The sequence below is a fragment of the Actinoplanes sp. NPDC023936 genome (assembly GCF_040639325.1).
Classification (GTDB): domain Bacteria; phylum Actinomycetota; class Actinomycetes; order Mycobacteriales; family Micromonosporaceae; genus Actinoplanes.
The window spans coordinates 57,672-155,470 of sequence record NZ_JBEZZR010000005.1 but is presented as its reverse complement, the minus strand read 5'-3'; the positions used below and the strand labels follow the sequence as shown (position 1 = coordinate 155,470).

Here is a 97,799-nt window from a genome sequence, read left to right as displayed (position 1 = left end):
ACGACGACGCCCCGGCGGTCACCGCCCGACTGCTGGCCCGGATTAAGCCGGGTGCGGAAGTGCCGGTCGCCCTGACGGGGCACGCCGGCGGCCCGGAACCGACCACGACAGGCGGCTTCGACGAGACCGAGTACGAGCGCCTCTTCGGCGAGAAGGCGGGTGCCTGATGCCTGACTACGCCCCGCTGTACATGCCCGGCGACGCCATCACCGGCGTCACCTCCGGCGCCGTCACCGGCGGCCGCCAGCTGATGGTGTCCGGCAACGGCACCGTCGCCCACGCCGCCGCCGACTCGAACGCGGTCGTCGGCACCGCCGCCCACGACGCCGGATCCGGCACCAACATCACCTACCACGGGCGCGGCCAGGTCCACATCTCCGTCGCCGCCGGTGCGATCACCGCCGCCGCGCGGGTGAACGCCGCCGCGAACGGCACCGTCGCCTCCGCGGCGGCCGGGCTCGGCAACATCGGCATCGCCATGACCACCGCCGCCGACGGCGCACTGGTCACCTGGATGGAGTGCTGACGCACCCCGCCCCACCCCGCACCTGAACAGGCCCCACCTTCCATCACGACCTCTCCCCGGCGCCCTGCGTGCGGGGTTTTTTCATGCCCGACGCAGGGCGAAAGGGGACAGGCTGATGCCTCTCCAGACCTATCCGCCGGCCCCGGCAACTCTGTCGGGTGACCTGCTCACCATCAACCGGCTCCTCGCCAACCCGGCGCTGATCGAACGCCGGCTGAAGGCGCTCGATGACATCGGTTTCATCGCCGATGAGCTGCTGCCCGCCCGGTTCCGCACGTCGGGTGGTGCCGTCCAGTACGAGATCAACGACCAGCCGCTGTTCACCAACCGCAGTGTCACCGCCGTCGGGCCGGGCTCCGAGTACCCGCGTGCCCTTCCCCAGTCCGGGACGGCTGCGCTCGCCGCTGTCTCCAAGTGGGGTCAGGCGACCGAGCTCACCGACGAGCGCATCAAGCGGGCCATCCCGATGGGTAACGCCGTCGACTGGGCGCTGCGAATCCTGTCGAACACCGTCACCCAGAAGATCGACCGGCTGGCGATCGCTGCGTTCGCGTCGGCGGTCACCGACGCCCTGGCGGCGTCCGACTGGACCGGCGTCACCCCGAAGATCCTCCTCGACATCGAGAAGGCGAAGGCCAGGATCGCCGGCCGGGAGATGGGCTACCGCGCAGACACGATCCTGATCACCGACGCGAAGTACGCCTACCTCGCAAGCGACGACAAGATCGCCACTCTGCGGCGCAGGGAGACCACCGACAACCCGGTGTACGGCGGGGTCATTGAAACCATCGCGGGCCTCAAGGTGCTGAAGACCCCGCTCGCGAACATGCCCGGCGGCGCCGATGTTCCGTTCGTGTTCGACAGCCGCGCCGTTGGCGGGATGGCGGACGAGGACAACCTTGACCCCGGCTACGCCACCGGCGAGAACGGCATCCAGGTGCAGACCCGGCGGGTGCCGGAACGCGACGTGTGGCACATGTGGGGGCGGCGTATCACCGTCCCGGTCATCACCGACCCGCTCGCGGGTGTGCAGCTGACCGGCACCGGGACCGCCTGATGAGCCAGTATCAGGTGATCGCCGAGTGCGCACACGTACCCGTCACCGACCATTCGGGGGTGAAGGCCACGCACCTGCTGTACAAGGGTGCGTTCCTGCCCGACGGGGTGGATGCGGAGCGACTGAAGTTCCTCATCGACGGCGGGTTCGTTGCCGACACCGACGAGGCGCCGATCGCCCCGAACGCTGCGGTCGAGCAGGACCCGGCACGCGGTCTGGACTCGGTGACGACCGAGGTGCTTGCGGGCGAGAAGCCCGAGGAGCCCCGCCGGGACCCAGCCCTTCAAGCCGGCGAGCGGGTCGCCGAGGTCGTCACTGCGGAGGGCGCTGTCGATAAGGCCGCGGAGTCGCCGCGTACCGCATCGGATGCGTCGGCGGTTGAGGCGAAGCGTGCCGCCGCACGGGCAAGGCTGCCCGAGGGCGGTGCGGAGCCGGACGGCCGGGCCAGCAAGGACGTGTGGGTCGAGTACCTCGCGGCCAAGGGCTACGACTACGACGAGCTCGTAAAGCAGGAGAAGCCGGACCTGCAGAAGCTCGCGAAGCAGTCCTGACCGACTGGGCCGGTCGTTTCGGGGTGGGCGGCCGGCCCTCATCTTCGCTTCGGAGGTGACCGTGGCAGGCAGCACCGACCGGCTCACGCAGATCCACGCCGGTATCGAAGCCCGCGCGACCAACCTGCTCAACGCTGCGTTCGCTGGCGCACCGCACCCGCTGAGCCGCATTACGTCGGCGTTCACGGGCGGCCGTCATCGCGCGGTCGGTGTGGCGACGGTGCGCCCGGACGGGCAGGCCCCCCATCTGATGCATGAGGCGGATGAGGCACCCGGCTGGATCTGGGTCGGGCGGCTGGATGCCACCAGCTGTTCCGGCTGCTGGGCGATGCACGGTACCCGGCATGCTTTGCGTGATCCGGGCTGGCCCGGCTGCCCTGGGTGTAACTGCGTGCGACTGCCGATGTGGCGGACCCGCACCGCCGGTGGGATCCCGGACGCCGAAGCCCGGTTCGCCGACCTGCCGCACGCCGACCAGCTGCGCATCATGGGGCCCGCCCGACTCGACCTCCTTCGGTCAGGCCGGATCGGCTGGGCTGACCTGGTGGCACGGAACGACGGCCCCGGCCGCAGTCGCTCGTACGGTCCGGCACCACTGGCCTCGCTGTGGCAGCGCGGCAAATTCGCGAACGCGGCCGGGTCGGATGCGTTTCAGCGCGGAAGGAATATCCGTGTCTAACCAGTACAGAGACCGGCTCCTCGGCATCGGAATCATCTCCCGCCGGTCCGGCAGCACCGTCCGCGAGGGCCGCCAGCACCCGGAGACCGGGGTGCCGTGGAAGGCCACGACGGACGAGTCGGGCACGGTGACGCACGTCGAACACAACACGTCCAATGATCGCGTGGATGCGATCGTCCGACCCGAAACGATCCGTTGGAAGGCTCCCCGTGAGTAAGAAGGATGAGCTCGCGGAGGCGCGAGCACAGGTTGCCCGGCTCGAAGCCGACCGTGTGATCGGCGACCAGGACGGGCATTTCCCGTACCGGGCTGTGGATGCCATTCGGGCCGGTGCGCCAGCCGAACGCGTGGCTGCCGCCGAGCGCGTGGTGCTCGCCGACGAGGAACGGCGCCGGAACCCGTCCGAGGCGACGGAGCGCGCCTACCTGGAGGCCGTGTTCGAGGCCCGCCGGATCTCGTCGGAGGCCCGGCCGGTTCCGCCCACCCACGAAGAGCACGGCGTGGACGCCGACGGGTTCCGGGTGCTGCGCCGTATCCGCGACGGCGCACTGACCGCCACCCAGCCGACCACTAGCGCAGAGGGTGGTGAGCGGTAATGGCGATCACCGCGTCCGGCCTGTACGTGGACACGTTCGTCCGGCAGCTGCGCCAGCAGGCGTGGACTGGCACCGGCGGTCTCGATCACACCCTCGCCACCTGGAAGGTGGCCCTGTACAGCGACAGTCTCACGCCTAACTTCTCAGCCACGTCCCCGTCGTATTCGGCGACCAACGAGGTCACCGGCACGAACTGGCCTGCGGGCGGCGTGCTGCTGTCGGCCGCTGCCGCTGGCGGCACGTCTGTAGTGCCAACCCTGGCGGAGGGCACGACGGGTTCGGTGCGCTACGACTGGACGAACGACCTGGTAGTGGCGGGTGTGACGCTAACCGGTGCGATGGCGATGCAGCTGTACGCGGACCCGATCACCGCCCCGTACGCGGATCCGCTGATCGCGCTGTTCGATTTCATCACTGCGGTCAGCCCCAACAACGGGAACCTGTCCGTGGTTCCGCAGGCGACTGGCCTGTACGAGCTCGACGTGACGCCGGCGTAGCCGATGCCCGCCTGGATCAACCGGACTGCGGGCACCTCGGCAAGGACTGCTGGCGTCGCCGACGCAACGATCAGCTTCACCCCGGCTACGGCGGGCAGTCTGCTGGTGGTCGTGTCGGGCGGCCCGATCGTGCAGTCGTGGCCGGGCGCGTGGACGGAGCGCCTGCAGCCGGTCAACAACACCGAGCTGAGCGTGGCGACCAGGACGGCAACGGCTGGCGAGTCGTCAGTGGTGGTGACCCGCTCGAACGGCAACTACCCGCTGGCCTGGGTGGTCTACGAGTTCCCTAGCGGAAGCTCCTGGGGTGTCGGCACGTCAGCGGCCGGCACGACTACCGCGCCCACCCTGTCGGGAATCACGGTCGGCCAGTCGGTGTTCGCGGCGATCTCCGGTGTGGTCGCGAACAACGACACCACCCCGGCCCACAACACGACGTGGACGACCCCCGCCGTTGAGGATGTGGATGCGACGGTGCCGGGTGACACGGTCACCGACGGCGCGTACATGACCCTCGCCTACGTCGACGCGTACGGCTCCACCACGCTGACTCCGGCGGGCACGTTCGGGGCGAGCTCGTCCCGTGAGTGGGCGGTCTGGTCGATCACCGTTCCGGCCGGCGACACCACCCCGCCGTCGGTACCGACCGGGCTGCAAGTCACGGCTGTCGGTGCGACCACCGTCGACCTGTCGTGGACGGCTTCGACGGGCGAGCCGACCGGCTACGAGATTGAGGTCACCGGGCCATGACCACTGAGCAGCGCGTTCACATTTACGGCGGCCCGTGGCGGCTGACCCCAGCGCAACGGCGACGAGCAGCGAAGAAGGACCGTCGAGCGAAACAGCGCCCGGTCGCTTACGTGCATATCGGCGGCGACAGGTGGGCCTTTCTCGACGGCCGCTATCCCGGAAGCTGATCAGCGGGAGGGCGGCCCGTGGCGACCGGCTACGAGATCGAGGTCACCGGACCGTAGCCCGCACCATCTTCGTCAAGCAAGGAGAACAGCATGAAGCCGTCCATCGGCCGCATCGTGCACTACAAGCTCAACGCCGCCGACGCCGACGCGATCAACCGGTGCCGCGCCGACTTCGCCGAGAAGCGAGCATCCGAGGGCGCCGGGAGCACGGGCTTCCAAGCGCATGTCGGCAACTCGGCCGAAGCGGGCCAGGTATTCCCGGCGACGATCGTGCGCGTCTTTGATTCGGAGGGTGGCACCTCAAATCTGCAGGTGACCCTCGACGGCAACGACACCTACTGGGCCACGTCGCGCCGCAACGGCGACGACGAGGGCACCTGGGCCTGGCCGCCTCGCGTCTGGCTGACCGGCTGAACCGGAGGGCGGGCGGCTCGTGGCGACCTGGACTGTTCCGGTAGGCAACGTCACCAGCACACAGGTCACCGGGCTGACGCCGGGTGGCTCGTACACGATTCGGATCCGGGCGCGCGATGCCGCTGGCAACTGGTCCGCCTACTCGGCCACGGTCGCGTTTACCGCAGCGGTGGCGCCGGCGACGGTGGCTGCCACGGCGTCGATTCCGACGCCGACGGTGTCCACCACCGGGAACGCCACCCGCAGCCCGGCCACCGTCACAGCCGTCGCATCGATTCCGGCACCGACTGTCCGGGCCGGGGCATCCCGCAGCCCGGTGACGGTCGCCGCAGTGGCGTCGATCCCCACCCCGACGGCAGGCCAGTCGCGGACGCTCTCGACGGCGAGCACTTCTATCCAGGCGACCGGTCTGACCGCGTCGTCCAGCTACACGGTGCGGGTGCGGTCGCTGGATGCGGCAGGCAACCGGTCGGCGTGGAGCAACCCGGTTGGGTTCACGACCACGGGTTCAGGCAGCGTCTCCCCCGCCACAGTGCAGGCGGTCGCCAGCATCCCGTCCCCCGCTGTCGGCGGTGTCCCGCCCACGGTCGGCGCAGGCCTGGCGCGTCCGGTGATCGCCGGTCAGGGTGTGCTCCTCGACGTCCCGGCTACCGCACCGTCCGGGCAGACAATCTCGGGCTGGTCGTGGCAGATCATCTCCGGCGTAGGGTCGCTGACGAACGAGAACACGAGCACGCCGACGTACACGGCACCTGCCGGTTCGGGCACAGCAACAATCCGGGCCACCGTGTCGGCGACACACGGCGGGTCGGCGACCGCCGATGTGGTGGTGGCGTACGGGCCGACGATCGTGGCGGCCGAAAACCTGCTGCCCGGAACCGCTCGCGCGACCTGGGATCTCACCTCGCCGAACCTGGGCGGGCACCCGGATTTGCAAGGCTTCTGCGACGGCCTGTCGGTCAACGTCGGCGAGACCGCCAACTTCAAGATCGGCTCGGTCAGCGCGGCCTGGTCGGCGGAGGTGTTCCGGCTCGGCTGGTACAACGGCGACGGCGCACGGTCGTACGGCACGGTAACCCCGACGTCCGGCCAGCTCGCCGCGAGCCAGGCTCAGCCGGCCCCGGCGGACGTGGACCCCAGCACGACGCTGATCTCCGCTGACTGCACGGCGTGGGCGACCACGCTGACCTGGACTCCCCCCGCGTGGGTGCCGAGCGGCATCTTCGTCCTGAAGCTCACCCGTGCTGGCGGCGGCGTCTCGCACGTGACGTTCATCGTCCGCGACGACGCTAGGTCTGCGGACCTGATGTTGATGCCGAGCGATTCGACCTGGTTGGCGTACAACGCGTGGGGCGGGCTCGGCAGCGGCCAGTACGCAGGCAACAGCTTGTATACGGGCACGCTGGTCGATCAGTACAACTCCGACTGCGCGCGGTTTGTCAGCTGGAACCGGCCGACGGTCAACCGGGGTGCCGCAGATGCTGGGCGCAGCTACGGGCAGGTGCGCTGGTCGAACCTGTTCACCAGCGAATACCCGATGATCCGCTTCTTGGAGCGGAACGGGCACGACGTCAAGTACTACGGCTGCATCGACGCGAGCGGAGACGCTACCGGCCTGCACCTGCGCGGCAACGGCAGCACGCACGGCGGGGCTTCGGTGGCTGTCGCGGTCGGGCACAACGAGTACTGGAGCGATCACATGCGCTCCGGGTGGGAAGCCGCGCGTGACGCCGGCGTCTCGCTGTTTTTCAGCAGCGGCAACGACGTGTTCTGGCGGACCGTCGGCACAGTGCCGGACAGCCAGGGCAGGCCGCGCGTGCAGGAATGCCAGAAGTCGACCATTCAAGGGCGTGGCAGCACGCGACCGGAGTGGACCGGTGCGTGGCGTGACCCGGACGGCGCGGGCAAGGGCGGCAACGCGCCCGAGAACACGCTTTTGGGCACCATTTTTGTCGTGAACGGCCCGAACTTTAAGAGCCTGGTCGCACCGGTCGCGGGCGGGTACACGTCGCAGCCGTTCTGGCGGCACACCTCGGTGGCCGAACTGTCCAGCGGTTCGTGGAGCAGCCCCGCTGAGGTGCTCGGATTTGAGTGGAACTGCTGGGGTCCGCTCGGCGTGAGCACCACGGCGGCCAACTTCATGGCACCCGCTCACCCGCGCGCCCGGTACTGCAGCGACGTGACCTACTCGGTGGCGTTCGGGCAGTTGTTGGTCGATGCGGGCGATGTCTACGACCAGTCCGGGACGGCAACACATCGGCTGGTCGTGTATCCCGGCGGCGCAGGTGGCCTGGTCTTCAGTGCGGGAACGGTCAATTACGCGCTCGCGCTCGACGACAGCAACACGTGGCAGGTCGGCAGCAACAACGTCAGCCAGCCGTTGCAGCAGGCCACCATCAACCTTCTCACCGACATGGGCGCGCCACCCAGCACGCTCATGGCCGGCCTGGTCGAACCCGAGCCGGTGGACTGGTTCGACGACGTCACCCCAGGCACCGTCCAGGCGACCGCCTCCATCCCCACGCCGACGGTCACGGCTGCGCAGTCGGCCACGGCAACACCCGGCACGGTTGCCGCGGTTGCCGCGGTCCCCGCACCCACCGTCCAGGCCGGGGCCAGCGCCACCCGCTCCCCCGCCACGGTGGGTGCCGTCGCAGCAATCCCGGCCCCAGCGGTCACGGCCGGAGCCACGGTCACGCCGGCGACCGTCGCGGCGAGCGCCAGCATCCCGACCCCGGCAGTGCAAGCGGCGGGCAACGCCACCGTCCAGCCGGCGACGGTCACGGCCACCGCAGCGATCCCCGTTCCGGCAGTCTCCACCGCCACGGTCGTCACGCTGACCACCGTGCACGGGGTTGTCGCCATCGCCACCCCGGCAGTGAGTGGGCAAGCGGACGCCACCGCCGCACCGGGCACTGTCCATGCGGTCGCGACGATCCCCGGTGTCACCGTCCGCACCGGGCTGCTCGTGATCCCCGGACGGCTGCGAACCGGCTCGGCCCGCGCCAACCTCGCCACCGGACGGACCACCCCGTAGAGGAGGTGCCGTGACCGATGTAGGCCTCTCCGACCTCGGGGTCGGCGACATCGACGTCCCCTACCTAGACGTGTCCCCCGCTGCCGGCGACACCGCTGGCACCGCGACCCTGCACCGGCCGGACGGCACCTCGGCCCCGCTCGCCGTCACCGCCGGAGTGGTGTCCACCGACCCGGTCACGGGCGTGGCCAGCCGCCGCCTCACCAGCGAGCCGATCACGTTCACTCAGGCCGGCAAGTGGGTGCTGTCCTGGACGGCCACCGGCACCGGGGCGGGTGCCGAGGACGCCGTCTTCTGGGTCACCCCCCGACCGGCAGCGGGCGGGCCCACCTGGACGCCCGGCCTGTCGCGGGTGGCCGCGTACATTCCGCGGCTCACCGTCGACCAGACCACGCCGGGCAGCGCCACCGAACGCGGCACGTTCGACGACCACACCAACCCGACCGGCCAGGTGGCCCAACGCCACATCGACGATGCGGTTGCCGAGGTCGCCGCGCTGGCCGGAACCGTGCCGGACGCCCTGCACGCCCTGGCGTCGGCAATCGCCGCACGGCGTGCTGCGGCGTCGATCCTCCGCGCCTACGGCGACGACCGCAGCGGCCAGAACGCTCTCGCGTTCGCTGCTGCCCTGGATGCCCGCGCCGACACCGACCTGACTCGGCTACAGACCGAGATCGCCGAAGACGAAGAGCCGTACGGCATCGACGTTGCACCTGCCTACTCATTCCCTCCGGCCGTGCCGTGGGGCGACTACATCTAACTCGGGAGGCCTCGTGGCTGACTACTCCGGTGAGGCGCCCACCAGCGCCGGCACCGTCCTCACCCAGCGCACCGGCACCGCGAGCGCCGACACCGTCCCGGCTGGTGCGCTGATCATCGCCCGGAACACGGGGGCGGGCTCGCACACGATGACGTTCACCGTCGGCGCCACCTTCGACGGTCTCGCCGTGAGCCCCCGCGTCGTCACGATCGCGGCAGGTGCGGCGGCGGCTATCCGGGTGCCGGTGACCTACGCGGATGCCAACAACCGGGTCGCTGTAGCGATCAACGGGACCGCATCCGAGGTGCTTTATCACGTGGTGGGTGCCTGATGCGACCGAACGCCGAGTACACCGCGCTCACCGTGATCCTGGGCCCGAACGGGGTCCGCGCCTACAACCCCGGCGACGACGTGCACGCGTCCGCCGTCGAGAACCTCGGACTCGTGGTTGGCCGGGACGTGCTGCCCGCGAACGTCCACGTCATCCCCCGCCCGGCCGGGAACGCCAAACGCGCCGACTGGGAGTCGTACTGGCTGGGGCAGGGCGTCGACCAGGCGGAGATCGACGACATGACCCGCGACCAGATGGCCACCCGCGAGCCCGTCTTCGAGGTCGCCGAGCCGGTCGACGGAGTGCAGGACGTCGCGAACCCCGGCCCGGACACGGTCGCCGAGCAGGCCACCGAACAGACCAACACGCCGGAGCCGCCCGGCTCGGACGCGAAGAAAGCCGACTGGGTGGCGTACGCGATCGGCCGGGGCATGGACGAGCAGACCGCCAAAGATTCCACCGTCGCGCAGTTGCAGGCGTTCAACTACGACCACCTGCCCTGATGGCCGCGTTCCGTTGGAACCAGCGGGAGCTGGATCGGCTGCTGAACTCGCAGAACGGTCCGGTCGGCCGCGACCTGGACGCTAAGGCGCGGCGGGCCCAGGAGGCGCAGAAGGAGCGTGCCCCGGTCTCGCCGGACGGATCGCACGGCCGCCCGGCCGGCTACATGCGGGACAGCATCACCCGGCGGCACGGCCGCGACAGTGAAGGCCAGTTCGTGGATGTCGGCCCGACGGCGGAGACCCCGGACGGGCACCCTTATCCGCTCGACGTGGAATTTGGCACTAGGCCGCACACCATCGAATCCAAGGGCGACTACCCGCTGCGCGACGAGCACGGGAACGTTTTCGGGAAGACCGTGAACCATCCGGGCACGGAAGCCCAACCCTTTATTCGGCCGTCAATCGAGGCCATCCGCGACCAGTAGGAGGCCGCGGTGCCCGTCTTCGTCGACGCCGAGCAGATTGCCCGCACGTGGACGAACTCCCGATCCGACACTCTCGTCGGCGTCGGCAACCCGCTCGAAAAGGGTGCGTTCCTGAACCCGCCGCACGGCGACTACACCGCCTACGCCGAAATCCAGCTGACCGGCGGCTCGCCTGCCCTGTCGGCGGAGAACCCGGACCAGCGGGCGTCGCTGTCGTGGCTGGTCTACGGGCGCACCCGGCAAGCCGCCTCCGACGCTGCAGTGGCCCTGGCGAACGAGCTCGAAGACCTCGATGGGCGCGACGGGCCGGGCGGTTCGCTGCTGGTCGCCGACAACGTGACCGCACCGCTGTACACCCCGGACGGACCGGTCGCCCGATACCTGGTTTCAGCCGACCTGTTCCTGCGGGCGGTGTAACTCAGGCAAGCCAGCGGCCCTCTGTAATCGCGGCGGTGAGCTGATCCCGAACCTTGGCCGCCTCGGCTGGCGTGAACACCATTTCGACGTCCCGTTTCAGGTCTTCGGACCATGCGGCGATCCGGATCTGGTCGTCGTCATTAACGGCAACGTCAACTTCGACCGTATCGCCGCTGATTGTGGCCACAGCTCCGTCGCCTGCACTTCCCCAGAAGCTCACCTGCCCAGCGTAGCGGGGCCAACTTCGCACGTCTTCGCACTACTTCGCACCCGAACTTCGCACTTCACGGCCGCCTGGCGTAGCGCCCGGCGGCTTTTTCTTTCCCCGCATCCGGGCGCAGCGCCCAGGAAAGGACCCCCATGGCAACCTTTGTGGTTCCGAAAAACGCGTTGTCGTTCGGCGCGGGAACGCTGCTGTATAGCGCCCTGGGCGGCAGCCTCCCCGTTCACACCGTCGCGGGCGGCATCTTCACCGACGCATGGCCGGGCAACTGGAACATGCTCGGCGTCACCCGCGAAGGCCACGACTTCTCGGTGGAAATCAACACCGAGGAGGTGGAGGTCGCCGAATACCTGGAAGCCATCGCGAATGTGACGACGTCCCGTTCGGTGGGCATGGAATTCGAGCTGCTGCAGATCCACGCCACGAACATGCGGCGCGTGTTCAACGGCGGCACCCTGACCACGTCGGGTTCCGGGGCGACGCTGCGGACCACCTTCAAATTGCCGCAGCCGGGCCAGGAGATTCGCTGCATGATCGGCTGGGAGTCGACGGACCAGACCGAACGAATCATCGCGCAGCAGGCATACCAGATCGGCTCCATTACGACCCCCCGGCGCAAGGGTGCCGAAAACGCGGGCCTCCCAGTCAACTTCAAGTTCGAACCCGATTCTGCGGGCGACCCGTATGCGCACGAGTTTGCTGGGCCGACCCGTGGCTGACGTGGACACCATGCCCCCGACGGGTGAACAGATGCGGGACCGCTACGGCCAGCCCGAGAAACTCACCCGCGCCGAGGTCGCGCGGATCCTGCGCACGCAAAACCGCCGCGACGAGGTGCATCCCTACAACTGCGCCGGCTTCCGCTACCCGACACTGGAGGGCGCGTACGCCTTCGCCGACCTCAACCGGGCCAACCACGGGCATTTCGTGTACGGCCCGTACGAGACCACCGGCGGCATCGTCAACATTGTCGACTTCCGGCCTTCCCTACACGCCGACCACCCGGACTGGGAAGCCACCGACCCGGCACTGCCCGACGACTGGACACCGGAGGTGAACCGTGGCTGACGCCATCCACGAACTGCAAGCCGAAGTCGCCGGCATCGAACTCGTCGACGACAACCGCATCGAATTCCTCGGCCAGCATTTCCGGCTCCGCGACAAAATCGGCAAGATGCCGCTGCTGCGGTTCGCGGCAATGGCCGACAACGGCGACGAGACCGGCGGCATGAAAACCCTCGCCGCGATGTACAAGCTGCTGAAGATGTGCATCGTCGAGGAGGACTGGGAGCGGTTCGGGGACCACGCCGACGAGACCGCCGCCGACGAAGACGACCTGCTCGAAGTGGTCGGCAAGGCGATCGAGAAGGTGACGGCGCGCCCTACCCGGCGGCCCGCCGTCTCCTCGGCTGGGCCGCCGTCAACCTCGGCGAGCTCGAAGGTGCCCTCGACCTTGCGGCTGGTGGGTGGTCACGGCGACGGCCTGGAGCCGGCGGAGCAGATGATGGCCCGCTTGGCGGGCTGAGCCCGCGCCGTCTGTGCAACATCGTCTACGCCTACCTCAAGCAGCAGCGCTTGCAGTCGCTGATCATGGCGGACGGCAAAGACCGGATGCAGGCGCTGGCCGACTTCGACGACCACCTGCACTCACCGCTCGGCGGCAGCAGCGTCGACCTGGATGAGCGGTTGAACCGGGAGTTCATGCGGCCCGCCGACTGACCCAGGGGGTGAGCCGGCATGGGCACCCCTCTCGCTCAAGCCTTCATTCGCATTCGCCCCGAAACGGACGGGTTCCGCAAGGACACCGAACGCGAACTGGGCGGCGACCTCGTCAAGGCAGGCACCAGTCTCGGCAAGACGCTCGGCACCTCGCTCGCGAAGTCGCTCGGCGCGTCCCTGGAAAAGGCCGCCAACGGCATGGGCAAAAGCGTGGCGGACGAATTCGCGGACGCATTCACCGAACGGGTCAAAGAACGGACGAAAGACGCGCCACTCGCACCGTCGAAGCCCCGCACCCGCAAGCAGGGCGAGGAGTCGGCGGGCACGTTCGCCGGCGGGTTCCGCAAGCAGCTGCAGCAGGCCGCGAAGTCGTTGCCGCCCATCAACGTCGGCGTCGCGAAGAACGCCGCCGAACAGCAGCTCCGGGACCTGCAAGCCCAGCTGCGGGCCCTCGCAGGCAAGACCATCGGCGTGGACGTGGACGCGGCTGCCGCCCTCGCCGAGGTCCGCACCCTGCAAGGCAAGCTGACCGAGCTGTCCGCGAACAGCCCCGACATTCAGGTCCGCACCGACACCGCCGCTGCCCTGGCGAAACTCGCGCAGATCACCGCCGCCGCCGACAAGCTCGACGGAACCACCGCTGAGGTCGAAGTCGAAGTTGACACCGACCGGGCGTCACGCACCGTGTCGACGTTCGCGTCCGGGATGACCGGCGTGCTGGCGAAGGCGTTCGGCGGGGTGTCGTCGACGGCCGGAAGCTTCTTCCAAAACCTCTCCGACGGCGCGATGAAAGCGGGCGGGCAGATCAGCACGTCGCTGATCGGGGCGGCTGCCGCGACCACGGCGATGACCGCCGGCACGGGCGGCCTGAATCTGCTGCTCGGTGCGTTGGCGGCTGCGCTGCTGGCCGGTGCGGCGGCGACGGTCGGGCTGGGGGCCGCGTTTGTGGCGCTCGCCCCGGTGCTGCTGGCGGCAGGCGGGCTGATGGGTGGGTTCGTCAGCGCCCTGTTCGGCGGTGCGGCGGCGGCGGCCGTGTTCAAGTTCGGGCTGGGTGGCATCGGCGGCGCGCTGACGTCGATGTCGGCCGCCCAGGACGAGGCAGCGAAGTCGGCGGTGTCTTTCGCGGGTGCCCAGAACGCGATCAAGAACGCGTCCGATCAGGTCCGGTCTGCCCTGGCAGCGCAGAAGAACACGCAGGCCACCGTCGCTGAGGCGGCGAAGCGGGCCGCGCAGCAGATCACCGACGCCGAACGGGCGGTCGGGCAGGCCCGCCGCGACTCCGCACGGGCCGCGCAGGATGCGCAGCAGCGGATCGTCGACGCCAACCAGCGGGTCCGGGACGCCCAGCGCGCCCTCACCGACGCGGAACAGGACGCCTTGCAGGTCCGTGAGGATCTGACCAGGGCGCAAGAGGATGCCCGCCGCAACCTCGAAGACCTTGCCAGCGCAGTCAAGAACAACTCGCTGGATCAGCAGCAGGCCCGCCTTGACGTGGTTGAGGCCGAACGCGAGCTGCAGAAGGTGATGGCCGACCCGAAGGCCACCGCCGAGCAGAAACGGCAAGCCCAGATCACCTACGACCGGCAGGTACAGCAGCTCAAAGACCTGCAAACCCGTGGGAAGCGGCTCGCCGACGAGCAGGCCGACGCCGCGAAGAAGGGCGTCAACGGCTCCGACCAGGTGGTGGACGCCCGGAACCGGATCGCCGAAGCCGACGAGCGGATCGCTGACGCCCGCCGTGGCGTGTCGGATGCGCAGACCCAGTTGCGGCGTGCGGAGCGGGACGCCGACGAGTCGCGTCTGGACTCGCAGCAGAAGGTCGCAGCGGCGGAACGGGCCCTCGCGGATGCGCGGGCGGCACGGGAATCTCAGCAGCGGCAGGGCGCCTACCAGCTGGCGCAGGCCTCGCAGGCGGTCGTGTCGGCGCAGCGTGCCCTCGCTCAGGCGTCCACGCAGGCGGGCACGGCCGGCGGCAGCGCGATGCAAAAGCTGAACCAGCAGATGGCGGAGCTGTCGCCGAACGCCCGCGAGCTGGTGCGCACTTTGGATGGGCTGCGCGGCCCGTTCGGCGAGTTGCGCCGGTTCGTTCAGGACCGGCTGCTGGAAGGCGTCGCCACCCAGGTCAAGGATCTGGCCGGCAAGTGGCTGCCCGCCCTGAGGCCGATGCTCGGCAACCTGGCGACGGAGTTCAACAAGGTCGGCGACGGCCTGTTCCGGGCGCTGGGTCGCACCGACTTCATCGCCAACGTCAAGACCGCTGTCGCCGGGTTCGGGGACATGATCGGCCGGATCGGGAAGTCGATTCCTGGCCTGGTCGACGCGTTCGGCCGGATCGGTGCCGCCTCCACCCCCGTGCTGCGAGTGCTCGGGGAGCTGATCGGCGGGATCTTCGACAAGTTCTCGGCGTGGATTCGGTCGGCGGACCAGACCGGCAAACTCGACACGTTCATGCGGGATGCTGCGGCGACGCTGCGGCAGATCTTCTCCATTGGCGGGCTTGTCGTGAAGATTGCCGGGGAGATCTTCCGGATCTTCTTCCCGCAGTCGAAGCAGACCGGCGACGGGTTCCTCGGCGGTGTCGAAGACGTGCTGCGGGTCGTTTTGACCTGGCTGCGGGACCCGAAGAACCAGCAGGCCATCCGGGACTGGGTGGCTGGCGTCGGCGACTTCGTCAAGTTCTTGGTGTCGGTGGCGATTCCGTCGGTGGCGACGTGGGTGACCACCGTGTCCGGCTGGATCGACGACGTCCTCGGCTGGATCAACACGATCAAAGGTCTGGGCCAGGTTGTCGGGAACATGTTCGGCACGGCGGTGCGCAACCTGGTCGCCGGATGGGCAACCATCCGCGACAAGGTGTTCACGCCGCTGCGCACGGCGGTCACGTCGTCGGTGCCGAACGCGTTCCGCGACGGCCGCGACCGCATCTCCGCCCGGTTCGGTGAGGCCCGCGACCGGCTGTCGAACACGTGGGCGCGGATCCGCGACAACACGTTCACCCCGTTGCGCAACGCCATCACCACGACCATCCCGAACGCGTTCGCGTCCGGCCGGGACAAGGCGGCGGCACGGTTCGCCGAACTCCGCACCCGCCTCGGTGACGTGTGGGGGCGGGTCCGCGACAACGTCCTCACCCCGCTGCGCAACGCGATCACCTCGTCGGTGCCGAACGCGTTCCGGACCGGCGTCGACGCGGTGAAACGGCAGTGGGATCGACTGATCAACGTCGCGAAAACGCCGGTCCGGTTCGTCATCGGCACCGTCCTCAACAACGGGCTGATCGCCGGCTACAACAAGGTCGCCAAGGTGTTCGGCGTCCAGGAGCTGGCGAAGATCGCCCTGCCGAAAGGCTTCGCGACCGGCGGCGTGCTGCCCGGCTACACGCCCGGCCGCGACGTCCACCGGTTCGTCTCCCCGACCGGCGGCGTCCTCGACCTGTCCGGCGGGGAGCCGGTGATGCGGCCCGAGTTCGGCCGGGTTGTCGGCAAAGGCTGGGTGGACCGGGTCAACCAGGCCGCCCGCACCGGCGGTGTCGGCGGAGTCCGCAAAGCCCTGTCCGGCTCGTTCGCGCGTGGCGGTGTCATCGGCGGCGATGGGTTCGGTGACCTATGGGCGAAGGTTAAAGGCAAGGCCAGCGATGTCCTCGACGGCGCGAAGAAGATCAAGGACGTCATCACCGATCCGGTCGGTGCGATCAAGGGCGTCGTCAACAAGCTGATCGGACTGATCCCCGGCCAGGGTCAGCCGTGGGGCAAACTCATGGCGGCGGCGCCCCGGAAGCTCGTCGATGCGGCCGTGGATCGGGTGTCCGGGTTCTCGTTCACCGGCTCGGATGCGGGCGGCGGGCCCGGCAACGGGGCCAGCCCGTTCGGCGGGTCAGCGGGCATGATGCGCGCCCTGCGGGGCACGTTCCCCGGCCTGCGGCTGATCTCCGGGTTCCGGCCGGGCGCGGTCACCCTGTCCGGCAACCCCAGCTACCACGGCAGGGACCGGGCCGTGGACTTGGAACCGATCCGGTCGGTTGCGAAGCACATCTTCGACAAGTTCCGGGGCATCACCCGCGAACTGATCACCCCGTTCCAGGAGTACAACCTGCTCAACGGGCGCAAACACACCTACCGCGGCGCGGTGTGGAATCAGCACAACTTTGACGGCGGTAACGCCCACAACCACTGGGCGGCGAAGACCGGCAAGCTGCTGCCGAAGAACCTGGCCCTGCGCGCGGGCGGGCTCATCCAACACCTGCCGTTCGGCTCCTACGACTCCGGCGGCCGGCTGCCGACCGGGCTCAGTCTCGCGCACAACGGCACCGGCCGACCGGAGCCGGTCGGCCACCATCTCGGCGGCAACACCTACCACATCAACGTCTCGGTGCCGGTCGGCGCGCACCCCGCGCAGGTCGGTAAGGAGATCGTCGCGGCGATCAAAGCCTACGAGAGTGGGTCCGGGACGACCTGGCGGAAGTAGGTGCCGTCGGTGAGGGTTTCCGTCGACATCGGCTACCTGGGCGGATCCACGGTCGACCCGACCGTGTTCATCGTTGGCAGCACCGAGCAGGGTGCCCTCGGCACCAACCTGCTCGGTGCTGCCGGCGCTGAGGCGCTGACCACCTACACGAGCGCGGACCGGGTCGCCGCGTTCACCGTTGACCGCTCCTCGACGAGGGTCAGCGGGCCGCTGGTGCAGTACAACGCGGGCACCGCCACCGTGAAACTCCACAACCTCGACGGCGCCCTCGACCCGTACGTCATCGAGCAGGCTGGCTACGACGCACCGGGTGTGGTCATCCGGATCCGGGTCACCCACAACGAGATTACCTACCCGGTGTTCTCCGGGTTCGTCGACTCGTGGATCCCCGACCAGACCGGGCCTTCATTGGGCTGGGTCACCATCTCCGCCACCGACGGATTCAGCCGCCTCAACACCCACCTCGAAGAAGCAGCTGTCGCGGTCGGTGCCGGCGAGAACCTGCGGTCCCGGATCATCCGGCTCCTGGACGCGGCAGGCTGGCCCGCTGACATGCGGGTTTTGGGCGCGCAGTCATCGGTGACGGTGCAGGCCACAACGTTCGGTGGTTCCGCTCTCGACCTGATCCAGGAGGCCGTGAAGGCGGAGATCGGCGACTTCTACATGCAGCCGGACGGCAAGGCGTATTTCCGGCACCGCCGGTCGGTGATCGCCGAAACCCGGTCAACGGTCTCGCAGGTCACGTTCGGGTCGCGGCGCGATCTCGGTGAGATCCCCTGGGTCGACAAGATCGAACTGTCGTGGGATCGGACCACCCTCAAAAACAAGGTGATCGCGGGGATCGCCGGATCCGACAACCGCATGATCGCCCAAGACGCCGACAGCATCGGCCGCTACGGGCTCTATGCCGTCGAAGAAACCGGGCTGATCCTCACCACCGACGAAGCCGCGCAAAACTGGGCCAACGCCGTCATGCGGCAAGACTCCCGGCCCGAGATGCGCTTCGAATCGATCACCCTGAACGGGGCGCTCGACGACACGCTTGGCATCCCAGTGATCCAGCACATGCTGGGCCGGCGCATGGGCGACCGGATCACCGTCGTCCGCAGGCCCCCCGCCCAACCCGCCGGGTCAATCGTCGACAGCCGCGAAGTCCTGATCCGCGGCATCAGCCACGAATGGTCGGCGTCCAGCAAGCAGCTGATCACCAAATTCGCGCTGGCACCCACCGACAAGGTGCCCTGGTTCATTCTCGGCTCGCCCACGCAGGGCGTCCTCGGCCAGAACGCCCTCCCCTACTGATCGGAGGTTCCGCGTGGGCTCCGGAATTAAGACGTTCGCCGATGGAGACATCCTGCTTGCGGCCGACGTCAATAACTATCTGATGCGGCAGTCGGTGGTGACGTGCACCTCCGGCACCCGGCCAGCGTCGCCGACAACCGGTCAGCCGATCTACGAGACCGACACCAAGCTGATCCGGGTGTGGGACGGCTCCACCTGGTACTGCCCGGTCAGCCCGGACTACGTCGACTGGTCGACGTCGGTGCGGTTCTACTCGAACGCGAACAGCGGCACCCAGATCGCGACGGGCAGCGTCGATGTCACCTACTGCCGGTACCAGAAGAACAACAAGACGGTGCACTACTACGGCCACGCCACGATCAACGCCACCACGGCGTCCGGGTTCGCCATCCTGATGCCCTTCGCCACCGGCCAGCGCATTTTCACGCTGTCGAACGTCACCCTGTACGGCAGCAGCGCCACCTACGACACGCTGCGCGGCGACGGCCACACCCCGGCGATGAGCGCCCCGTACAACCGGTTCGGGCCCGTGACCAAAACCTCCGCCCAGGGCAACATCGCGACCTCGGGCGACACCGTCCACTGGAACGTCGTCTACGAGAGCGTGTGATCGAATGCTTCGCCGCACGGCCGCTTCGGCGGCCTTTTTTGTTGCCCTCGCACTGCTGCCCGCCACCCCCGGCGTCGCCGCTGCCGCCACCTGCCCGATCGTGGCGTCCCACGCTGCCAAGGTCGACGCCCCCGAGAACACCGTCCCCGGCATCCGAAACGCCGCCGCCGCCGGCGCCGGGCTAGTGGAGCTGGACGTGCGCTGGTCGAAGGGTGACGGCACCGCCGCCTATCCGGGCTGGCCGGTGCTGATGCACGACCCCACCGTTGACCGCACCACCAACGGCACCGGTCAGGTGTCCGCCCTCGGGCTCGGAGACCTCGGCAAACTCAGTGCCGCCGCCTACGCGCCCTGGTCCGCGGACGCTCGCTACGCCGGGTTCCTCGCCGACGGCAAGCCGCGCGCCGGCGTCCCGTACGCCTACGACTTCCTGACCGCCGCACGGGCGGCCAGCGTTCGCCCGCTGCTCGACGTCAAGGTCACGCCGAACCGCGTGCAGATGGACAAGCTGGTCGAATACCTCGACAAGACGAGCACCCGTGACAGCGTCATCTACATGTCCAGCCCGGCGGCGATTGCCACCGTGCGGCCCTGGTACCCGGACCTGGAGTACTGGGCGATCGAGTACCCGGCCAACGGCTCGCTGCGGTCCGGCGCCTACCTGCGCAGCCTGGGCGTCACCACATACGCCGTGCAGGCGCAGGCCGCAGACCTGGACGCCGCCGCCGTCGCCTACTGGCACTCGACGGGGCTGAAGGTCGCCACGTGGTCGAGTGACAGCACGACGATCGACTCCCCCTCGACCTGGCAGCAGGTCCGAACCGAAGGCGTCGACTACCTGATCACCAACCGGCCCGCCGACGCCATCGCGGCACTCAACTGCGGAAGCTGACTGCGGCCTCAGTGATGGGATGCTGCTCCGCCCACGTCGAACGGGGAATGCCGGGCGGCAGGGCCAGCGTGCGATCCTCCGCCACCGCGAATGGCAGCTTCGTCCACCGCACGGTGGCGCCGTCGCGCTCCCAGAAGAAGCCGTTCGGGGACGCCAGCTTGATGACACGGCCGCCGGGTTCGTGCTGATCCATGACGAAACAGTAGCCGTTCAAGCCCCGCGAGCAGCGCCATTCCTGCACGTCGAATTGCTGCCGAGCTAGGAGATCCCGCGTGCAAACCAACAACGACGACAGTGGCGGCGACGTCACCATCGGCCCGCACCCGCTGCCCGAGGGCACCCTGCTTTACCCGTGCCTGACCTGTGGTGTTGCGGTCATCGACAAGGGCCGCGGCTTCCACAGCGAGTGGCACGCCAGCCTCGCCGACGTGGTGATCGAGACCACCCGTCGTGTCGAGAGCCTGGAGGCCCGCTGATGGTGATGAACCCCCGCACCCACCCACGCGGCGCCCCGCCGGATTTCACCCTGCCGAAGCGGAATCCGAATCCGGAGCGGATGACGGACGCCCTGTGGTGGCTGGTGTGCATGCGCGAGGCGCTTGAGCCCAGCCTGTCGGAGAACGGCGGCACGTTCGCCCGGAAGCCCGGCTCGCACAACGCCGGCGCGAACCTCCCCGATCACGGCGAAGGCAACATCCGCACCGACCACTCGATCCGGCACGCCTGGAACCGCACCGGCCCGTGGTGGAAGACGAAGACGGCCGCGCACGACTGGACGTTCAGGGATGCACAGCACGGCGATTACCGGACGATCAACAAGTACACGCGCCGGATGATCGCCGCGATGGCGGATCCGGACGATCTGCGCCCCGACGAGGTCATCTTCTACACCCTCGGGAACGTCGACGGTGACGTCACCACCGAGGGCTACAGCGAGCTCAAGAACGGCGCTGAGACGTCCGGCGACAACACCCACGCCTGGCATCGCCACGATTCGTTCTTCCGCAGGATCATCGGCGACTTCTGGGCCATGTGGAAGATCCTGACCATCGACATGGGCTGGACGTACGCCGAATGGCAGCAGTCCATCGCCCCGCAGCAACAGGAGGATGACATGCCCACCGCCGCCGAACTCGCCAAAGCCATCGCCGATGTCAAGGTGAACGTCACACCGGCCGCGAAGACCGCGAACATGCAGCCCCTCGGTCGCGTTATCGGCTACGGCAGCTGGGAGCGGCACCGCATCGAAACCCTGGTGAAAGCGCTGGCCACCCAGGTCCAGTCGCTCGGCACCGCACTCACCTCGGCCATCGTCGCCGCAGGCAAGGGCGACGACCAGGCGCTGGAGCAGATCCGGCAGCAGCTCGCCGAACTGCCCACGGCCACTGCCGACGCAATCGTCGACCATCTTGGCGACGCGGACAGCCCGGAACAGAAGGCTGAACTGCTGCGCGCGGTCCTCGGTGACGACGCGCCTGAGGTCGGCCGGCTGCTGGCATCCGCGACGTCGTGAGGATCGCAGTCCAGCCGCTCGGCAGACGCGGCCGGGCACTGGCCGGGTTCGCCGTCCTCGACGTGCTTTGGGGTGTCCGGCTCGCCACGGTCGACCCGGCCGCCGTCGAGTTCTACACCTGGCTGAACACGCTCAGCCCGCTGTGGTGGTGGTCGCTGCCCTGGTTCGCCGTGGCCGCCATGTGCGCGTACGGGGCCATCCACCGCCGCGACCGGATCGCGTTCATGGGCGCCATCGCCATCAAGGTGCTGTGGGGCAGCCTCTACCTGTTCGCGTGGCTGCTCGGCGAGAACGTTGGCGATGCGTGGCCCGCAGCCGCCCAGTGGCTCGCGTTCGCCTGGTGCGTATGGGTGATGGCGGGCTGGATGGAGCCGATCGAGCGGGAAGGGGTGGCATGGACACCTCCACTGCCATAATCGTGGCCGCGCTCGCAGCAGCCGCATCGATCATCGCCACCCTCATCACCAGCCGAGTCGCCAAACGGGCCAACAGGACAAACGAGCTGCTTGAGTGGGCAAGGCAACTGAAGGCCAGCGAGCAGGCAGCCCGCAAGGAGGCGGACGAGTCCCGAGAACGGGCCGACCGGATCCGCGACGAGGCCGATCAGGACGTCGGCCGGCTGCGCGCTGAGATGGACCAGTTGATCGAGAAGTTCGCTGCGATGCGACACCAGGCCGAACGGCTCACCGACACGCTCACAACTGTGCAAACCGAGGTGTGGCGTCCGAAGCCGGATCTCGACGCGCTGCGCCAACTGGTGGGTCGCCCGTCGACTGGCATCAATGGCCGGTGACCTACGCGGTGCCGGAGGCGACATGGATCTCAAGCTCTGCTTGCTGTGCCCGTACGCCATGCACGCGCTGCTCGCCGACGACGGCTGGATCGTCTACTACTGCGAGCACTGCGACGGACTTATCGGCGTGACGGGCGCGTAGTTCTCAGCCGATGGCGGCGTTGCGGATGCGCGTCAACGCCCGATGGGCGTCGTCTTCAAGCTGGCTGGGCGTGGGCGGCAGTACGGCGTGAACATGATCGCCTGCGGGCCACACAGGAAAGCGCTTCAGTGTTTCCCCTTCGAACGACGTGACCTCGTGGATTTCGTCAGGTTCCACACCGCACCACCAGCACCGCATCGTCACAGCGTAGCTTCGGTGTGCCGGGTCAGCTCACCGCGATGCTGTGCGACGGCCCCGAGTAGACAGTCGTGCCGGGGAACAGCACCGCTGTCGGCTTCGCCCCAGCGGTGACCTGCCAGATCGCGATCACCTTCGCCGTCGAACCGGGATTGAACGGGCTCGTCGGCAGCTCCTCAACCTCGGCCAGGTTGGACGCGTACTCCTCGTCGTCGCTCGACGCCTGAAACTCGCCCTGATCGGTGACCAGGTTCCCGAAATCTTCGGCTCCCGTACCCGGTGTCTTGCCCACATTCTTCTGGGTGGCGTCGGCGCGGCAGAACTCCTGACCGTCGGCCGGCTTCGCGTCGACGAACCTCGGGACGTCGTCGTCGCCCAGCCAATCCGGGTTGGATGCCGCCTTTTTCAGCACCTTGAGCCCACACTCGACCTTGGTGACGGTCACTTGCCAGTCCACCACATCAGAGGTGTTGGAGAACGTCTGCTGGTAGTCGAACGGCGTGCCCACCTTCGCCTGCACCAGCGACGGCTCACTGATCCCGATCTCTGCTTCGCCATCCGGGTCGGGCTCGGCCGGCGGTGTGGAGGAGTTGCTGCTGCATCCGGTGAGGAGGACGGCGGCCATCACGGCGCCGGACAGGAGGCGTCTCATCGGGGCACGGTAGCCGGACGCCCGGTGATCTGTCCTGCCGCCTCGCCCGTCCGGGTTCACCGCCGCCAGACGTTGACCTTCGCAGTCTCCAGTAGATCCGCGCCTTCCGGGCCTTTCACGTGCGAGGCGATCCACGTCTGGCGGCGCAGCGAGCGCTCCGGACCGTAAGCCTGCTGCCGCCAATGCCCACGAACAATCCACCGGTGCTTGTAGTGCCTGCCCGGCTGATCCGGATCCAGAGGCGGCTGACCTGATAGCCGGTACTGGCGGCGCAACTCCACCAGGGTTGCTTCCGGCTCACCGCGGCCGGCACGCGCGTAGGCAGCCCGCACCTTCCGGTCAGCTTCGACCGGGATGTGCTCCACGATCGTGGGCTGCTGCATCAGCGACCAGGCCGCAGCCAGCGTCGTCAGCACGGTCCGGTAGTCGCCGGGGATCTCGGACGGCAGTTGCCATTCACTGCTGACCGGCAGCGTCCACGCCAGGTACGGGACCAGTGGGGGCACCTGCTCGACAACGATCTGCATGCCGTTGTGGGCGGCGGCTTCCTCCATGCGGCTGCGCGCCACCCAGAACCAGACGATGAGTCCGCCGTCTCGGGGACCCCAGCTGAGGGCGTCGACGGGGTAGGAGGCACCGTCTTCTTCGAGGGTGCCGACACCGCCGTCGAAGACGATCAGACCGCGTTCGGACGGCCGTTCCTCCACCGTCCACCGCACCTGCGGAATGGTTTCCGCTGCCCCCACCGACAGGGCCGCCATCTGCGGCGCCACCCAGTACAGCTGCCCGGCGGTGAGGTCGTCGGCGACCCGCTGCAACTCGGCGGTGGTGCCGTCCTTCCCGGACCGAGCGAGGCTGGACCGCAGCGGGCTTTCCGGGTCGTTCAGCAGCCGGCACACACTGTCGCGGATTTTCGGCAGCCGCGACGGCGACCAGCTACCCATCGGCGCGTTCCGGCGGGTAGGCGATCCGCAGGCCCGGCACTTCGAGGGCGATGCGGGCGACAACTGCACGATGCCACGACGCGGGGAACTCGATGTCCGGGTGCGCCGCGTGATATTCGGCGTCATTGCGGTAGACGAGCACGCCAGGATCGGGCATGTCCTGCAACTGGGCGACGATCGCACCGATGAACTCGCCGGTGCGCCGTTCGAGGTCTTCCGTCGCAAGCCGCACCCCGTCAGGGATCGGGTACTTGCCTTGCTCCCAGTGGCGGACGGTGCGAGCGGAGACCCTGAGATGCGCGGCAAGCCAGTCGCCGGTGAGGCCGAGGAACTCGCGGACGGTGCGGAACTCGGCGTCGGTCATGCGTTCGTCTTCGGGCATGCCGGGCGGGTCGGTGTATGTGGCGTTTGGCTGCATCGTTGCTCCGGGATGGCGAAAGCCCCGGCGCTGGGCCGGGGCTGGGCGGTGAGCGGTCAGGCGGGTTCGACGTCGGCGTACATGGCGGTATCGGCGATGAACCAGTCGCTGGTCCGGCTCCAGCCGTTCTTGGCCAGCATCTGGTCGGCCTCGTCCTCGGCTTTCGCGAGCTTGTCGTCGTCGTCGACGTGGACGGTGAGGTCGGCGGTGAAGACAATGTTGGTGCTCATGGTGTATTCGGGGATCTCGTCGTACTGGCCGGTGTCGGGGTTGTAGTCGCCGTTGCGGTAGCTGAGGACCTCGGCGGTGGCGATGCTCAGGTCGCAGACGTCACCAGTGACAACGTCAGGCTGGGTGGCGATAGCGGCAACGTGTGATGTCATGGCCGGTTCCTTCCGGTGAGGCCTGGGGCTATCCCCTGACCGATGCCACCAATCTAGCTTCCTAAATTAGGAAGCGCAAGAGGTGTATCCCTTACGAGTGACACCGGCCTAGCCCCACGCCCATACTGGTCCCATGACATCTAGGCCCAAGTTGATGGGCGCCCACGAAATCCGGGTCCGGCTCAACGGCATCTCCCGCCAGCGCGTCTACGCACTCACCAACCACCCGAAGTTCCCCGCACCGGTCGCCGAGCTCGGCCAGGGCAAAGTGTGGCTGGCCGAAGACGTCGAGCAGTGGATCAAAGAGCGGCGGCCCGGCCAGGACGACTAACGCCCCGACGCCACCTCAGCGGTTACGTCCTCCCCCGTCACGCCGCACTCCGAACAGTGCGGGTACGGATGGTTCGGCGACAACCGCAGATGCCGGCACTCCGGTGGCATGCGCTGCGCGGTAGTGCACATCACGTCCCGATCACCGTGCGACAGACACCGGTCGCCGGGAATGGCCCGGACGGCGTTGCCGGAGTCCACGCAGTAGCGTTCCACCACGTTCAGCGGCCAGTGATAGACCACCATGCTGCCGTCCGGCTGCTCACGGTTGTCAAGCCACTGCCAGCGGAGTTCCGTCATACCCGCACCATGGTTTTCACGTGGGCCTGCTGCTTGCGCCATTGACGCCGCTCCCGCCAGCCGAACACGAACGGCTCAGGGCCGAAGTACAGCTTCGCACGCGGCGTTCGACACCAACCGGCTGCCAAGCCGCACCCGTCCAGACGTAATCCTGGTCCAGGCCGCCGTTCCGGAGAGTGGCCAGCGATCCTGGTGCCTTCTGGGCCACCGGCAGACGTGCGTAGACAGGCCACCCCAAGATGATCGCGGGAGCCCGCATGGTGGCGGCGAACTCGACTGCCGTCGGCTTAGTCATGCTGCCATGCTCCCACCCCGCACTACCTCACTCCCGGCAGTTCCACCGCGTCCACGTCCAGGGTCCTGGTGTCCCACAGCAGCGGCCCCACCCGCTCGGCCCACTCCCGCCAGCGCTCCCGGAACCTCGGCTGCCCCTGTGACGCCTCGAACCACAGCGCCACCAGCAGCTCGTGCCGGGACAAGCCGTACTCGTCCTCGACGTCCTCGCTCAGCCAGTACGCGTCGGCGATGGCCTCGGTGGAAACGCCGCGCATTGCGGGACGACCAAACCGGTGTGCCGGCGACACTGACACCTGCGGGCTGACCGTCACAGTTGCCACTCTTCGCGGTAGTCGGGGTGGCGGTCGTACGGCAAGGCGAGGGCCTTGAACACGGGCAACGCCGTCCCCGACGCGATGTCCTCCCGCCAGATCACTTCGTCGGGATTCCAGAGCCGAACCAGAATGCGCCGCTTGGCCTCAACCTCGCCCAGCATCCGATCCTCGTCGAATCGACCGAGGAACGCCACTCCCGCATCGGCGTGGCCGTCCGGATAGATGCCGAAGCCATCGTTCTTGAGCGCCAGCGCCACTCGCTCGTCCTCGTCGAATCGAGCGAGCAGGAACGCATACAAGTCGGCGGCGCAAAGGACTGTCACACATCCACGGTAGCGGTCACGCCGCCCCGCCCTCGACGTCCACGGGCTGCAGGTTCGCGAGTGCGTCATGGCCGAGGATCCGCGCCACCGTCTCGATCGACGCACGCGCCTCAACGACCGTGTTCGCGTGCCAGATCCGGAACCACTGGTCGCGGCCGGACCGGATCGTTTCGACCCGCCAGTAGCCGTCGGGTGTCTGCATCGCCCCGGTGATCCGCTCGGCCATAGATCGACGCTAAGCCCGTGATCCGCCGGGCGCAGCCCCTGAGCAGGAACTACGCGCCTGTAATTCCCTTCCATCCCGCACCCAGGAGAGATCCGATGGACTCGATCGTCTTCCCCACCCTCCCCACCTACCTGTTCGAACCCAGCCTGGCCGGCCTGCTGTCGCTGGTCCTCACCGTGCTGCTGCCCCTCGCCGCCGGGCTGCTGATGAAGTCCAGCTGGTCGGCGTTCCAGAAGGGCCTGGTCCTGCTGTTCCTCGCGACCGTGAAAGCGTTCGTGGAGGCCTGGCTGGGCGCGGTGAACTCGGCTGAGACGTTCGACCTGTGGCGGGTGCTGTACGCCGACGTCATCAACTTCATCATCGCGGTGGCCGCGTACGTCGGCCTACTGAAGGGCACCGCCGTCCAGCAGGCCGCGATCAACTCCGGGGTGAAGGACCGCCGCACTGTCGTGCGGTGACTTGACCCGTTCCCCCATCATGATCGTCGTCGGGTGCATGCCCTCGGCGCGAAGTCACGATCCGCCGCCACCCGACGCACAGCGCCTCGCCCCGCACATGGATTCGCCCCGCCAGGCGAGCCTGTGCGGGGCGAGGCGTTCTTTTGCGTTACTGGTCCTCCGGCCGACGCCGCAGCTGCTGCTTCAAGTTTCTGCGCACCCACCGGCCATTGCGGCGGTCGTGGACGTCAGGGCAGTCAGGCCCGGGGGTGGCGGCGCAATAGCAGCACCATGGCCGGTATAAGCGGCCCGGCATCCTCGGCATGTCCCCTCCCCAGCGATGTCCTACTGCTTACCCATTCTCCCCGCTCCGACCGGCTCGCCATGTTCGCGAACCCGAACAAGGCAGTTCACATGCCCTGGTTCCGCCGTCAAGCACAACGTCCAGCCGTCGACCACCGCGTACGTGTCGATGCAGTGCCGGCCGCAGTGCGCGCATTCCAGCACTCGCCCGTCCGGCAGGTTCTCGATCACGGATTCAAGGAACGCGTTCCAGCCGTCCAACTCCTCGGCCGCTTCTTCGCTGACCACCGCCATCATCTCGACGCCGAGCGCGAGACCTTCCTGGACGGCCTGGCAGATCGCCTTGTCCGACCGGTCCGGGCTGTTCGTGATCGCGTCGCCAAGGAACTGCACGAACCCTTGAGCGCGAGCCTCGGGCGTGGGAAAGATGATGTCGGCGGCCAGCCGAAACGCTTCCTTCTTCTCGTCGCCGCCGATGCCGTCAAGGAGCGCGAACGCCTTCTCGCGTTTGACGGTGAGATCGTCACCGGAGTAACGGATGGCGTCGAGCGCGGCGGCAAAGTCGCTGGACTGGGTCACGGCGTGACCAACCGACCGCAAGCATGCCGGGTTACCAGAGATCAGTCTTTGCGATGAACCTTGCTCGTTACCCTGAAACTGCCGCTGCCGTGAGGGTAATCGTGTGGCTGTTTCGGCGCAAGATCGCTGAGACGCCTGACGACCTTTGTGCTATAGCGGCTTGTGTCGGGTGGTCCGCCAGGCCAAGGCGCTTTCATGATCGTATCCACGGTCTTCCAGTAGCTTTTCTCAAGTTTCGCCACCGTCGACTTGGCTTCCGTCATCTCCGCCAACAACTCGTCCGTGCTGACCCCCATGTACGCGGCGGCGAATGCGGCGCGAGCAAATAACTGGCGAGCCTCCTTCTGGCCGACAGGGTCAAAGACGAAGCCGTCCTCCGTGTCGCCGTAGTCACAAACAACTTCGTAGCCTTCGGCAATCAGCCGCTGTGTTTCCTTGTTCAAGGTCTCCCTTTCCACGTGACTAATCACCAATCTTCCGATTCGAGGATTCGAGAGTGCCGCCACCGCCTAGCCCGACGGCGCGGCGGAGCGTCGCGGCCAGCGCCTGCAACTCGAACCCCAAGTCTTCGATGGTCAGGTCGGCGAGCAGCGCCTTAACCGCCGCGTCCCGGAACGCACCCCTTGCTTCCTCTTGCAACTGGCGCAGCCCGTTGTAAGCGGGACTCTCGCGCCGCTTGGACTCATCCACCTCTTCGAACGGCTTCGCCCCGGCCAGGATCGCCGGGATGCTGCCAATCGGCCAGCGCAGCGTTTGATGCAGCTTGGCGTAGGTCGAGGTGTCGTAGCTTTCGCGCTTGCCGTTCTCCAGGTCGCCGAGCAGGCGGCTGCTGATCCCGGCCACCTGCGCAAACGCTTCCCGAGTGGTGTAGCCAAGTTCGACTCGCCGAGATACCACGCGCTGCCCAAGACCCACCCAATCCTTGCTGGACACAGGTTGCAGCTCCCCTATTTCTCGTTCGGCAACTGATTGAGGGCCGACGGATGGGTTCCTGGGCAGCACGTCTGGGTCACCGACCACGCCTCGACAAAGCCAGTCCCGTCGGACCTGACGTCGCGCCGAATCCCAGCCCTCCCAAGAGCCGCCGACGTGGTGAACGTAGACGCCATAGAGGGCGTCGAGTTCACCTCTGTCGTACAGGTCTTTCAACGCGGTGCAGCTCGCACAGCACAGGTAGCAGCATCCGGGGTGTTCCGCGTCGTTGGCCCACGCTTGCCAAAGCTGGTTGACGTGCGCGGCGACCAACCGGGCCACAGTCAATGTCGGTAACGTCGTCGATGCGACAGGCACCTGTCTATTCTCCCAGATCGAGCGGCAAATGCCGATCACGGAACTGGCCGAAATGCCAAGTGGAGGGCACGTTGGCCGCACCCTCCACTTGCATGACGATCGGTCAGTGGCCCGGATACCACACCCGGAACAGATCGCCGTTGACGTACCCGACACCCGCAGTCGAGGAGCCATCCTCGAACGTACGCGGGATGCCGTTGCGGAACGTCCGCAGCTCGACCACGTTGCCCGCCTTCAGCGTTTCGTACAGCAGCGCACCGCCGGGAATGTCAGCCCCGAGGTGCTGGGTCCGCACCACGACGGCGATGTTCGTCTTCGGTGCCATCTGGACGACCTGCGTCAGCAGGCCAGCGGTCTCGTGGTCCACCTCGGCGAGGTCGTCGACCAGCAGCAGGCGCAGCGGCAGCACGCCCACACCGGTGCGCTCACCGTGCTCGGCGAGGTAGCGGTTCCGGTCCAGGATCTCGGCGTGGCAGTCCCTGATTGCCTGCGCGGCCCTCATGTGCTGGGTGTCGGCGAAGTCCACGTGAATGCCGGTGCTCTCGGTCCCGTCGCGCAGAGACTCGATGAGTTCTGTTCCACCGGAGCCGGTGGAACCGGCGATAACGGTCGGTCGGGTGCGGTCACCGTCGACCAGCAGCAGGCTGACATCGCCGCCGCCCTCGTAGGTGCCGATGGTGACGGTGCCGTTCCCGAACTGGGCGGTGCGGCAGACGACATCGCGCAGCTGCTCGACGTCGATCGGGGTTGAGGTGGTCATGGGCATGGTCCTTTCGTCAGGCCAGCGTTGTTGCTGGCGTAAGAGGGGTTGAAGTCTTCGGTCTTACTCGTGCCCGGCCTGCCGCAGCAGCTTGGTGATCCCGTCCCGCAGCCGCACCGCATCGTCCAGGCTCAGCCGGACACTCGCGTGCGTCATGTGCGCCGCCAGCAGCGTCAACCAGGTCGGCCCGTGACCGGTCCGCGACAGCCACGCCACCGCCTCACCGTCCTTACGCTGCACACCGGCACGCACACTCACGGACAGGTGCCGGCCGAGGGCCGAGTTCGGGTCGTCTTTGCGGCACCACGACGGATGGCCGGGGCGAGACTGGGTCATCGCCGCCGCCCCTTCTGGAGTCGCTTGCGGACCCGCCTGGCCGCGCTCCGTCGGCTCCACCGCCAGAACGGAAGCGGCACACCCGCCCACACCCACACCTCGAACACCAGGGCCGCCGGTATCGCGGCGAGCATGTTGGTCTGGGTGAACACGTTCTTCACCGCGAGAACAATCCAGGCGGCGAACGTGAGTGCCGCCCAGCCGATAGCGAGCCCGGTCAGGTGCTTGCGGCGCGAACTCCACGGCACACGCCGCACCGCCGCCGGGGGGCGCGCTATCGGCTGACCACCATCCCAGTCCAGGAGGCTGTCTCGGCGCCGCTCGTCAGCCGGAAGCCAGCGCGGCCGGCCCGCCGCGTCGTCGCGCTCGTGCCGCTGTTCGACCTGAACCCACTTCGGGATCTGGTGTGGGTTGTCCTCGTTCAGCAGGTAGTTCAGGCGGGGCCGAACCCCGGACGGCGGCTCCTGAATGAACCGGCGCTCCATCTCGTCCAGTTCAGCCTCCGTGCACATGCCTTCCCACAGCACCCGCGCCGAGCCGACAATCCGATCCGAGAACGGCTGGGTGTCGCGGTGCTGGTTCTCCCGTGCCCGGCCCTTCTGTCGGGTCTTGCCGACGTAGTCGTTCTCAACCAGCAGTCCGGTCTCATGGTCCAGGACGTCCAGGCCGTAGACGACACCCCGGTAGCGGGCGTCCATGCGGCGCCGGGCCGGATATGTGGCGGTCACGACTTGCCCTCAACGAGCAGGTAGCGGCCATGGCTTTCACGCCTGATCAGCCGGAATTGGTCCTTTAGCTCGTTCAGCAGGTTGTACACCTGCCGTTCGGAGTAGCCCGATGCTGATGCCAGCTCGCCGGGCCGGTTGACGCCACTCGCAATGAACTCAAGGATGCGCTTGTGCCCTGCACCGAGGGGCAATGTTGACAGCTTCGTAGCCCGGTGCTGCTGCCAGTCGGACAGCGCGGTAGCCGATTCGGCCACTGGAACAAATACAGGCACCGCAGGTTCCGGTCGCCACAGCGGCACCCCACGTACCCGGTCTCGGGCGAGCCGCTGCGCTACCGCAACCTCCGGCGGGATCCGACCTTCGTTTCCCTGGTTGAAGCTCACGTTGTAGCGGGGCTTCATCGCGAAGATTGACCACTGTTCGACTTGGTCTAGTTCGCTATCGGTCCATGACCCTGCGGCGATGATGTACGCCGACCCAACGATGATGTCCGCCCACGGCTGCTCGTCGCGATGCGTGAACTCCCGAGACCGTAGGCCCTGCCGGGTTTGGCCGACATAGCCAAGTTCGATGCTCGACAGCGTGAACGGGTCGAGGGTTCGGAACCCGTAGACGATTGCTTCGGTCATGACGCCACCTCGCCGGAACGCGATCGGATAGCTACCCTGAGCGCATGGCCTACGCAGACGATGTCCAACGAGTCCTCCACCCGGAACACATCCGCGAACTCGTTGAGCAGGCCTACACCTACTTCACCGAAGCGAACCGGCTCACCGAGGAAGCCGCCCGCAGAGACCGGGACAACGGGCGTGCCCTCGAAGAACGCACCCGCCGGATCGCCGAAGTCCACCAGCGCGGATGGGACCAGGTCGCCCGCGCCATCAACGACGGCTTCCGCGACGTCGCACAGGCCATCCGCGACAGCAACCGCTGACCTCACTGCGCCTCACTCAGCTCGGCGATCCGCTCCACCTGCTCCATCGCCTCCCGCAGCTTCTCCTGCTGCTCGGCGCGGGCCTGCGGAGACAACTCGTACCGGCCGTCGCGGGCGGTGACCTTGCCCTGCCCGCGTAGTACATTCAGGACGTCCCGCACCGCCAGCACCGACGCATCGACTTCGGCGCCGCGCAGGGCCGCGTCCAGGCCGTTCATGTCCAGCGGCTCCTCGGCCTGCTCCAGCGCCCACCACACCATCGTGTGCAGGAACTCATCCGACCGGTCCGCCTTCACCGGCGCCGCCGCGTCCGCATCCGGAATCCACAGCGTGTCGTCGGGGTGCTCGTTGCCCATGAACTCCACCCAGTCCGCGTACTCCTTCCCGAACGCCGCCAGCGTCTCCGCAGGCAGCACACCAGGAAACCCGATCGGCTGGTTGTCGCCGTCGCGGATGTAGTCGTACAGGTCCGGCTCACCGTTCTCATTGAACGGCCCGCACATGGTCCGCGACAGCATCGGCTTCTTCTCCCGCGCCGACAGAATGTAGGCGGCGCCCGGCACCTCCGGAATGAACTTCGGGTCGGCGGGCAGCCGGCCGTTGAACGCGGTCGGCCCGGACAGGCTGTTCGCGGTCCGCCCACACCACACGAACCCGCCGGTCAGCATGTCCCGCAACGCCATCGACCCGCCCAGGTCGGTGAGCAGCGGCGTGTGCGTCGCGATCCGCAACTTCATCCCGCACTTACGGAACATCCGGCCCCCGGCGGTGACCAGGGCCGCGAACTCGCGGATCGCCAGGAACTCGTGGGCCTCATCGATGGTGAGGAACAGCATCGGCCCCTCGACGAGCGGATTCCACCACTTGACGCCGCGCCGCTGACGGCCCCGCCCGTCCGTCCACTTCTTGTGCGACAGGTACTTGTTGCGGCGCAGCATCTCCCGCCGGAACGCCCGCACCAGCATCATCGCCTCGTCGGCTGTCGACGCGACCGGCGCGGCGAGGTCGTCGGCGAACGCCCCGAACGACTGCCCTTCCTGCGGGTCGATGAGGAAATCCGCAACGATGCCCCGTCCTTCGTGCTGCGCCCACCGGCCGATCGCGAACGCCAACTCCAGCGCCGACGACTTCGCCGCACCGGTGGTGCCGATGAACAGTTCGTGCGGGGAACCCCAGCCAGGCCGGTACAGCTCGTACATGCCGTAGCTGCCATCCACATACCGCACGAACGGGGCCAGCCCGGTCGTGGCGTCAACCGACTCGGGGCCGGTCCACAGCGTGACCTCTTTGATGACGGACGTCTTCTGCACCAGCAGCTCACACTTGTTCTCGTCTTCGCCGTCCGGGACCAGCGACACCATCGCCGCCGTCACCGAATAGGCGGATGCGATCTTCTTCTTCGCGGCGAGGTACGCGTCCGAGTCGAACACGCCGGGCGGGCCGACGATCGTTGCCTTCCAGCCGCCGCGGATCTTCTGCCAGCCGACCAGCTGCGCGCCCGGCAGTTTCCCGTTCCCGGTGGCTTTGATCGGGGTGGTGCCGTCGGTGGCCATGCCGATGATGTCACCGACATGCTGGGCGACAACGGTGCGCCAGATGTGCAGGATCCGCTGCTCGTCCTTGTCGACCTGCGGTTCCGGCTCGGCGGCCTGCGTCTCGGCGATGTGCGGCGCCGCAGCGGGGCGGGTGCGCAGCGACTTCAGGTAGGTGGCGGCGGGCGGCGCCCACGGCAGCAGCGCCAGCAGCCATGCCACCGAGCCGGCCGTGGTGGACGGGTCGAGGCCGAGGGCGGCGACCGCTGCAAGCCAACCCGTCCCACCGGCAGCGACATACCCGGCCTTACGGGCGGCTGCGTCGATCGCGTCCCGCAGGCGGCGGCCGTACACGTCGTCGCCCGCTTCGAGGTCGCCGCGGCGGATGGCGTTGCGGATGGCGCGCATCCGCCAGGTACGCCGGGTTGCCTCGAACGCAACCGGCACCGCCGCCGCAACACCCCACGCGGGGATGTTGGCGGCGTCCACGGCCAGGCCGGCGGCGGCCATGCCCGGCAGCGCCCACATCGGGCGCAGCGGCTTCTCGCACACATCCCAGATCTGGCGGTACGGCAGCAGCGGCGGCGACTTCAGCACGTGCGGGCGCATCCGCTGGCCGGGGTGCACTGAACAGACCGGCAGCTTCGAATAGTTAAGTGGCTTCCAGGTCGGCGGCACGTTGTCGTGGCAGCGGGGGCATTCGAACGGCCGACCGTTGATCTCCCCCTCGGTGTTCACCGGCACCTCGATCCGGGAGTGCCGTCGCCGATTGGCCGCGTCGAAGTACACCGTCGACATGCGGGAACCAGGCGTGCCCGGCCCGGTCTGGGTGGGTGCGGTCATGGCATTGCTCCTTGCGAGGGTTCGGGCGGGGAAAGGTGGTTGGCGTTGCGCGCCACCGCACGGAGCCGCACTCGGTCGGCTCCGACGGAAACGGGCAACGTCAGGCAGCGCCGGACGCGGCCAGGAACCGGGAGTCGCCGGCCAGGTGCTGCTGCACGGTCGTGTTCGCGTCGCCGTACTTCTCGACGATCGAGGCGCGGGCTGCCGCGGTGGCGGCCAGCGCGGCTTCCGCGTTGCTGACCTGCTGCAGCGCGTCGGCCTCCATGCCTTCGAGCTGGGCGAAGATCTCGTCCACGCGGTTGGGTGGCATCGAGTCGGCGATCGTGCCAGTCGCGGCGACGGTCTCCTGATCCACGTTCAGGACGTGGAGGTGCTGGTGCACCAGGCCGGCGGCCTCGGCGGCCGGCCGGTACGACGCCTGAGTGTCACCGATCGCCGCCTTCGCTTCGCGGACCTTGTCGAGGGCCTGCTGCGCCTGCTCCAGGTGGGTCTGCTGCGCGGCCTCGATCTTGTCGAGTTCGACGATGGCGGTCTCGTAGTTGACGGCCTCGCCGGTAGGGACGCCTACTGCTGCTGCTTCGGTCATGGACTGCTCCTTGTCGTTGGTGTCGGAGGGTGCATTGCTGTCGCTGAACGCCACCGGGATCCAGCCGCACTGCGGGCAGTGGGCCTTGAGTCGGTCGTCGTCGGGAATGTCGGCGCCGTGCACGCGACCGAAGTAGTCGACCGGCGTACCGCAGCGGGGGCAGTCGAAGGCACGGCCGTCAGGGATAGGCAGCGGCGTGTACTGGCCTTCACGGTGCCTGTCCGCACAGGCCCAACAGCCGGGCTGGAGGCAATCGTTGCCGAGCTCGTGCGCCATCTCAATGCCGGTTTCGGTGAGGGCGGCGCGCTCACGATCCCAGTCGATGCGCTCTTCTTCTTCCTCGTTGGCCGCCGTGTCGTGGGCCGGTGCCGAACCGGGGGTTTCGAGTCTGCCGTTGCCCGGCTTGGTGTTGGCCGGCGGCTCGTTGAACTCGTCGACCATGCGGCCCCGGCCGCCGTGCACGGAGTCGATGTGCCGCTGCGCGGCGGCATCGGATTCGTCCTGCGTCGCGTAGCCGCCCTCGGTGGCGTCGCACTTCGAGCACTCCCAGAAGTGCGAGACCCGGTCAGCCACATCCAGGTCGCCGTCCGCATCCGGGTCCGGCTGGTCGGTGTCGCGGTTCTCGCCGACCGGCTCCCACAGCAGTCGACCCAGCCGCACTGCCCGCTGCTTCCACGACGGACGGACCTTGCGGGCCGGGCGCTGCTCGACGGCGGCCTGCTTGTCCTCCGACTGCTGGGCTTGCTTCTCTGCTCGCCGCCGGTCGTGGGCGCTGATCACATCGGTGAGGGCGTCACCCCAGTACACGGCGGCAACATCGCGCAGCCGCGGCTTGCCCGCCGTGTACCGGTCGCTGGTGCGGTCGGCTTTCAGCCGGGCCCGTTCCGCCCGCACCTTCTCCCGCTCAGCGCGCAGCCGGGCGCGCTCCACATGCGGCGGGGTGTTGCCGGTCAGGGTGGCGATCACATCCTGCGCCACCCTGCCGCCGGTGAAGACGCCCGCCAGCAGCATGCAGACGATCAGTTCGAGTCCCATCAGCGGCTCGTCCGCGGCATCGTCTTCTGACCGACGAACACGGCGATCGCACCGACGATGACCGCGGTGAAGATGGCGGTCGTGCCGGCCATCTCGCCGAGCGGCTCGGACGCCCAGTTCCAGAGGCTTGTCATCCAGCCGCCGACGGTCTCGGCGAAGGTGCCGTTCATACCGACCAGCAGCGACGGCAGGCCGATCGCGACGAGGACCGCGTACTGGTTGGGGGTGCGGTCCTTGGCGATGTCGACGACCAGGGCGATGATGCCGCCGACGCAGATCAGGACCATCATCATGGTCGGGTTGGTAGCGGCCAGTCCGGCACCGGCGATGATCGCGGCGACGAATCCGGCCCAGGCGAGGAACTTCATCATGGTGGTGGGTCCTTTCCAGGGGTGGGTTAGGCGAGCCAGATGGTGATGCCGGCGACGGCCAGCGGGGTGAGGTAGAGCAGACGGGCGGGGTGGGCGAGCATCCAGGCCACGAACAGCAGCGGGGTGATCACCGCGAGGGCGATGTGGTTGTACACGCACCAGGCAGCCCACAGCCCGGCGTTCGCGGCGGCCACCTGCTCCCGGTCCGGGATTCGCTGCTCCCACAGGGCGCGGACGGTGACACCTTCGGCATCCCACAGCCACGCGTCGCGGAAGTCGGCAGCCACAGCAGTGCCAGCAGCGCCTAGCCACGACGGTCCGGACTCGGTTGCCACGTCCGCGTCGTAGGTCCGATCCGTCGCGGTGGGCTCCGCAACCGGCGTGACGACGGGCGGCGCCGGCGCCGGTTTCGCGGCCGGGATGACTCCCGCGAACGCCTCAGTGATCGACATCAGGGTTCACCTCCTCAGGCGGGTCCACGAACTGCTGGGCGATGTCGGCCCGAAGTTCGGTCAGTGCTTGGTGCACGAGATCCCAGGCGGCGACCTCCTGATCACGGGGCAGGCGGCGGATGTCGGCGCGGATCCTGTCCCACAGGCCCACGGCCGCACCCCATTTGCTGTCACTCTGCGTGGCCGTTAAGATCGCGCGCGCGCAGGCCTGCGGGCCTGCAGGCCTGCCCCCGCCCTCTCCTTTGCCGTCTGGGGCATCTGCGGTCCGCTCGAAGGCGGTCGCGATGCCCGGCGGGGTTCCGTCATTCGTCACTGTGCGTTCTCCTTGTCGGCGGCTTCTGCGGCTTGCGCGATCGTCAAGGCGAGCCGGGTACGGGCATCTTCAGGCAGGTCGTCGCAGACCGCTTTCGCGTACTGGCAGGCCTGCTGCAGGCGCTGCCGGCCGGTCTGCGCTTTGCGGATCTCGGCGGTGAAGAAGACGAGCCGGTTCTGCCGGGTGCGCTGTGCGCGGGTTGCGCGCCGCTGCTCGAACGTGGTTCCGCGTACCGCCACCAACAACTCCTTTCCTTGTTCGCGCTGGTCAGACGTTGCGAGCCGGGGTGCGCAGCATGACGATCGCCCCAATCACCGCAGCCACGTAGGCAGCCGGGATGGCGACCGGCACGTACGCCGGATCGTTGAGGGCGGTGAACGCCAGGCCAGTGAGGGCGCCGGCAAGCAGGAACAGCGACCCGAACGTGTTGATCTGCTGGTCGCGGGCCGGGCCGGTCGGCTGAGCGGTCGCGGCGTGGCGCCGCTCCATTACGGCGCCAGCGTCGACGAGCCTCTGCCGGATCTCGGTCAGCTCCATGGGAAGCGGCTCGGCCGCGCGTTGCGTGACGGATGTGAACTCGTCGGTGAAGACCAGGAGCGGCTGCAGTTCATTCTTGCCGGCGCCAGTCGTTCCCTGGATGAACTCATCCTCGGCGAAAGCCAGGATCGACGGCATGTTGTCAGTGGTGGTCATCGGGTCTCCTCGGTGAGAGTCGGGTGGGTGCGGTTGGCGGGTACCGGTTGGCGGCGGTTCACTCGTTGACCGCCTTACCGTTCGCGGCCTTCTCGGTGACTGCGGTAAGCCACAAGTCGATGAGCTTCGGGGCGCGTCCGAGGCCTACACCGGTGAGGGTGCGGACCGCGTTCTGCGACCACTCGTGGTTCGGGTCGGAGTGGGCGGTAAGCATCATCTGAACTGCGTCTTCGTCGCTAAGCCAGGACTTACCGGTGCCCGCCTGGCGGCCGTTACCGGTAGCCCGGTTGCGGTAGGCGGTAAGGCTTACCGCCCCGGCTGCGGCTCGCGCCTCGGTGAGGGCTTCCCGGTGCTTCTCCCGGAGTCGGCGCACCGCCTCTTCGTGCTCGGCGGTAAGTGTGTCCCGTTGATCGGTGAGGGCTTTCCGCAGAGACGCGATCTCGTTCTCGTACCGCTCACCGGTGAGGGCGAGTTCGGTCTTCGTGCGATCGGCGTGATGCCCGACGGCGGTAAGCCGTTCGGTAAGCGATTCGAGTTCGGTGCGGGCGGCGGTTAGCTCCGCGGTGCGGGCTCGCAGGGCCGATTCGGTTTCGGCAAGGTGGGTACGCCGGTCGGCATCGGACTGTTCCGCCGCCGCGAGCGCGCGGGCTTTCATCTCGATCGCGGCCGAGACTTTCCGCTGGAAGTAGGACGCGGCTTCGACAACGAAGAACAGCAGGAGCGGCCCGGCAGTGTGGACGCCGACACCAACCCAGTCGGGTCCGCCAGCGGCGATCCAGCTGGACGCGGTCTGCAACGCCCAGGTGATGCCGCCGGACACCCAGCGCAGGGTGCCGACCCATCCGGCTTTGATGCCGAGTTGGGCAAGGACGGGTGTGGCGATGAGGCCGACGACGAGGGCGGCGTCGGCGGCGAGGGACAGCATCCAGGCGACGCCTGCGGGGATGCCGTGGGCGGTGGCGAGGCCGTAGACGATCGGCGTCCCGTAGATCATGACGAAGATCGCGACGGCCCAGGCGACCCAGCCGACTTGCTGGGTGCGCTTTTTGAGTCGGTCGAGGTCTTCGGCGAGATGCTGGCGGCTGTTCATGCCCACACCCCCTCAGTGCTGGTCTGCTCTGCGTCAGCCGAGAAGTACTTCAGCTCCATGGCAAACTCCACGGCGCGGTCGTAGCCGACCTCGTGGAAGTACTCCTTGCGAGTGCGGCGGCTGACTTTGACGCACTGGTTGATGAGCCGCGTCTCGTTGTTCTTGAAGTTGCTGTGCGCCGGGGAGATCCAGTAGTTGGTGATGTGGACACCGAACGCGTCAGCTTCGGCACGGTGTTGCCCGAAGCGGCGTTTCGGATCTTCGGTCTGACCGACCTTGACCGTGTTGGTGTCGAACCCGATGACGTAGAGGTAGCCCTCGCCCGCGGGCGGCCGGCGCAGTTTGAACCCCATCCGTCGGGTTCTGATGTGCTTCTTGAAGGTGGCGCGCGATCGGCTTTCCTGCTCCGCCTGCTCGGCCGCCGTACGCACGTTGTCCGGTGCCGACTCGGCCATGTGCCACAGCGCCTGCTGGTATCCGTGCCGCCAGCCAGCGTTGATGCACATCCAGGCCACGAAGACCGCCAGGAAGCAGCCGAGGAACGCGAGAACCTGGAACGTCTGGTCGGTTAGCGGCGCGTTCACCCACACTCCGCTGACGAAGATCGCAGCGAACGGCAGAAGAGCCAGCCACGGCATTCCGCTCAGGTCCAGCCTCTTGTCGACGTTCTCGCTCTGCTTCTGGTAGGTGCGGATGATCAGGCTTGCGTCGTCAATCCGTGCCTGGTCGTTGTAGTGCTCTCGGAGCATCTGCACTCGGACACGGGAGTTGAGACCTGTCCGGAAGATGCCGGGCGACTGGATGTTCAGCAAGTCCCAGACGGTTTTGCGGATCCGCTGTTGACGCTGGCGCTGAGGGCTAGTGAACTCCGCCAGGTTGAGCTTGACCCGAAGTGGCGCTACCTGCGGTACAAGCAGGTTCATCGGCCGGTTCCCATAGCACCGCTCAGCCGATCGGCGGAGGTCCCGTGCGGGGCCAGCGCCAACCATGATCCGGGTGCGCTCGATCCATCCCTGTCCGGCCACCGGTTGGGTGGCGGGTGCGGGGATGTCGTCGGGGCGCAGCAGAGCGGACACGGGGATGGGCATGTCGACAAGTAAACCACAACTTGTAACCGCTTGCTAGTAACTTGTAGGTCCACTGCTGTAACCTGCCCACATGACACTCGCCGTCCCCGAAACGGGCATCGCGCCGGAGGTCGCCGAACTCGTTGACCGACTCCGCGCCAACAGGCTGCCCCCGCCACACGAACGACGCGCCATCAGAAAACGCGCCGACGCCACCCTCGACGACGTGGCCGCAGCCCTCGGCGTCACCAAGATGACCGCCAGCCGCTGGGAACGCGGACTCCGCCGACCGCAGGGCCAGAACCGCGCTGCGTACCTCGGCCTCCTGCGAGCGCTGGCCGGGATCGACGACCTGCCCGGCGGCCAGCCGCAAACGCTCCACCAATGACGACGGCCGCGGTGCGCGAACACCACGGCCGTCTCGTCACGCCCACGTACGCGATTACGGAGCTGACTCCTTGACGTTAGAACACCAACCCGATCCGGCGGGAGGTGGCACGTGACACTCCCCCGCCAGGACGCACGAGCCAAGCCCCGTAACGATCCGCCGGCCAGTGCGATCGACCCCGCCGTCTCCAACCCTGCCGCGCTGAGAATCGACGAGCAGACGGTGCTGGGCTGGTTCCTGCACGCCGCCAACCACACCGATGCCCGCGCCTGTACCGACGTGATCGGGGTGCGGCACTTCTACAACCCCGCCCATCAGGAGATCTACTCGCTGATCCTGGTGCACGCCGGGGCACCGAACATCCTTGCGCTGGTCACCGCAGACCTGTCCGGCCCGAACATGCTGCGCTCGATCCGGGCCCTGCCGGGCGGTGTCGCCAGCTACCTGTCCGAGTGCATGGAGTACGCGCACCTGCTCGGACCTCACGAACTCGGCTTCCACATGGGCCGGGTGATCGAGGCCCACCAGCGACGGCGGCGGTTCGAGATCCACGCCCGCGCCACGAAGGCGCTCGAAGCCGACGACCTGGACGCCTACGAGGCGGCACAGGACGAGATGCGGGACCTCGCGAACCCTGCCGCCAGCGACTCCGAGGACCGATTCCCGGAGATCGACTGGGATGAGGCGTTCGCCATCGACTTCTCGCAGATGGACTGGCTGCCGGGCCGGTTCATGGAACGCGGCCAGCAGGTCACCGTCGTCGGTGACGGGAAGGTCGGCAAGTCGCTGTTCCTGCTCGACTGGGTTGTTCGCGCCGTCACCGGCCGGGCCTTTCTCGGCGACGACCCGCGCCCACCGATCCGGGTGCTGTACTTCGACCGGGAGAACAGCCTCCGCGACATCGTGACCCGCGCCCGCGCGCTCGGCGCCTCACCTGATGATCTGCGCGGCCGGCTGATGTATCGACAGTTCCCCCGCTTCTCTGGCGCACTGGATGAGTCGTCGACGGCGGCCCGCGAGTTCCTAGGCATCGTCGACGCGGTGATGCCGGACGTGGTCATCCTCGACACGGCGTCCCGGTTCATCGCCGGGAAGGAGAACGACGCGGACACGTGGCTGCAGCTGTACCAGTTGATCCACGCCCCACTGAAGGCTCGGGGTGTCGCCTGTGTCCGGCTGGACCACTTCGGCAAGGACTCGGATCGCGGATCACGTGGATCGTCGGCGAAGACCCAGGATGTGGACCACGTGTGGGAGATGCGCCGGGTCGACGAGCGCAAGCAGCTGCTCGGTGACGTGGAGCGGGTGGCGACCACGATTTCGATGCGGCGCACGCACACCCGGTCGGGGCTGGGTGAGGACGAGTTCACGATCGTCCGCCGGGGCGAGAAGCGACGGGGCGGCATGTGGCTGGACGGCCGGACGGGGCATCAGCTGGCCGAGGCCGGTGCCTTGGACTCGATCCGTGCCGAAGTTGATCGGATCGTCGATGACCTGCTGGCTAAGAGCGTCCCCCCGAACTTGGGCCGCGACAGGCTGAAGGGCTGGATGACGTTGAAGCAGATTCCGACGTTCAACAACGCTCTGATGGCGGATGTGGTGCGCGAGTTGAAGGTCCGGCAGGGGGACCTTTCATGATCAAAACCTGTCCTGAGACCTGTCCCGCCAAGATCTGTCCCCAAGATTGTCCCGACCTGTCCCGGATATCGAAGAATCCCCAGCTAGGGCCTGTCCTGATCTTGTCCCGAACCTGTCCCCGCAACCTCAATGTGGCACCTGTCCTCTCCCCTCCTCTCTAAGGAGAGGACAGGGGACAGGTCAGCCGGACGGAAGGAGAACAGCGTGAGCACCGAGACCGCTAACGCCATCACCGAGTTCCGCAACGAATGGGCGTTCCTGTCGAACTTCCACAAGGCTCCGCTCACCTGGGAAGGCCTCCACTACCCGACCAGTGAGCACGCCTTCAACGCCGGCAAGACCACCGAAGCGGACTTGCGCCGCTGGATTGCCGCCGCCAACACCCCGCGTGAGGCGAAGCGCCGGGGGCACCAGGTGCGCTTACGGGATCACTGGGACGATGAAATCCGCTACCAGGTGATGCGGGCCGTTCTGCGAGCAAAGTTCGCGCCAGTTCCCGGTCGCGTCCAGGCGCTGCTCAGCACAGGCTCCGTCGATCTCGTCGAGGGCAACACGTGGCACGACATGCACTGGGGCAAGTGCACCTGCTCCCGCCATGGGGGCATGGGCGACAACTACCTCGGCAGGTTCCTCATGGACCTACGCGCCGAGCTGGGCGGGGTCTGACCGATCGCGCAAGCCCCCCGACTTCACGGATGGAGAAATCATGACCATGCCTGACGAGTCCCAGATCCGACACCTTTCGGGTGACGACATCGATACGTTTCGTGATGGCAACAGTTCAGAGACGGGGGTACCGGTGAGTGCGACTGTCCAGCCGCCGATCGGACGGTTTTCAACTCGTCCGGACAGCACGGCCGCGCGGCCGTACCGTGCCACGATGACCATCAGTGCCAACTCTGTGATCGCAGCCATAGATGTTCGACGTCCCGGCCTTTCCGAAACCAAACGCAACCTGCTGCTGTACTTCTGCCAAGGCCACCAACTGGCCCACAGCGGCGACGCCCTGTTCGGCGAAGCCCTCTTCGCCACCGACAACGGCGTCGACCTCGATGAACCTGCCGACAAGGACACCGGCGAGCCGCTGAGTCCGGGGCAGCTCAACACCATTGCTGACGCGTTAGAACGCTACGGCGACCTGTCCCCGGCCGACCTGCGCACCCTTGTGCAGGCGTCCGTGCCATGGCAGCTGGCGATCAAGTCGACGCTGGGACCCCGCATCGAATGGGCGTGGTTGCGCGACTGGTTCCGCCGGCCGGACGAGGTCAACGATCCGGAGGATGACCGGCCGACGCAGGCGAGAGTGGCTGCCTGGCAGGCCGGGCGAGCTAACTAGCAAGTTTCGACCTCATCAGGGGGAATCGCATGAGCAACCCGGATAGATCGTGGACGCTTGACGGATTCCCGGAACGGGTTGTGCACCCGGACGGCGATCCCCCTGATGAGGTCCAGAAGGCGTACGAGGCGTGGTTGGAGACGCGGCGCATCAACCCGCGGCGTGGCGCCCGGCGGCTGCAAGGCGACGACATCCGCTACACGGCGGAGGTGCCCGGCGCCCACTATGTGAATCAGGCCGGCGGCTGGCAGCTGATGTGCGACTACGACGTCGATGAGGGCAACTGGTCGGTGCGGGGGCGGGCCGTGTACGTCGGTATGGGCTACGTGGAAGCCGGTGATCTCGACGGCTAGGTGGTGCGGCGCCTGCCTGGCCGAGCACCGGCCGGCCGCCGGGTGGGTGCGGAAGATGGCACGCACGTTCGAGCGCGGGTCTCCCCTGTTCGTCGCCGCGACGGTACCCTCGGGGCATGGAGCAGGACACCAGTTCGAAGCTCAGTGTGGACGAGATCCACGAGCGGATGGGCATGACCGTCACCGAAGAGGGCAAGGCCCGTGCCCGGCGGCGGCGGCTTGAGTCCGCGGCGGCACACCACGACCCGGAGGCGAACGCCGCGTTCCTGGCGAGCCTGCGCACCCGGACCGCATGACCCTTCCTCGCGACGTCTGCCTGGTGTTCGACACCACCGCCATCACGTCGTGGGTTCGCGGCTCGATCGCGGTCGGGGAAACCCTTGCCGAGATCGCCGACGACAACGGTGCTGTTCTCATCCCGCTCTGGTGCCTGGTCGAGGCCGGACACGACATCGGCATGATCGACCGGGAGCGCCTTGACCTGCTGCTGGCGCACGCGGCGACGTTCCTGATCGTCGACGACGGTGAGGACTGGGAGATGCTGGTCGGCATGCGGGCACTGACCGGCCGGCACGACTGCGCGGCAGCGGCGCTGCTGGCAGTGGAGATGAACGTTGATGTGATGACCCGCCACCCGGACTGGTATCAATCGGTCCGCAACGGCCAATTGACGCTGCTGATCGAGGATTGACTTCATCCGAGCGATAAACGGTTGGGTATTTGCTCTCGGTATTGCTGCGGTTGTAGCGCACCTCCCGGTGCGAAGTCCTACCAGGTCGGCTCGACGGTGTCCGGTCCGAATCGGCACACGTTCGGCGGGCTGACCGACGCGGCGTTCCGGATGGTGCCGCTCCTTGAGGCTGGCCGGGATGGTGTCTGGCCCTGGCTCATGAGCGTCCACGAGTCGTAGCCACAGACACAGGAACGCCCCCATGCCGCACTGGCTGGGGGCGTTCGTCGTGCAGGTCAGACCGACGGGAACTCTTCCATGATCCGTCGGATCAGCTCGCGGGCATCGTCGCCTTCGATCGCGTCCCTCCAGTGCGTCTCGTAGGTCTCGATGAACGTCCGGGCCTCGTCGCCCTTGTACGGCTGGTCGCGAAGCGGGGTTTCAAGGACCGCGGTGTCGTCGTAGAGCATGAAGCCGCTTTGCGGCACCGAGTGGATGCGCCGCATCAGTGGGATGATCCCGAACCGCTTCACGTTTGGCAGCGACATCGCCGACATGAGCTGGTACAGCTGGGCGCGCATGACGGGCGGGTCCACCACGGTCATGCGCAGCGCCGCTTCCGACAGCAGGAACTCGAACTCTTTGCCGGGCGCGTACAGGAACTGGGCCCTGCTCACCCGCTTCTGCACTGAAGCCTCAATGCTGGGCAGACCGCCGGGAATGGCGGCGTCCAGGTCGACGAACAACTGCCGCGCGTACTCGGGGATCTGCAGGATGCCGGGGATGACACCGGTCTGGAAGATCCGGAACCTGGTCGTGTCCGCGTACAGCCGCAGGTACTGGTCCTGGACCTCAACACGGCCCGATTCCCGCAGGTGCTGCTTCCAGGTGCGCTGCGACGCCTTCAGGTCGGCGAGCAGCTGCAGGGTTTCGTCGCGACTTTCCTCAGACTCCCCTGCAGCCTGCGCCCAGTTGCGGATGTCATCGGCGGTGGGCAGGCGGCTGGTTCGGGACAGGCTGAGGGTGCGGGACACCTTGTCCTCGGCCCAGCCGAGTGCTTGTCCCATCTCCTTCTGCAGTTTCCCGGCAGCTTCCATCGAACGGATCATCCGGTCCTTGATGATCCGTTCAAGGCGTTCGGCGGCCTTGTTGTGTTCGGCCAGCCAGTCGTCTGTCATGCGTTCTCTCCTCGCGTCGTGTGGACTGCGAGGTCCCACCACGCGCGAGCCCGGTTGAGCTCTGGTTCGTCGGTTACGAGTTCCGTGTGGATGCGGCGGCCCTCCGGGTTATGGGTGAGCACCACGAGTCGTTCATCATCGAACAGCCACCAGTCGCGGGCGGCGACGCCGAGCAGGCCGGCGCTGTCGGCTTGGGCGACGGTCAGGTAGTCGATGCGGTCGCCGGCGGCTTCATATTCGGCGCTGACGACTTTCGCCCATCGCTGGTAGTCGGTGGGCGGGTCTTGGTGGATGCGGATGCGGTGCAGGTGGATGCCGTGCGCCGCGCGCTGCCTAGTGCGTTCCAGCCAGGCCTTGGTGCCGGGGATTTCCGGTCCGGGTTCGGGTTTGGCGGCGAGCCACCATTCGAACGATGCACGCTCACTGGCAACCCAGTAGTGGGGCTGGAGTTCGGCGCGGAGTGCGCTTCGCGTCCAGCCTTCAACCTGCTGCTGGAATTCGGTGTCGGTGAGCGTGCGTCGCATCGTCAGGCGCTGCGGAGCCGGTTGAGGACGTTGGCGGGCAGGAACACCGCGGTTTCGTCGGCGCCGATGCCGGAGTCGTGGGCTGCGCCGGCTGCGCGGACTTCGGCGAGTTCGTCGCCGGTGAGCAGCTTGCCGACGACGATGTGGCCGCCGTCGACCTCGTAGAGGGCGGGGCAGTCGCCTTGGACGGAGCTCTCGTCTTTCCACATGAACTTCAGGTCGCGCATGGTGCTTGTCCTCCCGTTCGGTGGCGAGTCGCGTCTGCGGCCCGTCGTTTCCCTGTCGTTTCCCTGTCGGTTCTTTGGTGATGGTCTCACCAAGTTGGCGGCAAGCGCGAGGCTGCTTGTCGCGTTTTCTTGATCGTTTTACACGATCGGCCCCGGCCAACGTGATGTGGCCGGGGCCTTGGGGGACCTCGCGAGTGTCATAGTAGCCCAGTTTTCCTACAAGTTGTTGACAAGTTGTGGATGCGGGCGGAGTGTGGAGGCAGGCAGTTAGCCGCTCGTCTCCCGGCCGGGCAAGCAGGTGCGATCAGTTCCCCTGCCCCGGCCGGAATACCTCCCAGGAGGCACTCCGTGTCCAGCACCTGCCATCACTTCACCTGGTGCCACGCCGATCACCCGTTCGACGACCCCGACCCGGCTGTGCACGAGAGCTACTGGGTTGAGGTCGACGGGCTCCCCTACCCGAACGGTCACACCCCGCAGGCCCGCGCCGCGGTTACGTACTCGGACGGCGACCGGGAGCCGACCCTGCTCATCCTCATGAACGAGGCGCTGCTGGGCGCGCGGGCGATGGTCGAGTTCACGGCCGGGCTCGTCGATTTGCAGCCGGTCATGATGCAGGCCCGCGCCGAGGTCGCCCAGCGTCCGCAGCTGGCCGGGGTGGCGTGATGGGCGAGGTGTGGGACGGCGTCAAATGCGTTACCGCATTCCTAGACAAGATGGTCGGGGTCGAACGCAGTATCGCTGCGGACGCTATCTGCGGCGGCGTCGACAAGCCGTGGGCGATGGCCTACTGCGGCAAGATCGGACCGCACGGTCAGCACCGAGGTGACGAGGACCCGCCTTACTTCGACGGCGGCGACCGATGACCGCCCTCACGTCGGAGCAGCACGGCCTGATCGACGCCGCGCACGCCAAGGTTCTGTGGTGGCTGCGCGGCGACGTCTACCAGTTGGCGGGCGTCGAACTGGACGTCTACAACAGCCGCCTCGTCGGCAACCTGATCGGCGCCGGGCTGCTCGCCCTGCCGGACGGGCCGCCGCTGCGACCGGTGCTGGTGGTGCCGACGGCGGCAGGCCTGGACGTGTTGGCGCAGGTGCGGTCATGACCGCCACCACCGCCGATTTGCTGCTGATCGCCGCCGCTGAACGCAACGAGCTGGCCTACCGGTGTTCCGGTGCGGCCGTGTTCACGTGGCGCGGACACCCCGTGGACGACGACACCAAACACCAGATCGTCGCGCTCATCAACGACGGACTGCTGACCGAGCGCTCGTACGCCTCGGATTGGCCGGTCCACGCCACCGACCGGGGCCGGCAGCTACTGCCGCCCACCAAACCGTTCTGACCTCGCGAGAGGAGTGCCCGTGATGTCTACACCCACTCTGGCCCCGCCGACGAACGGCCCCGGCGACTGGGACGAGTTCCTGGAGTTCGCCGCGACCGTCCGCGACTTCGACCGGGAGGCCTTGTTCGACGGTGTCCCCGCCCGTGAGCACCGGCCGCACCGGTCCGCCGACAAGCGGGCTGCGATTACCGAATCGCTGCGGGAGGGCCGGTGATCACCTTCACGTACCGTGCCCAGCGTGACGGGGTGACCGTGCTGCACGGTGAGGACTCCACCGGCCGCCACGACAGCGCCCAGCAGTTCGCCGCCTGGTACGCCGAGAGGCCGCTGCCGCAGCCCGCCGACCAGATCCTGGTGTGGGCTGGCGAGGCCGGCGACCGGGAGCCGGACGCGTGTGTTTCCCGCCCGGTGTGGCTGGTGACGTCATGACCCGACTGGCCCGTGCCGCCCGCCGCTCTCGCACCCGCCGCCCCGATGTGGCTGCGCTCACCGCAGGCCGTGTCGACACCGGCGACACCACCTGGATCGGCCCGGTCCCGTCCGGGATCGCCGGCTATCCGATGGGCCGCCGATGGGTGGTGTCGTGATGGGCACCGTTCCCGAGCTGGTGTTCCGGTCGGCGATGCCCGACGACGAGCACGCGTTCTGCCCGTGCGGCGCGCTGATGACGTTCAACGCCGACACCGGCCAGCTGGAATGCGACGACTGCCTCACCGACGCCGAGGTGGCCCCGTGACCACCGCCGTGGACGGCATGCACGCCGAAGCGCTGTTCGCCTCCGACCTACAGCCGTCCGACCAGCCGACAGCCCGTGAAGTGCACGTCGACGTGATGACGGCGATCCTGCGTCACGGTGTCGACGGCTGCGCCGGAATCGTCGCCCAGGAGTACGGGGACCACCCCGTTGAGGCCGCCGACCGGATGGCGTGGGCTGTCGCCGCGGTCCGGGCGGCGTACGAGACCGCCGACGCGTGCTGACCGGCGGCCATCACCACCAGAGCCTTTCTTCCCCGGCGCTGGTGCTGGTGGCGGCCTGTCAGACCTGACGGCCGAGAGGAGGAATCCACATGCGCGAAATCCACATCAGCCCCGCAAACCTCATGGCTGCCCGTAACGGCGAAACCGTCATCGTGCGCACCGCCGACTGGGAGTCCGGTATCGAGGTCGCGTTCGATGCCGACAACGGCGAGTTCGCGCCCGTCGATGACGGGGTCGCCAGGGTGATTCTGTCGCCCACCGACTTCCAGGCGGTCGCCGACAACAAGGGTGCCGGCTTCGAGGTGAAGGCCGACAACGGCACCGTGTACGGCGTGTCGGTGTGGGCCTGACCTGCCGCTATGGCGCTCGGCTAACCCGAGCGTCGTGGCGGCCGGTCAGACCTACTGATCGCCGAGAAAGGGACACCGTGACCTTCGATGAAACCTGGCAACACGTCGCCAAGGACCCCGACCTGGCGCGTCTGGTGCTCATGGTCGACGACCCCGACCGTGGCACCTGCGTCTGCTGGCGGAAAGGCTCCGAGCCGCTGGAGTTCTTCACCCCGCAGACCTCCCTCGCCGGCGGCCTACCCGACGACGACGCCGAGCTTCTGCGGCAGCTCATCGACTGGGGTGTGATCAGCCACCCGCAGACGCGGCGCGGAAACCAGCTGGCGCTGTCCGAGCTGGGCGAGCACGCCCGATCCGTGATCCTCGACCGCCGCTGATCGCCAAGGAATCGAGGAGCCATGTTCAGATTCACCAAAGACACGACAGAGGCCGCGACAGTGCCGCCGCTGCACTACGTGCACTGCCGTGAGGACGTGAACGCCCACTACAAGGCTCTCGGCGGCGACTACGACTACGACCGGCGGCGCGCCCTGGGCGTTGTCGACGAGGCGGAGGTTGCGGGCGTGTCGGTGTGGAAAGTTCTGCCGAAGGCGGACGGGTTCAGCTACGAGGAGCGGATGCGGCTCGCCGACCTGTGGCGGGATGCAGGCCGTGGCCCGGCCGCCGACCGTGAGGAGTTCTACTCATGAGCGAGCGAACCCTGACCCTGACCGCTGACGACCTGGCACGGTTCCAGCTCGGTGTCGCCGTGGTGGTGGCCGACAGCGACGGCGCCACGGTGGCCGTGTATCCGGAGGCGACCGCGTTCCTCGACTTCCCGACGACCGACCGGCGGCTGTGCCTGCGGGACCGTGAGGCCGACGACATCAGCCGTGGTGACACGTGGGTGGTGAGCGATGTCCGCGACCGCCGGTACGCGTGGACGGTCCGGCTGGCGGGGGCAGCGTCGTGACCGTGATCGCCCTGAACAGCCAGGACTTCCAGACGCTCGCCGACGGCGGGTATGTGCAATTCGAGCACACGGACGGCCGCACGTGGCGGCTGGCCCACGACGACTACTCGGGCCCGTTCCAGGAGCCGGCGGACCGGCACTGGGCGCTGGAGGCGGCCGAGGTGGAGCTGATCGGCCGGGACCCTGCGGGCCTGACGGTCGGCGGCACTGTGATCCGGCGGGCAGCGACGTGAGCGCCTACGACAACGATCCGCGGGTCATCGACGACGGCAACCCCGCCGGCCTCTACGTGGACAACTTCAAGTTCACGATTTTCACCAACGACTACAGGCAGTGGTGGGCGACGGACGCGGGTGTTGATTCCGCCTGCGGCCCGTTCTCGTCAGCCGATGAGGCAATCCACTCGCTGATCGGGGATCCGCAGTGACAAGCGCATGGCGGCAGGTGTTCACCGCCGATGATCCTCGCGGCCCGTGGCCTGCCCGGAAGATCGTGCAGGCGGTCGAGCAGGTGCGGGAGTGGTCGGCGTCGACCGAAGAGTGGTCGAAGATCTGCGACCTGCAATACCGGATCAGTGACGTTCCCGGCGCGGACGAACTCAACGCCTGCCAGCGCATGGCCGAACTGCTCGACTCGCACGCTGACCGGATGCAACGGTCGGGTCTGTTGCGGGCGTTCTCGACGCTCACGCCGGAGTCGTTGCGCGCTGATGCCGCCGTGTTCCGGGCCGGTCGTAACCCTTACGCCGGCGACTAAACAGAGTCGGGCGGCCCGTAGCAGTGAGAAGCCGGGCCGCCCTCGATCCCATGGAGAGAATCATGTTCGAGAATACGCACCGTTGGCCGGCGCAGCGCCGCTACGGTCTGATTACCCGCTGGCGTGGCATCCGGCACTGGCCGGACCTGCTGGCTGAGGGCGCGAGCAAACGCGACGACCGGGCAGGCCACTGATGGCGCACCTGCATGCGGCCCGTCTGGAGATCCGCCCGCACGACGGGGCTGGGCCGACCGTGTACGAGAACGTCTCCTACACCCCGCATCGCGGCGGCGTGGTCGTGTACAAGGACGACCGGGAGATCCGGCACGACGAGGCGTATGCGGTCGTCGGCGAACCGGCGGGTGTCTGATGCCGCAGGTCGGTGACCGCCACCAGCCGGGCGCGCTGCCGCTGGAATGGACCGGGGAGGCGTGGACGTCGGTGTGCCCGATCGATGAAGTTCCGCTGACCGGGGAGGACGAGAAAGGCCGGTTGTGCTGCACGGTGTGCGGACGCCGGCATGACGAGCTCGCAGAGATGGCGAAACAGCGACAGTGAGCAGGACGCCCCGACCGGTCACTCGGGCGGGGCGTTCTTCTTTGCCTGGTCGCGGCGTTCCTTGAACCGCTCGACCACGACCCGCCGGAAGATCCAGGACGCTCCGAGTTTCAGCCCTGGCAGTTCCTCGCGTTCAGCAAGCCGGTGTACGTACTGCGCGCTGACACCAAGCACGTCCGCTGCTCCTTTGAGGTTCAGCAGCTTCGGCATATGCCGGTCCGTGTAGCGCTCTTGGGTCACAGGGTGAGCGTACTCACCCGTTGAGGATCCTCCACCATCGGGCATGCCGCTATCTGCACATTTACTCGATCCATACCGGCTCAACGGGTTGAGAATCATCAACCATGCCGCTAGCGTTGAGGTTGAGAAAACTCAACTCCTTCTAGCGGACCTAGCTGCCGAACCTGTGGAGTTTCTGATGAGTGACATCCAGCTCACCGCCGCCCGCCGCGCCGTCCTCCAAGCGGTCAGCGATGGCGAGGTGAAGCACCACCGCCGCTGGGGCCGTGACCCAGACGAAGACGTGTGGCGTCCCGCTTCAGGTGGCCACAAGCGCGTCAACGCGGGAGTGGAGTTCCTGCGCAAGGCGGGACTCATCAAACTCGGCCCCCCGACCGGCGACTCGATGTTCGCGTCTCGACTGTGGCAGCTGACCGACCTCGGCGAGCAGTGGCTTGCCGAGCACCCCGAGGAGTCCTGATGCCCAGCAACGACGATCGCGCCTCGCTTGGCGAATCCGTTTTGCGCCAGGACGCCTCTGGTCATATGCCGCTCGCGGTGTGCCTCGACGGCCGTGTCATCGACCTCGTACCGGACGGCGCCGACACCTACTCCGCCGAGGGCCGCGCCGCCCTGTACGCCGCCGCTGCCGCCGAAATCGGTGTTGCGTCGGGTCGCTTCGAGATCCTCGCCGTCTGCCACCGGCATCCCACGTCTTCCGCAGTCGACTGCCTCGACTGCGAACCCGCCTGAAGGAGCACCACATGCCCAGCCACCCCGAGTCCGTCACCGCCGTCCTGACCGCGTCCGAGCCGCCAAACGGCACTGTGCTGGTGGTTCAGTACGACCAGGACGGATCAATGCCGCCCTACAAGGTGATCTGGCGCGACGACGACGCCCAGACCGAGGCGTACGGCCCCGCCGACAAGTTCAAGCAGCGCTGGCTGGAGGACCCGGACGACGAGCCGATGGCTTTGCACGAGTACCTGAAGTACGCGACCGCCGTGTACGCCCTCGGCGAGAAGCTGGTGGAGTTCCCGTGAACGAGACCTACACCGACACGATCACCGCCGCGATCGCGGCGCTGCGGGAGTCCACCGACACCCGCTGGCACGCCGTCGCTGACCTCCTCGCTGGTGGTCCGCTCGGCTACGCGCAGCTGACTGAAGGCCGTGACGACCCGGCCCGGTTCGCCGCCAACTACCCCGACCTGCAACGTGCGCTGCTGGTCGCACACGCCTACCTCGGAGACTGACATGACTGAATCCCCCGCCGAGGAGATCCGCGCGTACCTCGACAACGTCTCCCCCGCCGAGACCGCCGACGAAACCCGTGCCGCTGTTCTGGCCGTCGTCGACAAGTGCGAGCAGCTGCGACGGGCTTACCCCTACGCGGAGGAGACCCCGAACCGCATCGCCGACGAGTTCGAGCGGACCATCGCCCGCGCCCTCGGAATCGAGTCCTGATGAGTTTCACCAAGCCCCGAGTCCTGCACGCAAACGATGTCCGGGTCGGCGATCACATGGCGTTCGCCGAATCCAGCCCGGATGCGGCGATCAAGTGGCTGTTTGACGAGCGGAACGCCTCTGCCTCCGACGTGCGGTGGACGGCGGTGTCCGCAATCGACGGCTATGCAATTTTGCGATTCCACTTCACCAATGGCTCATCCCGAGAATGCCGTCCCGGCCAGGCCGTAGTGATCCGTGAGCGAGTTGAGCGGTGACCTCCACAATCCCCACCCACAACGCCCTCACCGCCGTCCACGACACCATCCGCCTCGCCGGCGATTCCGGCCTCACCGAGCCGTCGATCTCGTCGCTGACCGGCTGGCACGGCTCGGCCCTGCAAGCCGTCCTCGACGTCGGCGAAGCGCGCGGTGTGCTGTCCCCCACCGACGGCCGCTGGCACGCACGGGATCTCTGCCGCACCTGCGGCTACGGGGCCAACCACTGGCAGTACGCCGACACGCACCCGTCGTCTGCCGCCTGCGAAACCGACACGGCCGACTACGCGTTCGGATACCCGCTTCCCACCGACTGAAGGAGCGCCAAATGCCCCGCACGATCGATTCCATCCTCGCCTCGCATCACGCCGCGACCGAGCGCCGCAACGCCGGCCAGCCGATCTGGGATCGCACCCTGGACGTCCGAGACCTGTTCCACAACACCGACCTTTCTGACGCAGACCGCTACCGCAGAATCTCGGAGCGGATCCAACGCAGCCCCTGGTACCAGAACCGGGATGCGGACGGCTTCGACGAGTTCGGGGAGGCCGTCCGCTATCTCGCCCAGGCAGAGGATGCCGAGGAGTTCAACGAGTACTGGGATCAGATCTACGACCAGGCCGACCGTGACCGGGTGTGGGTGAAGACCCGATGACCGCCAAGGATCTGCGTCACCTGTCCATCGAAGCCACCACGAACCTGATCTGCGCCGACAGCGGCTCGTGCAGCAACCCGGACGACTGCCGCCGGTTCGCCGCCGACTACGTGACCAAGGCGAACGAGCTACTGCACGACCACGAGGTCACGGTGGAGACGGTGCGGCTGGGAAAGGTCACGGCGTTCACGGTGACCGACACTGGCCGGATCCGGGTGTGGACCGCAAATGGCGGCACAGACCTGATCTACGGGGACGAGGTGATCCCGTGGTGATCAACCACATTCACATCACCCTGCCCGCCGACAACGGCACCTACCACTACTGGGAGGTGCGCGGCGAGAACGGCGCGGTGTCGCTGTCGCTGCTGCATTCGCGCGCCGCCGGTTTCACGTCGCTGGCGGAGAGGCATCCGGCGCTCGCCGCCAACCTGGCTGCTACCGAGTCGGGGCATTGGGTGTTCGACGTCGTCCAGGAGCACATCCCGAACGGCTCGGAGTCCGGCTGGTCGTGTGACCGGCATGGCGACACCTGCGACGTGGATGCGTTCGCCACCTCGGTCGCTGATCCGATCTGGCGGCGGCTCCGTGAGGGCGGCGTCACCGACCAGTCGGTGTACGCCGAACTGGACGCCCTACACGCGGCCGAGTTCGAGCAGGCGGCGGCGTGAACGTTCAGCGTCTCGACCGGCACCCGCAGATCGAGTTCCTTGTCGATGACTTCGCCGCCGAGCCTTTCCGTACCCGCGATGGCGAGGCGCTGCGCCCGACGAACGCCAACGTGGTGTTCGGTCCTGGCGGCGACTTCCGGTACGCACAGGTGTGGGGATGGCGGATTGAGGGCGGCAATGAGTTCGCCGGCCGCCGCTGCGTGGAGGCTTCGGCCACCTCGCTGAAGTCGGCCGAGCCGTTCGTTCAGCGGCTGGTCGAGGAGATGCAGCCGTGACCGCCGACGAGTTGACGCCGCTGCATGAATGGGAGCCGGCTCTCAAAGAGCAGGTCGCGCACTGGAGGGCCCCGCAGCGGCTCGGCACGGTGCTGCGCTGTGACCAGTACGGGCATTTCGCTGACCCGTACTGGCGGGTCACGGTCCGCTGGGACGACACCGGCGGCGTGGAGCACAACATCGAAACGTCGTGCCTGGTCCGGCCTGACGGAACGCAGGGCCTGCGGTGACCGTCTCTGCGATCAACCGCGACAGCGTCCTTGCCGTGGTGCGCACCAACCCGCAGGCCCGCACCGTGCAGGACGTGGCGGAAGCGTTCGGGGTGCTGTCGACGTCGCCGACGCTGCGGGCCGTCCTGGAAGAACTGAAGGCGCTGCGGCTGCTCGTCGAGGACGAGACCGGCGGGCTGGCCGCGCACGGTGAACAACTCACCATCGACGTCCCGACTGGCCGCTGCCCGGCCTGCCGCCGGAAGCCGTGGGACGCACCTGACCTGAACCCCGGCGAGTTCGTGTGCACCTGCAACGACCCCATCGACGAGGAGATCTGATGCGCAACCCTGCCTACACGGCGCGAACCGTCAACGACCTCGCCGAGATGATCCGCGAGGTCGACGGTGACAACACGATGCCGCTCCCCTATTTCAGTGCCACGATCACGAACCGGCTGGTCGCCCTCTACGGCCACGACGCCTTGTTTGCTTCCGAGGTCGTGGAGTTCGTCGAGCGCACCAACTGCGACAAGCAGCTGGGTGCGGGCCGCTTGGCGGAGCTGATCGTCGCCGAGTTCGAGTTGGACGAGGTGGCGTGATGCCTGACCTGACCACCGCCGAACGGGCAGCCCTGGACGCCTGGAGCTCGGTTTCGGCGGACACGAACGGGATGTTGTTCGCCGTCCGTGCTGCGGTGCGGGATGTCGAGCGCCGCCACGATCAGTCCGACGACCACCGCATCGCATCCCTGACAGAGGCACTCGCCGCGATCCGGGATCTCGCCTACCGCACGGACGGCGTTGACGCCCCCGCCGCCATCGAAGTCATCCTTCAGCGCGCCAGCCGTGCCCTCAACGAGGTCCCCCAGTGATTGTCCGGGCCCTGATTTTCGTTCCCCGCCTCGATGCGGCCCGTGCCCGTGCGTCCACGGCTGCTGCTGTCGCGGCGGGCTGGTCTGCCGTCCACGAGTCGAAACCTGCCCCTGCCGAAACCATCCAGCGCGCCAGCCGCGCGCTCACGAAGGAGAACTGAGCCATGAACTTCCGACCCCCGACCGATGGCCGCTGGGCCATGCAGCCCCGCCCGTTCCAGATCGGCGACACCACGCTGCTCGACACCGACCCGAACCCGTGGACGGTGAAGGCTGTCACCGAGAACTTCGCCGCTCTCACCCGCCCGGTCACTAACGCCGACCGGAAGGCGCACCTGGATGAGCAGTGGGAGGCGGACTACCCCGAAGACCTCGAAGGGGACGTGTTCTACACGGTCCTGGACTGGCGCAACGGCCTGCGAGGCCCGTGCAACCTGATCGGCTGGGGGTACGGCGACGGCGAGTACACCGAGTCGGACTGCGCTGCGATGCTGGCCGACTTCGAGGCCGGCGGGTTGGAGATCAGCCACCGGAACTGGGAGCGGATCCGGTTCGCGGACGAGGCGGTCGTCCGATGACCATCACTGACGTGCGGATCCCGCTGCAGCGGACCGCCACCCACGACGAGGCGACCGCCACCCCGGAGTCACTGAGCCTGGACAACCTGCGGGCGCTGCTCGACGATCCCGCGCTGGCCGGGTACCACGACGACATCCGGGACTCGATCGCCCGGCTCCAAGCCGTCGCGCTGGAGGCGTGATGCCGCCCGAGAAGAAGTGGCGCATCGTCTACCCCGGCACCCGCAACGTCGACGAGTTCACGTCTCTGGTGAAGACGTACGCGTTCGTGGAGGCCCTGCGGAACGCGTGGGCTGCGGGACAGCACGATGCGACTGGAACGCTCACCGTGCAGACCGACCGCCGGCAAGGTGCCGGCTGGGAGCCGTACGACCACATCGACTTCGCGGCGGAGGGCGAGCATGTCTGAGACCCCTGCCGAGGTAGCTGGTGTCGAGCCGATTCCCGGCTGGAACGCCGCAAGGCAACGTGTCCTGACCCGCTATGCCAAGCAGGCCCGGTATTCCGCCCAGCGGATCCGCGGGCACGCCGTGCGGTATGGGCATGACCTGGCGGCGGTCGAACCGGAGTGCGCCGCACTGGAGCGGTACGCCGACGCGTGCGAGCTGGCCGCCGCCGACCCGAACCTGCCGACGCCTGAGTACAAGCAGATCGAGGAGGCGGCATGAGCACCGACTACGCGACCGCTCCGGTCACCGGGAAGGTGTACGGCAATGCAGGCATCGAGGAACTGATGGCCGACGCCTGGATGGGCGTGGACCACGAACTTCCGCCCGACCTCGCCGCGAAGCCGTCGTGGGACGATGCCCGCCGCTTGACGATGGGTCCGTCTACCGTGTTCCTGGCGTTCGAGCAGGGCTGCAACGCGCCGCCGATGGTGTTTGCGCTCAAGTCGGATCCGAGCTGGGATCTCGCCAGGGACTCCGGATTCGGTCTGCACTACCTGGCCGACAGTCAGGACGGTGGTTATCCGCGGGCGTTGCTGGACTTCTACCGCCCGGTCGCTGACCTGATCGCCCGGCTGGCCGGGGAATCCCATCGGTCGATCCGCGATCGTGGCATCGAGGTGATGACGTTGCTGTTCACGCTGCTCGCGGAGCAGGGGATCGTGCGGGCGCAGGAACACGACGAGGACTCCGGTGAGCTGATCGGCTTGGACCGGGACATCGCTGCTGATCTGCCCGCAGCGTGGGCAACGAGGGTTACGGAGGAGACGGCATGAGCCTGCCTCGCCTGTTGTGGCGTTCCTTCCTTGCCGTCGCACCGTGGGTGCTGGCGCTGGTGGCTGTTCTCGCAGTAGGCCTGGCCGGACTCGCCCTGCTGGGGCTGGCCGAGGTGGAGGTGAGCGTGCGATGACCCGCTCGTGGCGCATGTTCGCCGCCCGCAACCAGCCCGGCTCAACGGCCGGAGAGTTCGGGCGCTTCGGTGACGAACGCACCGTGCGCTTCAAGGGCGGCGACCCGGTTGAGGTTGAGCTGACCGAGGACCCGAACGGCCAGTACTGGGGGTACATCCGGCTGCCGTCGAGCCGGGTCAGTGAGCGTGACCTGACCGGTGCGCCCCTGATGATCTGGGGCCATGAGGGCATGTTCCGGATGCAGTCACCGGACGGCTTCCGCAGCGATGTTGAGCACGGCCGGGGTGAGATCGTGCGGATGTCCTGCCGTGCTGTGGACGCGAGTTAGACTCACCCACTTAGCCGATCTTGGGGAGGGTCGCTGTGCAGCAGGCCGAAGTACTCGACGTGATGAAGCGCCTGTTCGAGGCTGCAGCGCACCCCGACATTGCTGAGGTGCGCGTCTACGGTGCCGGAACCAAAGAGTCGCCCGGCGGCGTCGCGGTCAAAGATCAGCGCAACGGCTCCACCTACCTGGTCGCCTCCCCCTGGAAGGGCGAAACCCCGGTCGACGTGCCGGAGCAGCTGCCGCCGCCGAAACTCGGGGTGCAGCGCATCGCGGTCCTCGCCGTCCGGCTGCTCGACGCGGCCCGGCCCGCCCAGTTCCAGGCGTGGCGGCTGGTAGCCCTGCCGGATCTCGGGCCGACCGACGCCCGCGGCACGACACCTGCCGGCGTCTCCATCAAATGCGCGGACGGCACGAACGTGCTGCTGCGGGCGATGCACGGGGGCAGCCAGACCGGGGATCCGGCGGAGGACCCGCACCCGGACTGGCAGATTCCGGCCGGCATCACGGTCTGACGAGAACCCACCGAAGCCCCGCCCTCGATGTGAGGTGCGGGGCTTTCGCGTGTCAGTCGGCCTTTTTGGCTTCGCGCAGGAGCTCGTAGACGACTTGGACGTGGACGCCCATGTCGGCGGCGATGTCGGTGACGGGGCGTCCGGTGGCGCGTTCTTGGGCGATGCGCTGGGCGCGGGCTCGGCGCCAGGTGCTCATTTGTTCGCGGTGGTGTTCGACCTGCTCACGAGCGAGGCGGTCGGCGTCGGCGAGGGGGAGGCCTGCTAGTGCGTCCGTCACTCTTAAAGGGTACCCCCTAGACAGAGCTAAGGGGTACCCTTTAAACTTGGTGTCACCAGGGAGAGCGACACGAAAGGACAGCACCGATGACCACGATCACCGCCGAGCAGGCCGCCACCCAGATCGAGCAGGCCTACCGCACCGAGATCACCCAGCGCGGCCAGCAGGGCTGGGTCACCGTCGTCGCCCTCATGAACCGCCTCGACCTGACCGTCGACCAGATGACCGCCGGCGCCCGGCTGCTGGCCCGCAAGGGCGGCTGGGCGGTCGCGCCGACCAGCAACCAGAAGGCGCTGAGCGACCTGGACCGGGCGAGCGCGCTGTGGATCGGCGGCCAGTGGAAGCACGTGATCAGCGCGAACTGACCGGGAGGGGCCCGACACGGGCCCTTCCTTCCGGCCCGCAGTTGTGACGTTTCATCTGATGGTCTCGCCCACACCGCCTTGCCGAACCATGGCCATCCGCTAAGCTGCGACTTAGAACGGATGTTCGAGCCGCCCGCGATACGGCTCGACCAACCGCAGGTCAACCCGCCCCTTCCCCGGCGGCCAAAGATCGGCTCGGGGAGCGGCGATGGGCAAGACGTGGACCGGCAGTGGGCGCATCGACGGCACCGCCGACGTGCGCGCCGCCCTCGACCGGATCAACGGTGCCCAGCGCGGCAATCTCGCCCTCGCCCCCGTCACGACCGCCGACCAGGCCGACCTCACCTCCCCCAACGCGACCAGGGTGCTGCCCTGTGACCCGCAGCTGGCTCCGCTGCTTCCGTGGCCTGGCGGGCTGCGTCGTGGTGCCACCGTCGCCGCCGTCGGCTCCACCTCGCTGCTGATGCTGCTGCTCGCCGGGGCGATGCGGGAGTCTGGAGCGTGGGCGGCCGTTGTCGGCGCACCCATGTTCGGTGGCCTGGCCGCCTCCGAGATCGGCGTCGACCTGGGCCGCCTCGCGCTCGTCCCGGAGCCCGGCCCGGACTGGCCGCAGATCGTGTCCGCCCTCATCGACGGCGTGGACCTGGTCGCCGTGCAGCCACCCGCCGGCACGTCCGAGGGTGTGGTGCGGTCCCTGGTAGCCCGTGCCCGACAGAAAGGCTGCGTGCTCATCCCCACCCGACCCGTCCCCGGCACCGACCTCACCCTTGAGGTAACCGGCCGACGCTGGCATGGGCTCGGCGACGGACGCGGCCGGCTGCGCTACTGCGAACTCGACGTGCGGGCGACCGGGCGAGGTCGGGCGGTGCGACCGAAGACGGCCACCGTGACGGTCGGATCCAAACCGGCGCCGCTCGACATCCCGCCGCCGAAACACCTGCGCGTGGAGCCGGAGACCGCGGACACCGGGATGTGGGCCAACGTGGTGCCGATGCGGCCACCCGCCGACCCGTGGGCGGGGCTCCGAGTCCACAGGTAGCCTCCCCCGCGTGAACAACTGGGGAGCCTTGCTTGCGGCTATCGGTCAAACCGTTGAACTCGTCGGCGTGGTCTGGCTACTCATCGCCGCATGGCGTGATGTGCGTCAGCCGTCCAGCTACAACGACGTGCTGAACATCCGCGAACGAATCAGTGCTGGCGGATACGGCCCTGCGGCCATCACTGTTGCGACTGGACTGCTGATCGCCGTGCTGGGCAGCTGGCTGCAAGTCTGACTGGGCAGCGAAAAGCCGCCGTGTGCCTGAGCACGTCGGCGGCCTGCTAAAGACTCTTGCTAAAGACTGATGCAGTCGAGGCGCATCAATCGGTTTCGTCTCCGGCGAGCACGGCGGCGGCGGCCCATGTCGCATCGGCAACGTCAGCAGCTGTGATGCCTACCGCCCAGTCGCTGATCTGCTGGTGCACGTCGGCGGTCACGCTGTCGGCTACGGCCGACGTTGCTAGCGCCAGGTGCCCGTCGGTGGCCCGCCGTTTCATCAGCGCCACCACAACCCGTTCGGAGATGTCACCGCGCACCTGCGCGAGCTTCACGCGGCCGGTCTCGACGAGGGCGTTGTAGGCGGCGTCGAAGGCGGCCTTGTCGATGTAGTTGCCGTGGGCGTCTTCCAAGAACATCAGGCGGTCCTCTTCCGGTACGTGTACGAGGCGGCTTCAGCGCGCCGCCACACCAGGTCGCCGGCGTACGGCCCGTACTGTTCGAACACCCGCCCCCGCAGCAACGGCCGCTGCACGTCAGTGGCTGCGGCGATCAGCTCGGGCAGGCCGTCAGTGTCGCGGGGGCAGGGCACAGTGCCGTCGATGACGGCCTGGACCTGGTCGGTGGTGGCGGGCATCAGGCGTTCTCCTCGTTCTCGGCCAGCCAGCGTTCGCCGGCTTCGGTGAGCCGGTAGTAGTCGTTCTGCCCGGCGAGCTGCTGCTCAGGGGTGACGTAGTGCGGCTTGATCAAACCGGCGCCGACCATCACCCGCAGGGCGCCATTGTGGTCGATCTCGACCGGGCCGATGGGCCCGAACGTCCAGTTGCGGCCTGAAGCTCGGTGGGCAACGTCAAGGCGCTCAGGGGTGGGGTACACGTCGCTCACCACTCCTCGTCTCCGCACCAGCAGTTGGCGCCGTCGTGGACGCGGAACGTCAGGTCGTGTTCGGTGCGCAGGTGGGTTTCGGCTTTCGCGTACGCCTCCTCCTGCGTCTTTGCCGGGCCACCCTCGCATAGGCCGGGGTTGGCGTCCTTCGGCCCGCACTTCCAGTGCCAGCGGACGCCGAACGGGTAGACGGAGGCGCGCAGCCACAGTTTCGGTTCCAGCCGGGTGGCGTGGCGGTGGGCGGCTTCGTCGCCAGGGTCGGCCTGCCCGGCGTACTGCTCAGGAATGGTCTGCATCAGCCGTTCTCCCCGGTGATGTCCTGGACCGGCCCGTACAGGTCGATCACCTCGTCGAGACTGAGCACCTTCCCGCCGTTCACGGGCGCGAAGTCCATGGTGTCGCGGACCCGGCCCCAGGTGCCGCCTTCCGCATCACGGATCAGCGTGACCTTGTTCGGGACGTTCTCGGCGCTGTCGTAGCTGGCCATGGTGGGCTCCTTCGCATTTCAAGTCAGTGTGTCGGTTCTAGCTGGCCTTGCCGAGTGCGTCCATCTCCCGCATCCGCTCGCGGGTCGCCTGGTCCGGGTCGGCAGGGTGCGCCTTGCCTTTGCGCCGGCCGACGTGCCGCCACGACGGTCCGGACAGGTGCCGGATGGTGCCGTTGCAGGTGGCGCAGGTTCCCGTCGTCTCGGTAGGCGTTGTCACGCCTTCACCCACCTGATCATGCTGTCGTCGACACGCCGGACCAGCCCGTACCCGGCCAGGCTGTGCAGGATCTGGAACGCGGTGGACGGGGCGATGACGAGCTGGTCGGCGACCTCGACCGCGGTGAGCGGCCGGCCTGCGTCGCCAAGCAGTTCGAGGATGAGTTCGTTCGCGGCCTGCCGGAAGTCGACGCTCACAGCGTCTCCTCGTCATGGACGGTAATGCTGGCTCCAGGGTTGTCGCGGACCCAGGTCAGCGAACCCCCGCCCTCCCATTCCACAACGAACGTCGGCCCCATGCCGGGGCGGGCGCGGTGGACGGTGCGCCCTTCGTAGGTGCCGTTCTCGACGGTCACTGTGATGGTGTGTCCTTCGAGGCGGGCGATGTCGGAGGCAGTCCACGCCGCGGTCTGGTCGGGGCTGAACGTGTTCACCGCGTCTCCCCGAGGATGCCGCAGTCGAGTACGCCGCCCTGGCTGCGGAGGTCGGGGTCGCTCAGGTCGTACACCCGCCAGGCGTGCACGTCGGCCTTCCGGTTGCAGCGTCGGCAACCTTCGGTGTTGCCGTTGTAGTCGACGTTGATCGTGCGGTCGCGGTAGGCGAACGTGAGGGCGCCGTTCGCGGGCAGGGTGTGGCGCTTGTCGAGTTCCAGGTACAGGTCCATCGTGCTCCGATCAGGTTCGGGGTGGGGCGCCGCACCAAGGGTGGGAAGATGCGGCGCCCCGGGGAGGAGAGTCACTGGCAGCAGGCTGCGGGCTTTAAGAACCGTCGCGCTGCTTTCGCGATGAGTCCGTAGTAGGTGTCGTGGCGCACCAGCACCCGGCCGCCCTCGGTCCGGGCCAGCCACGACCGGTCGCCGTCGGATTCGAGGGTGACCGCTGTGGTGCCGTCTTCCCGGTCCAGTCGGCGGCGGTGCAGGATCAGCCCGTGGCAGACGTCGTCGCGGAAGATGTGCTTCACGCCGTCGCAGCCCTTGTAGAGGACGACGTCGCCGGCCTCGTCGAGGATGCTGTTCCGGCGAACGTACGGGTCGCAGTGGGCGTGCCCGCACAGGGCGGTCTTCGGGGTGATCACGACTCGTTCACCTTGATCGCAAGAACGTCTTCCCAGGCCACGTACCGGAACTCGTTGTCGCAGTTCAACCAGCGGATTCCGGTGCCGTGACGCTCAGCAGGGTCGTGCGCGGCTGCCCGAAGCTCAGCCACCCACGGTTCGTCGTCGGTGGGGACCAGCCAGGAACGATCGCCGCCCCCAGCAGGGACGTAGCGGATCTCGACGAGGTACCTGTGGCCGGTCATGCCGCCACCTGCCCCTGCTTCTCGGCGACCGCAAGGCCGCGCCCGTTGAGCCGGACGGCGGTGATGCGATACCGGTCGGCTTCGTGCACCGCGCCGTGTCCGCGCCGGACAATGCCGCGCAGCAGCCGCCAGTCGACGCCTGCGGGGAGCCGGACGATGCCGTCACGGTGCCGGGCGGCCAGGTTGCGCATGGCCGGGGTGAGCGGCTTGCAGTGCACGTTGCTCTTGGTGGGCTGGAACACGGCCGGGTCGATGCGGTTGCGGGCGGCACGCCGGGCGGCCCGGTAGTCGTCGGGTCCGGCCATGATCCGGGCGGCCGCGGCCTGCTCCTGCCGGTGATGGGCGCGGATCTCGGCCTGCCGGGTGTCGTGGTCGGCGGCGAGGCTCGCGGCCAGCTCGGCGTCCGCGCCGACGGCCTGGGCGGCGTCGATGAGCGCGGACACCTCGGCCTCGATCAGCCAGATCGGCTTGTACGCGAGGGCGGCGTCACGGATGTGCCGGTACCAGGTGATGGCCTGCTCGCGCAGTTCGTGGACGAACGTGGCGGAGAGGGTGGCCTGGCGGTGCGGGCCGGCGAAGACCTGGATGCTGATGCCGTCGTGGTCGGTCCACGTGGTGACGGTCAGGTGGCCGAAGTGTTCGGTCCGCTCGTCGGTAGGCTGCGGCATTGTCGGGCTCCTGTGGTGTCAGGTGTTCGACGAGGAAAGCCCTGCTGGTGTCCGCCAAGACTGACCAGCGGGGCTTTTCGCTTGCACCCACCACTATGCCAGATAGTCACGCAACACTCAATGCGTCACGTGACAATCTTCGACCCGAATTTACCTCCCCGGCTCCAACCGGGAGTCATGCTCCACCTGATACAGCGCCGCGTTCAGCACCGCACGGCCCACCTCGACAACCCGCTCCCCCGACCAGGTCACCCGCACCACCGCCAGCACCGGATCCCCCACCCTCAGGCCAAGGGTCGACGCGTCGCTCTCCTCGGCCGCGCGGGCAACAAACCGCTCCGTGTACCGGTCCACCGGCGCGCCCGCCTCTTCCAGCCGGGCATACACGCCACCCTCACCGGTGCCGTGAAAGACGATGTCCGCAGCCTTCGCCAGCTCGGCCGGGTAGTACACCCATTCCACATGCGCGGGCTTGCCCTCGAACTCCACGACCGCGTGCCGCAGCGCCACCCGGTCCCCCTCGCGGAGGCCGAACTCCTCAGCAATCAGTTCGGGCGCCGGCACCACGTCGACGCGCAGATGCGACACCCGCCACGCCTGGTCGCCGCGACGTTCCACGGCGTCGGCCCAGTTGTTCGACAGGTTCACGCGCTGCTCGCGGGCGCGCACGTACACGCCGGATCCGCGGCGGGCCTCCACGAGACCTTCCGTGCGGAGCTTCCCGATGGCGAGCTGTGCGGCACCCTTGCCGACGTCGTGTTCTTTTTGCAGCTCAACCAGGGTCGGCAGTTTGTCACCGGCCTGGAGTTCCCCGGCAAGGATCCGCTTTCGGTAGATCGCGGCGAGCTCGTCGGCGGAGAGTGTCACGTAAGCCCCCAACTGTTATGTGACAGCAGGTTAACCCGTGAGGGACCCTGACGCTTGACGAAAGTCATGTCCGACAGGATTGTCACGTGACTCCTTGATTGTTGAGTGCCTTTACGGCAAGATGAACGCATGGAACTCGACCAGATCGATCGGCTCATCGCCGCACGAAAGAAGATCGGATCCGGGGCCACCGCACGCCAACTCCGTGAAGCCGCCGGATTCACCCAGGCAGACCTCGCCGCCGAGCTCGGCATCACCGCGTCCGCCGTGAGCCGCATGGAATCCGGCCTGCGTATGCCCCGCCCGGCAACCCTCATCCGGTGGGCCGACGCCCTCCAGCGCATGGAGGAACGGCTCCAGAGCAGCATCGGAAGCGTCGCCTGACCGCATGGCCATCTTCATCGGTCGGCGGCCGGACAACGGGTTCACGCGCGTCCCCAACGAGTGGGCGCGCGACCCGAAGCTGTCCTACAAAGCCAAAGGGTTGCTGACCTACCTGCTCTCCCATGAGGACGGCTACCGGCTGACCTTGGAGCAGATGATTGCCGAGTCCACCGGCGGCAAGGCAGCCGTGTACTCGGCGATCAAAGAGCTACGCGAACGCGGCTACCTGGAGTGCGTTCAGCGACGCGGCGACGGCGGGAAGGCTGGCGAGATGGACTACTACGTGGCCGACTCCCCTGCTCAGACCGCTTCCCAGTTATCCGCATCCCGAAAACCGGAAAGCGGCGACGACCTGGGGAAACACGATGAAGGTGCAGGTGAAACCGCATCCCGGTTATCGGCATCCCGGTTATCGGCTTACCGAAAATCCGACACTAAGAAGACAAGGGTTAAGAAGACCAAAGATCTAGAAGACGAAGAGAAGACCACCTCCCCCAACCCCTCCACGCCCGGCACCGACCTCGAAGTGGTCGACGCCGAAATCGTGGAGGAGGCGGAGGATGCGACTTCGCCCACGGATCAACTTCAAAACCTCATCGACGAAGCCAGGAAGATCCGGCCCAACTGGTCGGCGACAGACCTACGGGCCCAGATTGCCGCCGCGCTCCGTTCCCTCGATGAGAACTTCGAAGCCGTCACCACACTCGTCCTGAACACGGCCGCCGACCCGGATACCGCCAAGCCGTCCCGGATCACTGCATCCGGCAATCCGCACCTGCGCAACGTGAACACCGCCCTGATGGTCCAGCGCGCCGACGCCATGCCCGACACCGGACCGGTCAAGCCGCTGCACCCGAACGCACACGCGTTCGTACCAAAGGGCGACGGGTCCAAGGCTTGCGGCTGGAACAACTGTGAGCTTCCGGAACCCAACGAACGCCACAAGGTCGGCAACCAGGGCGGCGGCTACGTCGGACGAACGCCTACAGGGCGCACCGACAGCCGTCGTAATGGCTACGAACCGTGGCGCGAAACCGCCGACCAATCCGACTACGACGTGCCGTTCGCCGACGCCGCTGCCCGCCGACGACAGCAGCAATGAACCCCGACCCTCGACGCGCCTTTGACTTGGAAAGGACCGCCATGCCCACCGTGAAGATCTGGCTTGCCGACGACCGGCGCGACCCGTTCACGGCGACCGTCGATCGCGACAAGGCCGACGAATGCATTCAGCAGCTGACCAACCCGGCCGCCGTCCTGTACTTCCCGGACGGCGGAACCGTTCGGTACTTCCCCGTCCGACGCATTAACACCATGACCGTCGTTGAGGACTGACACCTTCCCTCCGCCCGCCGTCTGAAAGGAACGCCGATGCCCGCTATGCCGACCGTCGAGCACAACGGACGCGTCTACAAGCTCCGCTCCCGCAAGACCGAGATCCCCGACCTGGGCGCAATGGACGGCATTGCCGTCGCGATGTGGCTGCTCCGCAACACCTACCCGCGCGGCACTAACCACCGACGGCCGACTCCGAACCTGTCCGGGCTCTCGGTGACCGTCCGATGACAACCACCGTCCGCACCATCCTTGACGCCCCACTGCTGCCCCTGTTCGGCGAGGACGAGATCCGCTGGCAGCAGTGTCAGGCGCGCCTCAACGCGCTACTCGCCAAGCCGTGCGTCACCGACGTCCTGGACCAACTGCACAACCTCACCGACCAGCAGGCCGGGCGCATCGAGTCTCTGTGGCTGGCGAACTTCCGGCTCTACCGCACCGAGCAGCTACAGATCAGCCACCGGCTCGGCAAGACCGACCGGCAGCGTCACGTCGACGTGCTCACCGTGAAAGAGCATGTGTGGCGAGTCGCCGACAAACTGCACGGTGACCGCTGGTCGGTCTCGTGCGCTGCGCAGGACGTCGTGTTCGCTGGCCTGTACGCGGACCTGCTCGGCGACGACGAGGCGCGGCTGTTCACGAAACCGTGGATCGACACGTTGGCCCGCTAACTGCTTTGAGTGCGACAAGCCGTTCTTCCCGCCACCCGCAGCCTGACCCGGTGGAAGGACACCCCATGGGTCACCCAAACCCGTACGCCCACACGGCAGCCTGAGCAGTGAGGAGTTCCAAGTGACCACCATTGCGGTACACGCCCAAACCGTCACGCGCGTCGAGGAGCCGGCGACTTCCCTGCCGAACGGAACCGTCGTCTACGCGGATGGTCAGCTCTGGAAGGCATGTGCTGGCCACGAGAAAAGCGGTCTGCGCTGGCAGCAAGCAAACGGCTGGGGGGCCAGCAACGACCGCTACATGGACAAGCTTTTCGCTGACTGTTGGGGCGATGCAGGTTCCTCGCGAGTCATTCAATACGGCGGTCAGAGTCATCAGAGTGCCGAGATGGGCAGCTGACCGCCCTCGGTAAGAGCTGATGCCCCGGCGGCACCTACCTGCGCATGCACGACTCGCACCACCCCGACCGCGACTACAGCGAGAACTTCTAACCCAACCGAGAGGACCCCACCATGGACGACCTCGACCCGTACACCGTGGAGATGCCCGCCAACGACCCCATCGACGATTTGTGGCTCGTCGAGTTCCGCCACAAGGGCCGTCAGTACCGCGTCACCAACATCACCAGACGGGCCGCCTTCTGGGCGCTGCGCAAAGTCCACAACCAAGAGCCGGGGGGCATGACGTCCTGCGCAGAGTGCCATGTCGAACGCCGCCCTTCCTGCCCCCACGACGGGCAACTCGGATGGCTGTGGGTGGACATGAGCGACTGCCGAATGCTTCCGATGCACGCAGCCTGAAAGGACCACCATGAGCACGGTCCCGCAGAAGATGGACAAGCAGTTCGACTACCAGCGAGTTCGGCACGTCACCAGCGGCGACCCAATGGACCTGTTCGTGTCCGTCGACGACCTCGCCGCCTACCTGGCCGCCCAGATGCGGGCAGACCTCAAGACGGTCCGCCGCCAGGTGAAGGCCGAGCTCGAACGACGGGCTGATGCTGGCATGGTCCAGCGGTGGCTGGACGTGCACGGGCAATCACTGCGGCCGGACCGCGCCGACCACTACTTCCTTCCGGTCGGTCCGATCCAGCCCTATCAGGCGGCCTGACCGCGAAGCGCCTTTGACCTTGAAAGGACGACCCGTGACCAACATCCACCACTTCGACCAGGCCGTCGCCGAAGCCGACCGCACCCTCGACGCGTTCGTCGCCGAGTACCACCGTGTCCAGGCGGAGCTCGGCGACACCGGCAACCTGGCAATGCTCGAAGAGTCCCTGTCCGAACTCCCCCCGAGTGCGCTGGCACCGCTGCTCGCGGCGGCGATCCGCCGGCTGGCGAAGCAGGAGCAGCCGTGATCTGCCCGAACTGCGGGGTCATGTGCGACCGCGACGAAGCCGACGTTGGCGTGGGCATCATCTACGGCCCGTGGGGCTGCTACTGCGGCTGGTCGGAGCGCGCCGAATACAACCTGCTCGACGGCCCGAAGCTCACGCCGGATGGCTACGAACTCGACCAGTGGGGCGGGGCGACACCGCCGCAGATCCTGGAAGGCGAGATCCGATGACACGCCGCCTAAGCGCCATCAGCACTCCGCCGCCGCCCCAACCAACCGCGGCTGAGGTGTGCGCCGACTTTGAGCCGTACCGGCTCATCCAGGCCCGCCAACTCGCCATGCTGTCCCGCGCCGACATCGCCACCCACGTCGGTGTTCCCGCCTGGCAGGTACTGCACTGGGAATCAAGCATCAGCGTCCCGAAGGCGTACCAGATCGAAAAGCTCGCCGAGATCACCGGCATGGTCGTGCCGTTCTTCAAGCGGGGCCGGCCGATGCCACGGATCACCGAAGCCGACTGCCATTTCCGGCCGTGCGCCTACGGGCGATGAGAGGACAGCGAGTGAGCCACGACCATGAGTACTGCATCACTCCCGACGGTGTGATGCCCGGATGCCCGGACTTCGATGAAGCCCTACCCGCCTGTAGTGCCTGCAACGACCAAGGCTTCGTGGACGACTCGACCGGCGAAACCGGCGTCGCCAACTGCTACGACTGCAATCCAGCGCCCGAACATGTCGGCACTGACACCGCCGAATACCGGCGTTGGGCGGACGCCCAAGTCCAGCCCGACATGCGCTACACCGCCGACCTGTGGGAGGTGACGCCGTGACCGACGACATCCTCAGCCGGGCACTCGCTGACCTGATCGAGCACCCCGAGAGCAGCGCCCGTGAGATCGCCCAGCGCATCGGCGTCCGTGACGACCGGCTGGTCTTCAAAGCGCTCGACAACGCTGCCTACGCGGGCCGGTGTCAGCGTTCACGGTGGGACCGCGGGCCGTGGCGCTGGGAAGCCAACTGCGGAGCCGTGTACGACGATCCTGACGGTCGGCTCAATCCCCCGCCGTGCCTCAAGGCAGCAGGGCACGAGAACGGCCCGGACACTGACTGGAAGCGCCACTACCACTCGAACGGCGACTTCAAATGGCCGGTCAGCGGTGACGACGCCAGGCAGGTGACCCCGTGACCCCCTGGCTTGCTGTTGCTGACCTCGTCCGCCCTGACGCCAACGTGCGCTGCCCGTGCGGTGACGTGCTCACCCTGCACACCCACTCCGACGAAGGCCAGCACGGGCAATCCGTCTCCCAGGGCACAGAACGCGGCAAGGCCATCAGCGAGCGCCGCTGCCGGACGTGCGGGCTGGCGTTAACCGTGCAGGTGTGGTTGTGAGCCACATCGGAGACCTGATCATCGCCCATGGCCCGCTCCAGCCCGGCGATCCGGACCCGCTGCACAACCTCACCATCGGTGACTTCAACGCCCTCCGCGACGAGCTGATCGAGCTGCGGGCCGCTGTAGTTCCTACCCCCGAGGGATGCCAGGAAGAGACCTACTCCTGGGAGCACTTCACGCCCCACCAGACCGATGGCTTCTGGATCCGCTGCACCCTCACCGGCCCGCACGACGAGCACCGGGACGGGCACACCGGGCTCACCTGGAAGACGAACGCCGAGGGGACGCCGTGACGGAAACCGGCACCATGCCGATCGCCGCCATCCGGATCGCCCGCCTGCTCGACATGCTGCCCCTGCACCCCTACGAGTCGCCGGCCTGGGACTGCCCACCGTTCACAATCGTCGACGTTCTCGCGTGCACCGACCCGGACCCTGGCCCGTTCGACACCTGGACGAGCGCGCCCAACCCGGACACCGACCGGGTGCTGCACATCGCCCGGATCGCCCACCTGGCCCGCACGTGGGTCAACGACGGCTCCGACCCGCCCACCTTGTACGTGCACCGGGGCGTCACCCTCATCGACGGCTGGCACCGGTTCGCGGCGGCAATGGCCCGCGGCGAGGCAGCCGTGCATGTCGAGGTGCTGGGCGATCCGGATGAGGCTGCCGCGTATGGGCTGGAGGTTGGTCCGTGACCCGCGACCAGCTGCTCGCAGCAGCCACCGTCATCCACGACGAGCAGGGCTGCACCTGCGACCGCAAATACCTGATGTCGTGCTGGCGCATGGCGGTTGCCATCGTCGGTCTCGCATCCCGCACACCAGCCGACAATCCGGAAGGATGACCATGCCAGTTAGCGCCCCCGGCCCGGCCGCCGATCTGATCGACCACGCGGCCGGAATTATCGTCCGCAAGCAGAAAGAGCCGTACACCGCCCCCTACCACTGGGCGGGCGCGCTCTGGGAAGCCGGGATGCTCGTTGCGCCCGGCACCCCCCCGCTCGACGACGATGACCGCGCCGAACTCGAAGCCCACCGTGACGGCGTCGGGCATCTCGCCGAAGATCCGATGCACGCCGGGCAGCCCGTCCACGAGATCTACTCGCACGCGGACGGCGAGAGCCGCTACTGGCTTCAGGTCACCCATCAGGGCATGCCGCTGTGGTCGTGCGCCTGCTGCGGAAAACTCACCATCGGCCCGCCCGGCTCGGGTGCGCCAGAGAGGTGCGCCGGCTGCGAGTACGGCACCGCCGACGACCTAGGCCCGATGCTGTACGAGACGCAGGCTGCCTGCCGGTCATGGACTGCGAGCGACGGCGGCCAGTACGGCGGTGCCTGCCAGATCGCCGGAACCGACGGGTGCCAGTGCGAGGAGGAGGCGACGTGAACGATGAGGCCTTCCGTGAAGCCGTCCTGCAACTCCTGACCACCGAGCAGATCACCGAACTGGCGCGCCTCCACGATGAACACATCGGCTGGCACTGCGTGGCCCGCAGCGAAGGGCAGACGTGCTGCATTGACCTGCTCATGACGGAAAGCGGGTAACCGTGAACCTGCGCGAGGACGTGCACTGCCCGGCCTGCCCTGACCCGGAGACGGCGTTCACCCTGGAAGACGTCGGCATGAAGGTCGCCCACGAAGACCTGAGCGGTGATTCGCCAAGCGTCCACTTCACCCGCCCGAACTGGGAGGTGATCATGATCCAACACTTCCGAATCCAAGGCGACACCGAGCACCAGCGGCTCTACGACCTGTGCGTCGCCGAACTGATGGCCCGCGGGCTCACCGCCGAGCAGCTGGCCCGCAACGACGTGCAGGCGATGGCCGAGTCGGTGCGCCAGTCGATGGAGAACACGCTGAGGCGCACGCTGTGACCGGCCTCGCCGAGCAACTGCAGGCCATGCTCGACCTGGACGCCCTGTTGGACGACTGGGCCACCCCGAACCCGGAAGGAACCGCTGTGACCACCGTCCGTTACTGGCGTCACCTTTGCGGCACGGAACTGATCGACGCGCAGCTTGTCGCCCGCTGGTTTGCGCTTGCCGACGACACGATCGGCGGCTGGGCGGTCATGCCGTGCGACCTGCCGCCGTCATCCGGGGTGTCCCCGGTGGCTGCTGTGCCGTCCGAGCGGGTGGCCCGGCATATCGCCGAGCTGCACAACGCCGCCCTGGACGCGCTATGACCGCCGCCGAGCGGATCATCGCCGTCCTGCGGGATCACGGCGTCGCCTGCGCCGAGTTCGACGACTCCGCCACTGACGGCCAGTGCTGGATCGTCGAAACCAAGGACGCGTGGTTCGAGCAGCTGGCCGAAGCGATCCTTGTGGCGGTCACGTCCGGTCCTGAGCCGCTGTACGACCCGCAGCTGCATCGGGAGATGCGGGACGGGACGCGCTGCCCGCGCTGCGGCGACAAGACCGCGTTGGGGCGGTTCGACGTGTGCCAGCCGTGCGCGGTACAAGAGGGCTGGGAGTCCGCGCCCTAACGCCGAGTGTGGGCGACTACACGCCGCCAGTCCTCGGATGATGGCCAGCCTTCACGGCGGCGCAGCGACCAGCCGCACGCGGACTCGGGCACGTGGACCGGCTGAGGTGTCGGCTTCTCGCTGAGGTCGGGTGCCGGCTCATCTGTGCGGGCGCGGCGGCGGAACATGCGGGACTCCTGGCGGTCGGGAGCGATCATGCTGACCCGGCGGGGCGGAGTGAGGCAACAGCCGTCCGGGTCGAGAGGCTGACCAGACGGCAGCAGGAATCAGCCGGTGGTCTTGGGCGGTCTCCCCCGCTTTCGCGGCGGCTTGAACGGCTCCAGCTGCTTCTCCCGCGTCCGGGGTCGCTTGGCGTACTCGGCGAGCGCGGCGGTCACGATGTCGTTGAGCGTCCACGGGTCCGGACGGGGTGGCTGACCCGCCAGCGCCTTTCGCGCGGCGGCTTTCACCTCGGACGGCACCCGGAAGTCTTTGCCCTGCTGCTTGTGCGGTCCGCCCATGCGCAAAGCATGGCATGCGGGGACCCTGATTCAGCCCTCATGGCAACCGATCTTGGCCATCGTGGCGGTAGAATCGACGGTAATAAGGGTCCCCGCTTTACGATCATCCGAGCAGCTAGGAGCACGCATGGCCAAGTTTGAGATCGGCGACCAAGTGCGCATGACCGACGTCCACCTCGTTGTTGAGGTGCTGGAAAACGGCACCTGCGAGGACTACAGGCGGTTCAAGTGCTGGCCCGAGACGTTCCGCTTCAAGGACCCCGAGAGCGGCGAGGACGACTGGGCTCACACCGACGAGTTCGAGAAGGTCCCCGCATGACCGACCGCCAGTTCACCGAAGGCCAGCGTGTCTGGCATCGCCAGCGCAAGCAGTTCGCCACATACCTCGGGCCGTCCTGGACGACCGGCGAAAGCTACGTCGACTTCGGCCACCCGGACGGCCACGGCGACGAATGCCGAGTCACCACCGCACAGCTCGTGCCCGCCGACGAGGTGGACGCGTGAGCATCACCGTCCCCCGCGCCGAACTCCAGGCAATTGCCGAACGCCACAACACCGGGTACTGCCTCGAAGGCGACCCGACCAGCACCTGGGTTCGAGCCCTAGCCGCCAGCGTCCGACCCGACCCCCTGACCGACGCAGGGCTGACCTCAGCCGAAGCCGCCGACCTGGACGCCCTCGCCGACCGCATCGAGAACCAGCGCGACAACCACTGCATTGCCTACTCCGAGGACCCGGACACCGGCCGCTGCGAATGCGGGCACGACTACGACGACCACGGCGGCGGACCAGGCCAATGCGAAGCGCCACTCACGGAAAGGACCACAGCATGACCGGCAACCTGCCCACCTGGGACGAGATGAGCGACCTCGACAAAGGCGCGGCACTGATGCACCTGCACAAGCGCGACTACGAGGGCATCTCGTACGCGGTCGAGAACTACCCGGCCCGCTACCTCGACGACCCGCGGCTGCTCGCGCTCACACCACGTGAGGCGTCCCGGCACGCCGCCCAGTTCGAGTCCCTCGCCAACGAACTGAACGGCGACACGTACGAGCGGCTGTACGACGCCGCCTTGGCTGAACCCGACCGGCGCTGCCTGTGGGCCGCCCGCACCAACACCGGGCAGGTGTACCCGCAGAAGACGCGGGACGCGGCGGTCAAGCTGCTCACCGAGTATTGGCCGGAGCGGATGACCGTCACCGAACAGGCTGCTTGCGCCCTGCTGTCCCGTGACGAGTCGGGCGGCGAATGGCGTGAGGTCGCATTCGAGCGGGCCGCCTGATGCCAACCGTCACAGACGCCGACACGCACCTGCCCGTCCGCGCCGACTACGCCGCCGGCCTCATCACCCTGGACACCGCCCTGGATCGCATCCAGTTCGCCGGGACGCCGATGCCCCGCGACCGCGCCGCCCGCATCCTGGGTCAACCCATCAACCAGATCACCGTGTGGCTGCACAGCCAGCGGACGCCCAGCGAGCGGCAGATCGCCGAACGGCTCGGGGAGGTGGGCGCGTGATCGCCCGGAAGATCCGTGACCTCAAGCCTGGTGACGGCGTCGACCTACTCGCCTTCCCCGCCGACTACCCCTTCGACGAGACAACCCGCAGCGTCGCCGAATACCAGACCGCAGAAGTGGTCGGTGACAACGACGGCTCCCCATTCACCGTCGAATCCGACAACTGCTGGGTGCTGCACACCACCGAAGGCTCCTTCGGCATCCATCCGGACTGGGAAGTCGAGGTGAGCGCATGAGACTCCGCAAGCTGTGGTGGACGTACGGCCCCACCTTCCAGTGGCGCGCGTTCCGCCTCTACGGCGAACCCCCGAACGGCAAACACACCCCGATCAAGCTGATGCAGATCGTCGGCGGCCGAAACTGGTCGATCAGCATCACGCGGACCGGGGATCCACGATGACTGGCCCCGAGGGCCTACCCGCCGTCGACCCGCACCTGATCGAGCAGTGGCTTGCCGACGCCGGGTTCACGCCCGCTGGCGGACGGTCCGGCGCCTACTCCAGTTGGGGCTGGCCCGAGTCGTCCCGCTACAGCACGGTCCTCACCGTCCCGCTCGACCCTTCGGCACCCGAGTACGCGGAGATGATGCGGGCGCTGCTGGCCGCACTCGCCGACATGGCGGCAGCCGGCGAACGCGCCCGCACCGTCCTGCGGCACGTGCTCGGCCCAGCACTCCCCCACGGTGCGCCGCTCACCGACCTGGCTGAGCTCGCCGCCGGGCGCAACGCCATCGTCGACCAGGACGCCGAGGACTGGCGGGCGTGGATGCGGGGGGGCCGGACGTGACCGGCTTGCCCCCATGGCTCCTCCACGGTGACCGAATCCGAACGAGATGCGTGAATAACTCACGTACCCCCTGAGCAGGGATGACGCTCCACTGTGAACGGTTGCGCGGCACGGCGGGAGCGCTTACTGTCCGAGAACAATCGATCACTGCCCGAACGGATGAGTAGAACAAGCGTCCAATCGGCCGCACTGACGATCTACACAGTCGGACGTTGCGGCACGTTGCGACACGAAACGCCATTGACGCGAGACGTAGCCGTAACCAAGGCGCACGATCACGGTTGCCGTCTATGGAGGCACGTTCACATCCAGAGGCACTGGGGAGGCCCACATGCACGACATCGGGATGGACACGCGAGATCTCGGCACACTGGGCGTCACCCATCCGGCCGAGAAAGGCCTACCCGCCAGCGAAACCGAAACCAACCTGCGCCGCGTCAGCGCCATCTGGCTCATCACCGCCGGCGGCATCCTCGCCATCACCACCATCAGTGCCCTCACGATCGGCGCCCTCACCGTTGAGCACGGCATCAACAGCAGCATCATCCGGCTGTTGATCATCCTCGGGGTGGGTATCGCGTCCAACGTCGCGTGTGCGCTCCTCGCCGCCGCGCTCGTTGAGTACGCCCAGCGGCAGCAGCGCACCCTCATTCGCAAGGCGATGGCCCGAGCCAGCGACAATGCGAAGGTCGGCGCTCTGAACGCCGCCCTGCTGGAACAACTCGTGAATCGTTGCAACTCGCTGGTGGACCAAATCGCCGCGCAGAACCGCGAGCTCGCTGCCATGCGGTCGCAGATCAAAGGCATGGAAGCGCAGTTGGCGGACGTGCCTGGATTCAGTGAAGGCGTCGAGCGTGGTGCCAGGGTCACCGCGCTTGCCCTGCGGCTCGACAACGACTAGTCACCAGACACGTCCGGACGTCCGGGCATCCGCGCCGTGAGACGTCCGGACGTCCGGACCTAATGTCGCCGTGTGATCACACCGCAGCCCGGCGCCTCGCTCTATGAGCAGATCGCCGCCGGGCTGCGCGCCGACATCGTCACGGGCCGGCTGCGGCCCGGCCAGCAGCTGCCGTCCGAACTGAGGCTTCAGCAAGAGAATGGCGTCTCCCGCGAAACAGCCCGCCGCGCCATCGCCGTTCTCCGCAACGAGGGCCTGGCTGTCGTACAGCGGGGGCATGGTGTAGTGGTGCGCGAACAACCCGAGCGCGAAGACCTGGTGCCGCCCGCCGGGGCGACCGTGACGATCCGCATGCCCACCGCCGAGGAACGCGCCTTGCACGACATCCCCGATGGGGTGCCCATCTTCTGGGTGATCGCAGCCGACGGGACCGCGACCGTGTACCCCGGCGACCGCTGGCAAATCCGCCTAACCCCCTGAACAGGCCAAACCTTAAAACCTGCAATGTGGCGCATCACGGTCGTGACGATCTACAGCGACGAGCGGCTGGACCGGAGCATCGGCGGCTGGGAGATGCCGGTCTCCTGGGTCCAGTCGATCAACCCGGTCTTCATCATCGTGCTCTCCGGCGTGTTCGCCGCCCTGTGGACCCGGCTCGGCGACCGGCAGCCGTCCAGCCCGATCAAGTTCGCGCTCGGCACCACCATCATGGGCGTCGCGTTCCTGCTGTTCCTGCCCCTGGCCGGCGGCGGGCCGCACAGCACGCCGCTGCTCGCGCTGGCCGGCATCCTGCTGGTCTTCACCGTGGCGGAGCTGCTGCTCTCGCCGGTCGGGCTGTCGCTCTCCACCAAGCTGGCGCCGCACGCCTTCCACACCCAGATGGTGGCGCTGTTCTTCCTGTCGGTGGCGCTCGGGACGGCGCTGTCCGGGACGCTGGCCCAGTTCTACAGCGCGGACACCGAGACCGTGTACTTCGGCGTGCTCGGCGCGGTCGCGATCGTGCTGGGGCTGGCGCTGGCCGCGGCGGCCCGGCCGATCTCCCGGTTGATGGGCGGCGTCCGCTAGCAAACGCCTTGTGAAGAACGCCGCCCATCGGGTCCGTCAGCCCGTGACGGTGATCGGGCCGCTGTCGGAGATGTTGGTCAGGTTGAGGTCGGCGAGGGTGGTGGCCGGGGTGGTGGCGGCGCCCACGTAGACCTGGCGCAGCACGACCCCGGTGACGGGTGCGGCCGGTTTGCCGTTGATCCGGGCCGGTGTGGCGCCGAGCGTGCGGAGCCGGGCGTTCGACACGACGACGTCCTGGATCGGTCCCACCCCGTGGGTCTCGCCGGTCCACAACGCCAGCCAGGTGCGGTTGCCGTCGTTGCTGAAGCTCAGCTTCTCCACGTCGATGTTCTCGAACCGGATGTCGCGGGCCGGTGCGGCGCCGTACTTGTGGTGCACGCCGAGCGCGACAGCGGCGTCGTAGACCGTGACGTTGCGGAAGGTGATGTTCTCCTGGGTCTGGAAGACGCCCTGCCCCACCTTCACCCCGTAGCAGTAGGTGAACGTGACCAGGTCGTCGAAGAGGATGTTCGACTGCGGGCGCGGCTCACCGGGCACCTTGGCGAACAGGTCGACGGATTCGTCCCAGGTCTTCGTGCTGAACGGGTCGTCCAGGCCGACCCCGACGGCGTGCCGGACGGTGACGTTGGTCGATTCCATGACGTCGATGCCGTCGTTCTCGCCCATGTCGAACCGGTTGAAGATCTTCAGGTTGCGGAACGTCATGTCGGACGAGCGGGTCGGCATGATCGCCCAGCTGCTGGACTCGCGGAACGTGATGCCGTCGACGGTGAAACCGGTGGTGTAGATCGGGGTGAGCAGGTTGACGCCGAGGTTGCCCGGTTGCAGGGCAGCCTTGCCGTTGCCGTCGATGGTCCCCCGGCCGTAGATGCTGATGTTGCTGGACGAGTACCGGGTGGAGATGAACCAGGTGATGTCGCGTTGCTGGGACTCCTTGCGCCAGTGCACCTCGTTCTCCGACCGGTTGCCGGTGAACCGCAGCACCGCGCCGGGCGCCAGGTACAGCGCCAGGTCGCTGCGCAGGTAGAGGTTGCCGACCGGGTACACGCCGGCCGGGACGTGGACGATGCCCTGCGTCCCGTTGGCGCTGCCCCAGGCCGCGGCGTCGTTGAGGGTCCGCTGGAACTGCGCGGTGCTGACGCCCGCGCCGACGCCGAAGACGCCGGCCGCGCCCGCTGCAGGCCGGTTGGTCTCCGCCGGGTCGGCCGCGATGACCAGGTCCGGCCGGCCGTCGATCTTGACGATCAGGTACGCGTCGTCGCGCAGCGTGAAGGTGAGCGTCGGCCCGCTGACCACGCCGGTGATGCCGAGCTTGGCGGGGCTGATCCGGTACGCCCCGATGTTCGTGTTGTTGACCTTCGTGATGGCGATCGTGGCATCGCCGTCACCGAGCGCGAACTGCGCGATGTCGTAACCGGGGTAGTCCTGCACGGGCACCGGCGTCCCGTTGACGGTCAGCGTGTAGTCGGGCGAGGCGGGGTAGATCGACGGCACCGGGTAGACGTCGACGGACGCCGGTGCGGCGGAGGCGGGGGTCGCCACCAGAAGGGTGAACAGCAGGACGAGGACGGACAGGACGGGAATTCTGCGCACAGTGCTCCTTACTGAGAAGGTGCCTCCGCGGCGAGGATGACCGCGAGGGTCTCGGTGAGGGGGCCGTCGGGCACGAAGTGACCGAACGTGTCGTTGGCGAAGAACGAGAACCCGCCGACGTGCGCGGCGGCCGGACCGGCGAGCAGTTCCCGCTGGTAGAGGTAGGTGCGCCGGTCGTCGAGGTGGGTGCGGTACCAGTACCACGGGTCGACGAAGTCCAGGCCGTAGAGAACCCGCGGCCCGCCGAGGGCGGCCTTGCTGCGGACGTTCGGCAGGATTTCGGTACGTTCGACGAGCACCGCGAACGTGCAGACCAGCACCGCGTCCATCCGGGCGTAGGCGCTCGCCGGCATCCCCCAGGCGCTCATCTCCACCTCGGCGCGCCAGTAGGTGTCCATCCAGTACAGCTGCCGGTCGCCGAGCGCGTCCCGCATCCGGTCGAAGAACCGGGCGACGCCGCCGGTGCGTTCCGGGGTCGGCGCCGGCGCCCGCGCCGGGTCCCAGAAGCCGACGAGCCCGAACTGGTTGCCGAGCAGGATCCCGTCCAGGGCGAAGTCGGCGACATAGGCGCCGGTCTGCGCCGCGACGAAGTCCCCGGCGGGCAGCCCGCCCGGGACGCCACCGGGGTAGGCCGCGTATCGGTGGTCATCGGCGGTCAGCGCCGCGGCCACGTCGAGCACGCCCGGGATGACGTGCCCGCCCGCGTCGGCGGTCCCCGACGACACCTCCGGATGCCGCACGGTCTTCCACTCGCTGCGGCAGAACTCCGGGCCCGGTTCCAGGTATTCGAGCAGCGTCACCGCGATCCCCCGCCGCGCCGCCTCGGCCCGGATCGCCGCGTAGCAGCCGGCCAGGATCTCGTAGTCCATCGGCTGCTCGCTGACGGTGAACATCGGACCGGCCGAGTACGGGTTGAACGACCGCTCCCCGCCCTCCCGGACCCGGGTCAGCCAGTCCAGGTTGTGCGCCCGGGTCAGCCCGGCGTCACCGTGCGCGTAGCAGTTGTACCGCGCCCAGTCGAAGCGGTCCCGCCGATGCGCCGGCCCGGCGTAGGTGAGAATGTGGTCACCGTTGGACGGGCAGAACACGACGGTGACCGGCCGCCCGTCGAGATACGCGGCGTAGTGGTCGAAGAACGCCGCGACGCCGGGCGCCGGGTCGGTGAGGTCGTCGAACACCTTGGGGGTCAGCCAGAGGACCGCCTCCATCATGGGTTTCCCTCTTTCAGATTCCGCAGCGCGCGGGCGGCGGCGTCGAGCCGGGCGGCCGACGCCAGGCCCGCGTGGTAGACGTGCAGTTCGTCCGCGCCGGCGTCGATCAGCCCCTGCCAGTCCCGGGTCAACCGATCAGAATCAGGCACGGTGGGCGGCAGGATCGTCACGTAAGCGGCGACTCGGCCGGTCACCGAAGCGCGCAGCGCCGCGACCCGTGATATCGACGCGTCCCACGCGGACGCGATGTAGAAATCACCTTTTTCCCGGACGTGGGCCGCCGGCCCGACCGCCCACGGGTCCGCGTCCGCGAAGAAGCCCAGCCGGCCGGCGGCTCCGGCGGCTCGAGCGGCTCCGGCAGCTCCGGCGGCTCGGGCGGCGAACACCACCTCGTCCCGCAGCGCCGCGGTCACCGTGGACCGGACGGCGAGCACGTCGGCCGCGACCTCGTCCGGGACGAACCGGCCGGTACCGACGGCCGCCGTCACCGCCGACCGGGCGCCGCCCGGATCGGCCATCAGGTCCGTGCACGCGGCGCAGAAGCAGATCGACAGCAGCCGCTCGTCGAGAGCGTCCCAGTCGGCGCCCGCGGTCTTCTCGTGCTCCGACTGATGGCCCGCACCCATCGGCCCGCACGCCTCCACGATCAGCCCGTCCGGCGCGCCGGCCCGCATCACCTCCTCGACGAGCGTCCGGGCGTAGTCGCGGACCTCCCGGAACGCCGGGCACAACCCGTACCCATAGGTGTCTCCGAACGCGTTGCGCGGCGCGAAGCCGGTGGGGGTGACCGGGTCCGTGTGCGTGAGCACCACCCAGGCATCGACCTCGAGCCCTCGCGCGCGCAGCAGGTCACGGGCGGCGGCGAACGAGTCGTCCCGGCCGGTCCAGGCCGCCGCGGTGCGCGGCCTGATCGCCGCGGTCGCCCATCTCCTCTCGGGTACGGGCAGATAGAGCGCCCCATGAGTCGCGTGCACGATCCGGTGCCGTGGATGGAGCGGGGTGGCCGCGCGGACCGCGTGGTAGGAGGCGCCCAGCGCCACGCGGTTCACCCCCAGCGCGGCCACCCGGTCCACCGCCCGCGGGTCGCCGAGGACGTCCCACGGGTAGAGGTAGGCGACGGCGTTCACCATCGCGGCAGGCTCGGGTCGTAGCCGCTGTCGAACCGGCGGGCGTACCCGGTGTCGTCGCGGACCTGACGGCCCGAGTCGACGTAGAGCCGGTGCAGCCGCTCCAGCACGTCCAGGTCGAGCTCGACGCCGAGGCCGGGACCGTCCGGCACCGGCACCGAGCCGCCCTCGAACCGCAGCACACCCGGTTTCACCACGTCGTCGCCGGAGTTCCACGGGTAGTGGGTGTCGCAGGCGTAGGTGAGGTTCGGGGTGGCGGCCGCGAGGTGGGTCATCGCGGCGAGGCTGATACCCAGATGCGAGTTGGAGTGCATCGACAGGCCCAGTCCGAGCGTCTCGCAGACGGTGCCGAGGTGCCGGCTCAGGGTCAGCCCGCCCCAGTAGTGGTGGTCGCCGAGGATCACCTGCACGGCGTCCTTCGCGACGGCCGGCGCGATCGTGCCGAACGAGTTCACGAACATGTTCGTCGCCAGTGGCATGCGGGCGGCCGCGCTCACCTCCGCGAGGGCGTCGAGGCCCCAGGACGGGTCCTCCAGGTACTCCAGGACGCCGTCGAGCTCGGCCGCGACCCGCTGTCCGGTGGCGGGCGTCCAGGCGCCGTTCGGGTCGATCCGCAGCGGGTGGCTCGGGAACGCCTCGCGCAGGGCGCGGATCGCGGCGATCTCCTGGTCCGGCGGGAAGACGCCGCCCTTCAGCTTGATGGACCCGAACCCGTACCGGTTGATCAGCGTGGACGCCTGAGCGACGATTCCCGCCGGGTCCAGCGCCTCACCCCACTCGTCCGGCGCGGCACCGGGGTGACCGGCCCACTTGTAGAACAGGTAGGCGCTGTACGGCACGGCGTCCCGGACCGCCCCGCCGAGCAGGGAGACCACCGGCTGCCCGAGCAACCGGCCGGCCGCGTCCAGGCAGGCCACCTCGATCGCGGAGAACGTGGCCCGGCGGCCCATCGCGCTCTCCCCCGGCAGCGCCGCGTCGATCGCCCGGGCCACCCGGCTCGTCTCGAGGACGCTGAGGCCCGCCAGCGCCGGCGCCACCGCGGTGAGCCGGTCCAGCTGCGCCCGGTCGCCGCCGCACTCGCCGAGACCGATCACGCCGCCGTCCACGACGAGGCGCAGCACGCAGCGCAGCGCGAGGGGTTCGTGCACGCCCGTCGCGTTGAGCAGCGGCGGGTCGCGGAACGCGATGGGAGTGACGAGCAATTCCCGGATGATCATGCGGAGACCACCTTGCGGCCCTCCTCGATCAGCTCGGCGAGCCGGTCGACGTGTTCCGGGGCGGGGTCGGTGAGCGGGGCGCGCACACCGCCGACCGCCAGGCCGCGCAGCCGCACCCCGGCCTTGATCAGCGCGACCGGGTAACCGGGGCGGGTGTCCCGCAGCTCGACGAGCGGCGCGTAGAACCGTTCCAGGAGCTCGTCGCGGAGCGTGTCGTCGCCGGTGACGACGGCCCGGTAGAAGCCGAGCGCGATCTCCGGCGCGAACGCGAAGACGGCCGAGGAATAGAGCGGGACACCCACCCCCCGGTACGCCGGAACTGTCATCTCCGCTGTCGGCAGCCCGTTGAAGAACTGGAAGCCGGGACCGGCGGCCTGCCGGACGGCCAGCACGATCCGGTGCATCAGCTCGAGGTTGCCGACGCCGTCCTTGATGCCGGTGACGGTCGGGATCCGGGACACCTCGGCCGCCGCCTGCGGGGTGAGCACCGCGTTCGCCCGCTGGTAGAACACCACCGGCAGGTCGGTGGCGGCGGCGACCTGGCGGACGTAGTCGACGACGCCGGGCTGGGTGCCGCCGACCAGGTAGGGCGGGAGCAGCAGCACACCGTCGACCCCGGTGCGGGCCAGCCGCCGTACCTGATCGATGGCGACCGGAAGCGGGCCGCCCGCGCCCGCGTAGACCGGCGTCGTGCCCGCGGCCGACGCCACCGCGACCCGCGCGACCGCCTCCGTCTCGTCGCCGCTGAGCGCGTGGAACTCGCCGGTGCCGCAGCCGGCGAAGACCGCGCCGGCGCCCGCGTCGACGCCCTGCGCGACATGGGTGGCCAGGGTCGTCTCGTCGACGCTGCCGTCCGGGCCGAACGGGGTGACAGGGAAGAACAGGACACCATTGAATACAGGCTGATGGAACGTCATCGAGATCCCTCGGTAGATGGGTGGGCTCAGCCCTTGGTGGCGCCGGCGGTGATCCCGCGGACGAGCGAACGCTGCAGCAGCAGGTAGACGACGAGGCTGGGAATCAGGGCGACGACCGCGCCGGCCAGCACGGCGCCGGGGCCGACGACGTTGTCGACGCGCATCAGCGCGAGCGCCACCGTGATCGTGTAGTCGCTCTGGTTCTCCGCGACGATCAGCGGGAGCAGGTACTGGTCCCAGATCATGATGAAGCCGAAGACGGTGATGACGCCGAGCGCGGACCGCGACAGCGGCAGCACGATGCGCCAGAGCATCCGCAGCTCACCGACGCCGTCCAGCTTGGCCGCCTCGATGATCTCGCCGGGGATCTCCTTCATGAACTCGCTCATCACCAGGATCGAGAAGCCCCAGATGCCGACCGGCAGGATCACCCCGAGCGCGGATCCCTTGAGGCTCAGCCCGAGCCCCGGCAGGTCGCCGATGACCAGCGACAGCGGGATCGCGATGACCTCCTCCGGCAGCATCATCGTGAGCAGGATGGCGAGCATGACGAAGGCCTGGCCGCGGAACCGCTGACGGGCCAGGGCGTACGCGGCGAACACCGACACGGCGATCTGCAGCAGCAGGCCGCCACCGACGATCACCAGCGAGTGCCCGAGGTAGGACCAGATCCCCCGGTCCCCGGCGACGGTGAAGTTGGCCCAGGTCAGCTCGTTCGGCCAGAAGCTGAGCCGGGTGGACTGCCCGTGGTTGTCGAACGCGCCGGAGAGCACGAGGAGGAACGGTCCGGCGAAGACGAAGAGGGCGAGGGCGCAGAGGAGCGCGCGGAGCGGCCTGGTCCGGGGCGTCCAGCCGAGCGCGGTGTCGAAGCGATCCATCACGCCTCCTTCTTCCGCGTAGCGAATCTGACCACCAAGGTCGCGGTCAGGGTCAGCAGGAGCAGCAGCACCGACGCGGCCGAGGCCCGGCCGATGTTGTTCTCCTCGAGGCCGAGGGAGATCACCCGGGTCATCCAGACCTCGGTGGATCCGGCCGGCCCGCCACCGGTGAGCACGTACACCTCGGTGAACGTACGCAGGCTGCGGATCGCGGCGAGGGTGAGGATGACGGCGATCGCGGGCCGCAGCGCCGGCACGGTGATGTGCCACAGCCGCCGCAGGGTCCCGGCGCCGTCGACCGACGCCGACTCGTACAGCGCCCGGTCGACGCCGGCGAGCCCGGCCAGGACGATCACCATGTTGTACGGGGCGCCGATCCAGATGCCGACCGCCATGACCGACCAGAGCGCGGTGTCGGTGCCGGCGATGAACTGGGACGGGCCCAGGCCGAGCAGCGACAGCAGCGAGTTCAGCGGGCCGTCCGGGGTCGGGTGGTAGAGCAGCCGCCAGATCTCGCCGCTGACCGCTGTCGCGGTGACCACCGGCAGGAAGACCGCGCTGCGCAGCACCCACAGCGACCGGGTCTGGCCCTCCAGCAGCAGCGCGAGCAGCGCGCCGACCAGCAGCGCGCCGACGGTCTGCCCGACGCCGAGGATCAGGGTGTGCCCGAGAGCGTCCCGGAACCGGGCGTCGGTGAGCACGTCGGCGTAGTTGTCCAGGCCCACCCACTCGTTGCCGAGGAACGGCTGCACCTTGAAGAGGCTCAGCCGGATGCCCTCGATCATCGGGATGAACTTGAAGTAGACAGCGAGCAGGATCGCCGGGATCAGGAACAGCCAGGAGATCAGCGCGCCGGACGGGCGGCCGCGCCGCACCGGAGCGGGGTCCCCGCCGGAGCGGGACCGGCTGGTCCCGCTCCGGACCGGTACGAGGGACGTCGTCACGCCAGGACGCCCTGCTCCTGGAGCGCGGCCGAGACCGCCTGCGCGGTGGCGTCGAGTCCGGCCTTCACGTCGCCGGAGCAGTCGGCGAGGACCTTGTTGAGTCCCTCGGCGGCGGCGTTGCGCACCGGCACCCACTGCAGCGCGGCGGGGAACTCCCGGCCGTTCTCCGTGTACGCCTCCTGGATCACCGACCAGCGCTGGTCGCCGGTGACCCGGGCGGCGTCCAGGGTCTTGGTGACGGGGAGCCGGACCACGGCCTGGGTCTTGCTGACCATGCCGAGCTTCTGCGCCTCGGGCGTGATCAGGAAGTCGGCGAGCTTCTTCTGCGCGTCGGTGAGCTTGCTGCCCGCGCCGAGGTAGATGTTCTCGCCGTTGGCCAGCACGTCGCCACCGGCCGGTCCGGCGGGCGCCGGCACGACCTCGTACTTGTCCTTGGTGAGCTTCTGGTCGTAGGGGACGAAGTTGTAGGGGCCGGTGAAGTAGATGCCGGCCGTGCCGTCGGTGAAGTGCGTGGTCTGCGCGGTGGTCTGGGTCAGCGCGCCCGGCTGCACCACGCCCGGGGTGCAGAACTGCTCACGGATCCAGGTGACCGCCTGCACCGACGTGTCGCTGTTGATCTCGACGCGGTACTTGCCGCCGCCGGCGTCGGCGACGATGTCGCCGCCGCCCTGCCACAGGTAGCTCGCGCTCCAGAAGACGGTGTAGCCGTTCTGGGCGCTGCCCGGCACGACCATCCCGTAGGTGTCCTTCTTGCCGTTGCCGTCCGGGTCCTTCTCGGCGAACGCCTTGGCCAGGGCCGTCAGGTCGGCCCAGGTCTTCGGGACCGGCAGGCCGACCTTCTCCCGCCAGTCCTTGCGGATGAACGTGGCGAAGGCCTGCCGGGAGAACGGGATGCCGTAGGTCTTGCCGTCCAGGCCGGTGACCGACTTCCACGCGGTGTCGGCGACGTCGGCGCCGCCGGTGACGCTCGCCTGCTCGATCGGCTGCAGCCAGCCCTGCGCCTGGTAGGTGCCGAGGTTGGCGGCGTCGGCGACGAAGACGTCGGGCAGATCCTTGGAGCTGGCACGGGCCTGGAGCTGCTGGTCGAACTCCACGACCGGCTGGTAGTCGACGGCGATGCCGGTCTTGGCGGTGAAGGCGGCGAAGATGTCTTTATAGGTGGCGGCGGGCTCGGGTGCGCTGCGGGTCCAGACCTCCAGGGTGTCACCGGCGTCGCCGGCGCTGTCGTCACCGGCGCAGGCGGCGCTGCCGAGCAGCAGCACAGCCGACACCGAGGCGAGCAGGCCCCGGATTGCGGTTCGTGGCGCCATGCCATCTCCATTCACATATGTGTAACGCTTTCACATAGGCGGATCCTTGCGGTACGGTATGGATCTCCCAACGAAGATGTCAAGACTGTTACGACAGCGACCTGATCGTGATCGCCGATCCACCGGCGGTCCGGTGGCGGTCCGCTGGCGTTCGTCGGCCGAGGAGAGACGTTGCCCGAAACACTGCTGGTCACCGGTGCCGCCGGCCGCGTCGGCACGCTGATCCGCCCGTTGTTGCGCCGCCCGGGCCGCCGGCTGCGCCTGCTCGACCCGGCCCCGCCGCCCGCCCTCGACGACGGCTCGGAGGAACACCTCGCCCTGTCCGTCACCGATCCGCGGGCCATGGCCGCCGCCTGCGCCGGCGTCGACCTGGTCGTGCACCTCGGCGGCCACAGCAAGGAGCGGCCCTGGCCGGAGATCCTGGAAGCCAACGTGCACGGCACCCAGGTCGTCCTCGACGCCGCGCACGCCGCCGGGGTCCGCCGCGTCCTGCTCGCCAGCTCGGCGCACGCCGTCGGGATGACACCGGCCACCGAGGCCGGCGGCGCCGACGAGCTGCCGCCCCGCCCGGACACCTTCTACGGCGCCGGCAAGGTCGCCGCCGAGGCGCTGGGCAGCCTCTACGCCGACCGGTACGCGATGACCGTCGTCTCCGCCCGGATCGGCACCGTCGAAGCCGAGCCGCGCGGCGTCCGCAGCCTCTCCACCTGGCTCTCCCCCGCCGACATGGTCCGGCTGATCGAGGCCACCCTGCGCCTGGACCGGACCGGCCACCACGTCGTCAACGCGATCTCCCGCAACACCCGCCGCTGGATGAGCCTCACCGCCGGCGAGAAGATCGGGTACCACCCGGCCGACGACGCCGAAGCCTGGGCGGACCGCTACCCCGACGCGGGCCCGCCCACCGCCCCACCCGACCCGAACGAACTGCTCGGCGGCGCCTGGGCCGTCAGCACCGACCCCCTGGGAACGACACTGTGACCCCATCGGCTGCCTTCTCCGACATCACCCCCGCGGAACGTGCCCGGCTGCTGCACGCGGTCGCCGACGCCCTCGACGCGGCGGCCGGCGAACTCGTCCCGCTCGCCGCCGAGGAGACCCACCTGCCGATCCCCCGGCTCACCGGCGAACTCGGCCGCACCACGTTCCAGCTGCGGCTCTACGCCGACGAGATCACCGCGGGGCGGGTGCACGACATCCGGGAGGACCCGGCCGACCCCGACTGGCCGACCGGTCCGCGGCCTCGGCTGACCCGGATACGCGTACCCATCGGACCGGTTTTGATCTTCGCGGCGTCGAACTTCCCGTTCGCGTTTTCGGTCGCCGGCACCGACACCGCCGCCGCCCTCGCCGCCGGCTGCCCGGTCGTCGTGAAGGCCCACCCCGGCCACCCGAAGCTCTCCCGCCGGGTGGCCGCCCTGGTCAGCGACGTCCTCCCGGCCGGAGCGATCACGCTGATCGAGGGCGAGCAGGCCGGCCGCGACGCGCTGCAGGACCCGCGGATCCGCGCCGCCGCGTTCACCGGCTCCCTCGCCGGCGGCCGTGCCCTGTTCGACCTGGCCGCCGCCCGGCCCGAGCCGATCCCGTTCTACGGCGAGCTCGGCAGCGTCAACCCGGCGTTCGTCACCCGCGCGGCCCTGGCGAGCCGCCGCGACGAGATCCTGCGAGGTTTCGCCGGTTCCTACACGCTCGGCCTCGGCCAGTTCTGCACCAAGCCCGGCGTGCTGTTCGTCCCGGCCGGGCTCGGCGCCGAGCAGGCGCTCATCGAGATCCTCGCGGACGCGCCCGGCGGCGCGCTGCTCAACAGCCGGATCGCGAGTGGGCACCGGGACGCGCGCGCCGAACTCGCTGCCCACGCCGGGGTCCGCGTCGCCGTCGCCGGTCAGGCCGACGACACCTCGGCCACCCCCGCGCTGCTGGTCACCGGCACGGACACGATCCTCGACGTGCTGCACGAGGCGTTCGGGCCGACCGCAATCCTCGTGGAGTACACCGACGAGCTCTCGCTGCTGACCCTTGCCGCGCAGCTGCCCGGGCAGCTCACCGCTACCGTGCACGCCGAGCCCGGCGAGGCGATCACCGGGCCGCTGCTGCGGGAACTCGCTGATCACGCCGGGCGGGTCATCCTGAACGGATGGCCCACCGGGGTTTCGGTGAGCCCGGCCATGCATCATGGTGGGCCCTACCCGGCGACCACCGCGCCGCTGCACACGTCGGTGGGGACGGCGGCCATCGATCGGTTCCTGCGGCCGGTCACGTTCCAGAATGTTCCGCACGACGCGCTCCCGCCGGCGTGGGGTTTGCCGGCGGCGGCCCCGCTGTCGCAGTCGGCGGCCCGGCAGTCTGCGGCCTCGCTGTCGCAGTCGGCGGCCTCGCTGTCCTCGGCCCCGCTGTCCTCGGCCCCGCACTCGTTGTCGGCGGCCTCGCGTTCGAAGGAGACGGCATGAACCCGGATGAGCCGAAGCTGGTCAAATCGGCGCAGCGCACCATCGAGATCTTGGAGATCCTCGGCGAGGCGCGCGATCCGATGACCGTTACCGACCTGCACAAACGACTCGGTTATCCGCGGTCCAGCCTGCACCAGCTGCTGCACACGCTGATCGCGATGCGCTGGCTGGAGGCGACCGACGACGGATCCGCGGTCGGCATCGGACCGCACGCGCTGCTGACCGGCACCGCGTACCTCGACCGGGACCCGGCCCTGCCGTTCGCCACCCGCACCCTGGAACTCATCCGCGACAAGCTCAACTACACCACCCACTACGCCCGCCTCGACGGCTCCAACGTCATCTACCTGCTGACCCGCGAGACCGCCGACTCCCGCCGCGCGGTGTCCCGGGTCGGCCGCCAGCTGCCCGCCCACGCGACGGCCCTCGGCAAGGCGCTGCTCGCCGAGCTCACCCCGCGCGAGGTGGGCGCCCTGCTGCCGGCGCCGCCGCTGGCGCGGCTCACGCCGAACACCATCACGGACCCGGACGCCCTGCTGCGAGACCTGGAGCAGACCCGGGTACGGGGGTACTCGCTCGAACACGAGCAGAACACGCCGGGCATAGGGTGCGTCGGGGTGACAGTGCCCTACCGGATTCCCGCCACGGACGCGATCAGCTGCTCCATCCCGATCGCGGCCGCAACGGACGCCGAGCTGGAGCGGGTCGCCGAGGTGCTCCAGGGTCACGCGAACCAGCTGGCGGCAGACCTGCGAGCGGAAGGCATCCGCTGACACCGCAGCCACTCCCCCAGGGGCGACCAGCGCACACGGAACGGATATGCGTGCGCTGGCGGCCCCGGGCAGCGGCCGGTAAACCGCGAGGCGACGCGGCCCGGGACGGCGGGGCAGTCCTGATGCCGGGGCGTGCGCCGGAGGCGGGGCGGTTGATCTCATCAGCGATAACAGTCGAATGGCGCTAAAGCTGCATTCAGCGCAAGCCGGACGCGATTCGCCCCGCGCATTTCCGAACCATTACCGACGGGTACTCAATTCCGAGCCCAAAACGGCCAACCCGCTGGATTATACCGGAGATCCACGCCCGACAACACTCCCCAGAATGGGGTACCCCCGGAAACGACGCCGCCGGTTCACGAACACCGCTGATTGCGCCATATCGATAGGTAGCATGGTGCTGCCACCGTCAACCGATCTTGAACCGTCGAGAAGAGGCCACGCAGATCCGGTTCCGGAAAGCCTGAAGGAGCTGATCCCCATGACCGCCAGCACTGATCCGACGGTATCCCGGCTCGCGCTGTGGCGCCGGCTCACCACCACCCGGATCCGGTCCGGGCAGGATCCGAAGCAGGTGGCCGACGCGCTCGGCTGGCCGCTGGCGGACCTGCTGCTCGTCGAGGCGGTCGCCGACGGGATCGCCGACGGCCGGCTGCTCACCCTGATCGATCACTACGGGCTCGGCGAGGACCGCGAGACCGTCGACCTCTACCGGAAGGTGCAGCCGCTGACGGTCCGCGACACCCCGCTGAGCAGGGAGGTCCGGCTGCTCGTGGAGTACGAGAAGGTCGCCTCCAGCGTCCGCGCCTTCGAGCCGTTCGTCATCCCCGGACTGCTGCAGACCCGGGCGTACGCGGAGGCCGTGCTCACCTTCTACGCCTCGCCGGCGGAGCTGGCGCCGCTGGTGGAGGCCCGGATGGCCCGGAAGGAGATCTTCGAACGGGACGACGCCCCGGAGATGCACTTCCTGATCGACGAGTCGGCGTTGCGCCGCTGGGCCGGCGCGACCGGGCCGGGACCGGAGATCATGCGGGAGCAGCTGGAGCACCTGCGGCGGATCGCCGGGCATCCGCGGGTCCGGGTGCAGGTGGTGCCGTACGCGGGAGGGTTGCACGAAGGGATGAAAGGGCCGTTCGTCATCCTCGGTTTCACCGACCCGGAGCACAGTGAGTTGCTCTATCTGGAGGATGCGAAAGGCGACGTGGTCCGCGCCGACGCCGTGGAGGCCGAGCCCTATCTGGAGCGATTCGGCAGCCTGCTCGTCATCGCCGCGCCGGCCGGGGATCTCGACGCCTTCCTGGATCGCGCGCTGGCGGAACTGGCCGCCTGACCGGGGCATCGTCACCGCCGCGGAACCGCCCGCCCGATCGGCGGCATCGTCACCGCCGCGGAACTGCCCGCCCGATCGGCGGCATTGTCACCGCTGCGGAACTGCCCGCCTGATCGGCGGCATTGTCACCGTTGACGATGCCGCCTCGGTTCGTCAGGCGACCAGTGACATCACCACGAGCGCGAGCGCGCCGACTGCCAGAATCACCGCGAGCCCCATCGCTGCGGCGGATTTGATCACTTCGAGGACCGGCTGCAGAGAACGCGCGATCAGCCGCAGAGCGAGAATGATCAGGATTGCCGCGCCGACGATCATAACGTTTGAGGCATCGTGACCAGGCGGCTGTTGCGCGGACAGCATGAGGACTACACTTTCCACGACTCGTCCTTTCTTTCCGTGTGACCGGTTTGGGGGACAGTGGGATAACGGGCACTCCTGGCTGCAACCGGGAGTGCTCGTCCTGTTTCGGGACCTGTCGGCCCTACCGATAGTTTGCGCGGCGACACGCCTAGTTGGCAATTGCCAAACCACACGTTGACACACTATGTTTTCCCACGGCCCGTCTTGCCAACGAGTTTCTTGACATAGAATCAAGGCTGGGGTACAGGGAGGTGTCTCGTGGTCCGGCGGAGCAGCCCGACGTTGCGCAACCGAGAGCTCGGTGCGCTTCTCCGGGGCTACCGCGAGGCCAGGAACCTCACCGCCGCCCAGGTGGCGAAGGACGTGGGCCTGCCGGCCGCCACGATCAGCCGGCTGGAGAACGCGTCCCGCACCTCCAAGCGCTCCGGGCCACCGCACGTCCGCGCGCTCTGCAGCTACTACGGGCTTGACGCTTCCACCACGGAGCGGCTGGTCCAGATGGCCAAGGAGGCCTCACAGCCGGGCTGGTGGCAGCGGTACAACCTGGAGTCACCCACGGCGACCTATCTCGACCTGGAGAGCGCCGCCGTCTCGATCGACAATTTCGAGGCTCTGCTCATTCCGGGCCTGCTCCAGACGAAGGGTTACGCCGAAGACGTGATCACCCTTCTCCGGGCGTATTTCTCCGCCGACCAACTCGCGCAGACCGCGGAATCCCGGATCAAGCGCCAGCAGATCCTCGTCGGCGAGAATCCGTTGCGGTTCAATGCCATCATCGACGAGACGGCCCTGCACCGGATCATCGGGAACCGCGACATCATGCGGGAGCAATTGCACCACATCAAGGACATGGCTGCGGTGCCCAACGTGAGTATCCAGGTCCTGCCGTTCTCGGCGGGCACCAACCCCGGCCTCGACGGGTCCTTCTCGATCCTGACGTTCGACGAGAAAGTCCTGCCCACCGTGGTCTACACCGAGGGGCAACTGGGTCAGATCTTCGAGGACGAGCCGAGCGAGACCGAGCGCATCAAGCGCACCTTCGCCGGACTCGCGGAACTCGCCCTCGACTCCGAGCGGTCACTGAGCATGATCGACGAACGAATCCGCGCACTTTCTTAAACCAGGGAAAATCATCATGAGCCACTTGAATTTCGACCGCAATGAGCTCGCGTGGCGCATCGCCACCCGGAGCGGTGGCGGCAATTGCGTTCAGGTCGCCAAGACCGACAACCTCATCGCCGTGCGCAATTCGCGCTTTCCCGACGGCGAGGTCATTCTTTACACGAAGCAGGAGTTCGAGGCCTTCCTGGACGGCGCCAAGAAGGGCGAGTTCGACGACATGCTGGACTGATCTCCACCTTTCACAGAAGACAGTCGATCGCTCGGCGAAACGGGCGGCAACCGCATCGGTTGCCGCCCGTTCACACGACTAGAAGCGGATCTCGCCCTGGTTCAGCACCCGCGGATGGAAGTACGCGGCCTGGATCTCCGCGTTCGTGTTGTTGCCGCGCAGCTGCTCCGACCAGACCATGAAGTACGACCACCGCGGCTGCGCCGCCAGCAGCGCCGCGTCCGGCACCTTACCCATCTCGGCGATCGCGATCGGCTTGCCCGCGGCGATCGACTGGATCTGCTGGTAATCGGCGGCGGACGGGTGATTCTTGTACCACGCGTCGAGCGACACCACATCCACGTACGAGGCGCCCGGATAGTACGCGGACCAGCCACCGGCCGGGTTGTCCTGCACGTTCCACACCCAGATCAGGTTGGTCAGGCCCTGGCTGTCGAAATAGTCCCGCATCTGCCGGAAGAGCGTCGCCGCGCCGGGCCGGCCGCCCCACCAGTTCCACGTCTCGTTCATCTCGTGGAACGGCCGCCACAGCACCGGCACCCCGGCGTCACGCAGCTGCCGCAGGTACGGCACGACCTCGGCCATCCGGGCCCGCCACGTCTGGTTCAGCGCGGTCCCGCCGGTGATGATCTGCTGGAACTGGGCGTCCGTGACCCGGGTCTTCACGCCGCCCTCGAACTCGCAGGTCCGCCCGGCGGTCGGCGAGCAGGCGTGCCAGGTGAGCGCGACGAGCGAGCCGTTCGCCCACTCCCGTTTGGCCTGGTCGACGACGCGCTGCCGGTTGTTCACGTCCTCGGCGCGGAACATCATGTCGCCGCCCCACAGGCCCGGCCACTGACCGGTGACGTCGTGCACCTGCTGGGTGTACTGGCCGGGCGAGCTGGCCGGCTCCTTGTTGTGCTGACCGGAGACGATGGCGGTCCCGGTGATCGACCGCAGATAGCTGAGGACTGTCGACTTGCCGGTGGCGGGGAAGGCTGTCGCGGGGACGGGGAGGACGGTGGCGCCGAGCAGCAACGCGGCGCCCACCGCCAGGGGGATTCTCACAACAAGGACCTCCTTACGGGTACGGGGTCAGAACGCTCGCCAGATCGGTGAGGACCCAGGGGTCCTTGACCGCGAGCGGGTCGAGTTCGATCGGGGCACGGACGTGCAGCACCGTGGACTCGCCGGGCAGCAGGGTGAGGAATCCCCTGTCGACGACGGCGCCGGGGTGGATCCGGTCCGGTTGCAGCAGCACGTCACGGGCGATCCCGGCGGCGTGCAGCCGCACGTCGAGGCCACCGGGCACCTGCTCCGCGGTGACGGTGAGCCCGGGATCGCCGTACCCGCCGTCGGTGTCGAACCAGAGCGCGCGCGCCTCGCCCAGGGTGGCCACCACGACGGCCGCGCCGGTCACCGGCACATCGACGACGCCGACCTGGCGGGCGGCCACCGAGATCTGATGAGAAACGGACTCCAGCACTGAACCGTCGGCAGCCCGGAACTCGATGCGCAGGTCGCCGCTCCACGCCGACGGGGAATCGTTGAGAACCGCCACGCCGCGCGGCTGAATGGTCAGCGTCCGGGGCGCGTACATTTCCCGCAGCGCGTGGTAGAGCGGTTTCAGCCGGCCCGCGCCGTCGATCGCCGCCCACGACGTGACCGGCCACAGATCGTTGAGCTGCCACACGATCGTGCCTGCGGTGTGCGGCCAGTGCGAGAGCCAGTGCTCGATTCCGGTCCGCACCGCGCGCACCTGGTTCAGCTGGGTCAGGTAATGCCAGGCCTCGATCCCGAGCGCGCCGGACATCGCGGCCGGGAAATGGGCAGCGAGACCGCGGGCGAGTTTGCCGTTGCCGTCCTCGGCTTTCTGGTGGTGCAGGACACCCGGCGAATCCGGCAGCAGTGGCTCGTCGGAGACGGCGTCGCGCAGGGTCCGCCAGGCCGGCGGCGCCTGCCATCCGAATTCCGCGACGAATCGCGGCGCCGAGTCGCGATAGTGCGTGTAGTCCTGCCGGTTCCACACCTCCCAGGAGTGGAAGGTCTGGTGATCGGGATCGTTCGGCTCGTGCTCCCACGACCCTGACCAGGGACTTCCCGCCTGATAGGGCCGGGACGGGTCCAGCTCGGCGAGAATGGACGGCAGCACGTCGAGGTAATAGCCGTCGCCCCAGCTCAGATCCCCGCCGGGCTGTTCGGTCCAGCCGGAGACGCCGCGCAGCCACAGATTCTCGTTGTTGCCGTTCCAGGTGATCAGGCTCGGATGCGGTGACAGCCGGGTGACGTTCTCCCGGGCCTCGGCGATCACTTCGGAGCGGATCGGCTCCTCCTCCGGATAACAGGCGCAGGCGAACGGGAAGTCCTGCCACACCATCAGCCCGAGTTCGTCGCAGACCTCGTAGAAAGCGCGGTCCTCGTAGATGCCACCGCCCCAGACCCGGATCAGATTGACCCCGGCGTCGGCGGCCTGCCGGAGACGCGACGCGTAGCGATCCGGGGTCATCCGGGACGGGAAGATGTCGTCCGGGATCCAGTTGACGCCTTTGGCGAGAACCGGTTCGCCGTTGATGTGGATGACGAATCGGGTGCCTGCCGCATCCGGTGACCGGTCGATCTGCACGGTGCGGAATCCGGTGCGCCGTTCCCACCGATCAATCTCGGTCTCGCCGTCGAGCAGCACCACTGTCAGCTCGTGCCGTGCGGCCTCGCCGTGTCCCCGCGGGTTCCACGGCGTCACGCCGGGCACGTCGATCTCGGCGCGGACCCGCGTCCGGCCCGCCGGGAGATCCAGCACGGTCAGCTCGCGGCCGTCGATCAGGACCCGCGCGCGGAGCGCGCGATCCCGGGTGCGCTCGATCTCGGCGGTCAGGTCCAGCTTTCCCCGATCACCCGAGTACGTGCAGAGTGGACGCACCGTGGCGATCCGGGCGACACTCCAGCCCTCCAGCCGGACCGGCCGCCAGATACCCGCGGTGACCAGTGTCGGCCCCCAGTCCCAGCCGAAGCTGGACGCCATTTTCCGGATGAACGGAAAGGGCTCGGGATAGGCGTTCGGCCGCGGACCGACGATGCTTCGCACCCGTTCCGCCTCGGTGTAAGCGGACGTGAACCGTACCCGCAATGGGGTTGTGGTGGTGATTCTGGATGTCACGTCGAAGCGGTAAGCGCGGTGCATGTTGCGCGTCTCGCCGATGACCTCGTCGCCGAGTTCGATGTGAGCGACAGTGTCGAGGCCCTCGAAGACCAGGTCGACGCGGTCGTGCTCGGGACCGGTCCACTCGATCTCACGTTCGTAGGTCCAGTCGGCGCGGCCGACCCAGGCCACCGCGTTCTCGTTGTCGTCGAGAAAGGGGTCCGGAATGCGGCCGGCGGCCAGCAGATCGGTGTGCACGCAACCCGGGACGATCGCCGGGACGACGTCGCCGCCGGCGTCCCGCAGCCGCCATGCGCCGGACAGATCGGAAAGAGAAATCACTTCGTCGCTCCCGCGGTGATGCCGTTGTAGATGAAGCGCTGCAGCAACAGGAAGAACACGACAGTGGGCAAGATGACGATCATGGTGCAGGCAGCGATGGTCTCCCACTGCGCTCCGTACGGTCCCTTGAAGCGGAACAGCGCCGTGGAGATGACGCTCAGATCGGGCGAGCGCAGGTAGAGGAAGGGAATGTAGAACTCGTTGTAGATGGCGATTCCCTTGATGATCGCGACGGTGGCGATCGCCGGTTTCATCAGCGGCAGGATGATCCGCCGGTAAATGGTGAATCGGGTCGCGCCGTCGATCATCGCGGCCTGGTCGAGGCTCGGCGGGATCGACTGCATGAACTGGATGAAGATGTAGATGGAGATGATGTCGGTGCCGAGGAACAGCACGATCGCCGAGCCCGGCGTGTTGACCAGGCCCATCGACTTGACGATCTGATACGTCGCGACCTGGGTGGTGACGCCGGGGACCAGCGCGGCGACCAGGAAGAGGCCGAGGACCAGCCGCTTCAGCGGGAAATCGAAACGGCTCACCGCGTAGGCCGCGAGCGTGCCGATCAGGATCGTGCCGGTCAGCGAGATCGCCAGGATGACAGTGGTGTTCCAGAAGCCGAGCAGCATCCGCCCCTCGGTCCAGGCCGTGGCGAAATTGTCGAAGTTGACCCAGCTCCGCGGGGGTGTCAGCGGTCCGGTCGCGGTGTACTCGGCGTGCGTTTTGAAAGCGGCGAAGAGGACGACCGTCAGGGGCAGCAGGACGACGATCGAGGCGAGGATCAGGGAGGCGTACTTGGCCGCTTTTCTCATGACAGGGTGACCTCCTCGTCCGGAACGAGACGCCGCTGGATCCAGGTGATGAGCAGGACGACGAGCAGCAGCACCACGGCCATCGCCGACGCCAGCCCGATCTGGCGGAACTGGAACGCGGTCTCGTAGGCCTGCACCACGAACGTGCGGGTGCCGTTCGCGCCGCCGGTCATGATGAACGGGATCTCGAAGACCGCCAGGCTCCCGGAGATCGCCAGGATGAACGAGAGGCTGATGATCCGCCGGATGCCGGGCATGATGATGTGCCGGAACTTGTGCCAGTCGCCGGCGCCGTCGATCTCCGCGGCCTCGTAGATCTCGCCCGGGATCGACTGGATCGCGCCGAGGAACAGCACGAAGCTGAGGCCGGTGAACCGCCACACCGACGTGCCCGCGAGGGAGATGTTGGCGATGTCCGGGTCGCCCAGCCAGTACCGCGTGTGCTCGCCGAGCCCGGCCCAGCCCAGCACCGTGTCCAGGGTGCCGCCCGGCTGGAACAGGTAGAGGAACACGAACCCGACGGCGACCCCGTTGAGCAGGTACGGGAAGAACAGGATGCCCTTGAACAGGTTCCGGAACCGGGTGTTGAACGACAGGATCACCGCGAAGTACAGCGCGATGGCGAT

General features: G+C 68.1%; 182 protein-coding genes (2 of these 182 cut by a window edge). 122 read left to right on the top strand and 60 right to left on the bottom strand.

Translation table 11 applies throughout. From position 1 onward, the window contains the following. The 10 genes from AB0F72_RS09115 to AB0F72_RS09070 all read left to right on the top strand — a co-directional run. On the top strand, positions 1-167 hold the end of the coding sequence (locus AB0F72_RS09115; RefSeq protein ID WP_360427701.1) for a head maturation protease, ClpP-related. Its footprint begins 1,156 nt before the window's first position; only the last 167 of its 1,323 coding nucleotides appear in the window; the start codon falls outside the window, past its left edge; its stop codon occupies positions 165-167. After that, positions 167-526: a hypothetical protein gene (locus AB0F72_RS09110; protein ID WP_360427697.1), complete on the top strand. Its 360-nt coding sequence runs from the start codon at positions 167-169 to the stop codon at positions 524-526. The genes AB0F72_RS09115 and AB0F72_RS09110 overlap by 1 nt, the downstream gene beginning before the upstream one ends. A gap of 115 nt (positions 527-641) precedes the next feature. Next, on the top strand, positions 642-1,583 hold the full coding sequence (locus AB0F72_RS09105; protein ID WP_360427694.1) for a hypothetical protein: 942 nt from the start codon (positions 642-644) through the stop codon (positions 1,581-1,583). Next, the gene (locus AB0F72_RS09100; protein ID WP_360427691.1) at positions 1,583-2,134 is read left to right on the top strand and encodes a hypothetical protein; all 552 of its coding nucleotides are present in this window, start codon (positions 1,583-1,585) and stop codon (positions 2,132-2,134) included. The genes AB0F72_RS09105 and AB0F72_RS09100 overlap by 1 nt, the downstream gene beginning before the upstream one ends. Before the next feature lie 61 nt (positions 2,135-2,195). Then, positions 2,196-2,813 (top strand): hypothetical protein, encoded by a 618-nt coding sequence (locus AB0F72_RS09095; RefSeq protein WP_360427688.1) that lies wholly within the window; start codon positions 2,196-2,198, stop codon positions 2,811-2,813. Beyond that, entirely contained in the window at positions 2,806-3,030 is a 225-nt protein-coding gene (locus AB0F72_RS09090) for a hypothetical protein (RefSeq protein ID WP_360427685.1), read from the top strand. The genes AB0F72_RS09095 and AB0F72_RS09090 overlap by 8 nt, the downstream gene beginning before the upstream one ends. Then, entirely contained in the window at positions 3,023-3,409 is a 387-nt protein-coding gene (locus AB0F72_RS09085) for a hypothetical protein (protein WP_360427682.1), read from the top strand. The genes AB0F72_RS09090 and AB0F72_RS09085 overlap by 8 nt, the downstream gene beginning before the upstream one ends. After that, positions 3,409-3,906, top strand: coding sequence for a hypothetical protein (locus AB0F72_RS09080; RefSeq protein WP_360427679.1), 498 nt, complete (start codon positions 3,409-3,411; stop codon positions 3,904-3,906). The genes AB0F72_RS09085 and AB0F72_RS09080 overlap by 1 nt, the downstream gene beginning before the upstream one ends. A 3-nt stretch (positions 3,907-3,909) precedes the next feature. Beyond that, a complete protein-coding gene (locus tag AB0F72_RS09075; protein WP_360427676.1) occupies positions 3,910-4,653 on the top strand; it encodes a hypothetical protein in 744 nt (247 codons plus the stop codon). A 257-nt stretch (positions 4,654-4,910) separates the two neighbouring features. Next, the gene (locus AB0F72_RS09070; protein ID WP_360427673.1) at positions 4,911-5,234 is read left to right on the top strand and encodes a hypothetical protein; all 324 of its coding nucleotides are present in this window, start codon (positions 4,911-4,913) and stop codon (positions 5,232-5,234) included. 138 nt (positions 5,235-5,372) lie between these two features. On the opposite strand, the gene AB0F72_RS09065 is transcribed toward AB0F72_RS09070, so the two are convergent. Continuing rightward, entirely contained in the window at positions 5,373-5,624 is a 252-nt protein-coding gene (locus tag AB0F72_RS09065; RefSeq protein ID WP_360427670.1) for a hypothetical protein, read from the bottom strand. 49 nt (positions 5,625-5,673) lie between these two features. On the opposite strand from AB0F72_RS09065, the gene AB0F72_RS09060 reads away from it, so the two are divergent. From AB0F72_RS09060 to AB0F72_RS09035, 6 genes are read left to right on the top strand one after another with little or no spacing between them, the layout of a single operon-like run. Next, positions 5,674-8,271, top strand: coding sequence for a N,N-dimethylformamidase beta subunit family domain-containing protein (locus AB0F72_RS09060; protein ID WP_360427666.1), 2,598 nt, complete (start codon positions 5,674-5,676; stop codon positions 8,269-8,271). A gap of 10 nt (positions 8,272-8,281) precedes the next feature. After that, on the top strand, positions 8,282-9,031 hold the full coding sequence (locus AB0F72_RS09055) for a hypothetical protein (RefSeq protein WP_360427663.1): 750 nt from the start codon (positions 8,282-8,284) through the stop codon (positions 9,029-9,031). Between the two features lie 13 nt (positions 9,032-9,044). Next, entirely contained in the window at positions 9,045-9,362 is a 318-nt protein-coding gene (locus tag AB0F72_RS09050) for a hypothetical protein (protein ID WP_360427659.1), read from the top strand. Further along, positions 9,362-9,865 (top strand): hypothetical protein, encoded by a 504-nt coding sequence (locus tag AB0F72_RS09045; protein ID WP_360427656.1) that lies wholly within the window; start codon positions 9,362-9,364, stop codon positions 9,863-9,865. Before AB0F72_RS09050 ends, AB0F72_RS09045 begins: the two co-directional genes overlap by 1 nt. Beyond that, positions 9,865-10,290, top strand: a complete 426-nt coding sequence (locus AB0F72_RS09040) for a hypothetical protein (protein WP_360427653.1) — start codon at positions 9,865-9,867, stop codon at positions 10,288-10,290. Before AB0F72_RS09045 ends, AB0F72_RS09040 begins: the two co-directional genes overlap by 1 nt. 9 nt (positions 10,291-10,299) lie before the next feature. Next, positions 10,300-10,707 (top strand): hypothetical protein, encoded by a 408-nt coding sequence (locus tag AB0F72_RS09035; protein WP_360427650.1) that lies wholly within the window; start codon positions 10,300-10,302, stop codon positions 10,705-10,707. A 1-nt stretch (position 10,708) separates the two neighbouring features. Here the strand turns inward: AB0F72_RS09035 and AB0F72_RS09030 are convergent, their stop codons facing one another. After that, a complete protein-coding gene (locus tag AB0F72_RS09030) occupies positions 10,709-10,927 on the bottom strand; it encodes a hypothetical protein (RefSeq protein WP_360427648.1) in 219 nt (72 codons plus the stop codon). 140 nt (positions 10,928-11,067) lie between these two features. Between AB0F72_RS09030 and AB0F72_RS09025 the strand changes: the two genes are divergently transcribed. The 8 genes from AB0F72_RS09025 to AB0F72_RS08990 all read left to right on the top strand — a co-directional run bounded on the left by AB0F72_RS09025 (position 11,068) and on the right by AB0F72_RS08990 (position 19,917). Beyond that, positions 11,068-11,649 (top strand): hypothetical protein, encoded by a 582-nt coding sequence (locus AB0F72_RS09025; protein ID WP_360427645.1) that lies wholly within the window; start codon positions 11,068-11,070, stop codon positions 11,647-11,649. Between the two features lie 31 nt (positions 11,650-11,680). Continuing rightward, on the top strand, positions 11,681-11,998 hold the full coding sequence (locus tag AB0F72_RS09020) for a hypothetical protein (RefSeq protein WP_360427642.1): 318 nt from the start codon (positions 11,681-11,683) through the stop codon (positions 11,996-11,998). Then, a complete protein-coding gene (locus AB0F72_RS09015; RefSeq protein ID WP_360427640.1) occupies positions 11,991-12,455 on the top strand; it encodes a hypothetical protein in 465 nt (154 codons plus the stop codon). Before AB0F72_RS09020 ends, AB0F72_RS09015 begins: the two co-directional genes overlap by 8 nt. 50 nt (positions 12,456-12,505) lie before the next feature. Next, positions 12,506-12,649 carry a hypothetical protein gene (locus AB0F72_RS09010; RefSeq protein ID WP_360427637.1) on the top strand — a complete coding sequence of 48 codons (144 nt, stop codon included), beginning with the start codon at positions 12,506-12,508 and terminating at the stop codon, positions 12,647-12,649. An 18-nt stretch (positions 12,650-12,667) separates the two neighbouring features. Further along, positions 12,668-17,113, top strand: coding sequence for a hypothetical protein (locus AB0F72_RS09005; protein WP_360427634.1), 4,446 nt, complete (start codon positions 12,668-12,670; stop codon positions 17,111-17,113). Between the two features lie 213 nt (positions 17,114-17,326). Beyond that, positions 17,327-18,415, top strand: a complete 1,089-nt coding sequence (locus AB0F72_RS09000; RefSeq protein WP_360427632.1) for a hypothetical protein — start codon at positions 17,327-17,329, stop codon at positions 18,413-18,415. A 13-nt stretch (positions 18,416-18,428) separates the two neighbouring features. Continuing rightward, positions 18,429-19,025 carry a hypothetical protein gene (locus AB0F72_RS08995; protein WP_360427629.1) on the top strand — a complete coding sequence of 199 codons (597 nt, stop codon included), beginning with the start codon at positions 18,429-18,431 and terminating at the stop codon, positions 19,023-19,025. Between the two features lie 4 nt (positions 19,026-19,029). Next, complete coding sequence (locus AB0F72_RS08990) at positions 19,030-19,917, top strand: glycerophosphodiester phosphodiesterase (RefSeq protein ID WP_360427626.1); 888 nt, start codon at positions 19,030-19,032, stop codon at positions 19,915-19,917. On the opposite strand, the gene AB0F72_RS08985 is transcribed toward AB0F72_RS08990, so the two are convergent. Then, the gene (locus AB0F72_RS08985; protein WP_360427623.1) at positions 19,901-20,110 is read right to left on the bottom strand and encodes a hypothetical protein; all 210 of its coding nucleotides are present in this window, start codon (positions 20,108-20,110) and stop codon (positions 19,901-19,903) included. The two genes, AB0F72_RS08990 and AB0F72_RS08985, sit on opposite strands and share 17 nt — an antisense overlap. 79 nt (positions 20,111-20,189) lie before the next feature. Between AB0F72_RS08985 and AB0F72_RS08980 the strand changes: the two genes are divergently transcribed. The 4 genes from AB0F72_RS08980 to AB0F72_RS08965 are packed head-to-tail and all read left to right on the top strand — an operon-like array spanning position 20,190 to position 22,223. Beyond that, positions 20,190-20,393, top strand: coding sequence for a hypothetical protein (locus AB0F72_RS08980; RefSeq protein WP_360427620.1), 204 nt, complete (start codon positions 20,190-20,192; stop codon positions 20,391-20,393). A 5-nt stretch (positions 20,394-20,398) separates the two neighbouring features. Then, a complete protein-coding gene (locus AB0F72_RS08975) occupies positions 20,399-21,430 on the top strand; it encodes a hypothetical protein (protein ID WP_360427617.1) in 1,032 nt (343 codons plus the stop codon). After that, a complete protein-coding gene (locus tag AB0F72_RS08970) occupies positions 21,427-21,846 on the top strand; it encodes a hypothetical protein (protein WP_360427614.1) in 420 nt (139 codons plus the stop codon). The genes AB0F72_RS08975 and AB0F72_RS08970 overlap by 4 nt, the downstream gene beginning before the upstream one ends. Then, positions 21,825-22,223, top strand: coding sequence for a hypothetical protein (locus AB0F72_RS08965; protein WP_360427611.1), 399 nt, complete (start codon positions 21,825-21,827; stop codon positions 22,221-22,223). Before AB0F72_RS08970 ends, AB0F72_RS08965 begins: the two co-directional genes overlap by 22 nt. A gap of 145 nt (positions 22,224-22,368) precedes the next feature. Here the strand turns inward: AB0F72_RS08965 and AB0F72_RS08960 are convergent, their stop codons facing one another. The 5 genes from AB0F72_RS08960 to AB0F72_RS08940 all read right to left on the bottom strand — a co-directional run bounded on the left by AB0F72_RS08960 (position 22,369) and on the right by AB0F72_RS08940 (position 24,960). Then, positions 22,369-22,542 carry a hypothetical protein gene (locus AB0F72_RS08960; RefSeq protein ID WP_360427608.1) on the bottom strand — a complete coding sequence of 58 codons (174 nt, stop codon included), beginning with the start codon at positions 22,540-22,542 and terminating at the stop codon, positions 22,369-22,371. Positions 22,543-22,591: 49 nt separating this feature from the next. Next, complete coding sequence (locus AB0F72_RS08955; protein ID WP_360427605.1) at positions 22,592-23,215, bottom strand: hypothetical protein; 624 nt, start codon at positions 23,213-23,215, stop codon at positions 22,592-22,594. Between the two features lie 56 nt (positions 23,216-23,271). Then, a complete protein-coding gene (locus AB0F72_RS08950; RefSeq protein WP_360427602.1) occupies positions 23,272-24,159 on the bottom strand; it encodes a hypothetical protein in 888 nt (295 codons plus the stop codon). Continuing rightward, a complete protein-coding gene (locus AB0F72_RS08945) occupies positions 24,152-24,541 on the bottom strand; it encodes a DUF1870 family protein (protein ID WP_360427599.1) in 390 nt (129 codons plus the stop codon). Before AB0F72_RS08945 ends, AB0F72_RS08950 begins: the two co-directional genes overlap by 8 nt. A gap of 92 nt (positions 24,542-24,633) precedes the next feature. Next, positions 24,634-24,960, bottom strand: a complete 327-nt coding sequence (locus tag AB0F72_RS08940; protein WP_360427596.1) for a hypothetical protein — start codon at positions 24,958-24,960, stop codon at positions 24,634-24,636. A gap of 133 nt (positions 24,961-25,093) precedes the next feature. On the opposite strand from AB0F72_RS08940, the gene AB0F72_RS08935 reads away from it, so the two are divergent. Next, positions 25,094-25,291 (top strand): AlpA family phage regulatory protein, encoded by a 198-nt coding sequence (locus tag AB0F72_RS08935; protein ID WP_360427593.1) that lies wholly within the window; start codon positions 25,094-25,096, stop codon positions 25,289-25,291. Here the strand turns inward: AB0F72_RS08935 and AB0F72_RS08930 are convergent. The 4 genes from AB0F72_RS08930 to AB0F72_RS08915 form a co-directional block, all read right to left on the bottom strand. Continuing rightward, entirely contained in the window at positions 25,288-25,590 is a 303-nt protein-coding gene (locus tag AB0F72_RS08930) for a hypothetical protein (RefSeq protein ID WP_360427590.1), read from the bottom strand. The two genes, AB0F72_RS08935 and AB0F72_RS08930, sit on opposite strands and share 4 nt — an antisense overlap. Positions 25,591-25,907: 317 nt before the next feature. Beyond that, positions 25,908-26,141 carry a hypothetical protein gene (locus AB0F72_RS08925; protein WP_360427587.1) on the bottom strand — a complete coding sequence of 78 codons (234 nt, stop codon included), beginning with the start codon at positions 26,139-26,141 and terminating at the stop codon, positions 25,908-25,910. A 53-nt stretch (positions 26,142-26,194) separates the two neighbouring features. Next, positions 26,195-26,524 (bottom strand): DUF6221 family protein, encoded by a 330-nt coding sequence (locus tag AB0F72_RS08920; protein ID WP_360427584.1) that lies wholly within the window; start codon positions 26,522-26,524, stop codon positions 26,195-26,197. Positions 26,525-26,540: 16 nt separating this feature from the next. Next, a complete protein-coding gene (locus AB0F72_RS08915) occupies positions 26,541-26,750 on the bottom strand; it encodes a hypothetical protein (RefSeq protein ID WP_360427581.1) in 210 nt (69 codons plus the stop codon). 95 nt (positions 26,751-26,845) lie between these two features. Between AB0F72_RS08915 and AB0F72_RS08910 the strand changes: the two genes are divergently transcribed. Beyond that, the gene (locus AB0F72_RS08910) at positions 26,846-27,208 is read left to right on the top strand and encodes a hypothetical protein (RefSeq protein WP_360427578.1); all 363 of its coding nucleotides are present in this window, start codon (positions 26,846-26,848) and stop codon (positions 27,206-27,208) included. 324 nt (positions 27,209-27,532) lie between these two features. Here the strand turns inward: AB0F72_RS08910 and AB0F72_RS08905 are convergent, their stop codons facing one another. The 7 genes from AB0F72_RS08905 to AB0F72_RS08875 all read right to left on the bottom strand — a co-directional run bounded on the left by AB0F72_RS08905 (position 27,533) and on the right by AB0F72_RS08875 (position 31,812). Beyond that, positions 27,533-28,069, bottom strand: a complete 537-nt coding sequence (locus tag AB0F72_RS08905; protein ID WP_360427575.1) for a hypothetical protein — start codon at positions 28,067-28,069, stop codon at positions 27,533-27,535. Positions 28,070-28,110: 41 nt separating this feature from the next. Next, entirely contained in the window at positions 28,111-28,527 is a 417-nt protein-coding gene (locus AB0F72_RS08900; RefSeq protein WP_360427572.1) for a hypothetical protein, read from the bottom strand. Positions 28,528-28,531: 4 nt separating this feature from the next. Continuing rightward, the gene (locus AB0F72_RS08895; RefSeq protein ID WP_360427569.1) at positions 28,532-29,359 is read right to left on the bottom strand and encodes a hypothetical protein; all 828 of its coding nucleotides are present in this window, start codon (positions 29,357-29,359) and stop codon (positions 28,532-28,534) included. Between the two features lie 103 nt (positions 29,360-29,462). After that, the gene (locus AB0F72_RS08890) at positions 29,463-30,119 is read right to left on the bottom strand and encodes a hypothetical protein (RefSeq protein WP_360427566.1); all 657 of its coding nucleotides are present in this window, start codon (positions 30,117-30,119) and stop codon (positions 29,463-29,465) included. A gap of 63 nt (positions 30,120-30,182) precedes the next feature. Then, the gene (locus AB0F72_RS08885; protein ID WP_360427563.1) at positions 30,183-30,455 is read right to left on the bottom strand and encodes a hypothetical protein; all 273 of its coding nucleotides are present in this window, start codon (positions 30,453-30,455) and stop codon (positions 30,183-30,185) included. Then, a complete protein-coding gene (locus AB0F72_RS08880) occupies positions 30,452-31,153 on the bottom strand; it encodes a hypothetical protein (protein ID WP_360427560.1) in 702 nt (233 codons plus the stop codon). The genes AB0F72_RS08885 and AB0F72_RS08880 overlap by 4 nt, the downstream gene beginning before the upstream one ends. Before the next feature lie 26 nt (positions 31,154-31,179). Next, positions 31,180-31,812: a hypothetical protein gene (locus tag AB0F72_RS08875; RefSeq protein WP_360427557.1), complete on the bottom strand. Its 633-nt coding sequence runs from the start codon at positions 31,810-31,812 to the stop codon at positions 31,180-31,182. A gap of 44 nt (positions 31,813-31,856) precedes the next feature. Here AB0F72_RS08875 and AB0F72_RS08870 point away from each other — a divergent pair, with 44 nt between their 5' ends. Then, entirely contained in the window at positions 31,857-32,117 is a 261-nt protein-coding gene (locus tag AB0F72_RS08870; protein WP_360427554.1) for a hypothetical protein, read from the top strand. A 2-nt stretch (positions 32,118-32,119) separates the two neighbouring features. On the opposite strand, the gene AB0F72_RS08865 is transcribed toward AB0F72_RS08870, so the two are convergent. The 9 genes from AB0F72_RS08865 to AB0F72_RS08825 all read right to left on the bottom strand — a co-directional run bounded on the left by AB0F72_RS08865 (position 32,120) and on the right by AB0F72_RS08825 (position 40,120). Continuing rightward, positions 32,120-34,492, bottom strand: a complete 2,373-nt coding sequence (locus AB0F72_RS08865; RefSeq protein WP_360427550.1) for a hypothetical protein — start codon at positions 34,490-34,492, stop codon at positions 32,120-32,122. Positions 34,493-34,592: 100 nt separating this feature from the next. Beyond that, entirely contained in the window at positions 34,593-36,113 is a 1,521-nt protein-coding gene (locus tag AB0F72_RS08860; protein ID WP_360427546.1) for a zinc ribbon domain-containing protein, read from the bottom strand. Then, complete coding sequence (locus AB0F72_RS08855) at positions 36,113-36,484, bottom strand: hypothetical protein (protein WP_360427543.1); 372 nt, start codon at positions 36,482-36,484, stop codon at positions 36,113-36,115. The genes AB0F72_RS08860 and AB0F72_RS08855 overlap by 1 nt, the downstream gene beginning before the upstream one ends. A 26-nt stretch (positions 36,485-36,510) precedes the next feature. Next, entirely contained in the window at positions 36,511-36,936 is a 426-nt protein-coding gene (locus tag AB0F72_RS08850; protein ID WP_360427540.1) for a hypothetical protein, read from the bottom strand. Beyond that, positions 36,923-37,249: a hypothetical protein gene (locus AB0F72_RS08845; RefSeq protein WP_360427537.1), complete on the bottom strand. Its 327-nt coding sequence runs from the start codon at positions 37,247-37,249 to the stop codon at positions 36,923-36,925. Before AB0F72_RS08845 ends, AB0F72_RS08850 begins: the two co-directional genes overlap by 14 nt. After that, complete coding sequence (locus tag AB0F72_RS08840; RefSeq protein WP_360427534.1) at positions 37,246-37,488, bottom strand: hypothetical protein; 243 nt, start codon at positions 37,486-37,488, stop codon at positions 37,246-37,248. Before AB0F72_RS08840 ends, AB0F72_RS08845 begins: the two co-directional genes overlap by 4 nt. 28 nt (positions 37,489-37,516) lie before the next feature. After that, entirely contained in the window at positions 37,517-37,942 is a 426-nt protein-coding gene (locus tag AB0F72_RS08835; protein WP_360427531.1) for a hypothetical protein, read from the bottom strand. 58 nt (positions 37,943-38,000) lie between these two features. After that, positions 38,001-39,032 carry a hypothetical protein gene (locus AB0F72_RS08830; protein ID WP_360427528.1) on the bottom strand — a complete coding sequence of 344 codons (1,032 nt, stop codon included), beginning with the start codon at positions 39,030-39,032 and terminating at the stop codon, positions 38,001-38,003. Further along, a complete protein-coding gene (locus tag AB0F72_RS08825; RefSeq protein ID WP_360427525.1) occupies positions 39,029-40,120 on the bottom strand; it encodes a hypothetical protein in 1,092 nt (363 codons plus the stop codon). Before AB0F72_RS08825 ends, AB0F72_RS08830 begins: the two co-directional genes overlap by 4 nt. A 70-nt stretch (positions 40,121-40,190) precedes the next feature. Between AB0F72_RS08825 and AB0F72_RS08820 the strand changes: the two genes are divergently transcribed. The 7 genes from AB0F72_RS08820 to AB0F72_RS08790 all read left to right on the top strand — a co-directional run bounded on the left by AB0F72_RS08820 (position 40,191) and on the right by AB0F72_RS08790 (position 44,505). Next, positions 40,191-40,487, top strand: a complete 297-nt coding sequence (locus tag AB0F72_RS08820; protein ID WP_360427522.1) for a helix-turn-helix domain-containing protein — start codon at positions 40,191-40,193, stop codon at positions 40,485-40,487. Between the two features lie 111 nt (positions 40,488-40,598). Further along, complete coding sequence (locus AB0F72_RS08815; RefSeq protein WP_360427519.1) at positions 40,599-42,125, top strand: AAA family ATPase; 1,527 nt, start codon at positions 40,599-40,601, stop codon at positions 42,123-42,125. Positions 42,126-42,329: 204 nt separating this feature from the next. Next, entirely contained in the window at positions 42,330-42,791 is a 462-nt protein-coding gene (locus tag AB0F72_RS08810; RefSeq protein ID WP_360427516.1) for an NADAR family protein, read from the top strand. A gap of 40 nt (positions 42,792-42,831) precedes the next feature. Beyond that, on the top strand, positions 42,832-43,461 hold the full coding sequence (locus AB0F72_RS08805; protein ID WP_360427513.1) for a hypothetical protein: 630 nt from the start codon (positions 42,832-42,834) through the stop codon (positions 43,459-43,461). 29 nt (positions 43,462-43,490) lie between these two features. Further along, positions 43,491-43,814, top strand: coding sequence for a hypothetical protein (locus AB0F72_RS08800; protein ID WP_360427510.1), 324 nt, complete (start codon positions 43,491-43,493; stop codon positions 43,812-43,814). A 116-nt stretch (positions 43,815-43,930) separates the two neighbouring features. Further along, positions 43,931-44,110: a hypothetical protein gene (locus tag AB0F72_RS08795; RefSeq protein WP_360427507.1), complete on the top strand. Its 180-nt coding sequence runs from the start codon at positions 43,931-43,933 to the stop codon at positions 44,108-44,110. Then, positions 44,107-44,505 (top strand): hypothetical protein, encoded by a 399-nt coding sequence (locus AB0F72_RS08790; RefSeq protein WP_360427504.1) that lies wholly within the window; start codon positions 44,107-44,109, stop codon positions 44,503-44,505. Before AB0F72_RS08795 ends, AB0F72_RS08790 begins: the two co-directional genes overlap by 4 nt. 275 nt (positions 44,506-44,780) lie before the next feature. On the opposite strand, the gene AB0F72_RS08785 is transcribed toward AB0F72_RS08790, so the two are convergent. From AB0F72_RS08785 to AB0F72_RS08775, 3 genes are read right to left on the bottom strand one after another with little or no spacing between them, the layout of a single operon-like run. Beyond that, a complete protein-coding gene (locus AB0F72_RS08785; protein WP_360427501.1) occupies positions 44,781-45,662 on the bottom strand; it encodes a DUF5753 domain-containing protein in 882 nt (293 codons plus the stop codon). Continuing rightward, positions 45,659-46,186, bottom strand: coding sequence for a DUF6879 family protein (locus AB0F72_RS08780; protein WP_360427498.1), 528 nt, complete (start codon positions 46,184-46,186; stop codon positions 45,659-45,661). The genes AB0F72_RS08785 and AB0F72_RS08780 overlap by 4 nt, the downstream gene beginning before the upstream one ends. 2 nt (positions 46,187-46,188) lie before the next feature. Beyond that, positions 46,189-46,413, bottom strand: a complete 225-nt coding sequence (locus AB0F72_RS08775) for a lipid A biosynthesis lauroyl acyltransferase (protein ID WP_360427495.1) — start codon at positions 46,411-46,413, stop codon at positions 46,189-46,191. A 348-nt stretch (positions 46,414-46,761) separates the two neighbouring features. On the opposite strand from AB0F72_RS08775, the gene AB0F72_RS08770 reads away from it, so the two are divergent. The 19 genes from AB0F72_RS08770 to AB0F72_RS08680 all read left to right on the top strand — a co-directional run bounded on the left by AB0F72_RS08770 (position 46,762) and on the right by AB0F72_RS08680 (position 51,351). Continuing rightward, positions 46,762-47,079, top strand: a complete 318-nt coding sequence (locus AB0F72_RS08770) for a hypothetical protein (RefSeq protein ID WP_360427493.1) — start codon at positions 46,762-46,764, stop codon at positions 47,077-47,079. Next, positions 47,079-47,279 (top strand): hypothetical protein, encoded by a 201-nt coding sequence (locus tag AB0F72_RS08765; RefSeq protein WP_360427490.1) that lies wholly within the window; start codon positions 47,079-47,081, stop codon positions 47,277-47,279. The genes AB0F72_RS08770 and AB0F72_RS08765 overlap by 1 nt, the downstream gene beginning before the upstream one ends. Continuing rightward, a complete protein-coding gene (locus tag AB0F72_RS08760) occupies positions 47,276-47,518 on the top strand; it encodes a hypothetical protein (protein ID WP_360427487.1) in 243 nt (80 codons plus the stop codon). The genes AB0F72_RS08765 and AB0F72_RS08760 overlap by 4 nt, the downstream gene beginning before the upstream one ends. Beyond that, entirely contained in the window at positions 47,515-47,757 is a 243-nt protein-coding gene (locus AB0F72_RS08755; RefSeq protein ID WP_360427484.1) for a hypothetical protein, read from the top strand. The genes AB0F72_RS08760 and AB0F72_RS08755 overlap by 4 nt, the downstream gene beginning before the upstream one ends. Before the next feature lie 22 nt (positions 47,758-47,779). Beyond that, complete coding sequence (locus AB0F72_RS08750) at positions 47,780-47,971, top strand: hypothetical protein (RefSeq protein WP_360427481.1); 192 nt, start codon at positions 47,780-47,782, stop codon at positions 47,969-47,971. Next, positions 47,968-48,186, top strand: a complete 219-nt coding sequence (locus AB0F72_RS08745; RefSeq protein WP_360427478.1) for a hypothetical protein — start codon at positions 47,968-47,970, stop codon at positions 48,184-48,186. Before AB0F72_RS08750 ends, AB0F72_RS08745 begins: the two co-directional genes overlap by 4 nt. After that, positions 48,183-48,344 (top strand): hypothetical protein, encoded by a 162-nt coding sequence (locus AB0F72_RS08740; protein ID WP_360427475.1) that lies wholly within the window; start codon positions 48,183-48,185, stop codon positions 48,342-48,344. The genes AB0F72_RS08745 and AB0F72_RS08740 overlap by 4 nt, the downstream gene beginning before the upstream one ends. Continuing rightward, positions 48,344-48,493, top strand: a complete 150-nt coding sequence (locus tag AB0F72_RS08735) for a hypothetical protein (RefSeq protein ID WP_360427472.1) — start codon at positions 48,344-48,346, stop codon at positions 48,491-48,493. Before AB0F72_RS08740 ends, AB0F72_RS08735 begins: the two co-directional genes overlap by 1 nt. After that, positions 48,490-48,735 carry a hypothetical protein gene (locus AB0F72_RS08730; RefSeq protein WP_360427468.1) on the top strand — a complete coding sequence of 82 codons (246 nt, stop codon included), beginning with the start codon at positions 48,490-48,492 and terminating at the stop codon, positions 48,733-48,735. The genes AB0F72_RS08735 and AB0F72_RS08730 overlap by 4 nt, the downstream gene beginning before the upstream one ends. An 89-nt stretch (positions 48,736-48,824) precedes the next feature. Beyond that, a complete protein-coding gene (locus AB0F72_RS08725; RefSeq protein ID WP_360427466.1) occupies positions 48,825-49,085 on the top strand; it encodes a hypothetical protein in 261 nt (86 codons plus the stop codon). 77 nt (positions 49,086-49,162) lie between these two features. Then, positions 49,163-49,462, top strand: coding sequence for a hypothetical protein (locus AB0F72_RS08720; protein ID WP_360427463.1), 300 nt, complete (start codon positions 49,163-49,165; stop codon positions 49,460-49,462). 21 nt (positions 49,463-49,483) lie between these two features. Beyond that, complete coding sequence (locus AB0F72_RS08715) at positions 49,484-49,774, top strand: hypothetical protein (RefSeq protein WP_360427460.1); 291 nt, start codon at positions 49,484-49,486, stop codon at positions 49,772-49,774. After that, positions 49,771-50,037: a hypothetical protein gene (locus AB0F72_RS08710; RefSeq protein ID WP_360427457.1), complete on the top strand. Its 267-nt coding sequence runs from the start codon at positions 49,771-49,773 to the stop codon at positions 50,035-50,037. The genes AB0F72_RS08715 and AB0F72_RS08710 overlap by 4 nt, the downstream gene beginning before the upstream one ends. A gap of 2 nt (positions 50,038-50,039) precedes the next feature. After that, the gene (locus AB0F72_RS08705) at positions 50,040-50,270 is read left to right on the top strand and encodes a hypothetical protein (protein WP_360427454.1); all 231 of its coding nucleotides are present in this window, start codon (positions 50,040-50,042) and stop codon (positions 50,268-50,270) included. Beyond that, positions 50,267-50,464, top strand: coding sequence for a hypothetical protein (locus AB0F72_RS08700; protein WP_360427451.1), 198 nt, complete (start codon positions 50,267-50,269; stop codon positions 50,462-50,464). The genes AB0F72_RS08705 and AB0F72_RS08700 overlap by 4 nt, the downstream gene beginning before the upstream one ends. After that, complete coding sequence (locus AB0F72_RS08695) at positions 50,461-50,793, top strand: hypothetical protein (RefSeq protein ID WP_360427448.1); 333 nt, start codon at positions 50,461-50,463, stop codon at positions 50,791-50,793. Before AB0F72_RS08700 ends, AB0F72_RS08695 begins: the two co-directional genes overlap by 4 nt. A gap of 62 nt (positions 50,794-50,855) precedes the next feature. Beyond that, the gene (locus AB0F72_RS08690; protein WP_360427445.1) at positions 50,856-50,987 is read left to right on the top strand and encodes a hypothetical protein; all 132 of its coding nucleotides are present in this window, start codon (positions 50,856-50,858) and stop codon (positions 50,985-50,987) included. Continuing rightward, on the top strand, positions 50,987-51,163 hold the full coding sequence (locus AB0F72_RS08685; RefSeq protein ID WP_360427442.1) for a hypothetical protein: 177 nt from the start codon (positions 50,987-50,989) through the stop codon (positions 51,161-51,163). Before AB0F72_RS08690 ends, AB0F72_RS08685 begins: the two co-directional genes overlap by 1 nt. Next, on the top strand, positions 51,163-51,351 hold the full coding sequence (locus AB0F72_RS08680) for a hypothetical protein (protein WP_360427439.1): 189 nt from the start codon (positions 51,163-51,165) through the stop codon (positions 51,349-51,351). Before AB0F72_RS08685 ends, AB0F72_RS08680 begins: the two co-directional genes overlap by 1 nt. Positions 51,352-51,369: 18 nt before the next feature. Here AB0F72_RS08680 and AB0F72_RS08675 read toward each other — a convergent pair whose 3' ends face one another. After that, positions 51,370-51,591, bottom strand: coding sequence for a helix-turn-helix domain-containing protein (locus AB0F72_RS08675; protein WP_360427436.1), 222 nt, complete (start codon positions 51,589-51,591; stop codon positions 51,370-51,372). A gap of 178 nt (positions 51,592-51,769) precedes the next feature. Between AB0F72_RS08675 and AB0F72_RS08670 the strand changes: the two genes are divergently transcribed. The 23 genes from AB0F72_RS08670 (at position 51,770) to AB0F72_RS08560 (ending at position 58,750) form a co-directional block, all read left to right on the top strand. Then, positions 51,770-52,051 (top strand): hypothetical protein, encoded by a 282-nt coding sequence (locus AB0F72_RS08670; protein ID WP_360427433.1) that lies wholly within the window; start codon positions 51,770-51,772, stop codon positions 52,049-52,051. Further along, complete coding sequence (locus AB0F72_RS08665) at positions 52,051-52,323, top strand: hypothetical protein (RefSeq protein WP_360427430.1); 273 nt, start codon at positions 52,051-52,053, stop codon at positions 52,321-52,323. Before AB0F72_RS08670 ends, AB0F72_RS08665 begins: the two co-directional genes overlap by 1 nt. 11 nt (positions 52,324-52,334) lie before the next feature. Beyond that, positions 52,335-52,613: a hypothetical protein gene (locus AB0F72_RS08660; protein ID WP_360427427.1), complete on the top strand. Its 279-nt coding sequence runs from the start codon at positions 52,335-52,337 to the stop codon at positions 52,611-52,613. Beyond that, positions 52,610-52,825: a hypothetical protein gene (locus AB0F72_RS08655; RefSeq protein ID WP_360427424.1), complete on the top strand. Its 216-nt coding sequence runs from the start codon at positions 52,610-52,612 to the stop codon at positions 52,823-52,825. Before AB0F72_RS08660 ends, AB0F72_RS08655 begins: the two co-directional genes overlap by 4 nt. Before the next feature lies 1 nt (position 52,826). Then, positions 52,827-53,036, top strand: coding sequence for a hypothetical protein (locus tag AB0F72_RS08650; RefSeq protein ID WP_360427421.1), 210 nt, complete (start codon positions 52,827-52,829; stop codon positions 53,034-53,036). Further along, positions 53,036-53,293, top strand: coding sequence for a hypothetical protein (locus AB0F72_RS08645; RefSeq protein ID WP_360427418.1), 258 nt, complete (start codon positions 53,036-53,038; stop codon positions 53,291-53,293). The genes AB0F72_RS08650 and AB0F72_RS08645 overlap by 1 nt, the downstream gene beginning before the upstream one ends. After that, on the top strand, positions 53,290-53,610 hold the full coding sequence (locus AB0F72_RS08640; RefSeq protein ID WP_360427415.1) for a hypothetical protein: 321 nt from the start codon (positions 53,290-53,292) through the stop codon (positions 53,608-53,610). The genes AB0F72_RS08645 and AB0F72_RS08640 overlap by 4 nt, the downstream gene beginning before the upstream one ends. Before the next feature lie 11 nt (positions 53,611-53,621). Continuing rightward, the gene (locus AB0F72_RS08635) at positions 53,622-53,948 is read left to right on the top strand and encodes a hypothetical protein (protein WP_360427412.1); all 327 of its coding nucleotides are present in this window, start codon (positions 53,622-53,624) and stop codon (positions 53,946-53,948) included. Beyond that, positions 53,945-54,223: a hypothetical protein gene (locus AB0F72_RS08630; RefSeq protein WP_360427410.1), complete on the top strand. Its 279-nt coding sequence runs from the start codon at positions 53,945-53,947 to the stop codon at positions 54,221-54,223. Before AB0F72_RS08635 ends, AB0F72_RS08630 begins: the two co-directional genes overlap by 4 nt. Next, the gene (locus tag AB0F72_RS08625; protein ID WP_360427407.1) at positions 54,217-54,618 is read left to right on the top strand and encodes a hypothetical protein; all 402 of its coding nucleotides are present in this window, start codon (positions 54,217-54,219) and stop codon (positions 54,616-54,618) included. Before AB0F72_RS08630 ends, AB0F72_RS08625 begins: the two co-directional genes overlap by 7 nt. Further along, positions 54,615-54,893 carry a hypothetical protein gene (locus tag AB0F72_RS08620; RefSeq protein ID WP_360427404.1) on the top strand — a complete coding sequence of 93 codons (279 nt, stop codon included), beginning with the start codon at positions 54,615-54,617 and terminating at the stop codon, positions 54,891-54,893. The genes AB0F72_RS08625 and AB0F72_RS08620 overlap by 4 nt, the downstream gene beginning before the upstream one ends. Then, positions 54,890-55,123, top strand: a complete 234-nt coding sequence (locus AB0F72_RS08615) for a hypothetical protein (RefSeq protein ID WP_360427401.1) — start codon at positions 54,890-54,892, stop codon at positions 55,121-55,123. The genes AB0F72_RS08620 and AB0F72_RS08615 overlap by 4 nt, the downstream gene beginning before the upstream one ends. Further along, a complete protein-coding gene (locus AB0F72_RS08610) occupies positions 55,120-55,443 on the top strand; it encodes a hypothetical protein (RefSeq protein WP_360427397.1) in 324 nt (107 codons plus the stop codon). Before AB0F72_RS08615 ends, AB0F72_RS08610 begins: the two co-directional genes overlap by 4 nt. Further along, a complete protein-coding gene (locus AB0F72_RS08605) occupies positions 55,443-55,703 on the top strand; it encodes a hypothetical protein (protein WP_360427394.1) in 261 nt (86 codons plus the stop codon). Before AB0F72_RS08610 ends, AB0F72_RS08605 begins: the two co-directional genes overlap by 1 nt. After that, positions 55,703-55,975: a hypothetical protein gene (locus tag AB0F72_RS08600; RefSeq protein WP_360427391.1), complete on the top strand. Its 273-nt coding sequence runs from the start codon at positions 55,703-55,705 to the stop codon at positions 55,973-55,975. The genes AB0F72_RS08605 and AB0F72_RS08600 overlap by 1 nt, the downstream gene beginning before the upstream one ends. Positions 55,976-56,139: 164 nt before the next feature. Continuing rightward, positions 56,140-56,553: a hypothetical protein gene (locus AB0F72_RS08595; RefSeq protein WP_360427389.1), complete on the top strand. Its 414-nt coding sequence runs from the start codon at positions 56,140-56,142 to the stop codon at positions 56,551-56,553. Beyond that, on the top strand, positions 56,550-56,735 hold the full coding sequence (locus AB0F72_RS08590) for a hypothetical protein (protein WP_360427386.1): 186 nt from the start codon (positions 56,550-56,552) through the stop codon (positions 56,733-56,735). The genes AB0F72_RS08595 and AB0F72_RS08590 overlap by 4 nt, the downstream gene beginning before the upstream one ends. Next, positions 56,735-56,962, top strand: coding sequence for a hypothetical protein (locus AB0F72_RS08585; protein ID WP_360427384.1), 228 nt, complete (start codon positions 56,735-56,737; stop codon positions 56,960-56,962). The genes AB0F72_RS08590 and AB0F72_RS08585 overlap by 1 nt, the downstream gene beginning before the upstream one ends. Continuing rightward, positions 56,955-57,221 carry a hypothetical protein gene (locus AB0F72_RS08580; RefSeq protein WP_360427381.1) on the top strand — a complete coding sequence of 89 codons (267 nt, stop codon included), beginning with the start codon at positions 56,955-56,957 and terminating at the stop codon, positions 57,219-57,221. Before AB0F72_RS08585 ends, AB0F72_RS08580 begins: the two co-directional genes overlap by 8 nt. Further along, positions 57,218-57,775 carry a hypothetical protein gene (locus tag AB0F72_RS08575; protein WP_360427378.1) on the top strand — a complete coding sequence of 186 codons (558 nt, stop codon included), beginning with the start codon at positions 57,218-57,220 and terminating at the stop codon, positions 57,773-57,775. The genes AB0F72_RS08580 and AB0F72_RS08575 overlap by 4 nt, the downstream gene beginning before the upstream one ends. Continuing rightward, positions 57,772-57,909, top strand: a complete 138-nt coding sequence (locus AB0F72_RS08570) for a hypothetical protein (protein WP_360427375.1) — start codon at positions 57,772-57,774, stop codon at positions 57,907-57,909. Before AB0F72_RS08575 ends, AB0F72_RS08570 begins: the two co-directional genes overlap by 4 nt. After that, a complete protein-coding gene (locus AB0F72_RS08565; protein ID WP_360427372.1) occupies positions 57,906-58,238 on the top strand; it encodes a hypothetical protein in 333 nt (110 codons plus the stop codon). Before AB0F72_RS08570 ends, AB0F72_RS08565 begins: the two co-directional genes overlap by 4 nt. Positions 58,239-58,273: 35 nt before the next feature. Continuing rightward, complete coding sequence (locus AB0F72_RS08560) at positions 58,274-58,750, top strand: hypothetical protein (RefSeq protein WP_360427370.1); 477 nt, start codon at positions 58,274-58,276, stop codon at positions 58,748-58,750. Positions 58,751-58,802: 52 nt separating this feature from the next. Here AB0F72_RS08560 and AB0F72_RS08555 read toward each other — a convergent pair whose 3' ends face one another. After that, positions 58,803-59,027, bottom strand: coding sequence for a hypothetical protein (locus AB0F72_RS08555; protein ID WP_360427367.1), 225 nt, complete (start codon positions 59,025-59,027; stop codon positions 58,803-58,805). 86 nt (positions 59,028-59,113) lie between these two features. On the opposite strand from AB0F72_RS08555, the gene AB0F72_RS08550 reads away from it, so the two are divergent. The 3 genes from AB0F72_RS08550 to AB0F72_RS08540 all read left to right on the top strand — a co-directional run bounded on the left by AB0F72_RS08550 (position 59,114) and on the right by AB0F72_RS08540 (position 60,666). Further along, positions 59,114-59,392 carry a hypothetical protein gene (locus tag AB0F72_RS08550; RefSeq protein ID WP_360427364.1) on the top strand — a complete coding sequence of 93 codons (279 nt, stop codon included), beginning with the start codon at positions 59,114-59,116 and terminating at the stop codon, positions 59,390-59,392. A 208-nt stretch (positions 59,393-59,600) separates the two neighbouring features. Beyond that, positions 59,601-60,431, top strand: coding sequence for a hypothetical protein (locus tag AB0F72_RS08545; RefSeq protein ID WP_360427361.1), 831 nt, complete (start codon positions 59,601-59,603; stop codon positions 60,429-60,431). Positions 60,432-60,441: 10 nt separating this feature from the next. Next, positions 60,442-60,666 carry a hypothetical protein gene (locus tag AB0F72_RS08540; protein ID WP_360427358.1) on the top strand — a complete coding sequence of 75 codons (225 nt, stop codon included), beginning with the start codon at positions 60,442-60,444 and terminating at the stop codon, positions 60,664-60,666. Positions 60,667-60,751: 85 nt separating this feature from the next. Here the strand turns inward: AB0F72_RS08540 and AB0F72_RS08535 are convergent, their stop codons facing one another. The 13 genes from AB0F72_RS08535 to AB0F72_RS08475 form a co-directional block, all read right to left on the bottom strand. After that, on the bottom strand, positions 60,752-61,066 hold the full coding sequence (locus AB0F72_RS08535) for a hypothetical protein (RefSeq protein ID WP_360427355.1): 315 nt from the start codon (positions 61,064-61,066) through the stop codon (positions 60,752-60,754). Beyond that, the gene (locus AB0F72_RS08530; RefSeq protein ID WP_360427352.1) at positions 61,066-61,284 is read right to left on the bottom strand and encodes a hypothetical protein; all 219 of its coding nucleotides are present in this window, start codon (positions 61,282-61,284) and stop codon (positions 61,066-61,068) included. Before AB0F72_RS08530 ends, AB0F72_RS08535 begins: the two co-directional genes overlap by 1 nt. Then, entirely contained in the window at positions 61,284-61,532 is a 249-nt protein-coding gene (locus AB0F72_RS08525) for a hypothetical protein (RefSeq protein ID WP_360427349.1), read from the bottom strand. The genes AB0F72_RS08530 and AB0F72_RS08525 overlap by 1 nt, the downstream gene beginning before the upstream one ends. Beyond that, positions 61,529-61,828 carry a hypothetical protein gene (locus tag AB0F72_RS08520; protein ID WP_360427346.1) on the bottom strand — a complete coding sequence of 100 codons (300 nt, stop codon included), beginning with the start codon at positions 61,826-61,828 and terminating at the stop codon, positions 61,529-61,531. Before AB0F72_RS08520 ends, AB0F72_RS08525 begins: the two co-directional genes overlap by 4 nt. Continuing rightward, a complete protein-coding gene (locus tag AB0F72_RS08515) occupies positions 61,828-62,019 on the bottom strand; it encodes a hypothetical protein (RefSeq protein WP_360427343.1) in 192 nt (63 codons plus the stop codon). Before AB0F72_RS08515 ends, AB0F72_RS08520 begins: the two co-directional genes overlap by 1 nt. Before the next feature lie 37 nt (positions 62,020-62,056). Continuing rightward, complete coding sequence (locus AB0F72_RS08510; protein ID WP_360427340.1) at positions 62,057-62,236, bottom strand: hypothetical protein; 180 nt, start codon at positions 62,234-62,236, stop codon at positions 62,057-62,059. Continuing rightward, positions 62,233-62,433, bottom strand: coding sequence for a helix-turn-helix domain-containing protein (locus tag AB0F72_RS08505; RefSeq protein WP_360427337.1), 201 nt, complete (start codon positions 62,431-62,433; stop codon positions 62,233-62,235). Before AB0F72_RS08505 ends, AB0F72_RS08510 begins: the two co-directional genes overlap by 4 nt. Then, entirely contained in the window at positions 62,430-62,669 is a 240-nt protein-coding gene (locus tag AB0F72_RS08500) for a hypothetical protein (RefSeq protein ID WP_360427334.1), read from the bottom strand. Before AB0F72_RS08500 ends, AB0F72_RS08505 begins: the two co-directional genes overlap by 4 nt. Continuing rightward, entirely contained in the window at positions 62,666-62,899 is a 234-nt protein-coding gene (locus AB0F72_RS08495) for a hypothetical protein (protein WP_360427331.1), read from the bottom strand. Before AB0F72_RS08495 ends, AB0F72_RS08500 begins: the two co-directional genes overlap by 4 nt. A 71-nt stretch (positions 62,900-62,970) precedes the next feature. Then, the gene (locus AB0F72_RS08490) at positions 62,971-63,309 is read right to left on the bottom strand and encodes a hypothetical protein (protein WP_360427328.1); all 339 of its coding nucleotides are present in this window, start codon (positions 63,307-63,309) and stop codon (positions 62,971-62,973) included. Continuing rightward, on the bottom strand, positions 63,306-63,533 hold the full coding sequence (locus tag AB0F72_RS08485; protein ID WP_360427325.1) for a hypothetical protein: 228 nt from the start codon (positions 63,531-63,533) through the stop codon (positions 63,306-63,308). Before AB0F72_RS08485 ends, AB0F72_RS08490 begins: the two co-directional genes overlap by 4 nt. Further along, positions 63,530-64,201, bottom strand: a complete 672-nt coding sequence (locus AB0F72_RS08480) for a hypothetical protein (protein WP_360427322.1) — start codon at positions 64,199-64,201, stop codon at positions 63,530-63,532. The genes AB0F72_RS08485 and AB0F72_RS08480 overlap by 4 nt, the downstream gene beginning before the upstream one ends. A 150-nt stretch (positions 64,202-64,351) precedes the next feature. After that, on the bottom strand, positions 64,352-65,068 hold the full coding sequence (locus tag AB0F72_RS08475; RefSeq protein ID WP_360427319.1) for a GntR family transcriptional regulator: 717 nt from the start codon (positions 65,066-65,068) through the stop codon (positions 64,352-64,354). Between the two features lie 129 nt (positions 65,069-65,197). On the opposite strand from AB0F72_RS08475, the gene AB0F72_RS08470 reads away from it, so the two are divergent. The 22 genes from AB0F72_RS08470 to AB0F72_RS08365 all read left to right on the top strand — a co-directional run bounded on the left by AB0F72_RS08470 (position 65,198) and on the right by AB0F72_RS08365 (position 72,676). Further along, positions 65,198-65,452: a helix-turn-helix transcriptional regulator gene (locus AB0F72_RS08470; RefSeq protein ID WP_360427316.1), complete on the top strand. Its 255-nt coding sequence runs from the start codon at positions 65,198-65,200 to the stop codon at positions 65,450-65,452. A gap of 4 nt (positions 65,453-65,456) precedes the next feature. Continuing rightward, positions 65,457-66,554 carry a hypothetical protein gene (locus tag AB0F72_RS08465; protein ID WP_360427313.1) on the top strand — a complete coding sequence of 366 codons (1,098 nt, stop codon included), beginning with the start codon at positions 65,457-65,459 and terminating at the stop codon, positions 66,552-66,554. Between the two features lie 41 nt (positions 66,555-66,595). Beyond that, positions 66,596-66,787: a hypothetical protein gene (locus tag AB0F72_RS08460; protein ID WP_360427310.1), complete on the top strand. Its 192-nt coding sequence runs from the start codon at positions 66,596-66,598 to the stop codon at positions 66,785-66,787. Between the two features lie 36 nt (positions 66,788-66,823). Beyond that, complete coding sequence (locus tag AB0F72_RS08455) at positions 66,824-67,018, top strand: hypothetical protein (RefSeq protein ID WP_360427306.1); 195 nt, start codon at positions 66,824-66,826, stop codon at positions 67,016-67,018. After that, a complete protein-coding gene (locus AB0F72_RS08450; protein ID WP_360427303.1) occupies positions 67,015-67,458 on the top strand; it encodes a hypothetical protein in 444 nt (147 codons plus the stop codon). The genes AB0F72_RS08455 and AB0F72_RS08450 overlap by 4 nt, the downstream gene beginning before the upstream one ends. A gap of 121 nt (positions 67,459-67,579) precedes the next feature. Further along, positions 67,580-67,858 (top strand): hypothetical protein, encoded by a 279-nt coding sequence (locus tag AB0F72_RS08445; RefSeq protein WP_360427300.1) that lies wholly within the window; start codon positions 67,580-67,582, stop codon positions 67,856-67,858. Positions 67,859-67,971: 113 nt separating this feature from the next. Continuing rightward, the gene (locus AB0F72_RS08440; RefSeq protein WP_360427297.1) at positions 67,972-68,259 is read left to right on the top strand and encodes a hypothetical protein; all 288 of its coding nucleotides are present in this window, start codon (positions 67,972-67,974) and stop codon (positions 68,257-68,259) included. A 10-nt stretch (positions 68,260-68,269) separates the two neighbouring features. Then, positions 68,270-68,569: a hypothetical protein gene (locus AB0F72_RS08435; protein WP_360427294.1), complete on the top strand. Its 300-nt coding sequence runs from the start codon at positions 68,270-68,272 to the stop codon at positions 68,567-68,569. Between the two features lie 34 nt (positions 68,570-68,603). Next, positions 68,604-68,816 (top strand): hypothetical protein, encoded by a 213-nt coding sequence (locus AB0F72_RS08430; protein WP_360427291.1) that lies wholly within the window; start codon positions 68,604-68,606, stop codon positions 68,814-68,816. Beyond that, positions 68,813-69,025, top strand: coding sequence for a hypothetical protein (locus AB0F72_RS08425; RefSeq protein ID WP_360427289.1), 213 nt, complete (start codon positions 68,813-68,815; stop codon positions 69,023-69,025). The genes AB0F72_RS08430 and AB0F72_RS08425 overlap by 4 nt, the downstream gene beginning before the upstream one ends. 56 nt (positions 69,026-69,081) lie before the next feature. Next, the gene (locus AB0F72_RS08420) at positions 69,082-69,345 is read left to right on the top strand and encodes a helix-turn-helix transcriptional regulator (protein ID WP_360427286.1); all 264 of its coding nucleotides are present in this window, start codon (positions 69,082-69,084) and stop codon (positions 69,343-69,345) included. 11 nt (positions 69,346-69,356) lie between these two features. Next, on the top strand, positions 69,357-69,626 hold the full coding sequence (locus AB0F72_RS08415; RefSeq protein ID WP_360427283.1) for a hypothetical protein: 270 nt from the start codon (positions 69,357-69,359) through the stop codon (positions 69,624-69,626). Next, on the top strand, positions 69,623-69,982 hold the full coding sequence (locus AB0F72_RS08410; RefSeq protein ID WP_360427281.1) for a hypothetical protein: 360 nt from the start codon (positions 69,623-69,625) through the stop codon (positions 69,980-69,982). The genes AB0F72_RS08415 and AB0F72_RS08410 overlap by 4 nt, the downstream gene beginning before the upstream one ends. Then, complete coding sequence (locus AB0F72_RS08405) at positions 69,979-70,185, top strand: hypothetical protein (RefSeq protein WP_360427278.1); 207 nt, start codon at positions 69,979-69,981, stop codon at positions 70,183-70,185. The genes AB0F72_RS08410 and AB0F72_RS08405 overlap by 4 nt, the downstream gene beginning before the upstream one ends. Beyond that, on the top strand, positions 70,182-70,481 hold the full coding sequence (locus AB0F72_RS08400; RefSeq protein ID WP_360427275.1) for a hypothetical protein: 300 nt from the start codon (positions 70,182-70,184) through the stop codon (positions 70,479-70,481). The genes AB0F72_RS08405 and AB0F72_RS08400 overlap by 4 nt, the downstream gene beginning before the upstream one ends. Beyond that, entirely contained in the window at positions 70,478-70,885 is a 408-nt protein-coding gene (locus AB0F72_RS08395) for a hypothetical protein (RefSeq protein WP_360427272.1), read from the top strand. The genes AB0F72_RS08400 and AB0F72_RS08395 overlap by 4 nt, the downstream gene beginning before the upstream one ends. Next, positions 70,882-71,034 carry a hypothetical protein gene (locus AB0F72_RS08390; protein ID WP_360427269.1) on the top strand — a complete coding sequence of 51 codons (153 nt, stop codon included), beginning with the start codon at positions 70,882-70,884 and terminating at the stop codon, positions 71,032-71,034. The genes AB0F72_RS08395 and AB0F72_RS08390 overlap by 4 nt, the downstream gene beginning before the upstream one ends. Beyond that, positions 71,031-71,576 (top strand): hypothetical protein, encoded by a 546-nt coding sequence (locus tag AB0F72_RS08385; RefSeq protein WP_360427266.1) that lies wholly within the window; start codon positions 71,031-71,033, stop codon positions 71,574-71,576. Before AB0F72_RS08390 ends, AB0F72_RS08385 begins: the two co-directional genes overlap by 4 nt. After that, the gene (locus AB0F72_RS08380; RefSeq protein ID WP_360427263.1) at positions 71,573-71,734 is read left to right on the top strand and encodes a hypothetical protein; all 162 of its coding nucleotides are present in this window, start codon (positions 71,573-71,575) and stop codon (positions 71,732-71,734) included. Before AB0F72_RS08385 ends, AB0F72_RS08380 begins: the two co-directional genes overlap by 4 nt. A gap of 2 nt (positions 71,735-71,736) precedes the next feature. Beyond that, positions 71,737-72,063, top strand: coding sequence for a hypothetical protein (locus AB0F72_RS08375; protein ID WP_360427260.1), 327 nt, complete (start codon positions 71,737-71,739; stop codon positions 72,061-72,063). After that, complete coding sequence (locus AB0F72_RS08370; RefSeq protein ID WP_360427257.1) at positions 72,060-72,374, top strand: hypothetical protein; 315 nt, start codon at positions 72,060-72,062, stop codon at positions 72,372-72,374. The genes AB0F72_RS08375 and AB0F72_RS08370 overlap by 4 nt, the downstream gene beginning before the upstream one ends. After that, positions 72,371-72,676, top strand: a complete 306-nt coding sequence (locus tag AB0F72_RS08365) for a hypothetical protein (RefSeq protein ID WP_360427254.1) — start codon at positions 72,371-72,373, stop codon at positions 72,674-72,676. Before AB0F72_RS08370 ends, AB0F72_RS08365 begins: the two co-directional genes overlap by 4 nt. Positions 72,677-72,942: 266 nt before the next feature. On the opposite strand, the gene AB0F72_RS08360 is transcribed toward AB0F72_RS08365, so the two are convergent. Then, the gene (locus tag AB0F72_RS08360) at positions 72,943-73,176 is read right to left on the bottom strand and encodes a hypothetical protein (RefSeq protein WP_360427252.1); all 234 of its coding nucleotides are present in this window, start codon (positions 73,174-73,176) and stop codon (positions 72,943-72,945) included. Between the two features lie 127 nt (positions 73,177-73,303). Between AB0F72_RS08360 and AB0F72_RS08355 the strand changes: the two genes are divergently transcribed. From AB0F72_RS08355 to AB0F72_RS08305, 11 genes are all read left to right on the top strand, one after another. Next, positions 73,304-73,495, top strand: a complete 192-nt coding sequence (locus AB0F72_RS08355) for a hypothetical protein (RefSeq protein WP_360427249.1) — start codon at positions 73,304-73,306, stop codon at positions 73,493-73,495. Further along, positions 73,492-73,680: a hypothetical protein gene (locus AB0F72_RS08350; protein WP_360427247.1), complete on the top strand. Its 189-nt coding sequence runs from the start codon at positions 73,492-73,494 to the stop codon at positions 73,678-73,680. Before AB0F72_RS08355 ends, AB0F72_RS08350 begins: the two co-directional genes overlap by 4 nt. Beyond that, on the top strand, positions 73,677-74,009 hold the full coding sequence (locus tag AB0F72_RS08345; RefSeq protein WP_360427244.1) for a hypothetical protein: 333 nt from the start codon (positions 73,677-73,679) through the stop codon (positions 74,007-74,009). The genes AB0F72_RS08350 and AB0F72_RS08345 overlap by 4 nt, the downstream gene beginning before the upstream one ends. Beyond that, positions 74,006-74,461 (top strand): hypothetical protein, encoded by a 456-nt coding sequence (locus tag AB0F72_RS08340; protein ID WP_360427241.1) that lies wholly within the window; start codon positions 74,006-74,008, stop codon positions 74,459-74,461. Before AB0F72_RS08345 ends, AB0F72_RS08340 begins: the two co-directional genes overlap by 4 nt. Next, positions 74,461-74,697 (top strand): hypothetical protein, encoded by a 237-nt coding sequence (locus AB0F72_RS08335; protein WP_360427238.1) that lies wholly within the window; start codon positions 74,461-74,463, stop codon positions 74,695-74,697. Before AB0F72_RS08340 ends, AB0F72_RS08335 begins: the two co-directional genes overlap by 1 nt. Beyond that, complete coding sequence (locus AB0F72_RS08330) at positions 74,694-74,933, top strand: hypothetical protein (protein ID WP_360427236.1); 240 nt, start codon at positions 74,694-74,696, stop codon at positions 74,931-74,933. The genes AB0F72_RS08335 and AB0F72_RS08330 overlap by 4 nt, the downstream gene beginning before the upstream one ends. After that, positions 74,930-75,097: a hypothetical protein gene (locus AB0F72_RS08325; protein WP_360427233.1), complete on the top strand. Its 168-nt coding sequence runs from the start codon at positions 74,930-74,932 to the stop codon at positions 75,095-75,097. The genes AB0F72_RS08330 and AB0F72_RS08325 overlap by 4 nt, the downstream gene beginning before the upstream one ends. Beyond that, positions 75,094-75,483 carry a hypothetical protein gene (locus AB0F72_RS08320; RefSeq protein WP_360427230.1) on the top strand — a complete coding sequence of 130 codons (390 nt, stop codon included), beginning with the start codon at positions 75,094-75,096 and terminating at the stop codon, positions 75,481-75,483. The genes AB0F72_RS08325 and AB0F72_RS08320 overlap by 4 nt, the downstream gene beginning before the upstream one ends. Positions 75,484-75,814: 331 nt before the next feature. After that, a complete protein-coding gene (locus AB0F72_RS08315) occupies positions 75,815-76,384 on the top strand; it encodes a hypothetical protein (RefSeq protein ID WP_360427227.1) in 570 nt (189 codons plus the stop codon). Between the two features lie 72 nt (positions 76,385-76,456). Beyond that, complete coding sequence (locus AB0F72_RS08310) at positions 76,457-76,864, top strand: winged helix-turn-helix domain-containing protein (protein WP_360427224.1); 408 nt, start codon at positions 76,457-76,459, stop codon at positions 76,862-76,864. Positions 76,865-76,888: 24 nt separating this feature from the next. Further along, the gene (locus AB0F72_RS08305) at positions 76,889-77,449 is read left to right on the top strand and encodes an oligopeptide:H+ symporter (RefSeq protein WP_360427221.1); all 561 of its coding nucleotides are present in this window, start codon (positions 76,889-76,891) and stop codon (positions 77,447-77,449) included. 36 nt (positions 77,450-77,485) lie between these two features. Here AB0F72_RS08305 and AB0F72_RS08300 read toward each other — a convergent pair whose 3' ends face one another. From AB0F72_RS08300 to AB0F72_RS08265, 8 genes are read right to left on the bottom strand one after another with little or no spacing between them, the layout of a single operon-like run. Next, complete coding sequence (locus AB0F72_RS08300; RefSeq protein WP_360427218.1) at positions 77,486-79,042, bottom strand: glycosyl hydrolase family 28 protein; 1,557 nt, start codon at positions 79,040-79,042, stop codon at positions 77,486-77,488. Between the two features lie 8 nt (positions 79,043-79,050). Further along, a complete protein-coding gene (locus AB0F72_RS08295; RefSeq protein WP_360427215.1) occupies positions 79,051-80,253 on the bottom strand; it encodes a hypothetical protein in 1,203 nt (400 codons plus the stop codon). After that, the gene (locus tag AB0F72_RS08290) at positions 80,250-81,383 is read right to left on the bottom strand and encodes a hypothetical protein (protein ID WP_360427212.1); all 1,134 of its coding nucleotides are present in this window, start codon (positions 81,381-81,383) and stop codon (positions 80,250-80,252) included. The genes AB0F72_RS08295 and AB0F72_RS08290 overlap by 4 nt, the downstream gene beginning before the upstream one ends. Next, the gene (locus AB0F72_RS08285; RefSeq protein WP_360427209.1) at positions 81,377-82,597 is read right to left on the bottom strand and encodes an enolase C-terminal domain-like protein; all 1,221 of its coding nucleotides are present in this window, start codon (positions 82,595-82,597) and stop codon (positions 81,377-81,379) included. The genes AB0F72_RS08290 and AB0F72_RS08285 overlap by 7 nt, the downstream gene beginning before the upstream one ends. Further along, positions 82,594-83,514, bottom strand: coding sequence for a 5-dehydro-4-deoxyglucarate dehydratase (locus AB0F72_RS08280; protein ID WP_360427205.1), 921 nt, complete (start codon positions 83,512-83,514; stop codon positions 82,594-82,596). Before AB0F72_RS08280 ends, AB0F72_RS08285 begins: the two co-directional genes overlap by 4 nt. Positions 83,515-83,540: 26 nt before the next feature. After that, the gene (locus AB0F72_RS08275) at positions 83,541-84,392 is read right to left on the bottom strand and encodes a carbohydrate ABC transporter permease (protein ID WP_360427202.1); all 852 of its coding nucleotides are present in this window, start codon (positions 84,390-84,392) and stop codon (positions 83,541-83,543) included. Then, positions 84,392-85,336: a sugar ABC transporter permease gene (locus tag AB0F72_RS08270; protein ID WP_360427199.1), complete on the bottom strand. Its 945-nt coding sequence runs from the start codon at positions 85,334-85,336 to the stop codon at positions 84,392-84,394. Before AB0F72_RS08270 ends, AB0F72_RS08275 begins: the two co-directional genes overlap by 1 nt. After that, positions 85,333-86,646 (bottom strand): sugar ABC transporter substrate-binding protein, encoded by a 1,314-nt coding sequence (locus tag AB0F72_RS08265; protein ID WP_360427197.1) that lies wholly within the window; start codon positions 86,644-86,646, stop codon positions 85,333-85,335. Before AB0F72_RS08265 ends, AB0F72_RS08270 begins: the two co-directional genes overlap by 4 nt. Before the next feature lie 171 nt (positions 86,647-86,817). On the opposite strand from AB0F72_RS08265, the gene AB0F72_RS08260 reads away from it, so the two are divergent. The 4 genes from AB0F72_RS08260 (at position 86,818) to AB0F72_RS08245 (ending at position 91,196) form a co-directional block, all read left to right on the top strand. Further along, the gene (locus tag AB0F72_RS08260) at positions 86,818-87,627 is read left to right on the top strand and encodes an NAD(P)-dependent oxidoreductase (protein ID WP_360427194.1); all 810 of its coding nucleotides are present in this window, start codon (positions 86,818-86,820) and stop codon (positions 87,625-87,627) included. Further along, complete coding sequence (locus AB0F72_RS08255) at positions 87,624-89,093, top strand: aldehyde dehydrogenase (NADP(+)) (protein WP_360427191.1); 1,470 nt, start codon at positions 87,624-87,626, stop codon at positions 89,091-89,093. The genes AB0F72_RS08260 and AB0F72_RS08255 overlap by 4 nt, the downstream gene beginning before the upstream one ends. Next, complete coding sequence (locus AB0F72_RS08250; RefSeq protein WP_360427188.1) at positions 89,090-89,866, top strand: IclR family transcriptional regulator; 777 nt, start codon at positions 89,090-89,092, stop codon at positions 89,864-89,866. The genes AB0F72_RS08255 and AB0F72_RS08250 overlap by 4 nt, the downstream gene beginning before the upstream one ends. A 481-nt stretch (positions 89,867-90,347) precedes the next feature. After that, the gene (locus AB0F72_RS08245; protein WP_360427185.1) at positions 90,348-91,196 is read left to right on the top strand and encodes a DUF5753 domain-containing protein; all 849 of its coding nucleotides are present in this window, start codon (positions 90,348-90,350) and stop codon (positions 91,194-91,196) included. Between the two features lie 153 nt (positions 91,197-91,349). Here AB0F72_RS08245 and AB0F72_RS08240 read toward each other — a convergent pair whose 3' ends face one another. Further along, a complete protein-coding gene (locus tag AB0F72_RS08240) occupies positions 91,350-91,574 on the bottom strand; it encodes a hypothetical protein (protein WP_360427182.1) in 225 nt (74 codons plus the stop codon). A 264-nt stretch (positions 91,575-91,838) separates the two neighbouring features. On the opposite strand from AB0F72_RS08240, the gene AB0F72_RS08235 reads away from it, so the two are divergent. Beyond that, positions 91,839-92,675 (top strand): helix-turn-helix transcriptional regulator, encoded by an 837-nt coding sequence (locus tag AB0F72_RS08235; RefSeq protein ID WP_360427179.1) that lies wholly within the window; start codon positions 91,839-91,841, stop codon positions 92,673-92,675. Positions 92,676-92,691: 16 nt separating this feature from the next. After that, the gene (locus tag AB0F72_RS08230; protein WP_360427176.1) at positions 92,692-92,907 is read left to right on the top strand and encodes a DUF397 domain-containing protein; all 216 of its coding nucleotides are present in this window, start codon (positions 92,692-92,694) and stop codon (positions 92,905-92,907) included. Positions 92,908-92,985: 78 nt separating this feature from the next. Here AB0F72_RS08230 and AB0F72_RS08225 read toward each other — a convergent pair whose 3' ends face one another. The 4 genes in view from AB0F72_RS08225 to AB0F72_RS08210 are tightly spaced (at most 13 nt apart) and all read right to left on the bottom strand, a layout consistent with a single transcriptional unit that may run on beyond the window. Continuing rightward, entirely contained in the window at positions 92,986-93,954 is a 969-nt protein-coding gene (locus AB0F72_RS08225) for a glycosyl hydrolase (RefSeq protein WP_360427173.1), read from the bottom strand. 13 nt (positions 93,955-93,967) lie between these two features. Further along, positions 93,968-96,364: a glycoside hydrolase family 2 protein gene (locus AB0F72_RS08220; RefSeq protein ID WP_360427170.1), complete on the bottom strand. Its 2,397-nt coding sequence runs from the start codon at positions 96,362-96,364 to the stop codon at positions 93,968-93,970. Then, positions 96,361-97,173, bottom strand: a complete 813-nt coding sequence (locus AB0F72_RS08215; protein ID WP_360427167.1) for a carbohydrate ABC transporter permease — start codon at positions 97,171-97,173, stop codon at positions 96,361-96,363. The genes AB0F72_RS08220 and AB0F72_RS08215 overlap by 4 nt, the downstream gene beginning before the upstream one ends. Next, positions 97,170-97,799, bottom strand: the 3' portion of a protein-coding gene (locus tag AB0F72_RS08210) for a sugar ABC transporter permease (protein WP_360427164.1). It continues 288 nt past the right edge of the window; 630 of the gene's 918 nt are visible here — the last part of the coding sequence; the start codon falls outside the window, past its right edge; it ends in the stop codon at positions 97,170-97,172. Before AB0F72_RS08210 ends, AB0F72_RS08215 begins: the two co-directional genes overlap by 4 nt.

What these genes read in the sequence shown, in the direction of transcription:
- AB0F72_RS09110 (WP_360427697.1), top strand. Translation starts at nt 167, where the DNA reads ATGCCTGACTACGCCCCGCTGTACATGCCCGGCGACGCCATCACCGGC.
- AB0F72_RS09105 (WP_360427694.1), top strand. Translation starts at nt 642, where the DNA reads ATGCCTCTCCAGACCTATCCGCCGGCCCCGGCAACTCTGTCGGGTGAC.
- AB0F72_RS09100 (WP_360427691.1), top strand. Translation starts at nt 1,583, where the DNA reads ATGAGCCAGTATCAGGTGATCGCCGAGTGCGCACACGTACCCGTCACC.
- AB0F72_RS09080 (WP_360427679.1), top strand. Translation starts at nt 3,409, where the DNA reads ATGGCGATCACCGCGTCCGGCCTGTACGTGGACACGTTCGTCCGGCAG.
- AB0F72_RS09075 (WP_360427676.1), top strand. Translation starts at nt 3,910, where the DNA reads ATGCCCGCCTGGATCAACCGGACTGCGGGCACCTCGGCAAGGACTGCT.
- AB0F72_RS09070 (WP_360427673.1), top strand. Translation starts at nt 4,911, where the DNA reads ATGAAGCCGTCCATCGGCCGCATCGTGCACTACAAGCTCAACGCCGCC.
- AB0F72_RS09045 (WP_360427656.1), top strand. Translation starts at nt 9,362, where the DNA reads ATGCGACCGAACGCCGAGTACACCGCGCTCACCGTGATCCTGGGCCCG.
- AB0F72_RS09040 (WP_360427653.1), top strand. Translation starts at nt 9,865, where the DNA reads ATGGCCGCGTTCCGTTGGAACCAGCGGGAGCTGGATCGGCTGCTGAAC.
- AB0F72_RS09025 (WP_360427645.1), top strand. Translation starts at nt 11,068, where the DNA reads ATGGCAACCTTTGTGGTTCCGAAAAACGCGTTGTCGTTCGGCGCGGGA.
- AB0F72_RS09020 (WP_360427642.1), top strand. Translation starts at nt 11,681, where the DNA reads ATGCGGGACCGCTACGGCCAGCCCGAGAAACTCACCCGCGCCGAGGTC.
- AB0F72_RS09005 (WP_360427634.1), top strand. Translation starts at nt 12,668, where the DNA reads ATGGGCACCCCTCTCGCTCAAGCCTTCATTCGCATTCGCCCCGAAACG.
- AB0F72_RS08990 (WP_360427626.1), top strand. Translation starts at nt 19,030, where the DNA reads ATGCTTCGCCGCACGGCCGCTTCGGCGGCCTTTTTTGTTGCCCTCGCA.
- AB0F72_RS08985 (WP_360427623.1), bottom strand. Translation starts at nt 20,110, where the DNA reads ATGGATCAGCACGAACCCGGCGGCCGTGTCATCAAGCTGGCGTCCCCG.
- AB0F72_RS08975 (WP_360427617.1), top strand. Translation starts at nt 20,399, where the DNA reads ATGAACCCCCGCACCCACCCACGCGGCGCCCCGCCGGATTTCACCCTG.
- AB0F72_RS08965 (WP_360427611.1), top strand. Translation starts at nt 21,825, where the DNA reads ATGGACACCTCCACTGCCATAATCGTGGCCGCGCTCGCAGCAGCCGCA.
- AB0F72_RS08955 (WP_360427605.1), bottom strand. Translation starts at nt 23,215, where the DNA reads ATGAGACGCCTCCTGTCCGGCGCCGTGATGGCCGCCGTCCTCCTCACC.
- AB0F72_RS08950 (WP_360427602.1), bottom strand. Translation starts at nt 24,159, where the DNA reads ATGGGTAGCTGGTCGCCGTCGCGGCTGCCGAAAATCCGCGACAGTGTG.
- AB0F72_RS08945 (WP_360427599.1), bottom strand. Translation starts at nt 24,541, where the DNA reads ATGCCCGAAGACGAACGCATGACCGACGCCGAGTTCCGCACCGTCCGC.
- AB0F72_RS08940 (WP_360427596.1), bottom strand. Translation starts at nt 24,960, where the DNA reads ATGACATCACACGTTGCCGCTATCGCCACCCAGCCTGACGTTGTCACT.
- AB0F72_RS08935 (WP_360427593.1), top strand. Translation starts at nt 25,094, where the DNA reads ATGACATCTAGGCCCAAGTTGATGGGCGCCCACGAAATCCGGGTCCGG.
- AB0F72_RS08930 (WP_360427590.1), bottom strand. Translation starts at nt 25,590, where the DNA reads ATGACGGAACTCCGCTGGCAGTGGCTTGACAACCGTGAGCAGCCGGAC.
- AB0F72_RS08925 (WP_360427587.1), bottom strand. Translation starts at nt 26,141, where the DNA reads ATGCGCGGCGTTTCCACCGAGGCCATCGCCGACGCGTACTGGCTGAGC.
- AB0F72_RS08915 (WP_360427581.1), bottom strand. Translation starts at nt 26,750, where the DNA reads ATGGCCGAGCGGATCACCGGGGCGATGCAGACACCCGACGGCTACTGG.
- AB0F72_RS08910 (WP_360427578.1), top strand. Translation starts at nt 26,846, where the DNA reads ATGGACTCGATCGTCTTCCCCACCCTCCCCACCTACCTGTTCGAACCC.
- AB0F72_RS08890 (WP_360427566.1), bottom strand. Translation starts at nt 30,119, where the DNA reads ATGACCACCTCAACCCCGATCGACGTCGAGCAGCTGCGCGATGTCGTC.
- AB0F72_RS08885 (WP_360427563.1), bottom strand. Translation starts at nt 30,455, where the DNA reads ATGACCCAGTCTCGCCCCGGCCATCCGTCGTGGTGCCGCAAAGACGAC.
- AB0F72_RS08880 (WP_360427560.1), bottom strand. Translation starts at nt 31,153, where the DNA reads ATGGACGCCCGCTACCGGGGTGTCGTCTACGGCCTGGACGTCCTGGAC.
- AB0F72_RS08875 (WP_360427557.1), bottom strand. Translation starts at nt 31,812, where the DNA reads ATGACCGAAGCAATCGTCTACGGGTTCCGAACCCTCGACCCGTTCACG.
- AB0F72_RS08870 (WP_360427554.1), top strand. Translation starts at nt 31,857, where the DNA reads ATGGCCTACGCAGACGATGTCCAACGAGTCCTCCACCCGGAACACATC.
- AB0F72_RS08865 (WP_360427550.1), bottom strand. Translation starts at nt 34,492, where the DNA reads ATGACCGCACCCACCCAGACCGGGCCGGGCACGCCTGGTTCCCGCATG.
- AB0F72_RS08860 (WP_360427546.1), bottom strand. Translation starts at nt 36,113, where the DNA reads ATGGGACTCGAACTGATCGTCTGCATGCTGCTGGCGGGCGTCTTCACC.
- AB0F72_RS08855 (WP_360427543.1), bottom strand. Translation starts at nt 36,484, where the DNA reads ATGATGAAGTTCCTCGCCTGGGCCGGATTCGTCGCCGCGATCATCGCC.
- AB0F72_RS08850 (WP_360427540.1), bottom strand. Translation starts at nt 36,936, where the DNA reads ATGTCGATCACTGAGGCGTTCGCGGGAGTCATCCCGGCCGCGAAACCG.
- AB0F72_RS08835 (WP_360427531.1), bottom strand. Translation starts at nt 37,942, where the DNA reads ATGACCACCACTGACAACATGCCGTCGATCCTGGCTTTCGCCGAGGAT.
- AB0F72_RS08830 (WP_360427528.1), bottom strand. Translation starts at nt 39,032, where the DNA reads ATGAACAGCCGCCAGCATCTCGCCGAAGACCTCGACCGACTCAAAAAG.
- AB0F72_RS08825 (WP_360427525.1), bottom strand. Translation starts at nt 40,120, where the DNA reads ATGCCCATCCCCGTGTCCGCTCTGCTGCGCCCCGACGACATCCCCGCA.
- AB0F72_RS08820 (WP_360427522.1), top strand. Translation starts at nt 40,191, where the DNA reads ATGACACTCGCCGTCCCCGAAACGGGCATCGCGCCGGAGGTCGCCGAA.
- AB0F72_RS08805 (WP_360427513.1), top strand. Translation starts at nt 42,832, where the DNA reads ATGACCATGCCTGACGAGTCCCAGATCCGACACCTTTCGGGTGACGAC.
- AB0F72_RS08800 (WP_360427510.1), top strand. Translation starts at nt 43,491, where the DNA reads ATGAGCAACCCGGATAGATCGTGGACGCTTGACGGATTCCCGGAACGG.
- AB0F72_RS08795 (WP_360427507.1), top strand. Translation starts at nt 43,931, where the DNA reads ATGGAGCAGGACACCAGTTCGAAGCTCAGTGTGGACGAGATCCACGAG.
- AB0F72_RS08790 (WP_360427504.1), top strand. Translation starts at nt 44,107, where the DNA reads ATGACCCTTCCTCGCGACGTCTGCCTGGTGTTCGACACCACCGCCATC.
- AB0F72_RS08785 (WP_360427501.1), bottom strand. Translation starts at nt 45,662, where the DNA reads ATGACAGACGACTGGCTGGCCGAACACAACAAGGCCGCCGAACGCCTT.
- AB0F72_RS08780 (WP_360427498.1), bottom strand. Translation starts at nt 46,186, where the DNA reads ATGCGACGCACGCTCACCGACACCGAATTCCAGCAGCAGGTTGAAGGC.
- AB0F72_RS08775 (WP_360427495.1), bottom strand. Translation starts at nt 46,413, where the DNA reads ATGCGCGACCTGAAGTTCATGTGGAAAGACGAGAGCTCCGTCCAAGGC.
- AB0F72_RS08765 (WP_360427490.1), top strand. Translation starts at nt 47,079, where the DNA reads ATGGGCGAGGTGTGGGACGGCGTCAAATGCGTTACCGCATTCCTAGAC.
- AB0F72_RS08760 (WP_360427487.1), top strand. Translation starts at nt 47,276, where the DNA reads ATGACCGCCCTCACGTCGGAGCAGCACGGCCTGATCGACGCCGCGCAC.
- AB0F72_RS08755 (WP_360427484.1), top strand. Translation starts at nt 47,515, where the DNA reads ATGACCGCCACCACCGCCGATTTGCTGCTGATCGCCGCCGCTGAACGC.
- AB0F72_RS08750 (WP_360427481.1), top strand. Translation starts at nt 47,780, where the DNA reads ATGTCTACACCCACTCTGGCCCCGCCGACGAACGGCCCCGGCGACTGG.
- AB0F72_RS08740 (WP_360427475.1), top strand. Translation starts at nt 48,183, where the DNA reads ATGACCCGACTGGCCCGTGCCGCCCGCCGCTCTCGCACCCGCCGCCCC.
- AB0F72_RS08735 (WP_360427472.1), top strand. Translation starts at nt 48,344, where the DNA reads ATGGGCACCGTTCCCGAGCTGGTGTTCCGGTCGGCGATGCCCGACGAC.
- AB0F72_RS08725 (WP_360427466.1), top strand. Translation starts at nt 48,825, where the DNA reads ATGCGCGAAATCCACATCAGCCCCGCAAACCTCATGGCTGCCCGTAAC.
- AB0F72_RS08715 (WP_360427460.1), top strand. Translation starts at nt 49,484, where the DNA reads ATGTTCAGATTCACCAAAGACACGACAGAGGCCGCGACAGTGCCGCCG.
- AB0F72_RS08710 (WP_360427457.1), top strand. Translation starts at nt 49,771, where the DNA reads ATGAGCGAGCGAACCCTGACCCTGACCGCTGACGACCTGGCACGGTTC.
- AB0F72_RS08690 (WP_360427445.1), top strand. Translation starts at nt 50,856, where the DNA reads ATGTTCGAGAATACGCACCGTTGGCCGGCGCAGCGCCGCTACGGTCTG.
- AB0F72_RS08685 (WP_360427442.1), top strand. Translation starts at nt 50,987, where the DNA reads ATGGCGCACCTGCATGCGGCCCGTCTGGAGATCCGCCCGCACGACGGG.
- AB0F72_RS08680 (WP_360427439.1), top strand. Translation starts at nt 51,163, where the DNA reads ATGCCGCAGGTCGGTGACCGCCACCAGCCGGGCGCGCTGCCGCTGGAA.
- AB0F72_RS08670 (WP_360427433.1), top strand. Translation starts at nt 51,770, where the DNA reads ATGAGTGACATCCAGCTCACCGCCGCCCGCCGCGCCGTCCTCCAAGCG.
- AB0F72_RS08665 (WP_360427430.1), top strand. Translation starts at nt 52,051, where the DNA reads ATGCCCAGCAACGACGATCGCGCCTCGCTTGGCGAATCCGTTTTGCGC.
- AB0F72_RS08660 (WP_360427427.1), top strand. Translation starts at nt 52,335, where the DNA reads ATGCCCAGCCACCCCGAGTCCGTCACCGCCGTCCTGACCGCGTCCGAG.
- AB0F72_RS08650 (WP_360427421.1), top strand. Translation starts at nt 52,827, where the DNA reads ATGACTGAATCCCCCGCCGAGGAGATCCGCGCGTACCTCGACAACGTC.
- AB0F72_RS08645 (WP_360427418.1), top strand. Translation starts at nt 53,036, where the DNA reads ATGAGTTTCACCAAGCCCCGAGTCCTGCACGCAAACGATGTCCGGGTC.
- AB0F72_RS08635 (WP_360427412.1), top strand. Translation starts at nt 53,622, where the DNA reads ATGCCCCGCACGATCGATTCCATCCTCGCCTCGCATCACGCCGCGACC.
- AB0F72_RS08630 (WP_360427410.1), top strand. Translation starts at nt 53,945, where the DNA reads ATGACCGCCAAGGATCTGCGTCACCTGTCCATCGAAGCCACCACGAAC.
- AB0F72_RS08605 (WP_360427394.1), top strand. Translation starts at nt 55,443, where the DNA reads ATGCGCAACCCTGCCTACACGGCGCGAACCGTCAACGACCTCGCCGAG.
- AB0F72_RS08600 (WP_360427391.1), top strand. Translation starts at nt 55,703, where the DNA reads ATGCCTGACCTGACCACCGCCGAACGGGCAGCCCTGGACGCCTGGAGC.
- AB0F72_RS08595 (WP_360427389.1), top strand. Translation starts at nt 56,140, where the DNA reads ATGAACTTCCGACCCCCGACCGATGGCCGCTGGGCCATGCAGCCCCGC.
- AB0F72_RS08590 (WP_360427386.1), top strand. Translation starts at nt 56,550, where the DNA reads ATGACCATCACTGACGTGCGGATCCCGCTGCAGCGGACCGCCACCCAC.
- AB0F72_RS08585 (WP_360427384.1), top strand. Translation starts at nt 56,735, where the DNA reads ATGCCGCCCGAGAAGAAGTGGCGCATCGTCTACCCCGGCACCCGCAAC.
- AB0F72_RS08580 (WP_360427381.1), top strand. Translation starts at nt 56,955, where the DNA reads ATGTCTGAGACCCCTGCCGAGGTAGCTGGTGTCGAGCCGATTCCCGGC.
- AB0F72_RS08575 (WP_360427378.1), top strand. Translation starts at nt 57,218, where the DNA reads ATGAGCACCGACTACGCGACCGCTCCGGTCACCGGGAAGGTGTACGGC.
- AB0F72_RS08570 (WP_360427375.1), top strand. Translation starts at nt 57,772, where the DNA reads ATGAGCCTGCCTCGCCTGTTGTGGCGTTCCTTCCTTGCCGTCGCACCG.
- AB0F72_RS08565 (WP_360427372.1), top strand. Translation starts at nt 57,906, where the DNA reads ATGACCCGCTCGTGGCGCATGTTCGCCGCCCGCAACCAGCCCGGCTCA.
- AB0F72_RS08550 (WP_360427364.1), top strand. Translation starts at nt 59,114, where the DNA reads ATGACCACGATCACCGCCGAGCAGGCCGCCACCCAGATCGAGCAGGCC.
- AB0F72_RS08545 (WP_360427361.1), top strand. Translation starts at nt 59,601, where the DNA reads ATGGGCAAGACGTGGACCGGCAGTGGGCGCATCGACGGCACCGCCGAC.
- AB0F72_RS08535 (WP_360427355.1), bottom strand. Translation starts at nt 61,066, where the DNA reads ATGTTCTTGGAAGACGCCCACGGCAACTACATCGACAAGGCCGCCTTC.
- AB0F72_RS08530 (WP_360427352.1), bottom strand. Translation starts at nt 61,284, where the DNA reads ATGCCCGCCACCACCGACCAGGTCCAGGCCGTCATCGACGGCACTGTG.
- AB0F72_RS08520 (WP_360427346.1), bottom strand. Translation starts at nt 61,828, where the DNA reads ATGCAGACCATTCCTGAGCAGTACGCCGGGCAGGCCGACCCTGGCGAC.
- AB0F72_RS08515 (WP_360427343.1), bottom strand. Translation starts at nt 62,019, where the DNA reads ATGGCCAGCTACGACAGCGCCGAGAACGTCCCGAACAAGGTCACGCTG.
- AB0F72_RS08495 (WP_360427331.1), bottom strand. Translation starts at nt 62,899, where the DNA reads ATGGACCTGTACCTGGAACTCGACAAGCGCCACACCCTGCCCGCGAAC.
- AB0F72_RS08485 (WP_360427325.1), bottom strand. Translation starts at nt 63,533, where the DNA reads ATGACCGGCCACAGGTACCTCGTCGAGATCCGCTACGTCCCTGCTGGG.
- AB0F72_RS08480 (WP_360427322.1), bottom strand. Translation starts at nt 64,201, where the DNA reads ATGCCGCAGCCTACCGACGAGCGGACCGAACACTTCGGCCACCTGACC.
- AB0F72_RS08470 (WP_360427316.1), top strand. Translation starts at nt 65,198, where the DNA reads ATGGAACTCGACCAGATCGATCGGCTCATCGCCGCACGAAAGAAGATC.
- AB0F72_RS08465 (WP_360427313.1), top strand. Translation starts at nt 65,457, where the DNA reads ATGGCCATCTTCATCGGTCGGCGGCCGGACAACGGGTTCACGCGCGTC.
- AB0F72_RS08460 (WP_360427310.1), top strand. Translation starts at nt 66,596, where the DNA reads ATGCCCACCGTGAAGATCTGGCTTGCCGACGACCGGCGCGACCCGTTC.
- AB0F72_RS08455 (WP_360427306.1), top strand. Translation starts at nt 66,824, where the DNA reads ATGCCCGCTATGCCGACCGTCGAGCACAACGGACGCGTCTACAAGCTC.
- AB0F72_RS08450 (WP_360427303.1), top strand. Translation starts at nt 67,015, where the DNA reads ATGACAACCACCGTCCGCACCATCCTTGACGCCCCACTGCTGCCCCTG.
- AB0F72_RS08440 (WP_360427297.1), top strand. Translation starts at nt 67,972, where the DNA reads ATGGACGACCTCGACCCGTACACCGTGGAGATGCCCGCCAACGACCCC.
- AB0F72_RS08435 (WP_360427294.1), top strand. Translation starts at nt 68,270, where the DNA reads ATGAGCACGGTCCCGCAGAAGATGGACAAGCAGTTCGACTACCAGCGA.
- AB0F72_RS08385 (WP_360427266.1), top strand. Translation starts at nt 71,031, where the DNA reads ATGACCATGCCAGTTAGCGCCCCCGGCCCGGCCGCCGATCTGATCGAC.
- AB0F72_RS08365 (WP_360427254.1), top strand. Translation starts at nt 72,371, where the DNA reads ATGACCGCCGCCGAGCGGATCATCGCCGTCCTGCGGGATCACGGCGTC.
- AB0F72_RS08360 (WP_360427252.1), bottom strand. Translation starts at nt 73,176, where the DNA reads ATGGGCGGACCGCACAAGCAGCAGGGCAAAGACTTCCGGGTGCCGTCC.
- AB0F72_RS08355 (WP_360427249.1), top strand. Translation starts at nt 73,304, where the DNA reads ATGGCCAAGTTTGAGATCGGCGACCAAGTGCGCATGACCGACGTCCAC.
- AB0F72_RS08350 (WP_360427247.1), top strand. Translation starts at nt 73,492, where the DNA reads ATGACCGACCGCCAGTTCACCGAAGGCCAGCGTGTCTGGCATCGCCAG.
- AB0F72_RS08340 (WP_360427241.1), top strand. Translation starts at nt 74,006, where the DNA reads ATGACCGGCAACCTGCCCACCTGGGACGAGATGAGCGACCTCGACAAA.
- AB0F72_RS08335 (WP_360427238.1), top strand. Translation starts at nt 74,461, where the DNA reads ATGCCAACCGTCACAGACGCCGACACGCACCTGCCCGTCCGCGCCGAC.
- AB0F72_RS08325 (WP_360427233.1), top strand. Translation starts at nt 74,930, where the DNA reads ATGAGACTCCGCAAGCTGTGGTGGACGTACGGCCCCACCTTCCAGTGG.
- AB0F72_RS08320 (WP_360427230.1), top strand. Translation starts at nt 75,094, where the DNA reads ATGACTGGCCCCGAGGGCCTACCCGCCGTCGACCCGCACCTGATCGAG.
- AB0F72_RS08315 (WP_360427227.1), top strand. Translation starts at nt 75,815, where the DNA reads ATGCACGACATCGGGATGGACACGCGAGATCTCGGCACACTGGGCGTC.
- AB0F72_RS08305 (WP_360427221.1), top strand. Translation starts at nt 76,889, where the DNA reads ATGTGGCGCATCACGGTCGTGACGATCTACAGCGACGAGCGGCTGGAC.
- AB0F72_RS08295 (WP_360427215.1), bottom strand. Translation starts at nt 80,253, where the DNA reads ATGATGGAGGCGGTCCTCTGGCTGACCCCCAAGGTGTTCGACGACCTC.
- AB0F72_RS08290 (WP_360427212.1), bottom strand. Translation starts at nt 81,383, where the DNA reads ATGGTGAACGCCGTCGCCTACCTCTACCCGTGGGACGTCCTCGGCGAC.
- AB0F72_RS08285 (WP_360427209.1), bottom strand. Translation starts at nt 82,597, where the DNA reads ATGATCATCCGGGAATTGCTCGTCACTCCCATCGCGTTCCGCGACCCG.
- AB0F72_RS08280 (WP_360427205.1), bottom strand. Translation starts at nt 83,514, where the DNA reads ATGACGTTCCATCAGCCTGTATTCAATGGTGTCCTGTTCTTCCCTGTC.
- AB0F72_RS08275 (WP_360427202.1), bottom strand. Translation starts at nt 84,392, where the DNA reads ATGGATCGCTTCGACACCGCGCTCGGCTGGACGCCCCGGACCAGGCCG.
- AB0F72_RS08265 (WP_360427197.1), bottom strand. Translation starts at nt 86,646, where the DNA reads ATGGCGCCACGAACCGCAATCCGGGGCCTGCTCGCCTCGGTGTCGGCT.
- AB0F72_RS08250 (WP_360427188.1), top strand. Translation starts at nt 89,090, where the DNA reads ATGAACCCGGATGAGCCGAAGCTGGTCAAATCGGCGCAGCGCACCATC.
- AB0F72_RS08245 (WP_360427185.1), top strand. Translation starts at nt 90,348, where the DNA reads ATGACCGCCAGCACTGATCCGACGGTATCCCGGCTCGCGCTGTGGCGC.
- AB0F72_RS08230 (WP_360427176.1), top strand. Translation starts at nt 92,692, where the DNA reads ATGAGCCACTTGAATTTCGACCGCAATGAGCTCGCGTGGCGCATCGCC.
- AB0F72_RS08215 (WP_360427167.1), bottom strand. Translation starts at nt 97,173, where the DNA reads ATGAGAAAAGCGGCCAAGTACGCCTCCCTGATCCTCGCCTCGATCGTC.